This window comes from Paraburkholderia sp. SIMBA_027, from assembly GCF_046535315.1.
Taxonomy (GTDB): Bacteria; Pseudomonadota; Gammaproteobacteria; order Burkholderiales; family Burkholderiaceae; genus Paraburkholderia; species Paraburkholderia tropica.
Window position 1 is genome coordinate 113,456 of sequence record NZ_JAWRWY010000012.1, and the last position, 115,343, is coordinate 228,798.

General features: G+C 63.3%; 101 protein-coding genes and 3 pseudogenes (2 of these 104 running past the window's edge). 53 read left to right on the forward strand and 51 right to left on the reverse strand.

The genetic code is table 11. From position 1 onward, the window contains the following. From SB764_RS22940 to SB764_RS22970, 7 genes are all read left to right on the forward strand, one after another. Positions 1–437, forward strand: the 3' portion of a protein-coding gene (locus SB764_RS22940; RefSeq protein WP_074983528.1) for a substrate-binding protein. It extends 727 nt beyond the left edge of the window; the window shows 437 of its 1,164 coding nt (coding positions 728–1,164); the start codon falls outside the window, past its left edge; its stop codon occupies positions 435–437. Positions 438–503: 66 nt separating this feature from the next. After that, positions 504–1,337, forward strand: coding sequence for a branched-chain amino acid ABC transporter permease (locus SB764_RS22945; protein WP_065062444.1), 834 nt, complete (start codon positions 504–506; stop codon positions 1,335–1,337). After that, positions 1,330–3,165, forward strand: coding sequence for an ABC transporter permease subunit (locus SB764_RS22950; RefSeq protein WP_410865021.1), 1,836 nt, complete (start codon positions 1,330–1,332; stop codon positions 3,163–3,165). Before SB764_RS22945 ends, SB764_RS22950 begins: the two co-directional genes overlap by 8 nt. Before the next feature lie 5 nt (positions 3,166–3,170). After that, positions 3,171–3,878, forward strand: a complete 708-nt coding sequence (locus tag SB764_RS22955) for an ABC transporter ATP-binding protein (RefSeq protein WP_183715203.1) — start codon at positions 3,171–3,173, stop codon at positions 3,876–3,878. An 82-nt stretch (positions 3,879–3,960) separates the two neighbouring features. Further along, complete coding sequence (locus SB764_RS22960; protein WP_183715085.1) at positions 3,961–5,136, forward strand: transporter substrate-binding domain-containing protein; 1,176 nt, start codon at positions 3,961–3,963, stop codon at positions 5,134–5,136. Beyond that, positions 5,133–5,750, forward strand: coding sequence for an ANTAR domain-containing response regulator (locus tag SB764_RS22965; protein WP_074983534.1), 618 nt, complete (start codon positions 5,133–5,135; stop codon positions 5,748–5,750). The genes SB764_RS22960 and SB764_RS22965 overlap by 4 nt, the downstream gene beginning before the upstream one ends. Positions 5,751–5,851: 101 nt before the next feature. Continuing rightward, the gene (locus tag SB764_RS22970; protein ID WP_410865024.1) at positions 5,852–7,870 is read left to right on the forward strand and encodes an FUSC family protein; all 2,019 of its coding nucleotides are present in this window, start codon (positions 5,852–5,854) and stop codon (positions 7,868–7,870) included. Between the two features lie 252 nt (positions 7,871–8,122). On the opposite strand, the gene SB764_RS22975 is transcribed toward SB764_RS22970, so the two are convergent. Then, complete coding sequence (locus tag SB764_RS22975) at positions 8,123–9,385, reverse strand: cation:proton antiporter (protein ID WP_074983537.1); 1,263 nt, start codon at positions 9,383–9,385, stop codon at positions 8,123–8,125. A 257-nt stretch (positions 9,386–9,642) separates the two neighbouring features. Between SB764_RS22975 and SB764_RS22980 the strand changes: the two genes are divergently transcribed. The 11 genes from SB764_RS22980 (at position 9,643) to SB764_RS23030 (ending at position 20,792) form a co-directional block, all read left to right on the forward strand. After that, positions 9,643–9,885 (forward strand): hypothetical protein, encoded by a 243-nt coding sequence (locus SB764_RS22980; protein WP_410865026.1) that lies wholly within the window; start codon positions 9,643–9,645, stop codon positions 9,883–9,885. Between the two features lie 209 nt (positions 9,886–10,094). Further along, a complete protein-coding gene (locus tag SB764_RS22985) occupies positions 10,095–11,069 on the forward strand; it encodes a sensor histidine kinase (protein WP_410865028.1) in 975 nt (324 codons plus the stop codon). A 21-nt stretch (positions 11,070–11,090) separates the two neighbouring features. Then, on the forward strand, positions 11,091–12,512 hold the full coding sequence (locus tag SB764_RS22990) for a DUF2252 domain-containing protein (protein WP_183715079.1): 1,422 nt from the start codon (positions 11,091–11,093) through the stop codon (positions 12,510–12,512). A gap of 206 nt (positions 12,513–12,718) precedes the next feature. Further along, positions 12,719–13,183: a glycine zipper domain-containing protein gene (locus SB764_RS22995; RefSeq protein ID WP_183715077.1), complete on the forward strand. Its 465-nt coding sequence runs from the start codon at positions 12,719–12,721 to the stop codon at positions 13,181–13,183. A 213-nt stretch (positions 13,184–13,396) separates the two neighbouring features. Beyond that, positions 13,397–13,984 carry a YSC84-related protein gene (locus SB764_RS23000; RefSeq protein WP_065062425.1) on the forward strand — a complete coding sequence of 196 codons (588 nt, stop codon included), beginning with the start codon at positions 13,397–13,399 and terminating at the stop codon, positions 13,982–13,984. Positions 13,985–14,103: 119 nt separating this feature from the next. Further along, a complete protein-coding gene (locus SB764_RS23005) occupies positions 14,104–14,694 on the forward strand; it encodes a hypothetical protein (protein WP_065062538.1) in 591 nt (196 codons plus the stop codon). Between the two features lie 130 nt (positions 14,695–14,824). Then, positions 14,825–15,211: a response regulator transcription factor gene (locus tag SB764_RS23010; protein ID WP_065062423.1), complete on the forward strand. Its 387-nt coding sequence runs from the start codon at positions 14,825–14,827 to the stop codon at positions 15,209–15,211. Between the two features lie 96 nt (positions 15,212–15,307). Then, positions 15,308–16,588 (forward strand): paraquat-inducible protein A, encoded by a 1,281-nt coding sequence (locus tag SB764_RS23015; protein WP_176079995.1) that lies wholly within the window; start codon positions 15,308–15,310, stop codon positions 16,586–16,588. Further along, the gene (locus tag SB764_RS23020; protein ID WP_065062419.1) at positions 16,581–18,209 is read left to right on the forward strand and encodes an intermembrane transport protein PqiB; all 1,629 of its coding nucleotides are present in this window, start codon (positions 16,581–16,583) and stop codon (positions 18,207–18,209) included. The genes SB764_RS23015 and SB764_RS23020 overlap by 8 nt, the downstream gene beginning before the upstream one ends. After that, the gene (locus tag SB764_RS23025) at positions 18,209–18,802 is read left to right on the forward strand and encodes a membrane integrity-associated transporter subunit PqiC (RefSeq protein WP_183715071.1); all 594 of its coding nucleotides are present in this window, start codon (positions 18,209–18,211) and stop codon (positions 18,800–18,802) included. Before SB764_RS23020 ends, SB764_RS23025 begins: the two co-directional genes overlap by 1 nt. Before the next feature lie 220 nt (positions 18,803–19,022). Further along, complete coding sequence (locus tag SB764_RS23030; protein ID WP_110327440.1) at positions 19,023–20,792, forward strand: SulP family inorganic anion transporter; 1,770 nt, start codon at positions 19,023–19,025, stop codon at positions 20,790–20,792. Positions 20,793–20,831: 39 nt separating this feature from the next. Here the strand turns inward: SB764_RS23030 and SB764_RS23035 are convergent, their stop codons facing one another. Further along, positions 20,832–21,797 carry a DUF2950 domain-containing protein gene (locus SB764_RS23035; RefSeq protein WP_110327439.1) on the reverse strand — a complete coding sequence of 322 codons (966 nt, stop codon included), beginning with the start codon at positions 21,795–21,797 and terminating at the stop codon, positions 20,832–20,834. 30 nt (positions 21,798–21,827) lie between these two features. Continuing rightward, entirely contained in the window at positions 21,828–23,180 is a 1,353-nt protein-coding gene (locus SB764_RS23040) for a DUF3300 domain-containing protein (protein ID WP_410865032.1), read from the reverse strand. A 333-nt stretch (positions 23,181–23,513) separates the two neighbouring features. Between SB764_RS23040 and SB764_RS23045 the strand changes: the two genes are divergently transcribed. The 3 genes from SB764_RS23045 to SB764_RS23055 all read left to right on the forward strand — a co-directional run bounded on the left by SB764_RS23045 (position 23,514) and on the right by SB764_RS23055 (position 26,242). Further along, positions 23,514–23,888, forward strand: a complete 375-nt coding sequence (locus SB764_RS23045; RefSeq protein ID WP_410865033.1) for a hypothetical protein — start codon at positions 23,514–23,516, stop codon at positions 23,886–23,888. Between the two features lie 537 nt (positions 23,889–24,425). Further along, a complete protein-coding gene (locus SB764_RS23050; protein ID WP_183039694.1) occupies positions 24,426–25,577 on the forward strand; it encodes an ATP-binding protein in 1,152 nt (383 codons plus the stop codon). Next, on the forward strand, positions 25,574–26,242 hold the full coding sequence (locus tag SB764_RS23055; protein WP_410865035.1) for a response regulator transcription factor: 669 nt from the start codon (positions 25,574–25,576) through the stop codon (positions 26,240–26,242). Before SB764_RS23050 ends, SB764_RS23055 begins: the two co-directional genes overlap by 4 nt. A 116-nt stretch (positions 26,243–26,358) precedes the next feature. On the opposite strand, the gene SB764_RS23060 is transcribed toward SB764_RS23055, so the two are convergent. Then, positions 26,359–26,616 carry an RNA-binding protein gene (locus SB764_RS23060; RefSeq protein WP_065062408.1) on the reverse strand — a complete coding sequence of 86 codons (258 nt, stop codon included), beginning with the start codon at positions 26,614–26,616 and terminating at the stop codon, positions 26,359–26,361. 33 nt (positions 26,617–26,649) lie between these two features. Continuing rightward, positions 26,650–27,417 carry a polyphosphate kinase 2 gene (ppk2, locus tag SB764_RS23065; protein WP_234774639.1) on the reverse strand — a complete coding sequence of 256 codons (768 nt, stop codon included), beginning with the start codon at positions 27,415–27,417 and terminating at the stop codon, positions 26,650–26,652. A 588-nt stretch (positions 27,418–28,005) separates the two neighbouring features. Here ppk2 and SB764_RS23070 point away from each other — a divergent pair. Genes SB764_RS23070 through SB764_RS23080 form a run of 3 tightly spaced genes read left to right on the forward strand, consistent with a single transcriptional unit; the run spans position 28,006 to position 34,013 of the window. After that, positions 28,006–29,172 (forward strand): efflux RND transporter periplasmic adaptor subunit, encoded by a 1,167-nt coding sequence (locus SB764_RS23070; RefSeq protein ID WP_065062534.1) that lies wholly within the window; start codon positions 28,006–28,008, stop codon positions 29,170–29,172. 19 nt (positions 29,173–29,191) lie between these two features. Then, on the forward strand, positions 29,192–32,458 hold the full coding sequence (locus SB764_RS23075) for an efflux RND transporter permease subunit (RefSeq protein WP_410865037.1): 3,267 nt from the start codon (positions 29,192–29,194) through the stop codon (positions 32,456–32,458). Between the two features lies 1 nt (position 32,459). Continuing rightward, positions 32,460–34,013 carry an efflux transporter outer membrane subunit gene (locus SB764_RS23080; protein ID WP_343665551.1) on the forward strand — a complete coding sequence of 518 codons (1,554 nt, stop codon included), beginning with the start codon at positions 32,460–32,462 and terminating at the stop codon, positions 34,011–34,013. A gap of 24 nt (positions 34,014–34,037) precedes the next feature. Here the strand turns inward: SB764_RS23080 and SB764_RS23085 are convergent, their stop codons facing one another. The 3 genes from SB764_RS23085 to SB764_RS23095 form a co-directional block, all read right to left on the reverse strand. Next, positions 34,038–34,241 (reverse strand): hypothetical protein, encoded by a 204-nt coding sequence (locus SB764_RS23085; protein ID WP_124263138.1) that lies wholly within the window; start codon positions 34,239–34,241, stop codon positions 34,038–34,040. A 109-nt stretch (positions 34,242–34,350) separates the two neighbouring features. After that, complete coding sequence (locus SB764_RS23090) at positions 34,351–35,553, reverse strand: AI-2E family transporter (RefSeq protein ID WP_080180514.1); 1,203 nt, start codon at positions 35,551–35,553, stop codon at positions 34,351–34,353. 538 nt (positions 35,554–36,091) lie between these two features. Then, positions 36,092–36,370 (reverse strand): hypothetical protein, encoded by a 279-nt coding sequence (locus tag SB764_RS23095; protein ID WP_124263137.1) that lies wholly within the window; start codon positions 36,368–36,370, stop codon positions 36,092–36,094. A gap of 533 nt (positions 36,371–36,903) precedes the next feature. Here SB764_RS23095 and SB764_RS23100 point away from each other — a divergent pair. Beyond that, positions 36,904–37,569 carry a hypothetical protein gene (locus SB764_RS23100; RefSeq protein ID WP_322007287.1) on the forward strand — a complete coding sequence of 222 codons (666 nt, stop codon included), beginning with the start codon at positions 36,904–36,906 and terminating at the stop codon, positions 37,567–37,569. Here SB764_RS23100 and SB764_RS23105 read toward each other — a convergent pair. Next, positions 37,554–37,733, reverse strand: a complete 180-nt coding sequence (locus SB764_RS23105) for a hypothetical protein (protein ID WP_410865040.1) — start codon at positions 37,731–37,733, stop codon at positions 37,554–37,556. The two genes, SB764_RS23100 and SB764_RS23105, sit on opposite strands and share 16 nt — an antisense overlap. A 48-nt stretch (positions 37,734–37,781) precedes the next feature. Between SB764_RS23105 and SB764_RS23110 the strand changes: the two genes are divergently transcribed. Continuing rightward, positions 37,782–38,093 carry a DUF4148 domain-containing protein gene (locus SB764_RS23110; protein WP_065058390.1) on the forward strand — a complete coding sequence of 104 codons (312 nt, stop codon included), beginning with the start codon at positions 37,782–37,784 and terminating at the stop codon, positions 38,091–38,093. Positions 38,094–38,170: 77 nt separating this feature from the next. Then, on the forward strand, positions 38,171–38,371 hold the full coding sequence (locus SB764_RS23115; protein ID WP_065058391.1) for a DUF3562 domain-containing protein: 201 nt from the start codon (positions 38,171–38,173) through the stop codon (positions 38,369–38,371). A 44-nt stretch (positions 38,372–38,415) separates the two neighbouring features. Here the strand turns inward: SB764_RS23115 and arcC are convergent, their stop codons facing one another. The 6 genes from arcC to SB764_RS23145 form a co-directional block, all read right to left on the reverse strand. Then, positions 38,416–39,345 (reverse strand): carbamate kinase, encoded by a 930-nt coding sequence (arcC, locus tag SB764_RS23120; RefSeq protein ID WP_110327432.1) that lies wholly within the window; start codon positions 39,343–39,345, stop codon positions 38,416–38,418. 65 nt (positions 39,346–39,410) lie between these two features. Beyond that, positions 39,411–40,421, reverse strand: coding sequence for an ornithine carbamoyltransferase (locus tag SB764_RS23125; RefSeq protein ID WP_065058393.1), 1,011 nt, complete (start codon positions 40,419–40,421; stop codon positions 39,411–39,413). Between the two features lie 83 nt (positions 40,422–40,504). Next, positions 40,505–41,761 carry an arginine deiminase gene (gene arcA / locus SB764_RS23130; RefSeq protein ID WP_074983563.1) on the reverse strand — a complete coding sequence of 419 codons (1,257 nt, stop codon included), beginning with the start codon at positions 41,759–41,761 and terminating at the stop codon, positions 40,505–40,507. A gap of 21 nt (positions 41,762–41,782) precedes the next feature. Continuing rightward, a complete protein-coding gene (gene arcD / locus SB764_RS23135; protein ID WP_410865043.1) occupies positions 41,783–43,273 on the reverse strand; it encodes an arginine-ornithine antiporter in 1,491 nt (496 codons plus the stop codon). Between the two features lie 312 nt (positions 43,274–43,585). Then, complete coding sequence (locus SB764_RS23140; RefSeq protein ID WP_321868912.1) at positions 43,586–44,266, reverse strand: VIT1/CCC1 transporter family protein; 681 nt, start codon at positions 44,264–44,266, stop codon at positions 43,586–43,588. 265 nt (positions 44,267–44,531) lie between these two features. Then, positions 44,532–45,452 carry a transporter gene (locus tag SB764_RS23145; protein WP_410865045.1) on the reverse strand — a complete coding sequence of 307 codons (921 nt, stop codon included), beginning with the start codon at positions 45,450–45,452 and terminating at the stop codon, positions 44,532–44,534. A 342-nt stretch (positions 45,453–45,794) separates the two neighbouring features. Here SB764_RS23145 and SB764_RS23150 point away from each other — a divergent pair, with 342 nt between their 5' ends. The 3 genes from SB764_RS23150 to SB764_RS23160 all read left to right on the forward strand — a co-directional run bounded on the left by SB764_RS23150 (position 45,795) and on the right by SB764_RS23160 (position 49,160). Further along, positions 45,795–46,457: a response regulator transcription factor gene (locus tag SB764_RS23150; protein ID WP_309147637.1), complete on the forward strand. Its 663-nt coding sequence runs from the start codon at positions 45,795–45,797 to the stop codon at positions 46,455–46,457. A gap of 410 nt (positions 46,458–46,867) precedes the next feature. Then, complete coding sequence (locus SB764_RS23155; protein WP_321868910.1) at positions 46,868–48,661, forward strand: SulP family inorganic anion transporter; 1,794 nt, start codon at positions 46,868–46,870, stop codon at positions 48,659–48,661. Positions 48,662–48,755: 94 nt separating this feature from the next. Beyond that, positions 48,756–49,160: a hypothetical protein gene (locus SB764_RS23160; protein ID WP_065058400.1), complete on the forward strand. Its 405-nt coding sequence runs from the start codon at positions 48,756–48,758 to the stop codon at positions 49,158–49,160. Between the two features lie 82 nt (positions 49,161–49,242). On the opposite strand, the gene SB764_RS23165 is transcribed toward SB764_RS23160, so the two are convergent. Continuing rightward, positions 49,243–50,253, reverse strand: a complete 1,011-nt coding sequence (locus tag SB764_RS23165) for a hypothetical protein (RefSeq protein WP_410865048.1) — start codon at positions 50,251–50,253, stop codon at positions 49,243–49,245. A 40-nt stretch (positions 50,254–50,293) separates the two neighbouring features. After that, positions 50,294–52,540 carry a putrescine-ornithine antiporter gene (gene potE, locus SB764_RS23170; RefSeq protein ID WP_336752493.1) on the reverse strand — a complete coding sequence of 749 codons (2,247 nt, stop codon included), beginning with the start codon at positions 52,538–52,540 and terminating at the stop codon, positions 50,294–50,296. Between the two features lie 434 nt (positions 52,541–52,974). Between potE and SB764_RS23175 the strand changes: the two genes are divergently transcribed. Next, entirely contained in the window at positions 52,975–53,721 is a 747-nt protein-coding gene (locus tag SB764_RS23175) for a hypothetical protein (protein WP_321868908.1), read from the forward strand. 187 nt (positions 53,722–53,908) lie between these two features. Here SB764_RS23175 and SB764_RS23180 read toward each other — a convergent pair whose 3' ends face one another. From SB764_RS23180 to SB764_RS23190, 3 genes and pseudogenes are all read right to left on the reverse strand, one after another. Continuing rightward, entirely contained in the window at positions 53,909–54,433 is a 525-nt protein-coding gene (locus tag SB764_RS23180) for a hypothetical protein (protein ID WP_074983577.1), read from the reverse strand. A 9-nt stretch (positions 54,434–54,442) separates the two neighbouring features. Then, positions 54,443–56,497, reverse strand: a complete 2,055-nt coding sequence (locus SB764_RS23185; protein ID WP_321904783.1) for an alkyl/aryl-sulfatase — start codon at positions 56,495–56,497, stop codon at positions 54,443–54,445. Positions 56,498–56,711: 214 nt separating this feature from the next. After that, positions 56,712–56,834, reverse strand: a pseudogene (locus tag SB764_RS23190) (integrase); the annotation flags it as partial. A 337-nt stretch (positions 56,835–57,171) separates the two neighbouring features. Between SB764_RS23190 and SB764_RS23195 the strand changes: the two are divergent. Further along, positions 57,172–58,584 carry a DUF2252 domain-containing protein gene (locus SB764_RS23195; RefSeq protein WP_074983579.1) on the forward strand — a complete coding sequence of 471 codons (1,413 nt, stop codon included), beginning with the start codon at positions 57,172–57,174 and terminating at the stop codon, positions 58,582–58,584. Between the two features lie 46 nt (positions 58,585–58,630). Here SB764_RS23195 and SB764_RS23200 read toward each other — a convergent pair whose 3' ends face one another. The 4 genes from SB764_RS23200 to SB764_RS23215 form a co-directional block, all read right to left on the reverse strand. Continuing rightward, entirely contained in the window at positions 58,631–59,143 is a 513-nt protein-coding gene (locus SB764_RS23200) for a hypothetical protein (RefSeq protein WP_065058406.1), read from the reverse strand. Between the two features lie 417 nt (positions 59,144–59,560). After that, positions 59,561–60,391: a DeoR/GlpR family DNA-binding transcription regulator gene (locus SB764_RS23205; RefSeq protein ID WP_065058407.1), complete on the reverse strand. Its 831-nt coding sequence runs from the start codon at positions 60,389–60,391 to the stop codon at positions 59,561–59,563. 48 nt (positions 60,392–60,439) lie between these two features. Continuing rightward, a complete protein-coding gene (locus tag SB764_RS23210) occupies positions 60,440–61,792 on the reverse strand; it encodes a gluconate:H+ symporter (protein WP_110327423.1) in 1,353 nt (450 codons plus the stop codon). Positions 61,793–61,896: 104 nt separating this feature from the next. After that, positions 61,897–63,282 carry a homoserine dehydrogenase gene (locus SB764_RS23215; protein WP_183039704.1) on the reverse strand — a complete coding sequence of 462 codons (1,386 nt, stop codon included), beginning with the start codon at positions 63,280–63,282 and terminating at the stop codon, positions 61,897–61,899. Positions 63,283–63,474: 192 nt separating this feature from the next. Between SB764_RS23215 and otnK the strand changes: the two genes are divergently transcribed. The 6 genes from otnK to SB764_RS23245 all read left to right on the forward strand — a co-directional run bounded on the left by otnK (position 63,475) and on the right by SB764_RS23245 (position 70,133). Beyond that, complete coding sequence (otnK, locus tag SB764_RS23220) at positions 63,475–64,767, forward strand: 3-oxo-tetronate kinase (protein ID WP_321868905.1); 1,293 nt, start codon at positions 63,475–63,477, stop codon at positions 64,765–64,767. 11 nt (positions 64,768–64,778) lie between these two features. Continuing rightward, positions 64,779–65,426: an aldolase gene (locus SB764_RS23225; protein WP_176080103.1), complete on the forward strand. Its 648-nt coding sequence runs from the start codon at positions 64,779–64,781 to the stop codon at positions 65,424–65,426. A 57-nt stretch (positions 65,427–65,483) separates the two neighbouring features. After that, on the forward strand, positions 65,484–66,881 hold the full coding sequence (locus SB764_RS23230; protein WP_110327420.1) for an MFS transporter: 1,398 nt from the start codon (positions 65,484–65,486) through the stop codon (positions 66,879–66,881). Continuing rightward, positions 66,878–67,807, forward strand: a complete 930-nt coding sequence (locus SB764_RS23235) for an amidohydrolase family protein (protein WP_410865053.1) — start codon at positions 66,878–66,880, stop codon at positions 67,805–67,807. The genes SB764_RS23230 and SB764_RS23235 overlap by 4 nt, the downstream gene beginning before the upstream one ends. Beyond that, complete coding sequence (locus tag SB764_RS23240) at positions 67,804–68,748, forward strand: amidohydrolase family protein (protein WP_065058413.1); 945 nt, start codon at positions 67,804–67,806, stop codon at positions 68,746–68,748. The genes SB764_RS23235 and SB764_RS23240 overlap by 4 nt, the downstream gene beginning before the upstream one ends. Positions 68,749–68,834: 86 nt before the next feature. Continuing rightward, complete coding sequence (locus tag SB764_RS23245) at positions 68,835–70,133, forward strand: MFS transporter (RefSeq protein WP_074983588.1); 1,299 nt, start codon at positions 68,835–68,837, stop codon at positions 70,131–70,133. 150 nt (positions 70,134–70,283) lie between these two features. Here SB764_RS23245 and SB764_RS23250 read toward each other — a convergent pair whose 3' ends face one another. Both SB764_RS23250 and SB764_RS23255 read right to left on the reverse strand, forming a co-directional pair. Further along, entirely contained in the window at positions 70,284–70,622 is a 339-nt protein-coding gene (locus tag SB764_RS23250; RefSeq protein WP_321866193.1) for an EAL domain-containing protein, read from the reverse strand. Between the two features lie 186 nt (positions 70,623–70,808). Further along, entirely contained in the window at positions 70,809–71,018 is a 210-nt protein-coding gene (locus SB764_RS23255) for a hypothetical protein (protein WP_074983591.1), read from the reverse strand. Between the two features lie 198 nt (positions 71,019–71,216). On the opposite strand from SB764_RS23255, the gene glgA reads away from it, so the two are divergent. Both glgA and SB764_RS23265 read left to right on the forward strand, forming a co-directional pair. Then, positions 71,217–72,785 carry a glycogen synthase GlgA gene (gene glgA / locus SB764_RS23260; RefSeq protein WP_410865137.1) on the forward strand — a complete coding sequence of 523 codons (1,569 nt, stop codon included), beginning with the start codon at positions 71,217–71,219 and terminating at the stop codon, positions 72,783–72,785. A gap of 244 nt (positions 72,786–73,029) precedes the next feature. Next, on the forward strand, positions 73,030–73,443 hold the full coding sequence (locus tag SB764_RS23265) for a response regulator (protein ID WP_321904778.1): 414 nt from the start codon (positions 73,030–73,032) through the stop codon (positions 73,441–73,443). A 505-nt stretch (positions 73,444–73,948) separates the two neighbouring features. Here SB764_RS23265 and SB764_RS23270 read toward each other — a convergent pair. The 11 genes and pseudogenes from SB764_RS23270 to soxC all read right to left on the reverse strand — a co-directional run bounded on the left by SB764_RS23270 (position 73,949) and on the right by soxC (position 81,234). Next, entirely contained in the window at positions 73,949–74,245 is a 297-nt protein-coding gene (locus tag SB764_RS23270) for a hypothetical protein (protein WP_110327414.1), read from the reverse strand. A gap of 161 nt (positions 74,246–74,406) precedes the next feature. Further along, positions 74,407–74,709: a hypothetical protein gene (locus SB764_RS23275; protein ID WP_074983596.1), complete on the reverse strand. Its 303-nt coding sequence runs from the start codon at positions 74,707–74,709 to the stop codon at positions 74,407–74,409. Beyond that, positions 74,706–75,080, reverse strand: a complete 375-nt coding sequence (locus SB764_RS23280) for a phage holin family protein (RefSeq protein WP_065058418.1) — start codon at positions 75,078–75,080, stop codon at positions 74,706–74,708. Before SB764_RS23280 ends, SB764_RS23275 begins: the two co-directional genes overlap by 4 nt. 31 nt (positions 75,081–75,111) lie before the next feature. Continuing rightward, the gene (locus tag SB764_RS23285) at positions 75,112–75,366 is read right to left on the reverse strand and encodes a CsbD family protein (RefSeq protein ID WP_065058419.1); all 255 of its coding nucleotides are present in this window, start codon (positions 75,364–75,366) and stop codon (positions 75,112–75,114) included. Positions 75,367–75,692: 326 nt separating this feature from the next. Continuing rightward, positions 75,693–76,925, reverse strand: coding sequence for an MFS transporter (locus SB764_RS23290; RefSeq protein WP_110327413.1), 1,233 nt, complete (start codon positions 76,923–76,925; stop codon positions 75,693–75,695). 15 nt (positions 76,926–76,940) lie between these two features. Continuing rightward, on the reverse strand, positions 76,941–77,492 hold the full coding sequence (locus tag SB764_RS23295) for a hypothetical protein (protein WP_065058421.1): 552 nt from the start codon (positions 77,490–77,492) through the stop codon (positions 76,941–76,943). 283 nt (positions 77,493–77,775) lie between these two features. Then, positions 77,776–78,075, reverse strand: a complete 300-nt coding sequence (locus SB764_RS23300; RefSeq protein WP_410865057.1) for a hypothetical protein — start codon at positions 78,073–78,075, stop codon at positions 77,776–77,778. A gap of 218 nt (positions 78,076–78,293) precedes the next feature. Next, positions 78,294–78,451: pseudogene (locus SB764_RS23305) on the reverse strand (glucose 1-dehydrogenase); the annotation flags it as partial. Between the two features lie 129 nt (positions 78,452–78,580). Then, positions 78,581–79,144 carry an alkyl hydroperoxide reductase subunit C gene (gene ahpC, locus SB764_RS23310; protein ID WP_074983601.1) on the reverse strand — a complete coding sequence of 188 codons (564 nt, stop codon included), beginning with the start codon at positions 79,142–79,144 and terminating at the stop codon, positions 78,581–78,583. Positions 79,145–79,367: 223 nt separating this feature from the next. Beyond that, positions 79,368–79,928, reverse strand: coding sequence for a c-type cytochrome (locus tag SB764_RS23315; RefSeq protein ID WP_110327410.1), 561 nt, complete (start codon positions 79,926–79,928; stop codon positions 79,368–79,370). Next, positions 79,921–81,234 (reverse strand): sulfite dehydrogenase, encoded by a 1,314-nt coding sequence (soxC, locus tag SB764_RS23320; protein ID WP_065058426.1) that lies wholly within the window; start codon positions 81,232–81,234, stop codon positions 79,921–79,923. Before soxC ends, SB764_RS23315 begins: the two co-directional genes overlap by 8 nt. A gap of 443 nt (positions 81,235–81,677) precedes the next feature. Here soxC and SB764_RS23325 point away from each other — a divergent pair, with 443 nt between their 5' ends. Next, positions 81,678–81,896: a hypothetical protein gene (locus tag SB764_RS23325; RefSeq protein ID WP_080180506.1), complete on the forward strand. Its 219-nt coding sequence runs from the start codon at positions 81,678–81,680 to the stop codon at positions 81,894–81,896. Between the two features lie 106 nt (positions 81,897–82,002). On the opposite strand, the gene SB764_RS23330 is transcribed toward SB764_RS23325, so the two are convergent. Further along, complete coding sequence (locus SB764_RS23330) at positions 82,003–82,596, reverse strand: DUF4865 family protein (protein WP_074983606.1); 594 nt, start codon at positions 82,594–82,596, stop codon at positions 82,003–82,005. A 124-nt stretch (positions 82,597–82,720) separates the two neighbouring features. Between SB764_RS23330 and SB764_RS23335 the strand changes: the two genes are divergently transcribed. After that, positions 82,721–83,575 (forward strand): LysR family transcriptional regulator, encoded by an 855-nt coding sequence (locus SB764_RS23335; protein WP_410865059.1) that lies wholly within the window; start codon positions 82,721–82,723, stop codon positions 83,573–83,575. A 110-nt stretch (positions 83,576–83,685) separates the two neighbouring features. On the opposite strand, the gene SB764_RS23340 is transcribed toward SB764_RS23335, so the two are convergent. From SB764_RS23340 to SB764_RS23355, 4 genes are read right to left on the reverse strand one after another with little or no spacing between them, the layout of a single operon-like run. After that, positions 83,686–85,341: a gamma-glutamyltransferase family protein gene (locus SB764_RS23340; RefSeq protein WP_410865061.1), complete on the reverse strand. Its 1,656-nt coding sequence runs from the start codon at positions 85,339–85,341 to the stop codon at positions 83,686–83,688. Beyond that, positions 85,338–87,974: an ATP-binding cassette domain-containing protein gene (locus SB764_RS23345; protein ID WP_410865063.1), complete on the reverse strand. Its 2,637-nt coding sequence runs from the start codon at positions 87,972–87,974 to the stop codon at positions 85,338–85,340. Before SB764_RS23345 ends, SB764_RS23340 begins: the two co-directional genes overlap by 4 nt. Next, a complete protein-coding gene (locus SB764_RS23350; protein ID WP_065058435.1) occupies positions 87,971–88,849 on the reverse strand; it encodes a branched-chain amino acid ABC transporter permease in 879 nt (292 codons plus the stop codon). The genes SB764_RS23345 and SB764_RS23350 overlap by 4 nt, the downstream gene beginning before the upstream one ends. Before the next feature lie 40 nt (positions 88,850–88,889). Further along, on the reverse strand, positions 88,890–90,140 hold the full coding sequence (locus tag SB764_RS23355; RefSeq protein WP_080180504.1) for an ABC transporter substrate-binding protein: 1,251 nt from the start codon (positions 90,138–90,140) through the stop codon (positions 88,890–88,892). A 320-nt stretch (positions 90,141–90,460) separates the two neighbouring features. On the opposite strand from SB764_RS23355, the gene SB764_RS23360 reads away from it, so the two are divergent. The 3 genes from SB764_RS23360 (at position 90,461) to SB764_RS23370 (ending at position 93,052) form a co-directional block, all read left to right on the forward strand. Continuing rightward, positions 90,461–91,480, forward strand: coding sequence for a polysaccharide deacetylase family protein (locus SB764_RS23360; protein ID WP_082991731.1), 1,020 nt, complete (start codon positions 90,461–90,463; stop codon positions 91,478–91,480). A gap of 174 nt (positions 91,481–91,654) precedes the next feature. After that, the gene (locus SB764_RS23365) at positions 91,655–92,359 is read left to right on the forward strand and encodes a GntR family transcriptional regulator (protein WP_065058596.1); all 705 of its coding nucleotides are present in this window, start codon (positions 91,655–91,657) and stop codon (positions 92,357–92,359) included. Positions 92,360–92,416: 57 nt separating this feature from the next. Next, entirely contained in the window at positions 92,417–93,052 is a 636-nt protein-coding gene (locus tag SB764_RS23370) for a flavin reductase family protein (protein ID WP_065058438.1), read from the forward strand. Between the two features lie 58 nt (positions 93,053–93,110). Here the strand turns inward: SB764_RS23370 and SB764_RS23375 are convergent, their stop codons facing one another. Both SB764_RS23375 and SB764_RS23380 read right to left on the reverse strand, forming a co-directional pair. After that, positions 93,111–94,484, reverse strand: a complete 1,374-nt coding sequence (locus tag SB764_RS23375; protein ID WP_110327405.1) for a sensor histidine kinase — start codon at positions 94,482–94,484, stop codon at positions 93,111–93,113. Next, the gene (locus SB764_RS23380) at positions 94,462–95,145 is read right to left on the reverse strand and encodes a response regulator transcription factor (RefSeq protein ID WP_410865066.1); all 684 of its coding nucleotides are present in this window, start codon (positions 95,143–95,145) and stop codon (positions 94,462–94,464) included. Before SB764_RS23380 ends, SB764_RS23375 begins: the two co-directional genes overlap by 23 nt. A gap of 599 nt (positions 95,146–95,744) precedes the next feature. Between SB764_RS23380 and SB764_RS23385 the strand changes: the two genes are divergently transcribed. Together SB764_RS23385 and SB764_RS23390 are read left to right on the forward strand one after the other, a co-directional pair. Further along, positions 95,745–97,904, forward strand: a complete 2,160-nt coding sequence (locus tag SB764_RS23385) for a TonB-dependent siderophore receptor (RefSeq protein WP_234774646.1) — start codon at positions 95,745–95,747, stop codon at positions 97,902–97,904. A 94-nt stretch (positions 97,905–97,998) separates the two neighbouring features. Then, complete coding sequence (locus SB764_RS23390; RefSeq protein ID WP_410865068.1) at positions 97,999–98,727, forward strand: hypothetical protein; 729 nt, start codon at positions 97,999–98,001, stop codon at positions 98,725–98,727. Between the two features lie 81 nt (positions 98,728–98,808). On the opposite strand, the gene SB764_RS23395 is transcribed toward SB764_RS23390, so the two are convergent. Beyond that, positions 98,809–99,714: a LysR family transcriptional regulator gene (locus SB764_RS23395; RefSeq protein ID WP_065058443.1), complete on the reverse strand. Its 906-nt coding sequence runs from the start codon at positions 99,712–99,714 to the stop codon at positions 98,809–98,811. Between the two features lie 438 nt (positions 99,715–100,152). Between SB764_RS23395 and SB764_RS23400 the strand changes: the two genes are divergently transcribed. Beyond that, on the forward strand, positions 100,153–100,725 hold the full coding sequence (locus tag SB764_RS23400; RefSeq protein ID WP_074983620.1) for a UbiX family flavin prenyltransferase: 573 nt from the start codon (positions 100,153–100,155) through the stop codon (positions 100,723–100,725). A 48-nt stretch (positions 100,726–100,773) separates the two neighbouring features. Then, positions 100,774–101,490 carry a DUF554 domain-containing protein gene (locus SB764_RS23405; protein ID WP_074983622.1) on the forward strand — a complete coding sequence of 239 codons (717 nt, stop codon included), beginning with the start codon at positions 100,774–100,776 and terminating at the stop codon, positions 101,488–101,490. A 91-nt stretch (positions 101,491–101,581) separates the two neighbouring features. Here SB764_RS23405 and SB764_RS23410 read toward each other — a convergent pair whose 3' ends face one another. The 5 genes and pseudogenes from SB764_RS23410 to SB764_RS23430 form a co-directional block, all read right to left on the reverse strand. Further along, positions 101,582–102,307 (reverse strand): anaerobic ribonucleoside-triphosphate reductase activating protein, encoded by a 726-nt coding sequence (locus SB764_RS23410; RefSeq protein WP_321904763.1) that lies wholly within the window; start codon positions 102,305–102,307, stop codon positions 101,582–101,584. After that, entirely contained in the window at positions 102,304–102,486 is a 183-nt protein-coding gene (gene nrdD / locus SB764_RS23415) for an anaerobic ribonucleoside-triphosphate reductase (RefSeq protein ID WP_065058448.1), read from the reverse strand. The genes SB764_RS23410 and nrdD overlap by 4 nt, the downstream gene beginning before the upstream one ends. A gap of 71 nt (positions 102,487–102,557) precedes the next feature. Beyond that, a pseudogene (locus SB764_RS23420) lies at positions 102,558–104,282 on the reverse strand (ribonucleoside triphosphate reductase); the annotation flags it as partial. A gap of 417 nt (positions 104,283–104,699) precedes the next feature. After that, entirely contained in the window at positions 104,700–105,137 is a 438-nt protein-coding gene (locus tag SB764_RS23425) for a hypothetical protein (RefSeq protein WP_110327402.1), read from the reverse strand. A 145-nt stretch (positions 105,138–105,282) separates the two neighbouring features. Further along, entirely contained in the window at positions 105,283–106,797 is a 1,515-nt protein-coding gene (locus SB764_RS23430; protein ID WP_110327401.1) for a UbiD family decarboxylase, read from the reverse strand. A 569-nt stretch (positions 106,798–107,366) separates the two neighbouring features. On the opposite strand from SB764_RS23430, the gene SB764_RS23435 reads away from it, so the two are divergent. The 3 genes from SB764_RS23435 to adhE all read left to right on the forward strand — a co-directional run bounded on the left by SB764_RS23435 (position 107,367) and on the right by adhE (position 111,847). Continuing rightward, entirely contained in the window at positions 107,367–108,467 is a 1,101-nt protein-coding gene (locus SB764_RS23435; protein ID WP_074983628.1) for a porin, read from the forward strand. 161 nt (positions 108,468–108,628) lie between these two features. Beyond that, the gene (locus SB764_RS23440; protein WP_065058454.1) at positions 108,629–109,096 is read left to right on the forward strand and encodes an SCP2 domain-containing protein; all 468 of its coding nucleotides are present in this window, start codon (positions 108,629–108,631) and stop codon (positions 109,094–109,096) included. 102 nt (positions 109,097–109,198) lie between these two features. Next, entirely contained in the window at positions 109,199–111,847 is a 2,649-nt protein-coding gene (gene adhE / locus SB764_RS23445; protein ID WP_065058455.1) for a bifunctional acetaldehyde-CoA/alcohol dehydrogenase, read from the forward strand. 151 nt (positions 111,848–111,998) lie between these two features. Here adhE and SB764_RS23450 read toward each other — a convergent pair whose 3' ends face one another. Continuing rightward, complete coding sequence (locus tag SB764_RS23450) at positions 111,999–113,135, reverse strand: porin (protein ID WP_065058457.1); 1,137 nt, start codon at positions 113,133–113,135, stop codon at positions 111,999–112,001. Positions 113,136–113,864: 729 nt separating this feature from the next. Here SB764_RS23450 and SB764_RS23455 point away from each other — a divergent pair. After that, a protein-coding gene (locus SB764_RS23455) for a TonB-dependent receptor (protein ID WP_410865072.1) crosses the window boundary here: on the forward strand, positions 113,865–115,343 show its 5' portion. 726 nt of this gene lie beyond the right edge of the window; only the first 1,479 of its 2,205 coding nucleotides appear in the window; the start codon lies at positions 113,865–113,867; its stop codon lies beyond the right edge, outside the window.

The following is a 115,343-nucleotide window of genomic DNA, read 5'->3' on the forward strand; positions in this document are numbered from 1 at the left end:
TCACGCTGCCGTACGGCAACCTCGCGATCGACGAGGGCACGGCCAAAGGCATGGGCGATGTCGCGAGCGGCGTCTATCTGGCGGCGTCCTATCTCACCAGCATCGATACGCCGCAGAACAGGAAGTTCAAGGCCGCGCTCGACAGCAAGTTCGGCGCGGATGCGAAGACGCCGAACGAGTTGTCGGAGCCGCAATACGAGGCGTTTTTTCTCTACAAGGCGGCGGTTGAAAAGGCCGGCTCGACGGATCCCGCGAAAGTCGTCAAGGCGCTCGGCGAGGTGTCGTTCGACGGGCCGCGCGGCACGGTGCAGATGAACCGCAGCCGCCACGTGCCGCTCGCGATGCGGCTCGGGCAGATTCAGCCCGACGGCTCGGTGAAGGTGTTGCAGACGTTCAAGGATGTGGACCCGGGCATGCAGTGCCCGAATCTCAAGTAACCGCAGGCGCGGTATCGGGCGCGCGCATTCCGTGTGGATGCGCGCGCCGCACGAGCAGGAGGCGACATGGCTTTGGCATTGGACATCGGCACGACGGCAGCGATGCTGTTCATCGTGACGGCGGGTTTGATGGTGATTTTCGGCGTCATGAAAATCGTGAATTTCGCCCACGGCGCGCTGCTGACGCTCGGCGGCTACGCGAGTTTCGTGGTCACGCAACTGAAGCTCGATCCGTGGTTCGGCTTGCCGCTCGCGATTGTCGTGGGCACGGCGGTCGGCATGGTCGTCGAGTGGATCATCGTACGGCCGCTTTACAAACGTCCGCTTGACGCGATTCTGGCGACATGGGGGCTCGGCATCGTCATTGGCCAGATTATCGTGATGGCGTTCGGCCGCGAAGTGAAGTTCGTGCCGACCTCGCTCAATGGCGCAATCTCGATCGCGGGCACGGAGTATTCGGCGTACCGGCTGCTGCTGATACCGGTTGCGCTCGCGCTTTGCGCGGCGCTGACGCTGCTGCTCTCGGGCACGCGTTTCGGCGTGAAGACGCGCGCGGTGATCATGAATGAAGATCTCGCGCGTGGGCTCGGCATTCACTCGGGGCGCATCCGTTTCATTACGTTCAGCCTGGGCGCGGCGCTCGGCGCGCTCGCCGGTGCGCTGATCACGCCGCTGTCGAGCGTGGATCCGGACATGGGCGTGGCGTGGATCGTCAGCGCCTTCATGCTGGTGATGGTGTCGGGCCACTCGATGGTCAGCCTGCTCGTGACCTGCATCGTGTTCGGGGCCTGCCAGGTGCTCGTCAGCACGTTCGTGAGCCCGGTGCTCGGCGGGCTGACCATTGCGGTGCTGGCGGCGCTGACGCTGCGTATCCGTCCGCGAGGATTCGCCCATGGCTAAGTTCGACGCCTCGTTGTCCAGTGATCACCGCGAAGCCGATGCGCACGCAAGCGAGGAGGCGCAGACGCATCGCCGCCGGTCATGGCGCGATCTCACGATCGTGTTCGGCGGCGCGCTGGTACTGCTGGCCGTCGGACCATTCCTGTTCGGCTCGTATTTGCTCAACATCCTGATTCAGGCCTTTTTCTTCGCAGCCGTCGCCGTCACCGTCGATCTGTTGTGGGGCTACACCGGCTATCTGACGTTCGGGCAGTCGGCATTCTTCGGGCTCGGCGCCTATGCGGCCGGGCTGGTATTCACGCATGCGGGATTTTCGCCGCTGCACGCGCTGCTCGCCGCAGTTTTGGCGATTGCCGTGCCGGTCGCCGTCGCGGCCGTGGTCGGATGGCTGTCCTTTTATCGGGGTGCGTCGCCGTTCTTCGCCACGGTGATGTCGCTCGTGCTGCCGATCGTGCTGAGCCAGTTGCTGCTCTCGGGCGGCACGTGGACCGGTTCGAGTTCCGGTCTTACCGGCTTCGAGACCTTCGACCTCTCGCTGGGCGCGTGGTATGGCATCGCGGGCGGGGCGCTGCTGGCGGTGGTCGCCGCCGCGTGGTGCTTCGTGCGCAGCGACGGCGGCCGTCTGCTTGCCGCGATCCGCGATAACGAATCGCGTTGCGCCTACCTCGGCATCAACACGTCGCGCATCAAGATCGCGCTGCTGGCGGTGACGGCGGCGATCGCGGGGCTCGCCGGGTTGGGATACGGCGCGTTCAGCGGGGTGGTTGCGCCCGAACTGTCGGGCTTCGTGCTGGGCACGCAATTCATCATCTGGGTCGCGCTGGGCGGCCGCGGCACGCTGTGGGGGCCGGTGATCGGCGCGCTGCTCATCAACGTCGCCAGCGCTTATTTGAGCAGCAGCATGCCGTTCGCCTGGCAGTTGATTCTGGGCGCGGCGTTCGTCCTCGTGATCGTGCTCTTGCCGCAAGGTCTCGTGCCGCTGCTCGTCAAGCCGTTGCGCCGATTCACGGCGGTCGGCGCCCGCGCACCCGCGCTGACCGAACGCGCACCGCGCGACGCTCACGCGCCGCAAGCGGGCGAACCCGCGCTGCAGATGCGCGGCGTGGCACGTCACTTCGGCTCGCTGAAAGTGCTGCAGGGCATCGACCTGGTCGCCGACGGCGGCGAACTGGTCGGTCTGATCGGCCCGAACGGCGCGGGCAAGACTACGCTGATGCGTTGCATGAGCGACGGGGCGGAACGCTCCGCGGGCAGCGTGGCGCTGTGCGGCAGCGACATCGGCACGCTGGCGCCCGAAGGCTGCGTGAAGCTTGGGCTCGGGCGCAAGTTCCAGAATGCCAATGTGTTCGAAACGTTGACCGTTGCCGAGTGTCTGCGCGTGGCGCGCACGCTCGTCGAGCGTCCGTCGTTCGTGCGTCGTTCGCCGACGCTCGCGCTGCCGCCGTATGCGCTCGACGTCATGCGCGCGACGCAACTGGAACGCAAGCTCGACGCCGTCGCGAAGGACCTTTCACACGGCGAACAGCAGGCGCTCGAACTGGCGATGGTGCTCGCGCTGGAGCCGCGCATCGTGCTGCTCGACGAACCCACGGCAGGTCTGACGAAAGTGGAGCGCACCCAGATAGGCGGCGTGCTGGCGGCGCTGGCCCATCGATACGGGCTCTGCTGCCTGCTCGTCGAGCATGACCTCGATTTCGTGGCCGAGGTGGCCACGCGTATTGTCGTGCTGCATCAGGGCAAGATGGTGATGCAGGGAAGTTTCGACGAAGTGGTGAACTCGGATCTCGTCAAGACTATCTACGCGGGCAGCGCGCAGGAGGCGGCATGAGCGGCATGAGTGATATGGCGCTGGACGTTCGGGAGATTACCAGCGGCTACCGGAATTCCATCGTGCTGCGCAAGCTGTCGCTGCGCATCGCGGCGGGCGAAGCGCTCGCGCTGCTCGGCAAGAACGGGATGGGCAAGACCACGCTGCTCAAGACGATCATGGGCTATCTGCCCACGCGCAGCGGCACGATTCACGTGCGCGGCGCGGACGTGACGCGGCTCGCGCCGCATCGGATCGCGCGTGCGGGCGTCGCTTACGCGCCGCAGGAGCACGCGCTGTTTCATGACCTGAGCATTCGCGACAATCTGCGGCTCGGGCTCGAACAGGCGTCGACGTTCGACGAGCGCTTCGCGCAGATCGAGCCCGTGTTTCCGGTGTTCAAGGACCGCTTGCGGCAGGTTGCGGGCACGCTGTCCGGCGGCGAGCAGAAAATGCTGCTGGTCGCGCGTGCGCTGATGATGGCGCCGTCGATGATCCTGCTCGATGAAATCACCGAAGGGCTTCAGCCTTCCGTCATCGACCGGCTCGCGCAGGCGCTGCACTGGGAGCGCGAGCGGCGCGGCACGACGCTGTTGCTGATCGAGCAGAACGTGCCGTTCGCGCTGGCCGTGGCCGACCGCTACGCCGTGCTCAAGCAAGGGGCGATCATCGAGGAAGGGGACGCAAAGGCGCAGCGCGCCGCCCCCGCGATCTTCGCGCATTTGCGCGTCTAGGCATGTTCAGGCAGGTTTTGGTGTGTTCTGATGTGGCGGGGCGGTGTTGCGCCCGGCCGCCTCTAATCGGGAGAGAAGCGTCATGCAGTCCAGTTCACAGCAGTCGCCGGGGCAGCCGGTCACGGAGGCCGGCTGGCGCGTCGGCGTGCTGTACTCGCGCACGGGCGTGACGTCGGCGACCGAATCGGAGCACTTTTTCGGCACCGTGCTCGCGATCGAGGAAATCAATGCGGCAGGCGGCGTGGACGGGCGCTTGCTCGATCCGGTCGTCTACGACCCGCGCAGCGATCCCGACGAGTATCATCGTCTCGCTTCGCGGCTGCTCCAGGACGACGACGTGACGGTCATCTTCGGCGGGTCGACTTCGTCGAGCCGCAAGGCGGTGCTGCCGCTCATCGAACGCTACAACGCGCTGCTCTGGTACTGCTCGATCTACGAAGGTTTCGAGTATTCGCCGAACGTCATCTACACCGGCGCGGTGCCTAACCAGAACAGTATGCAGCTCGCCGCGTATCTGCTTCGCAATCATGGCCGGCGCTTCTTTCTGGTTGGCGCCGATTACATCTATCCGCGCGAGTCGAACCGCATCATGCGCGACATGGTCGAGCAGCACGGCGGCGAAATCGTCGATGAAATCTATTTGCCGAGCGACGCCGAACCGGCCGCGCTCGACGAAGTCGTACGGCAGATTCGCACGGCGCAGCCCGATGTGGTGTTTTCGACGCTGATCGGGCGCGGCGCGCGCAAGTTCTATCAGCTTTACCGCGAGCATGGCATCGACCCCGCGCGCATTCCGATCGCGAGCCTGACGATGACCGAGGGCGAAACGCAGATGATCGGGCCCGAGCTGTGCGGCCACCATATTGTCGCGGCCAGTTATCTGAACACGCTCGAACTCGACGGCAACCGGCGCTTTCTGGCGTCGTGGCGCGCACGTTTCGGCGACCAGCCTGCCAGCATGTGGTCGGAGATGGCGTACAACCAGGTGCATCTGTTCGCGCTCGCGCTGGCGCGTACGAAGTCGCTCGACACCGCGAAGCTCGTGGAGGCCGTGCACGAAGTCGAATTCGATTCGCCCGAAGGCGCGCTGCGGATCGACCGCGAAAACAATCATGCGATCCTGACGCCGCGCATCGCGGTGTGCCGGCCTGACGGTGCGTTCGACATCGTCTGGGAAGGGCGCGCGCCGATCAAACCCGACCCGTACCTGATCTCCTACGGCTTCGGCGAGTTCTGGCTGGACGGAGAGCGACCATGACGACGTGGGCGCGCCGCCTGTTCGACGATTTGCGCACGCTGCGCGTGCTCGTCATTCATCCGCCTGGCGACGACCGCAACGTGCTCGACGAGCAGTTGCGCCGCATCGGTTGTCTCGTCACCGTGGTCTGGCCGTTTCCGTCGCCACTGCCGGCCGACGCCGATGTAGTGTTCTTCCTGGTCGGCGCCGACGCGCGCCGGACGGGCAACTGGTGCGCCGCCGACACGCAGGCAACGCTGATCGCGCTTTCCGATTACGAAAACCCGACCGCGCTGAAGATGCTGCTCGATACGCAGGCGCACGGCGTCATCACCAAGCCTTATCGCTCGACCGGCATTCTGAGCACGCTTGTGCTCGCGCGCGCGGCTTCGGGCTACCAGCAGCGGCTGCAAAGCAAGATCGGCAAACTCGAGGACGCCATCAAGGCACGTCGCCATATCGAACGCGCCATGCGGATTCTGATCGATGTGCACCGGCTGAGCGAAAACGAAGCGTATGAGCATATTCGTTCGCGGGCAACGCGCCTGCGTGCGACTATTGGCGAAGTGGCGACGATGGTGATCGACGCCCATGAAGCGATGGAGAAGCTCGGTCTCGACAAACGACCCGGTTGAGCGCGCCGAGGCGCTCCATCCCTTCCGGCCGTGCCTTGCAATGCTCCGGACATCAGGGACCGGCGAGGCATCCATCTGAAGAATGTGTCAGAAAACGGACTATGGACAACCTTGCCAGACTTGTGTCGACGGTCAGTCGACGGACCTTCAGAGCGGAAGGTCATGTTTTTGCGGTCACGCCCGAGCGAGTCGGCCTGGCCGAAGGCGTGCGTGCCGCCGTGGCGATGGCGCCGATGCTGATCGCCGCGTTGCTGCTGGCGCGTCCCGAGGTTGCGCTCGGCGCGGTGGCGGCGTTCTGGAACTGCCTGTGCGATCCGCAGGGCGAGAAGTCCGATCGCCTCAAAACCATGGGCACGTTCACGGTTCTCGGCGTGGTTGTCCTGCCGCTCGCTGCGTACCTGGCGAGTTGGGGTTATCCGGCGAGCCTCGCCACGTTGTTCGCGCTGGTCTTTCTGTGCGGGCTGACGCGCTCCTATAACGCCTCGCTTGGGCCGATGCCCACGCAGGCCGGTCTGATTGCGTCACTTGCCGTCGTGATCGGCATCGCGCTTGCCCGGCCTTGGCCCGGCGCGCTCGAACTGGGCGGATACTTCCTGATCGGCTCCCTCTGGACCATGCTGTTCTGCGTCTTCCTCTGGCCCATCCCATTCCGGCAATCCGGCAATCTCACGCTCGCGACGATCTTCGGAAGACTGGAAGTCATGGCCGGTTTCCTGCAGGAGCGCAACTCGCTTCCCGGAACGGAAATCGCCGGTTGGGAGGGATTCGACACGGTGCATCGCCGCGGCGTACGTATGTCGATCGAGCGAGGCAGGGCGTTGGCCGCGCTCGACACGTGCAACGGATCGCGGCTCGGGGCGTTTATCGATGCGGCCGGCAGAATCTTTTCCGCGTTGATTGCGTTCGGCCACGCTCGACGGATGTCCGAAGTGCCGATGGGCGCGCGATCCCGGTCGTTGTTGCAAGGATTGCAGCAGCTATTGGCGACGCTGGGCGCGCATGCCCTGCTGGATCGCCCCTTGCCGGAGGCGGTGGTCGCGCAGTCGAAAGCGCTTTTGCACCAGTGTGCCGGTCAGGAAGACGGCGAGGCACGCGCGCTGACTTTCGCCATGAGCGCCATTGTGCGCCTCGCCGATGGCGCGACTGCGCCCGTGGAGGCCGCAGCCGCAGCCGCTGCCGCTGCGGGGCAAGGCAGCCGCGGCATCGCTCCGCTGGTCTGGCGCCATGCGTTGAGGGTGGCGGTGGCTACCGTGCTCGCCTTCGTAATCGGGACGCGGTTGAACGTCGCGCTCGCCTATTGGGGAGCGCTCGCGGCAATCATCGTGACACAGCCGATTTCCGCGAATACATGGTTACGCGTGCTTGAGAGAGCGAGTGGCAGTCTCATCGGAGGCGTGATCGCCGCCGGACTGCTCGCAACGCTGGCGGGGCCGGGCGCCATGGTCTTCGCCATCTTGCCGCTGGCCGCCGCGGCCATTGCGTCGAGACTCGTGAGCTATGGATTATTTGTGGTTTTTCTCTGCCCGATGTTCATGCTGATTTCGGATTTCATTCACCCGGCGGGTGGTTTGATTGCGGCTCGCTTTGTCAATGAAGTCATTGGCGCAGTGGTCGGCGTGGCGGCCAGCTTTCTCTTGTGGCCCGAGCGCGGGAGCGACGCGCTGGCGGCGGCGACTTCGGCGGCGATTTCGGCCAATATGAAGTTTGCGTCGGAAGCGCTGCGCCAACGCAGCGGTTCGGCAGCCACGCTCGATCGATTGCAGCGCGAGGCGGGGCTTGCGAGCACCCGGCTGGAAGCGGCGCGAGAACGTATGCTGCTGGAGGGCCGTTGGCGATCCGCATCGCTCGAACGTCTGCGGGAGGTGATCGTGGCGCTGCGTTCGGTCTGTGGCGCAGCCGCCGTGCTCGAGGTGCTGCGGGAAGGCGAGCCGAGCGCATCGGATCGGCAAAGAGCAGACGGATACGAGGCGATGACGGCTCAGTTGCTCCAGGCGCTGGCGTCCCGCACCACCTGGCCGTTATCGGCGGCGCAACCGGCCGTTGCCGCCAACGACGACCTCGGGCAAGCGATCCGCAGCTTCGCAACGGCAGTCAATGCTTACGCGTCCGGCCAGGCGTGAAGCGGCGGCTCACTGCCGGACCGGCGCGTAGCTCGACAGACGGCCGCGAGTTGATGGCTGGACGTGAAGCGCGAGATGCTCGCCTACGGCGTGGACGCGGGCGCAATAGTCCTGTGTGTCAATGACTTTCGCCGATAACCGGGTCTGCCCGTTTCTGCCATTCTCGTTCAGCGCGCTCGCACGCTTTCGTCTACTCATTGCCAGACAGATACGACTATTAAAACAACTCATGCTCGGCAACCCGCAGACGCCTTACGCCGAATTTGTGCCGGCGCTTGCCCGGTCCATCTCGACGGTCTCATGTTCGGGCGCATCGTCGCCGAGGGCCGCAATGGCTCGCGTATAGCGGTTGATGGCCGGCAGCGCGGAAATACCGTGAGCCAGGATACTCAAGAGCACCGTCGCCATGACGATCAGCTTGATCGTCGTCTCTCCGGGCAGGTTCGTTTCGCCTTCGAGATAGACAAGGCCGAGCACGATCGACGCCAGCCCCTTCGGCCCGAACCAGGCCATGAAAAGCACGGTGGGCTTGCTCAGGTGCGTGCCCCGCAGTGCGAGCGCGACGGGGATCATGCGGATCAGCGTGAGACTCAGCAGCGCATACGCGACGATCGCGAAATCGAACTGTTTCCAGACAAGCGTGATGAGTAATCCGAACAGGAAGAAGACAAAGTAATTCAACAGTTGCCCCCAATCTTCCGTGAATTCGACGCTGTGCTTGCCGACTTCGCTGAAACCCGCCTGAGTCGCGAGGCCGGCAACGAAGGCCGCGATGAACATGCTCGCGCCGCTCGCCTCGGAAGCGAGCACGCAGGCTATGGGAAGGGCGACGACGCCGAGCTGCGTGAGCGGTACGGCCATCCACGCCTTGCGTTGCGCGAGCCCGAGCAGCCAGCCGCCGATCAGCCCGATGCCAACACCGATTAGCGTGCCGTAGCCGAGCTGTTCCATCAGGAACCGGGCCAGTACCGAGCCGCCCGCGCCAGTCTCGCGAGCCTGCGCCAACGCGATGAAAAACATCAGAAACGGAACCGACAGTCCGTCGTTCAGCCCCGCCTCGACATTCAGCGCCTGGCGAATGCGCCGCGGCACGCGCGGGCTGCTGACGATCGCCTGCCCAAGACCGGCGTCGGTCGGGGCCAGGATCGCGGCGAGAATGCCCGCTTCCCACCACGTGAGCGATCGCACGACGACCACCGCGCCGAGCATGCCGAGCACGATGGTGAGCAGCATGCCCACGGTCAGCAGGCGTACGGGCAAATTGGTGTCGCCCTTGAGCATGCGCGGGCGCACGCGGGCCGCATCCGTGAACAGTGTCATGACGAGGCCCAGTTCGGCGATCACCAGCAGGTCCTTACGGTCCATCGCGAGTTCGGTCAGCGCTTCGTGCGAAAACGACATCAGCACGCCGAGCAGCGTGAACAGGATGGGCGCGGTGATAACGGTCCGCTCAAGCCTTCGGGACACGAGGCTGTAGACAAAGACGAGCGCGAAGAATGCGGCGATGAGCATCATTTGATCGCCCCCTTGGCGAAGTCTGCAACGTGTTCGATGGCGGCCACGACCCGCGCAACCTTGCGTGCTCTGTGATTGATGGTTCCGCTGACGCAGAGAGGCAGGAGAGCCGGTGTATCGACGATTGATGCCATTCGACTGCCATAGTGCGCCGGAACGATTGACGTGCATCAATCACTTCGCCGCCGCTTCGCCAAATGATTGTTTCGAGATCGCTGAGATGTAGTAGGCGGGATGATGGATCGATGGAGGCAGAGATGATCAAGAACGTACGTAGTGCTGAAAAGATTCGGGCAGAAATTCTGCGCCGGGTTCAGGAGAACGCGGATCTTGGCGACAGCTATCGCGAATGCACTATTTCGATTCCGCGCGCGGTCGATCCGGCGAAGAACGGCGGTTGTAATTGGGTCGTCGACGACGTCCAGGGCGTCGCGCGGGACTGCGTGGCGCCTTTGAAGGCCGTGATCGCCGAAATGATGCGCGAATACGAGCTGGCCTGAGGTGGGATGACCTCGGTGTCGGGCGGTGCCGCGTAACCAATGCTTCGGCACAGACGGTCTGACTATTCAGCGCCGATTCATGAAACGCAGATAGAAATCACGCGACAGGGAGGGTGTGATCCAGGTCAATCGCTATGAATGCTTCTTCGCTACTTTCAATGCAGCGATAACGTGGCAAGGGCAGGCCAACTGAAGCCCAGGAGGGAACGGTGATCAAGGAAAACGAGGGTGACGGCAAGCTCCATCTCGACCGCTTCATGGCAACGCAGGCCTTGACCCGCGCTTTCTCGTGGATCAGGGGCGTGACGGCGCATCGCATGCGTTTTACCGGGGCATTTACACCGCTGCTGGCCGGCGCAGCCCAGGGACGCGGCGGCGAGGGCGAAACGCGGCTCATCGACGTTGCGGACGTAGCGGACGTAGCGGACGTTGCGCCGGCAGACGCGGAGAGCGAATTGCGGCGCGTGCGGCGGCAGAGGGCATCCGAGGTCGGCGACATGGCTGCTGCGCTTGCCCATGAGGTCTGTCAGCCGCTCACGGCGATTCTCAGCAACGCGCAGGCCGCACAACGCTTTCTCGCGCAGACCCCGCCCGCGGTCGGCGATCTGCAGGACCTGCTCGCCGAAGTCGTCGCCGACAGCACACGCGCGCACGCGATCATCCGCAAGATGCGGCAATCGGCACGATGCGAGCCGCCCGAAGCCAGTGTGATCGATGTCGGCAGCCTCGTGCACGACGTGATGCGCGTGCTGCGCCGCGAGACTCAGGTGTTTCGCGCGGCGATTGTCACGCGTATCGAGGATCACTTGCCGCCGGTGCGTGGGGACGCTGTGCAGTTGCAGCAGGTTCTCGTGAATCTGCTGCTGAATGCGCTGGACGCCGTGCACGACAGCGCTACCGAAGATCGCCGCATCAGCATCGTCGTGACGGCCACGGCCCGGCGCGACAGGGTGTGCATTGCCATTCGCGATGGAGGGTGTGGTGTCGACGCCGGCCAGTTCGTCACGCTGTTCAAGCCGTTTGTGACATCGAAGCCGGAGGGGCTGGGAATCGGTCTCTCGATCAGCCGCATCATCGTCATGTCGCACGGCGGCCAGCTCTGGGCCGAGCGCAACGCCGATCGCGGCATGACTTTTCATGTCGAGCTTCCGGCGCACGGCGAAAGCATGAGCGCATCAGTCTGAAACCGGAAAGGAGCAGACGTCATGGACAAAGCTGTTTCACGCAAGCACGCGCACAATGCAAAGGCCGCTTCGGTACCCTACAGCACGCCGGACGAGCGCGCGGCGCAAGGTCGGCTCATTCGCGATCAGGTATCGCGGTCGTCCCACTCGGGATGGAAGCTTCCAGAGCAGCGCCGCGATGTGATCGAGTTGCTCGAGGAGTCCAACACGGGCCGCTTGCCACGACTGATCCCCATCCGCTTTGGCCGGATGTCGGTCTCGCCGTTTGCCTTCTATCGAGGCGGGGCCGCCATCATGGCGGCGGATCTTGCCACGACGCCCACCAGCGGGCTGCGCGTGCAGGCATGCGGCGACGCGCATCTGATGAACTTCGGCGGCTTTGCGACGCCTGAGCGTCATGTGATCTTCGACGTCAACGATCTCGACGAAACGCTGCCTGCGCCCTTCGAATGGGACCTGAAGCGGCTCGCCGCGAGCGTCGTGATTGCAGCCCAGCATCTCGAACTGCCGTATAGCGATACCGTGCGTCTCACGACCGATCTCGTGCGCCAATACCGCGAGCGTATGCACGACTACGCCTATATGCGCGTGCTGGACGTCTGGTACGACCGCATCGATCTGCAGAAGTATCAGGACAGGCAAGGTGACCCCGATGTCATCGAGACCGCGCGCAAGCGCATTGCGCAGCGTATCGAAGCGGAGCGCCAGAAGACCGCGCCCGATTTTCTCTATCCGAAGCTCGTGACCGAGGAGGGCGGACGGCCGCGTATCAAGGACGAGCCTCCGCTTATTTTTCATCCCGATTCCGAGCTGGCGCCGGGCCTCGAGTCCGGCTATGCGGAGGCGATCGCCTCCTACCGCGAGTCTCTGGCCGAGCATGTGCGCACGCTATTCGACCGGTTTCATCTGGTCGATCTCGCGGCCAAGGTCGTGGGCCTCGGCAGTGTCGGCACGATGTGTAGCGTGGGCCTGCTGCTCGCTTCCGACAACGACCCGCTGTTCCTGCAGGTCAAGGAGGCAAGGGCGTCGGTTCTGGAGCCGTATGCGGGAAAGAGCGTGCATCCGAACCACGGCCAGCGCGTGATTGCGGGCCAGCGCATCATGCAGTCCGCAAGCGATGTGTTTCTCGGCTGGAGCCGCGGCAAGAACGGGCGCGACTTCTATATCCGGCAACTGCGCGACATGAAAATGTCGGTCGTGATGGAGGCGCTCGACGCGGGCATGCTGCGTCAATACGGCCGCATGTGCGCGCATGCGCTTGCGCGGGCCCATGCGCGTTCGGGCGACGCCGCGATGATTGCCGGGTACATGGGTTCGAGCGGGGTTTTCGACGACGCCGTCACCGAATTCGCAACCGAATACAGCGCGCAGAACCGGCGAGATTATCGCGCGTTCATTCACGCGATCCGCGAGGGCCGTATCGAGGCGATGACCGAGGACTGAAGTAGGACTTTGGTCCGATTGCTCCGGACCGTCCGCAGACACATTCTGAACATCAGGCGTGCGGTGGATGAAAGGATCGCACGGCGTGCACGACGGCCGGGCCGGCGCCCACGGCGCATCCCTGCGCCCGTCACCGCCAGCGCGTGCGTCTTCCGTGCGCGAACGATTCGTTCTACCTGGCGTAGCGCCAAGGAGGAACCGTGAGCATGTCAATCAAGCGTCGCCTTCAGGTGCTGATCGCTGCGGGTGTGTTGCCGGCGAGCCTGGCGAGTGCGGGCCCGATCGCCTATCCCGCGAAGGGGCAGAGCGCGCAACAGCAGCAAAAGGACGAAGGCGCGTGCTACAGCTGGGCGAAAAGCAATACGGGCGTCGATCCCACCAGGGTGACGTCGGCGCCGCCGCCATCCGGTCCGGCTGTCGGCGGCGGCGAGCGCGTTGGCGGTGCTGCGCGCGGCGCGGCGGGCGGCGCGGTGATCGGCGCGATTGCGGGCGATGCGGGCAAGGGCGCAGCGATCGGCGCGGTCGGCGGCACGATGGTGGGCGGCGCGCGGGCGCGCCAGAACCGGCGTGATGCGCAGGCCAATGCGCAGGCGCAATCGCAGGGCGCGATGGATGCGTTCAATCGCGCCTACGCCGCCTGCATGGAGGGTCGCGGCTACACGATCAAGTGAAGCGCGCCGGCGCATGCGAGAGCAGGACAAAGGAGAGTCGTAGCCGCCGCGCGATCCGCGCGCGCGGGCAGGAGTGTGCCGCGTTCTGCTGTATCGATTTCTCTCGCGGCGTTCTGGGCGTTATAGGACCAAAGCCCGATAGGTGCTTGCGATCGCAGTCGACATAATGTCATCACGTGACGCATGGCTTTTGACGGCTGCCGGAGGACGATAATGAAGCGAAGGAGTTTTGTGCTTAAGGTCGCTGTGATGGCCGCCGCCGTGGGCGCGGCCGTATCGGGTTGCAGTGTGACGACCGGCAGCGGCAAGAGCGAGGAAACCGACGCCTCGAAGCGCCAGAAGATCGACGCCGAAGTGGACGGCACCCTGTCGCGGCTCTATGCGATGGTCGGCGGCTCTCAGGAACTGGTGTCCAAGGCGCGCGGCGTGCTCGTGTTCCCGTCCATCGTCAAGGCCGCGTTCATCGCGGGCGCGGCATACGGAGAGGGCTCGTTGCGCGTGGGCGGCGCGACCGTCGGCTATTACAGCTCGGCGGCAGGGTCGTTCGGCTTCCAGGCGGGCGCGCAATCGACGGCGATCATTTTCCTGTTCATGACGCAGGATGCGCTCGACAACTTCCGCCGTTCGTCGGGCTGGTCGGTCGGCGGCGACGTGCAGGTCTCGCTCATCAAGGTGGGCGCGAACGGCAAGCTCGATACGCGCACTGCGTCTGCGCCCGTGTCCGCGATCGTGATGACCAACACGGGGCTGATGGCGGACGCCTCGCTGTCGGGCACCAAGGTCACGAAGCTCAATCTGTAGCGGCAGCAGGCTGCACGTTCGACGTCGCGGCGCGTCTCGAACGAGACGGCCGGGCCCGCCATCGCGTGGCGCGGGCGGCGGCACGGCTCGCGACGTTCTCACTCCAGACGGAGGCATTCATGCCGAAGCTCAAACTGCTGGCAGCCGTGATGGTGATCGGGCTCGCCCAGCTTGGCAGTGCGCAGGCACAAACCGACGCCGGCGTGGTGAAAACGCCCGGCAGGGCGGCCGTCGCGGCCAGTCGCACGGTGACGGCCGAGGTGCTGAGCGTCGATCCCGCGACGCGGACCGTGCGGCTCAAGCGCGAAGACGGCAAGACCTTCGAAGTACAGGTCGGCGAGGAAGCGCGCAACTTCGATCAGCTCCGGATCGGCGACAAGGTCACCATGACCTATCGCGAAGGCCTGACGGTGAGTCTGAAGAAGGGCGGAGGCGGCGCGACCTCGGTCGAGGAAACGCCGTCGCTCGAACGGGCGCCCAAGGGCGCGAAACCTGGCGGCACCATCGGCAGGCAGGTGCGCGTGGTCGCCGACGTCGTCGCGGTGAACCACAAAACCAGAATGGTGACGCTCAAGGGACCCGAGGGCGACACGGTCGACCTGAAAGTTGAGGATCCCAAAGAATTGGCGAACGTCAAGGTGGGCGATCAGGTCGAGGCGGTCTACACGGAGGCGCTGGCCATCTCCGTTCAGCCCGCGAACGCGAAATAGTGAGTGCGCCGTGCCCGCGTGCGCGGCCCGCACATGGGCGGCACCGACCTGGCTGCGGCCGCCGTTCGTCAGGCGGTGATGGCTCGGGAGCGACCCATGCCAGAACCGGTTTTGCGGTCGGGTGGACCAAATGAGCGCTTCCAGTCAATCCGTGGCGATCGTCGACGACGAAGAGTCCGTTGGGCGGGCGATCCGGCGGCTGCTGAAGTCCGCGAACATCGACGCGGTGGCGTTCGCGAGCGGTGAAGCGTTTCTCGACGCGTTGCACGCCGCGGATCCCTATCGGCCCGCCTGCGTGATTCTCGACTTCCAGATGCCGGGAATGAGCGGCATCGACGTGCAGCAGCGTCTGGCGGGCACGGGTTTGCCGGTCATCGTCATCACCGCGCACGACGAGCCGAACGTGCGCGCTCAGGCGCACGCGGGCGGCGCGCTCGCGTATCTGTGCAAGCCGTTCGACGAACTCGATCTGATCGACGCGGTGCGCTCCGTGCTCGACCGGGATCGCGACGCGTGAGCGAGTAGCCGCCATGAAACGCCAGGCTGATTTTTTCCACCGTCATGCGCCGTGCGGCCCGCTTGCGCCGCGCGCGAGCGCAGGGGAGCCGACGCCATGAAGCACGCCGGTCTGCTCCTGTGCCACGAATGCGATCTGCTGCAGCGGCGCGCGTCGTGTCCGCATCGCGGGGTGTTGCGTTGCCGCCGTTGCGGCGCGGAACTCGAACGCGATCACACCGACAGCAGCCGGCGTTCGCTGGCGCTCGCCTCGGGTGCGCTCGTGCTGTTCGTGATCTCGAATCTGTTTCCGATCGTGGGCCTGGCCGTCAACGGCAACCTCATACGGGCGACGTTGTGGGGCGCGGTCGAGGTGCTGTATCTCGATGGCATGTGGCCCATCGCGGGCCTCGTCTTCATCACGACGATCCTGATGCCGGCCACGCAGATCGTCACCTTGTTGTGGCTGCTCGTGCCGCTCGAATTCGGCCGCAAGCCGCGCGAGGCCAATCTGGTGTTTCGCGTGATGGGTGTCGCGCGCACCTGGGGCATGACCGAGGTGCTGATCCTCGGGTTGCTGATCGCACTCGTCAAGCTCTCGCATATCGCGACGGTGGTGACGGGCGTCGCGCTCTGGTCGTTCGGCGCGCTGATGGTGGTGCTGGCGGGCACGGGCGCGGCGCTCGACGTGCCCGCGCTCTGGCATCGCATTGCGCCCACGCCGGGGTTCGGGACGTGGTCCGGCGCTGCGCGCGCGGCGCGGCCGAGGCCGGATCGCGGCCTTACCGGCGCGGCCTGCGGCCTCGCGCTGTGTCCGTGCTGCGAGCTGATCGTGCGGCTGCCCGCGAGCGGCGGCGCGCTCGCGTGCCCGCGCTGCGCGACGCCGCTGCATCTGCGCAAGGCCGGCAGCCTGTCGCGCACGTGGGCGTTCCTGATCGCATCGATCGTGCTTTACATACCGGCGAACGTGTTGCCGGTGATGGACACGAGTTCGCTGTTCGGCACGCAAAAGGACACCATCATGAGCGGCGTCGTCTATCTGTGGGTGTCGGGATCGTGGCCGCTGGCGGTGGTGGTGTTCATCGCGAGCATCGCCGTGCCGATGATCAAGATTCTCGGCCTCGGCTATCTGGCGGCCTCGGCGCAGCGCGCGTCGCGATGGCTGCCGCAGGAGCGCACGCGCATCTACCGGATGATCGAGCTGGTGGGACGCTGGTCGATGCTCGATATTTACGTCGTCACGATGCTGGTCGCGCTGGTGCAGTTCAAGGCGCTCGCGACCATCAAGGCCGGTCCGGCCGCGATTGCCTTCGGCGCGGTCGTCGTCATGACGATGTTCGCCGCGAGCGCGTTCGATCCGCGCCTCATCTGGGACCCATTGGAGCGCGATCATGCCTGACTCCGGCCCTGACGGCACGCTGCCCGATCTGCCCGAGGCGAAGCCGGTGGCGGGCTCGCGCTGGCGCATGCAGATCGTCTGGCTGGTGCCGGTCGTCGCGCTGCTGATCGGCGGCTGGCTGGCCGCGAAGGCGATTCTCGAAGAAGGCCCGACGGTCACGATCAGCTTTCGCAACGGCGACGGCCTGGAGGCCGGCAAAACCAAGATCAAATACAAGGACGTCGATATCGGCATCGTGAAGTCGGTGACGCTCTCGCCCGACCACAAGCGCGTGATCGCCACGGGCGAACTCGTGAAGGACGCAACCAGCATGCTCGTCGCGAACACGCGCTTCTGGGTCGTGCGGCCGCGCATTTCCGGCGGCACGGTCTCGGGGCTCGGCACGCTGCTCTCGGGTTCGTACGTAGGCATGGACGAGGGCAATTCGAAATCGGTACGGCGCGACTTCGTGGGTCTCGAAGTCCCGCCGGTGTTTCCGAGCGATATGCCGGGCCGCGAATTCGTGCTCAAGAGCGCCGACATGGGCTCGCTCGACGTCGGCTCTCCGGTGTTCTTCCGCCGCCTCGAAGTGGGCCAGATCGCCTCGTACGAACTCGATCCGAACGGCAAGGGCGTGACCCTGCACGTGTTCGTGAACGCGCCCTACGACCGCTACGTGCGCGGCGATACGCGCTTCTGGCATGCGAGCGGGCTCGACGTGTCGCTCAGTCCCGACGGCGTGCAGATCAACACGCAGTCGTTCGTCTCCTTGCTGATCGGCGGCATTGCGTTCGAGACGCCGGACACCGACCGCAATCTGCCCGAGGTCGCCGACAACACGCCGTTCGATCTCTACGCGACGCGCGCGGAGGCGATGAAGCAGCACGACCGTATCGTCGATACCTATATCGTGACGTTCTTCGATTCGGTGCGCGGCCTGACCGTGGGCGCGCCGGTCGATTTCCGCGGCGTCGAGGTCGGCGAGGTCACGCATATCTACACGCGTTTCGATCCCGTGAAGCGGCAGTTCAGCATTCCGGTCGAGATCAGCCTGTATCCCGAGCGCTTCACGTTGCGTTACCGGAGCAACGCGCGCCAGGAACCTGGCGGGCGCCTCACGTCGTCGCCGCATGAGCTCGCGGATTTCCTGATCGCCAGCGGCTTCCGCTTCCAGTTGCGCTCGGGCAATCCGCTCACGGGGCAACTGTATGTCGCGTTCGACATGTTCCCGGACTCGCCGAAGGCGAAGATCGACTGGAGCCGCACGCCGCCCGAACTGCCCACGGTGCCGCGCACGCTGCAGTCGTTGCAGGATTCGCTGACGCGGCTGCTCGCCAAGCTCAACGGCATTCCGTTCGAGCAGATCGGCACGCAGGCGCAGCAGACGCTGCAAAACACCAACGAGGTGATCGCGCGGCTCGGCAGCGACGTGGTGCCGGAAGCGCAGGGCACGCTGTCGTCGGCGCGCACGGCGCTCGACTCGGCCAACTCCGCCTTGCAGCCCGACACGCAGCTTCAGCAGAACACCAGCGACGCCATGCGCGAACTCGCCCGCACGGCCGCATCGATGCGCAATCTCACGGACTATCTGGAGCGGCATCCGGAAGCGGTGGTGCGCGGCAAACCCGGAGACAAGCCGTGATGCGCGCCACCGCACGGACCGGCTGCGCGAGCGCACTGATTGCGCTCCTTGCTTGTGCGGGCTGCGGCTCGCCGACGCCGGACTTTTACGCGATGCACGGCGACGCGCGCATGGACGCGGCGCCGGTGGCTGCGACGATGTGCATCGTCGTGAGTCCGGTGACGGTGCCCGATCTGGTCGACCGGCCGCAGATCGTCACGCGCACCGCCGACAACCGCATCGAGCTGAACGAGTTCGCGCGCTGGGCCGAGCCGCTGAAAGCCGATATCGCGCGCGTGATCGCCGACGATCTCGCGCAGCGCCTCGCGACGGCGCGCGTGTCCGTGTTCGATGCGTGCGCGGGCGCGTTGCCGCAGTGGTCCGTGCGAGTCGACATCGTCGGCATCGACAGCGTGCCGGGCGACGCGGTGACGATTGCCGCGCAATGGGCGGTGCGGCCGCCGGCGAAAGGCGCGATGGTGTTCGGGCGCAGCCTGGCCCGCGAGCCGCTCGACAGCCACGATTATGGCGCGCTCGTGGCGGCGCACGAGCGCGCACTCGGCACGATCAGCTCGGAGATCGCGGTGGCGATCCGCGCGGGCATGCGGCAGTGAGCCGCGCCGCTCCGCGTAGTGCCGCGTAGTGCCGTGTGGTGCCGCGCAGCGCGGTGTACAGCGGTCTCGCATCCTGTGCTGATTCTCGAACCTGAACTATTCTTGGCATGACCGTGATGCCGTTCAAGCGTGGCCGCACGCCGCATCGCGCCAACCTGCGCGCCGATCCGGCTTCCGCGCAACGTCACGCCGACGCCGCGCGGCACGATCCATCCAGCCTATGCCCACTCAACCCTCAGGTCTCGACAACGAGCTTTCCGCAAGCGCGGCGCACGGCTGGGCAAAGTGGTTGCCGGGCCTCGTCGCGCTCAGGCGTTACCGCTTGAGCTGGCTGCCGAGCGACGTCGCCGCGGGGCTGGTGCTGACGACCATGCTGGTGCCGGTGGGCATCGCCTACGCCGAGGCGTCCGGCGTGCCAGGCGTCTACGGGCTCTACGCGACGATCGTCCCGCTGCTCGCCTATGCGGTGTTCGGCCCGAGCCGCATCCTCGTGCTCGGTCCCGACTCCGCGCTCGCCGCGCCGATCCTGGCTGTCGTGGCAGCGGCCGCGGGCAGCGATCCCGAGCGCGCGATCGCGGTCGCCAGCATGATGGCGATCGTGTCCGGCGCGTTCTGCATACTCATGGGCCTGTTGCGCCTGGGCTTCGTGACCGAACTGCTCTCGAAGCCGATTCGCTACGGCTACATGAACGGCATCGCCATCGCGGTGCTGATCAGCCAGTTGCCCAAACTGTTCGCGATCTCCATCGACGAAGGGGGGCCGCTGCGCGACCTGTTGAGCCTCGCCACGGCCATCGCCGGCGGGCAGGCCAACTGGGTCAGTTTCGCGGTCGGCGCGGGCAGCCTCGTGGTCATCCTCGTGCTCAAGCGCTTCGAGAAGGTGCCCGGCATCCTGATCGCCGTGGTGCTCGCGACGCTCTGTGTGAGCGTGCTGCATCTCGACGAGCGTGGCGTCAAGGTGCTCGGCAAGATTCCACAGGGCTTGCCGACCTTTGCGGTTCCGTGGGCGAGCGGCGTCGATCTGATCAAGATCGTGCTCGGCGGCTGCGCGGTCGCGCTGATTTCCTTCGCCGACACCAGCGTGCTCTCGCGCACCTTTGCCGCGCGCTATCGCAGCCGCGTCGATCCGAGCCAGGAAATGGTGGGGCTCGGCATCGCGAATCTGGCAGCAGGCTTTTTTCACGGCTTTCCGATCAGCAGTAGTTCGTCGCGCACGCCCGTCGCGGACGCGGCCGGCGCGAAGACGCAGTTGACGGGCGTGGTGGGCGCGCTGGCCGTCGCGCTGTTGCTGCTCGTTGCGCCGAACCTGATGCGCTATCTGCCGACGAGCGCGCTCGCGGCGGTGGTCGTGGCGGCCGCGATCGGCTTGTTCGAAATCGCCGATCTCAAGCGCATTTACCGGATCCAGCAATGGGAGTTCTGGTTGTCCATGGTGTGTTTCGCGGGCGTCGCGGTGTTCGGCGCGATTCCGGGCATCGGCATCGCGGTGGTCATCGCGATCATCGAATTTCTGTGGGATGGCTGGCGGCCGCATTTCGCCGTGCTCGGTCGTGTGGAAGATGTGCGCGGTTATCACGACATCGCGCGCTATCCGCAGGCGGTGCGCATTCCGGGGCTGCTGCTGTTTCGCTGGGACGCGCCGCTGTTCTTCGCCAACGCGGAGTTGTTTCAGGAGCGGCTGATGCAGGCCGTCGACGAATCGCCGACGCCGGTGCGCCGGATCGTCGTGGCCGCCGAGCCCGTGACGAGCGTCGACGTGACGTCCGCCGACATGCTGCGCGAATTGATCGAAGCGCTGAATCGACGCGGCATCGCGCTGCATTTCGCCGAGATGAAGGACCCGGTGCGCGACAAACTCAGGCGCTTCGAACTGCTCGATCTGCTCGGCGATACGCACTTTCATCCGACCGTGGGCAGCGCGGTCGACGCCTGGCTCGGCGACGCGGGCCGCGATCCGGCCGCCGGACAGGTGAAGCAGCCCGCGCCGTGACTGGCGCGCAGGATGTGATCGGTGCGATCGCCGACGACACTACGGCGCGGCCTTCTGTTTCTGCGTGACGTCGCCCGCATCCTGCTCCGTGTTTTTCTCTTTGGCCCAGCCGGGGCCCGGATCGAACGACGTCATCGCTTCCGCTTGGGTCGCGGTATCGGGGCCCAGGTCGCGTCCGTAGACCTGGCCGTCATGGCTGACGAGGAGGGTCTTGATGCCGGTGTCGCCGTATCTGACCGGCCACGCCACCACGGCGAAGCCGCCGAACAACTGGCCGCGCACGAGGTAGCCGTAGGCGCCGCCTGGGGCGTGCGGTCCCTGCGAGGTGAGCAGCCTGTAGCGATAGCCGTAATAGCCCGTGCCGCGCACATTGCGCGCGCTGGCGGCGGCGAATTCCTCGCCGAGCGGGCTGGGTTCGGCGCCCGCGGCGGTCGGCCAGTAGAGGCCGTCCTGCTTGCCTGGCGAACTCGCGAGACGGCGCGCGTACACGTAGGTGTCGTTGCCGTCGTGATACGACGAGGCGTACTCGCGCTGCGCGTCGTAGATCGCGAGCAGGGTCTGGATCGCCGCGAGTTCGTTACGGCCAATGCGCCGGATGCGCATTTCCTCCGCGCAGGCGGCCATATCGAAATGCCAGCCGTGGCCGCCTTTGACGAGGGGGCAGGGGAAGGTCCAGCCGTCGTCGCCGACTGCGATATGCGCGCGGTGGCTGTCGTCGGTCCGGACCGAGTGGGCGACCTGCCATTCCTCGAGGAAGCGCGCGCGGATCTGCGCGCCTTCGGGTGGCACCAGACGACGGAAATCGGCGCCGAACAACGTCTGCAATTCGGTTTCGTTGTTGCGGGAGACGGCCTCGCCGAATGCGTTCATGGCGGCTTCGGGCGAGGCGAACGAGGCTTGCGCCGCGGCAGCGAGCGGCTGCGTCGGCACGAGAGCGAGCGCCGCCGTCACCGACGCCGCCGCGAGGAGGCCGGGCAGGACGCGAAGGCTGGACAGGTCGTTCATGGCTGGTTTCATGGGAGGGCTCCCTGGCGTCTAGCGTCTGCCGCCACCACGACCGCCGCCGCGCATGCCGCCGCCGCCGCTGCGCGTGCTGGCGCCGCCACCGCGATTGAAGCTGGACGACTGCATGCTCGACGTGCCGCGGCTGATGTCGCGTTGCGTGGCGCCGCCGCCACCGACGCCCTGAAATGCACCGTCGCGTCCGCCCGCGCCGCCGATGCCACCTGCATCGCCCGCGCCTCCCGGCCGCCCGGCGCCGCCGATGCCTGCTGCGCCGCCAGGACCACCCGGCCGGCCCGCGCCACCCGCACCGCCTGCGCCGTCGACGCCACCCGGTCGTCCTGCGCTGCCAGCGCCGCCGACGCCGCCCGGCCGCCCTGCGCCACCGGCACCGCCGACGCCACCCGGCCGTCCAGCGCCACCCGCGCCACCGGCGCCACCGGCGCCGCCGACGTCGCCACGGCCGCGATAGTCGCGCCGTCCGGCGCCGCCCGGCACGTCACGCGAAAACTTCTCGCGCGTGGCGTTGTCGCGGTACGACACGCCCTGACGATGGCCGGGATCGTGTTTCCACTTGCCGCCTTCGACATTGGTGCGATTGAAACTGCGATCCACGTTTCTGGCCTTGTCGACGTTGATGTTGACATCGCCGCCGCCCCAGTTGCAGTTGCCGAAGAGCGCGCCCGCCGCCGCGAGACCGACGCCCCATGCGAAGCCCGTCATCAGCGCGCCGCCGGGGTAGTACATGGGCGAGGGCGGCCAGTAATACGGCGGATACGCCGGATAGCTCCACGCGCCGTACACCACGGTCGGGTTATAGGCCGGCACGTAGATGACCTGGGGATTGGTGGGCTCGATACGCACGATCGTCGGGCCGCCTTGCTGAGGCGGCTGCTCGACGATCACCTGCTGCTGCTCGCTCGACTTGAGGTTGCCCGCATCCCTGGCGCGCGCGCGCAATCGCTGCACGGCGGCCAGCACGTCTTTTTCCTGGGCGAGAAAAGCGTCGCCGAGTTTTTGCGTCCAGTCGATTTTTTCGTTCATCGGCTCGAGGATCTGCGGAAACGCCACGAGCGATTTCACGCTCGTGTCCCACGGCTGATCCTGAACCGCCTTGACGGCTTCGTCGCCCTTGAGCTTCGGGTGCTCTTTCGACCAGCGCGCGGCATGCACGATTTCCAGCGGATAAGTCGACGCCATCAGCACCTGCGAGAGCACCGAGTCGGGATAAAGCGCGATTGGCGCCACCAGCGCCTCGATCTCTTCGGGTTTGTATGGCGCGGGCGGCGCGGGGTTTTGCGCGAGCGCCGCGTATGGCGCCGCGCTCACGAACGCGAGCATCAGCAAGCGGATCACGCCGTAGATTCGTTCAGTCCACGAAGTCATCGCCGCTCCTCCCGATGCCCAGCCGAACCTGCCAATGCGAAGAACGCCACGCGACGCGGCCAGGAAGGGCTATTCGCCTAGTTTTGTCGTCGCGCGTGGCGGGGGCAATCGGACCAGAGTCCTATTGACTATTTGTGCGAGCACGCAAATGAATGTTGGTGTGCCGGCAGAGAAAAAGCGGAATGACGTTTCAGAATTCGGGTATTCGCCGGCCAATGGAGAGGTGTTTCTGAATGAGCGGTATTGAAGTTGTTTGCGTATAAACCCGGATTGCGCGGCGACAACGGTGCGGCGACTTAATGAAGCTAATAAAACGCAATGTGGTGTATCGCAATGTTCAACAATCGAGGTGAGAATCATGATCATGACCTGTACAAGTCGAAGACTGCTGGCGACCGTCGTCATTGCGTCGATCGGCATCGCACCAGTCTATGGGCAGACCGGATCGCCGGGAATGAAACAAATGCAGGACGCACAACGAAAAGCGGGGGAAAAAGCCAGAACCAGCAAGCATTCGCAGGACGCGAATTCAGGTCAGCAGAAAGATACGGGCGGCAGCGTTCCAGCGTCGTCGCCGGGACAATCTCATTAGCGCGCATTGAAATAGATGGCGGAACATGGTTTGCAAATATTTTATCGATTGCTCCATTTCCGTCATTTGTTCGTCATGTAAGCGCATCAGGTATTAATCGCCCGTCCGTAAAGTGATGCAATTAACACACAGAACTAAAAAAATTACCGAAATTTAAAATAAATCGGTGGGTGGCATGATTTCTTTCGTATAATTTACCCGTACTGTCTCGATATAGTCAGTGCAACTCCCATTCAGGTGGTGTCGTGACGAGCGACATTCGCATGTCAAGCCGTGCCGGTTTCAGTACGTCATTTGCCACGTGCGGGCGACCGATTCACCGCACATCAAGAAGAAGCCGTTGGTCACCGTTGTGAACTCGTGAATATCGCGGCCAGCATGCAGGTTCTGGAGAGATCTCGCGCATCGTTGCATCGGGTATTTGCGTCAGGCTGAATTGCTGTCAGGACAGCTGATGAATTATGGGCGGCGTCGCAAATCCCATCCAGATCGCGCGTTCGGAGGGCACCATGTACGGAGAGAACGTGGGGAACGGAAAGCGCACATTCAGGCTCACGGGCCGGGGGCAGGGTCGCGATGACTGGCTTTCGTGGCTTTCCGCTGTTACCGGGCGGCTGACACAGCGGGCATTGCCGGACCAGTCGGCGCCACCCATGTTGCGCGGCATGATCGACGTGATGCCGTCCGCCGCGCTGGCGGTCGACGAGCAGGGAACGATCGTCGCCGCCAACGCGCGAGCCGCGCTGCTGTTCGGTTATTCGGCGGCGGAACTGAGCGTGTTGCCGCTGGACATGCTGGTGCTGCCGTCGCAAGACACGGATATCGCCGAGCCTGTCGGCACGTCGTGGGTGATGCGCGGCGCGCCCGGCAGTACGACGCGCCCGGCGGTCGTGCGCAAAAGAGATGGCAGTCAGCGCGCCGCGCAGGTCACCAGTTCCGTTTCGTTTGCAATCGAGCGCAGGCCGTACGCAGTGCTGGTGATCGACGCGCTGTGCGGCGAGGGCGATGAAGGCGACGCGGGCGACGTCGCAAGCGCTCAGGAGCCCGGCGTGCGTCGCGCCGGTCAGGCGCTCATGCATCACGATCAGGCGTCCGACGTCGGCGACATGGCGGCGGCGCTCGCGCACGAAGTCGATCAACCGCTCACCGCCATTCTGAGCAACGCGCAGGCGGCCAGGCGCTTTCTGGCGAGCACGCCGCCCAACATCGGAGAGATGCTCGAGTTGCTCGACGAGATTGTTTCCGATAGCACACGAGCGCACGCGATCATCCGCAAGATGCGGCAGTTCGGCAAGCGCGAGCAGAGCGAATTGAGCGCGATCGACATGGGTTGTCTCGTGCGCGATGTCATGCAACTGCTGCACCGCCGCGCGCGCGAACGCCACGTTGCGCTGAGTTCGCATATCGAGAATGGCTTGCCGATGCTGCGTGGCGACGCCGTGCAGCTTCAGCAGGTGCTCGTCAATCTGATTCTCAACGCGTTCGACGCCATGCAGGGCATGGCGCCCGCCGAGCGCGCGGTGTTCGTCAGTGTCGGCGCGGCGCCGGGCGGGCGTGGGGTTCGTATTGCGATACGCGACTGCGGCGACGGTGTCAGCGACGAGCAGATGGCCACGCTGTTCAAGCCCTTTTCGACCTCGAAACCGAACGGTCTGGGGCTGGGCCTGTCGATCAGCCGCATTATCGTCATGGGGCACGGCGGCCACATGTGGGCCGAGCGCAATCGTGAACGCGGCATGACCTTTCAATTCGAGCTACCTGCGGAGGGCGCGACCACGAATAGCGGCGCGCACGAGCCTCTATGAACACACCCCAATCTCTCGTGTTCGTCGTCGACGACGACGAGCCGATCCGCAAGGCCTTCAGTCGTCTGCTCGGTTCGGCGGGCTACGTCGTGCAGACCTTCGGCTGCGCCGGCGATTTCCTTGCATGCGCCGATCTGACGAGCCAGCCCGCGTGCCTGTTGCTCGACCTCGGCTTGCCCGATCTGAGCGGCATCGCGCTGCAGCGCCGGCTGCCGTGCAGGGTGCCGACCATCTTCGTCTCGGGCCATGTCGGCGCGCGCGCCGCCATCGCCGCGATGAAGGCCGGCGCCACGGATTTTCTGCTGAAGCCCGTGGACGAGGCGCCGTTGCTCGAGGCGGTCGAGCGCGCGCTCGCGCTTGCGCGGCAATTGTTCGAACAGCGCGCGCAGAACGCGGAAATCCAGCGCCGTGTCGCGCAGTTGACGCCGCGCGAGCGCGAAGTCATGGCGCTGGTGGTCGCGGGGCGGCCGAACAAACTCGTCGCCGATGAACTGGGTGCGGCGGAGAAGACCATCAAGATCCATCGCGCGCGCGTCATGGAAAAGATGCGGGCCGGCTCGCTCGCGGATCTGGTCCGGCTTGCCGAGCGCGCCGACCTCGACAGTCCGGCGGCGCAGCGTGGCGACGCACTCGCGGGCTCTGCGGAAGGGCGTCGGTTCGCCTGAACGCACGATCGCGTACAGGTGGCGCACAAGCAGCGCACGGGCGCGCGATGCGGCCAGTCAACCACCGCGTTGCCCGCGAGCGGTGTCACGTCACGCGGCATTCGTGCATCGCGCATTCAATCTTCGCGCTTCGGCGGCATGACCTGCACGACGATGGTCCGGTTGTTCCAGAGGATGTTGTGAATGCGCGGCTGAAGCTTGCGCAGGGCTTCGGCGCTGAGTTTGTTGAAAGTCAGGATCACGGCGGGACGCTCGCCGGTGCCGGGCACGCGCTGGATCTCGTCGAACGGCGGACAGCCGTATCGGCCGAGAAACGCGTTGATCTCGTCCGACGAAATGTCCGCGTCGACATTTCCAATCCATAGTTCGCTCATCTTCGGTCTCCGGATTCGCCGCGCGCGGCGCGTCTAGAACGCGTCCGGCACGCGCTTGCAGGGGTGTTCGGGATCGACGTAGCCCGACGCCTTCTGCCTGCGCGGCAACACCACCTTCTCTCGCGGCACCTTGCGATAGGGAATCGTGGCGAGCAGATGCGTGATGATGTTGAGCCGCGCCCGCCGCTTGTCGTCGGAGCGAGCCACATACCAGGGCGAAAAGTCGAGATCGGTCTTCGCGAACATCTCGTCGCGCGCCCGCGAATAGTCGTACCAGCGGCTATACGAATCGAGGTCCATCTGCGACAGCTTCCAGGTCTTGCGCGCGTCGTGAATGCGGCCTTCGAGGCGGCGCGTCTGTTCGTCGGAACTGACTTCGAGCCAGTACTTGATGAGTATGATGCCCGACGCAATGATGGCTTTCTCGACCAGCGGCACCGCTGCGAGGAATTCTTCGGCCTGCTTTTGCGAGCAGAAGCCCATGACGCGCTCGACACCCGCGCGGTTGTACCAGCTTCGATCGAAGATCACGACCTCGCCCGCCGCGGGCAGGTGAGGGAGATAGCGTTGCACATACATCTGGCTCTTTTCGCGCTCGGTGGGCGCGGGCAGCGCCACGATGCGGAACACGCGCGGACTCACGCGCTCGGTGATCGCCTTGATGGTGCCGCCTTTGCCCGCGCCATCGCGACCTTCGAAAACGATGCAGACTTTCGCGCCGCTCGCCACGACCCATTGCTGCAAGTGCGCCAATTCGACATGGAGCGGGAACAGCTCCTTCAAATAGGCCTTGTTGCTCATCTTTTCCGTTGCGCTCGCGTCCGGCTTTGCCGCGGATGTTGCCTCGCGCTTCGCATCGGCCTGCCGTTGCGCTTTCGCTTCCGCCTTGGCAGTGCGCCGTTTTGCATGTCTCGACGATCCAGACATCGTGCGCTCCCAGAAAACCCTTCCTGTTCGACGGCGAGGCGTCGCGGCGACGGCTCGCGACGGTCATGGCTGAGAGCATGAACCGTGGTTCCGGGGCGGCACCATAGGACCTTGGTCCTATGGCCTGCCGCCGCGCGCTCGCGCGATGCCGTGCTGCCCGTTGCACGCTTGCGCGGGCTAGGACCAAAGTCCGATTGTTCGCGCCAGGGCGCGTCGCCATACTGAATCTGGTCGAATCGGCGACGCGTTCACGGCTTCGTTGGGCAGTGCCATTTTCCGGCGGCCGCCCATTGCCTGATCCGTCGTGCAGGCCATCACGGCGCGTCCTTTCCGATTCCAGCTCGAAAGCGGAACTTACGAGATCAACCTGAGGCAATCATGGCGCACGCTTGCAGGCATCAGAAGCCGCCGCTGCCATGGCGAACGGCGCCAGGCGGGGATGTGGCGAAAGGCGTCGGGTCGATGGTTGTCGTCGGTGCCGCGCTCGCGTTCGTCGTAGCCGGCGCCGGTTGCAGCAAGAAGCCGGCGGTGGCGGCCGCCGCGCCCGTTGAAGTCACGGTGACAACGGTGGCGCCCCACGATACGCCGGTCGATTTCGAATTTACCGCGCAGACCCAGAGTTCGCGCGAAGTGCAGATACGCTCGCGCGTCGACGGCTTTCTCGACCGCCGCATGTACGTGGAAGGATCGCTGGTCAAGGTGGGGCAGACCCTGTTCCAGATGGATCCCAAGCCGTTCGAAGCCGCGTTGCGCACGGCGCAGGGGCAACTGGCACAGCAGCAGGCGCGACTGGAAGTGGCGAAGGCGAATCTGGCGCGCGTGAGACCGCTGGCGCAGGAAAATGCGTTGAGCAAGAAGGATCTCGACGACGCGATCGGCAACGAAAAGCAGTCGCGCGCCGCGGTGATTGCCGCGCAGGGCGAGGTCGATACCGCCGAACTGAATCTCAGCTACACGACGATCAAATCGCCGCTGAACGGGCTCTCGAGCTTCGCGCGGCAGCAAGACGGCAGCTATGTGACGTCCACGCAAAACGGCTTGCTGACTTACGTCTATCAACTGGACCCCATGTGGGTCAACTTCAGCATTTCGGAGAACCAGCAACTGCGCTACCGCGATCAGATCGCAGCGGGAACATTGCGCTTTCCGGCGAACCGTGCGTTTGCGGTGTCGCTGCAACTCGCGGACGGCTCGGTGTACAAGGGGCGCGGCGCGATCGATTTCGCCAATCCCGCGTTCAACACCGAAACGGGCTCCTTCCTCGTGCGTGCGGTCTTTGCCAATCCCGACGGCACGCTGCGCCCCGGCCAGTTCGTGCGCGCGCGGGTCTCGGGCGCGATTCGGCCCAACGCCATTCTCGTGCCGCAACGCGCGGTGCTTCAGGGCGCGAAGAGTCACTTCGTCTGGGTCGTGAATAAAGACGACAAGGCAAGCCAGCGCGTGGTCGAGGTCGGCGAATGGCACGGCAACGACTGGTTCGTGCTCGATGGCCTGAAAGACGGCGAGCGCGTCGTGGTCGACGGTGCAATCCGCGTGGTCGCGGACACGCCGCTGAAGATCGTGGCGAATCCCGCCGCGGCCACGGGGTCGGCGCCGGCTTCGGCTTCGGCGACCGCCTCGGCCAACTGAAAACTGAAGGGCGTTGAAGATGAGCATCTCGCACTTCTGCATCGACCGGCCGATTTTCGCGTCGGTCATTTCGATCGTCATCACGCTCGGCGGCACGCTGACCATGCTGGCGCTGCCGGTCGCGCAATACCCGGACATCACGCCGCCGCAGATCACGATCACCGCGTCGTATCCCGGCGCGAGCGCGGACGTGGTCGCCAACAACGTCGCCGCACCGATCGAGCAGCAGGTGAACGGCGCGGACAACATGATCTACATGAACTCGTCGAGTTCGTCGACGGGGAATCTGACTGTCAACGCGTTCTTCGAGATCGGCACCAATCCGCAGCTCGCGCAGGTCGACGTGCAGAACCGCGTCAATCTCGCCTTGCCGCAGTTGCCGCAATCGGTGCAGGCGCAGGGCGTGCAGGTGCAGAAGAAGTCGTCGGCGTTCATGATGGTGATTGCGATCTATTCGCCCGACGAGCGCTACGACAGCACCTATATCGCGAACTACGCGAACATCTATGTGCTGGACGCGCTCAAGCGCATTCCCGGCGCGAACCAGTCGAGTATCTTCGGCACACCGGATTACGCGATGCGGGTCTGGCTCAAGCCTGACCGCATGGCGCAGCTCGGCATCACGGTGGCGGACGTGCAGCGGGCGGTGCAGAACCAGAACCAGCAGTTTGCGGTGGGACGTATCGGGCAGTCGCCGACGGGCTCGAAAGTCGAGCAGTCGTTCGCGGTGACCACGCCGGGCAGGCTCGCCCAGCCAGGCGATTTCGACAACATCATCCTGCGCGCGAGCAGCGAAGGCGCGGCAATTGTGCGGCTGCAGGACGTGGGCCGCGCGGAACTCGGGCAGAAGGATTATTCGATCCGCAGCCGCTACCAGGGCAAGCCGGCCACCATTATCGCGGTCTACCAGCAGCCGGGCGCGAACGCGCTCGACGTGTCGAAGCAGGTGCGTGCCGCGCTCGCCGAACTCAAGCAGTCGTTCCCCGAAGGGCTCGACTACAAGATCGCGATGGACACGACCGAGTTCACGCGCGCTTCGATCTCGGACGTCGTGCACACGTTCTTCGAGGCGCTCGTGCTGGTCGTGATCGTCGTGTACGTGTTCCTGCAAAGTCTGCGCGCGACGCTGATTCCGATTCTGGCCGTGCCGGTGTCGATCGTCGGCACGGCGATGGGCATGGCGCTGCTCGGCTTCTCGATCAACATGCTGACGCTGTTCGGCATGGTGCTGGCGATCGGTATCGTGGTCGACGACGCGATTGTCGTGATCGAGAACGTCGAGCGCAACATGACGGTGCACAAGCTCGGGCCGAAGGAAGCCGCCAAGCGCGCGATGGACGAAGTGGCCGGGCCGGTGATCGCGATCGTGCTCGTGCTCTGCGCGGTGTTCGTGCCGGTGGCGTTCGTGAGCGGCATTACCGGGCAGTTGTACAAGCAGTTCGCCATCACGATTGCGATCTCGGTGGTGATTTCGGGCATCGTGGCGCTGACCTTGTCCCCGGCGCTCGCGGCGATTCTGCTGAGTAGCTCGCACCATGAAAAGAAGGGTTTTTTCCGCTGGTTCGAGAACGCGTTCGGGCGCATGACGCGGGGCTATGTCGGGTTCGTGCATATCGCGATCCGGCGCTGGGTGCTCGCGCTGCTGCTGTTCGCGGGGATGATCGCGCTCGCGGTCGTGATGATGAAGACCATTCCCTCCGCTTTCTTGCCGCCCGAGGATCAGGGCTATCTGCTCGGCGCGGTGACCATGCCCGACGCCGCGAGCCTCGACCGCACGGGCGCGGTTTCGGATCAGGTGGCCGGGTATTTCATGAAGCAGGACGCGGTGAGCGGCATTGCCACCGTCGATGGCTACAGCCTGCTCGACGTGCAGAACAAGAACAACGCGAGCACGTTCTTCGTCGGGCTCAAGGGTTTCGACGAGCGCTATTCGTCGGATCACGCGAGCACGCAGAATGCGCGCGCGGTGCTGGTCGACGCGTACAAGGCGCTGTCGTCGATCAAGGAGGGGATTGTCATTCCGGTCAATCCGCCTTCGATTCCGGGCCTGGGCACCACGGGCGGCACCGAGGTGTGGATCCAGAGCAAGGGCGACGCGACCATCACGCAACTCGCGGAAGTGGTGCGCGAGTTCGTCGCGAAGGCGCGGCAGCGGCCCGAGCTTGCGCGCGTGACGACCACCTTCAATCCGAATTCGCAGCAACTGCTCGTCGACGTGGACCGCGAGCGCGCCGAAACGCTCGGCGTGCCGGTGGAAGACGTCTATAGCGCGATGCAGACCATGTTCGGTTCGCTCTACGTTTCGCAGTTCAACCGATCGAGCCGTCTGTGGCAGGTGATCTTGCAGGCCGATCCGACGACGCGCCTGCGCCCCGACGATCTCGACCGCATTTACGTGCGCAGCAAGACCGACACGATGGTGCCGCTGCGCGCCGTGGCGAATTACCGCTACGTGACCGGGCCGGACCTGCTCACGCGCTTCAACAATTTTCCGGCGGTGCTCGTCACGGCCAACGCGGCGCCGGGCTACAGCTCCGGGCAGGTGATCGGCGCTCTGGAAGAAATCGCGGCGGCGATGCCCAACGGCTTCGGCGTGGCGTGGAGCGGCGAAGCCTACGAGGCGCGCAAGTCGGGCGGCACCTCGGGCTCGGTGTTCGTGTTCGGGCTCATCATGGTGTTCCTGATTCTCGCCGCGCAATACGAGAAGTGGTCGCTGCCGATCGGCGTGCTGATGGCCGTGCCGTTCGCGCTGTTCGGCGCCTTGCTCGCGATCCTGCTGCGCGGCCTTGAGAACGACATCTACTTTCAGATCGGGCTCACGATGCTGGTCGCGCTCGCGGCGAAGAACGCGATCCTGATCTTCGAGTTCGCGGTAATGAACCGCGAGGGCGGCGCCTCGGTGCTCGACGCGACGATCGTCGCCTCCGAGGAGCGCTTGAGGCCGATCGTCATGACCTCGCTCGCGTTCATTCTCGGCTGCGTGCCGCTCGCGATCGCCACGGGGGCGTCGGCCAACAGCCGCCATTCGATCGGGACCGGCGTGATCGGCGGCATGCTGGGCGCGACTGTGATCGCCGTGTTCTTTATCCCGATGTTCTATTACCTGCTCGAAACGATGTCGTCGCGCCAAAGCAAGGGCACGGCGGCGCCGGGCTCGGGCGATGCCTCGGGCGGCGCGGCGGGCAATGCCTCGGGTAATTCCTCGGGCAACCCGGCGGGCAATGCCTCGGGCGGCGCGGCGGGCGCGCCGGAAGGCACGCCGTCCGCGCCGCGTGGAGACGATTGACATGCGCGCGTCCGCTCATGGGCCCGTTCATGCGCCCAAACATGCGCCCAAACATGCGCCCATCGTCGCGCGCCGGCTCGTGCCGCTGCTGGCGCTCGCGCTGAACGCCTGCCTGCTCGGCCCGGACTACGTGCGGCCCAACGTCGAGGTACCCGCGACATACCGGTTTGCGAGCGGCGAAATGCTCGAAGTCGCCGATACGGTCTGGTGGGAGCAGTTTCAGGAACCCGTGCTCGATCAACTGATCGCCACGGCGCTCGAACGCAATCGCGACGTGAAGATCGCGGCGGCGCGCATCGACGAATTCGCCGCGCAGGTGCAGATCACGCGCTCGGCGTTCTTCCCGCAGGTGGGCGCGGGCTTCACGGCTTCGCGTCAGCGCGTCTCGCAGATTGGCGGCTTGCCGTTGCAGCCGGGCATCGATCCGGTCTACAACGCGTTTTCGCCGACGCTCAGCGCGACGCTGAATCTCGATGTCTTTGGGCGCACGCGCCGGCTGACCGAGGCTGCGCGCGCCGATCTCGCCGCGACCGAGGAAGGGCGGCGCGAGACCATTCTCACGCTGGTGGCGGCGGTGGCGGGGTCCTATATCAATCTGCGCAGCCTCGACCGGCAACTGGAGATCGCGCAGGCGACGGCCGCGAGCCGCGCCGATTCCGTGCGGGTATTCACGCTGCGTTTCTCGCACGGCGTCGTCTCGCAGATGGAACTGGCACAGAGCCAGTCGGAATACGAGGCCGCGCAGGCGACCATTCCGGTGATCGAGATGCAGATCGGCCAGCAGGAGGACGCGCTGTCGGTGCTGCTCGCGCAGAACCCCGGTCCGATTCCGCGCGGACGCGAACTGCGCGCCATCGCGCTGCCCGCCGTGCCCGCGGGCGTGCCGTCCGATCTGCTGTCGCGGCGGCCCGATCTGCTCGCGGCGGAGCAGAACCTCATCGCCGAAAATGCGCGCATCGGCGCGGCGCGTGCGCTGTATTTTCCGGACCTTTCGGTGTCGGGGATGATCGGCTCGGCGAGCGCCGTGTTTTCGAGCCTGCTGACCGGGCCGGCCTATATCTGGTCGGTGGGCGGCGCGATCGCGCAGCCGCTGTTCACCGGCGGCAATATCACCGGGCAGGTGCATCTGGCCGAAGCGCGCGAGCAGGAGGCGCTGTACACGTATCTCGATACAGTGCAGAAGGCGTTGCAGCAGGTCGAGGACGCACTGATCGCCTTGCAGAAAAGTCAGGGCGAACTGGTCGCACAGGGACGTCAGGTCGATGCGCTGGCGGTCTACGCGCGGCTCGCGCGCAAGCGTTATGACGCGGGTTACACCAGTTATATCGAGGTGCTCGATGCGGAGCGCAGTCTCTTCAACGCGCAACTGACGCACACGCAAACCGAGTCGGCGGTGCTGACGTATTACGTCAGTCTCTACAAGGCGATGGGCGGCGGCTGGGTGACGCACGCCGAGCGCATGACGATGCCCGCGCCCGCAAGTGGCGCGTCGGCGACCGAAGCCGCGCAGACGCAGGCGGGCGCCCCGGCGCTTGCCGGTGCCGCGAGCCGCTAATTGCGGATTGCCGATTGCTGATCGCTATTCACACACGCGTGCGTGCCGGTTGCGCTCATATCGGCGCTTATCCGCTCGATGCTGCCCATGCCGCTCGCTCGCGCGATGGGCGGCTTCCTGCACGGCACGCACGGAGGCCGTCAGGAACAGGCCCGTCAGCACCGGATCGGGGCAGGCCGGGCACGACGTCGCCGATGCAGCGAGGCAGCCGGAGGTCGAGGTGGGCACGACGCCGTCATCGCGGTGAACGCATGGAAGTTGAGGGTTTCCACGCCGGGCAACATCGCCAGCGTGAATGGGTGCGCATGACGCGTCACCCGCCGTGGTCAGCGCAGCGTCACGGCTGCTGATCCGGCGCCTGTGGCGGGCGCGTTTGCGAGGCGCAGGGCGTCGGAGTCTGCGCGGGAGTCTGCACGGTTATCGGCGAGAGGTCCGGCGCTTGGTCCTCCCCGGCGTCCTGCGTCCGGAACTGCGGCTGATCCCTCACCCAGCGCCAGAAAAGCTGGTAGCCGACCGCGAGCATCACCGGCCCGATGAACAGCCCGATGACGCCGCCCGACACCATGCCGCCGAGCGCGCCGATCAGCACGACGGGCATCGGCACCGCAACGCCGCGCCCGAGCAACAGGGGCTTGAGCACGTTGTCGACGAGACCGGCGACGAACACGTAGCCGGAAAACACGATGGCCGCCGTGCTGACGCCTTCGGTGACGAAGACGAAGATGATCACGGGCACGGTAATCAGCGTGGCCGGCAACTGCATGATGCCGATCATCAGCACGGCGAGCGCGAGCAGCCCCGCGCCGGGAATGCCCTTGACGATGAAGCCGACGCCGATCAGCAGCATCTGGATGAACGCGATCCCGACGACGCCCTGCGCCACCGCGCGAATCGTGGCGGTGCAGAGATCGGTGATCTGCACGCCGTTGTCCGGGCCGGAGATGCGCGAGGCGATTTGCACGGCGCTCTCGTGGCCTTTTTCGCCATAGGCCATGAGGATGCCGGACACGATCAGCGCCGCGAAGAACACCAGCATGCCCATGCCCAGACCGGTCACGGTGCCGAGCAGCGCGCGGCCGGCGTCCCGGAACTGCGGTGCGTACTTCTGCGCGAGGCCCGCGATGTCCGTGGACGCCTGGAGCCAGATGTCGTAGACCCGCTTGCCGACGAACGGCCAGTTCAGCACCGACTCGTCCGGCGGCGGCACGTGGACGCGGCCGCTCTTGAACACGGCCATCGCGTTGTCGATCGATTCGGCGACGGCCACGCCCAGCAGATAGGTCGGCACGATCACGATGACAAACGCGCCGAAGACGATCAGCGTGGCGATCAGGCCGTCGCGGCCCGGCATCGAACGGCGCAGCCGGATCTGCAGCGGATAGAGCGTGATCGCAAGAATCAGCGCCCACACCATCAGATTGAGAAACGGGACGAAGATGCGGAAGCAAACGATGGCCAGCACAGCGATGAGCGAGGCGCGAATCAGCACGTCGAGCAGCGCTCTGGACAGAACCCGCTGGGTGGACGGTGTTAGAAGCATCGGTTCTTCTCCTGCCGGGTCGCCACGGAATCGGTGCCGACGCAAGACGGCCGCGCCCGTTTCCCCGGTGGCGCGTCCTCACTTTCGGATCGTGCCGCGCGCGGGACAGCGGGGCAATTGGACTTTGGTCCCATAGCATTCCCGGCAATTCTGTCGGAGCGAGGCGGCCGATCAGAAGCTCGTCGTAAAACCGAACGAGGCTGCCGGAAGCCTGGCGAAAGCCTGGCGGCCGGTGCGAGGCAATCGGACCAAGGTCCTATTTCGCCGGCGCCTGGTTGCGCGTAATCTGGATCGACGAACTCTGACTCAAGCTTCGGACAAAACCGCGATGCATGCCGTACTGAGTGGATTCGCCGCGCTGGTCGCCGACATCGCCGCGTTGACGGCGGCGCCGTTCGCGCCCAGGCGGTCGCCGCGCGAGGCGCTGCGCTTCAGAATGCACGGTCATATCGCCAGGATGCCCGGCCGGGCGCGCCGGCGACGCGTTCGAGGAGACCATTGATAACGATCGATACGATCGATCAGACGCGCCTCGCGCTTACAGACGGGTCAATTTCACGGCTGGCGCGGAGTCGTCTTTGGACTGCGTCATCCTCGGCTGCCCATCGATCGACGACTGCGAAGCCGTGGCCGCACTCGCGGCAGGTCGCATATCGGCGGCTGGCGCGGTTTCCTGCTGGGCAGGTCGGTTTATCGCGCCGCCGACGAGTACGCCCGTCGAGGCGAGAAAGACCGCAAGCAAAAGGGCGAATGCCATAAGACGTACCTCATCGAGTGGATGGCGGTGCTGGCGGCTCGCATCGACGGATGCCGTCACGCGTCAATCGATGCCCTGCTGGTGTATCCGAAACGATTTCATCGGCATGCTCGGCGTGCAGAGGGGAGCTTGACGCAACACGACGCTCGACATGCACGCCGCAAACGCGCAGGAGGGCAACGGGAGCGATCGTGATGCTCGCCGTCGTGCTCGCCGTCGTACTTTGACTCCCTTCAGCCTATACGCGCAGGCCGACCGCGTGTATCGGACTTTGGTCCGATAACCGGCGCGAGATCGCGCGTAAGTCGGCTTGACGCAGGCGACGCGGTCCCCGGCTTGGGTGCTGTGTATCGTGCGAAAAACCTGCAAAACGCCAGTCGTGTCGCGCGACGGCGACGACGCGAGATCGAAAAAAGCCAACCTCGAAAGCGCCTGCGCCGCTCGCGAAGGCGCGTAACGAAATGCCCGCCTTATCGGACGAAAGTCCCATAGCGCACGCCCTGTTTCGCGCATAGCCTGATGGTTCAACCCTCGTTCCCGCGCGGCAACGCCATGCCGGAGGTTGCTCGCTCCCCCCATGCAAGCGAGGCGATATGAAAAAGTACGAGAGTGCGGATAAGCTTCAGCGTCGCGAGACGATCCGCAAGATGGCATTTCTGCTGTCGGACAGCGGCGCGCTCGACGACTGGGAGGCGGTCAGACGCGCACTTGCCGCGCGCTTCGACGCGCTGGATGTCGATCGTGTGCTCGCCAGTCCCTTTCTCCGCCTGATTCTGGATCAGCGTTGTCGTGCGTGCAGCAATCGGGGCACAGATCACGAAAGTGCGTTCCCGGCGGATCAGGGCGACGAAGCCGCCCCTGGCGCCGCTCCAATGGATGACTTCGCGTCCGCCGGCATGAGCACGCCGGTGCGCCATCAGCCGCCGGATGATGCGTGTGCCGCGGCGCGCTGGACGGCTCAGCCGTGCCTCGCGGGCGACATAGCCGCGCTGCTGGCGGACGGCCGCAAGCTAACGGCCGCGCAACTGGCGCGGGAAATCGGCGCCGCCTTGCGCGACATTCAGAAAGCCCTTCAGTCGATGCTGGCCTGCGAAGAGGTACACGTTGCGCAACGCACGCCACGCGGCGCCGGCGGCCGCAGCGCGCGGATCTTTGCGATCGGCGGCGATACGGTCGCCGGCTCGACATCGAGCTGGGCCAAGGCTGACCCGGTCGTGCTTCGCGCCATGGATGCCCTGGTTCGTCACGGAGAGCCGTGAAGCCGGATGCGCACGATCATCTGCGTTTGAGCGCGAATCAATACCTGATATCGTGCGTTGTCGGGCGTCGTCGTGAAGAGGTGCCGCGCCCGTGTGCCGATTGTCGTGCCGCTGATCTGAAAGAAGAAAAATGAAAGCGTCATTCGCGCACGACCGGCCGGCATGCACCGATCGAGCCACTTGAGCCGCGCTGATCTGCGTGGAGATACGCTATGAAAAGTTTGCCGAGATGCTGTTCGACGCTTGCTGCGTCGGCCATATTGCTCGCGGGCTGCGCAGCCGGCGGCGTGCAGCAGGGCGGCCCGCATCTGACGCCCACGGAGTGTCGCGACCTGGCCGCGCTCGGAAGCAGTGCGCCGCCGACGAAGGCACAACGCCAAAGCGAGCTTTCGGCGTTGAGGAAGGCGGGCTACGACCCCTCACCCTGGAATGACGACCCTTATTATCCGGACGACTTGCAGGAGGCACAACGTCTCGTCGCCCATTGGCGCGAAACGGACTGCCAGAATTTGCCGGCACAGTGAGAACCGCACCAACGGCACGCGTTGCCGCCCGGGCGCAAGGATGCCACGCGAGGTGGCTCGGCGTGACGGGGGAGACCATGAAAACTCAGGATTTCGAGGACGTGATTCGCGAAATCGCCGCGTTGACGGCAACGTCGGAGGAAGTCGTTGCGCAGATGTACACCGAAGCGTTAGAGCGTTTTCGCAAGGATGCACGGGTTTTCGACTATATACCGCTGCTCGCTGAGAAGCGCGTGCGCGAAGCTTTGAGGATCGCATCGAAGATCGCGGATCAATAGAGACCTTCGGGGCGATCAGGCAAAAACCGGCGCGGCGATTTCGCTCAATAGAAAACGAGTCCGGATTTCCCGGTGCTCACGCGTGTGCCAGCCTTGCCCTCGGTAATCGCCACGATATCGGCCAGCGCGCCGATCACGGCGTCTTTGCCGGTGTTGCGCGCGAACTCCGCGGCCGCCATGATCTTCGGGCCCATCGAACCGGCCGCGAAGCCCAGTTTCTCCAGTTCGTCGGGATGCGCGCTCGCGATCGCCTTTTGTGACGGCGTGTTCCAGTCGACGTACGCGGCGTTCACATCGGTGGCGATGATCAGCATGTCCGCCTGCAACTCCTGCGCGAGCAGTGCGGAGCACAAATCCTTGTCGATCACGGCCTCCACGCCGCCCAGCTTGTGGCCTTCGCCGTAGAGCGTTGGAATGCCGCCGCCGCCCGCGCAAATCACGATCGTGCCGCGCTCCAGCAGCCATTTCACCGGACGGATTTCGAAGATGTGCTTCGGTCGCGGACTCGCCACGACGCGGCGGAACTTGTCGCCGTCGGGGGCGATGGCCCAGCCGCGCTCGACGGCGAGTTTCTCCGCTTCCTCCTTCGTGTAGACCGGGCCGATCGGCTTGCTCGGATGCTGAAACGCCGGGTCGTTCGCGTCCACTTCGACCTGGGTGAGCAGGGTCGCAAACGGCACCTCGTACGGCAGCAGGTTGCCGAGTTCCTGCTCGATCATGTAGCCGATCATGCCCTCGGTCTGCGCGCCGAGCACGTCGAGCGGGTAGCCGGGCACGTCCTTGCAGGCCTCGCCTTGCAGCGCGAGCAGGCCGACCTGCGGCCCGTTGCCGTGGGCAATCACCAGTTCGTTGCCCGGCGCGATCTGCGCGATCTGGGTGGCCGCGAGGCGCACGTTCTCGCGCTGGTTCTCCGCTGTCATCGGCTCGCCGCGACGCAGCAGCGCGTTGCCGCCAAGTGCAATCACGATTCGCATGTCTGACTCCCAAAGTTACCTGTCTCGGTGAAACCGGGCGCGCGTGCGCCGTCGAGCGGTGAGGCTCAAATGTCGGCGAGCGTCGACACGAGAATCGCCTTGATCGTATGCATGCGGTTTTCCGCTTGCTCGAACGCCAGATTCAGCGGCGATTCGAACACTTCCTCGGTGACCTCCACGCCCCCGCTGAGCGCGGGATACTTGTCGGCGATCTGTTTGCCGATCACCGTTTCGCTGTTGTGGAAGGCAGGCAGGCAGTGCATGAAGCGCGTGTGCGGCGTGCCGCTCGCCTTCATGAGCGCCATGTTCACCTGATACGGCAGCAGCGCCTTGATGCGTTCTCCCCACGCTTCCATGGGCTCGCCCATCGAGACCCACACGTCGGTGTGCACGAAATCCACCGCTTTGACGGCGGTTTTCGGGTCCTCGGTCAGCAGGATGCGCGCGCCGCTTTCCTCGGCGAACTTCTTGCAGTCAGCCACGAGATCGTCATGCGGCCAGAGCGACTTCGGCGCCGCGATGCGAACGTCCATGCCGAGCTTCGCGCCGATGAGCAGCAGGGAGTTGCCCATGTTATTGCGGGCGTCGCCGAGATACGCGTAGCTGATCTGCGTGAGCGGCTTGTCCGAATGCTCGCGCATCGTGAGCACGTCGGCGAGCATTTGCGTGGGGTGGTATTCGTCGGTGAGGCCGTTGAACACCGGCACGCCCGCGAACTTCGCCAGTTCCTCGACGATCTCCTGGCTGAAACCGCGATACTCGATGGCGTCGTACATGCGGCCCAGCACGCGCGCGGTGTCTTTCATGCTTTCCTTGTGGCCGATCTGCGACGAAGTCGGATCGATATAAGTGACGTTTGCGCCCTGGTCGTAGGCCGCCACTTCGAACGCGCAGCGCGTACGCGTCGAAGTCTTTTCGAAGATCAGCGCGATGTTGACGCCCTTGAGGTGCTGTTGCTCGGTGCCCGTGTATTTGGCGCGTTTGAGGTCGCGCGAGAGGTCGAGCAGATAACGCAGCTCACGGGTGCTGTGGTGCATCAGACTAAGCAGACTGCGGTTGCGCAGGTTGAAAGCCATGTCATTTCTCCGTTTCGAATGCAGCGCAAATGCGGGTCATCAGGTCAAAGACAGTGGGTCGATATCGACCTGTGGGCCATCGGTTAATACTCCACGGCGTCGCGCATGATCGGGCAAGTCATGCAGTGGCCGCCGCCGCGCCCGCGGCCCAGTTCGCTCGCCGTGATCGTGATGACCTCCACGCCGGCTTTGCGCAGCAGCGTATTGGTATAGGTGTTGCGGTCGTAGCCGATTACCACGCCGGGTTCGACGCACACGACGTTGTTGCCGTCGTCCCATTGCTCGCGCTCGGCCGCGAACGCGTTGCCGCCGGTTTCGACGACGCGCAGCTTCTTCAAGCCCAGCGCTTCGGCCACGACGTCCACAAAGGGCTTTTCTTCGCGGCGCAGATCGAGTTTCGTGGGGCTCTTGTCGTCGGGGCGGATCGAGAACGGCACGATCTCGTTGACCACTTCCGGAAAGATCGTCACGAGATCGCGGTCGCAGAAACTGAACACGGTGTCGAGATGCATGGCCGCGCGCAACTTGGGCAGCCCTGCTACGACGAGGCGCTTCGCGCCGCCCTTGACAAACAGGTTCTGCGCGAGCGCGCCGATCGCCTGGCGACTCGAACGCTCGCCCATCCCGACCAGCACGACGCCATTGCCGACAGGCATCACATCGCCGCCTTCGAGCGTGGCCGCGCCGTGGTCTTCGTCGGGATCGCCGTACCAGACCTGAAAGTCCTTGTTGGCGAATTCCGGGTGATAGCGGTAGATGGCCGTGGTCAGCAGCGTTTCCTGACGGCGCGCCGCCCAGTACATCGGGTTGAGCGAGACGCCGTTATAGATCCAGCAGGTCGTGTCGCGTGTGAAGATCGTATTGGGCAGCGGCGCAAACACGAAACTCGAATAGCCGAGGTAGTTGCGGAACTCCTTGAGGATCTTGCTTTGATCGGTGTCCGGCAGATCTTCGGCCACCACGCCGCCAATCAGGAATTCCGCGATCCGGCGCGGCTCCAGACTTTCGATCCAGCTACGCACCTCGCCGGCGAGCGAGACGCCCACCATCTCGGGACGAATCTTGCGATCGAGAATGTACTTGAGCGCTTCCGGGTGCTGCACCGTTTCGGTTAGCAGGTTATGCATCTCGAGGACATCCACGCCGCGTTCGCGCATCTTCGTCACGAAGTCGAAGTGGTCGCGCTTTGCCTGACTGACCCAGATGACGTCGTCGAATAGCAGCTCATCGCAATTGCTGGGTGTGAGACGTTGATGCGCGAGGCCAGGGGAGCACACCATGACCTTGCGCAGCTTGCCCGCCTCGGAGTTGACGCCAAAGGCGACGTTATCCGTACTCATTTGAGACTCCTCGAATCAGGATCACAGGGAGAGAAAGCCCTTGTACAGGCCGAAAGCCGCGATCAGCGCGCCGAGCAGTACCGCGGCGAAGACGAATTTTTCGACGGTCGTGAAGACGGGCAAGCCGACTTCACGCTTCGCCCGCGCGAAGAGAATCACGCCGGGCGCGTAGAGCAGCGCGGAGAGCAGCACGTATTTGAGGCCGCCCGCGTAGATGAGCCAGACCGCGTAGACCACGGCAATGAGCGCGACGACGAGGTCCTTGCTGCGCTCGTTGTTGCGCTCGCCGCCGGCGGAGTCATAAGTCTCGCCGCGCGCTGCGATGAGGAATGCGTAGGCCGCCGACCAGAAGTAGGGCAACAGGATCATCGAGGTCGCGAGATAGATGAGCGAGAGATAGGTGCCCTTCGAGAACAGCGTGATGACGAGGAAGATCTGGACCATGCCGTTCGTGAGCCACAGCGCGTTGGCCGGCACGTGCTTCGCGTTTTCCTTGCGCAGGAAGTTCGGCATGGTGTGATCGCGCGCCGCCGAGAAAATAATCTCGGCGCACAGCAGCACCCACGAAAGCAGCGCGCCGGCGAGCGAGACGACGAGGCCAACGCTGATGAGAATCGCACCCCAGTGGCCCACCACGCGCTCCAGCACGCCGGCCATCGAGGGATTCTGGAGAGCCGCGAGTTGCGGCTGGGTCATCACGCCGAGCGAAAGAATATTCACGAGCACGAGCAGCAGGAGTACGCCGACGAAGCCGATGACGGTCGCCTTGCCGACGTCGCTGCGATGCTCGGCGCGCGCCGAAAAGATGCTCGCGCCCTCGATGCCGATGAAAACCCACACGGTCACGAGCATCATGTTGCGCACCTGATTTGTCACGCTGCCGAGCTTGGGATTCAGTTGACCCCAGAAGTCGGCTGAGAAGGTGCCGGAGCGGAACGCAAATGCACAGAGGATGATGAAGAGGCACAGCGGCACGATCTTGGCCACCGTGGTGATCAGATTGACGTAAGCCGCTTCCTTGATGCCGCGAAGCACCAGAAAATGCAGCGACCAGAGCAGTACCGAAGAACAGACGATGGAGATCGGCGTGTTGCCCTCGCCGAACACCGGGAAGAAGTAACCAAGCGTACTGAACAGCAGAACGAAGTAGCCGACGTTACCGAGCCAGGCACTGATCCAGTAGCCCCAAGCCGAGCCGAAACCCATATAGTCGCCGAAGCCGGCCTTCGCGTACGCGTACACGCCGCCATCGAGTTCGGGCTTGCGCAGCGCCAGTGACTGGAACACGAAGGCAAGCGTGAGCATGCCGACCGCGGTAATCGCCCAACCGATCAGCACCGCACCGGCATCCGCACTGACTGCCATATTCTGTGGCAGAGAGAAGATACCGCCGCCAATCATCGATCCCACGACGAGGGCGGTGAGTGCGCCTAAACGAAGTTTCGTGGCGGCGGGCGCTGCAACGCGCTCAGGCGTCGCGGCGGGGCGAGGTGTAGACGTTGAGTCGGACATGGATGCCTCCTGCTCGCTTGGCTGTTGCCGATTTCAATTGAGCGTGCCCGGCGTGGCGAATCGAAATTTCATGAGAGCACGAATCGTTTATTCAGCATGATGATTTGAGGTTGCCGCGGGTAATTGATCTTCATCAATCGATCTCGTTGATGGAGCAATCCGGCTATTTCAAGCGCGCGCGGGAATATAGGCGGTAAAAGGCAAAGCAATTTCGTTGCGGTGAATTATTGATTTATATAATTGAATCGGATTTGAATAACATGAAGGTTGCTTCGTGCGCGTAGATAGCCCGCTTGCGGATGTTCACGTCGATCATCCACCCAACGCGATAATCGCAATCGTGAGCAGCACGCCAACCGCAACCATCAACAGGCCGGCTTTCATTCCGCCCCCAGCGGAGTAGCGTCCGAGTGCATATCCGGCGGCGAATAGCATCGCGAGTGTGAGCACGCGTGAAGTGATCAGCGCCGCAGTGATATCTTTGATAACGAGAAATGGCAGCGCAACCGGAAACGTACCCAGCACCACAAGCAGAAAGATACCGACCGCGCCGACGAGATCGTCACGCCCGAGTGACGCTCGCGACGGCACAGTCGGCATGCTCGCAAGGCGCGCACGAACGCGCTCGAGTTCGGCATCGTCGACCAGTGGCTGGATAGCCTTCGGCAACGCGTCGCGCAGCGTGTGCACGGCAATGGCGTTATCCCGCGTTTGCCGGATGGTCAATATCAGTTTCAGGCGCTGCCCTCGATCAGCGAGGGTGCGGATGAGGTACATGACGGCATCGGCAAGTCCCCACGCCAGATTGCAGCCGAGCGCCGAAAAGAACATCTTGTGCCCGGCGGCTTCGCCGGCACTGACCGCCTTGACGGCGCCGACGAAGGTCAGGGCCATGAACAGACCAAAACACAGTTCGCAGACACGGTCGACGGTATGGAGAACGGGTTCGCGCTGTGCGGGCCTGGTTTCACTGGCCGGTGTGAGGGTGCTCATATCAGCCTCGGCTGACGTTGGATAACGTGATTTGCGCCGATGGTCGGCGTGAATCGCCGCTACAAAAGGTATCGGAAGGAGACGTTTCTCCATTGACTTATATCAATCGCGAGACCTCGCACGGAAGATCGCGATACGCGAGTGACAATTTATTTTCAGAAACCGGATTCGCGTGACTGAATTGCTAACGTCAAATGCGAATTGGAGCATTCGAATCGCGCACAGATACCGTCTTTCGGCGGGATCAATGATCAACTATTAACGATCAATGATCGAACCAGCGATACTGGACCGTGATCGAAACGATCTGATAAGACCCCGCCGCACGGGTTACGAAGCCGCGCGAATAGCCGAGCTTGGCAGACCAGCCGTGACCGATCGGCACTGCGAGCGTGACACCGCCACGCGCGTTCGCTTGGCTCGTGCCGCTCGATGCATCGTTGACGCTGGTGGCGCCTCCGAGGGCATAGCCGACATCGATGGCGAGCCAGAGCCCCGGCCGAAAACTGTAGCCGCCGTGCAGTTGCGTGACCGTGAGGGGAGACTGGCGCCTGATCTGGCCATTGAAGAAGTTCGTGTTGCTCATGAAGAACCAGACGCCGACCGAGGCTTCAAAAAACCAGTCACCCCACGGTTGCGATAAGCCAATTTCGGGTTTGAACGCCCAGCGATTGTTGCCTACGTTTACGAGGTGCGAAGGCATGTATTGGCCGGTTGGCATCTGCACGGTCAGGCTCACGCCAAGCGACGTGGCAGGCGGTGTGCGTGCGAACACGTCTGGCTCAAGCGGGGGATTGCCAAACAGGTTCAACGCAAAGCGCACTTGCATATCGCCCATGCCGGCGCGATGGATTTGCGTCGGCGCGCCAATGACGAGTCCGCTCAGATTCCCGCTGACAAAAGGCTGGACAAGGCCGATCGACGCCGTGTGATTTGCCAGCGCAAACGTGCGGACATAGCCGAGCAGCCAATTGTTGATGCGTGCGCTGACACCGGTTATGGGCAGCGATGGGTCGGTCAGCACGTCGCCGCTCACATGCGAATAACCCGCGAGAATAAAGTTCGTACCCACCGGCGAAGGGGAATAGGTGCGTGGCTCCAGCTCTTGCGCATGCACCAGGGTCGCCTGCCAGAGTACGGCGGCGCAGGACCAACCACAACTCCAGCGAGCTGAACGTCTGCTCATCGCGGTTCAATCGAAGATGCCGGCAGATGCACCGTAAGCACGGCCGCCTCTACCGCTAGCCCGCACTGTGCGGAGCCAGCATAGCAGTGCCAGGCTCGAGGCTGAATAGGACCTTGGTCGGACAGTCCGGAACCGCGATCGGATTCAAGCGAGCCGTGTGCGGGTTCTCGGCGTATGCGCTCGATTGATCAAGGTCAATTGCATGGCCGGGACCCACGCTAGAGTTGTTTGAGGAATCACAACATCGTTCCGATCTACCCACGCCGCGCGCCAGTCGGCGTTGCAGCGCGGGCAAGCCGACAAACGACACAAATGAACTCAACTACTCCGGTAGTGTTCGTCGTGGACGACGACGAACACGTACGCAATGCGCTGAGTCGCTTGCTGCGATCGGGGGGCTACGCCGTGCAAGCTTATGGCACTGCCGGCGACTTCCTGAACGACGCGGATTTGACCAGCGCCCCCGCATGCGTGCTGCTCGACCTCCAGTTGCCCGACCTGAGCGGTATCGAACTGCAGCGGCGTTTGCACGGCATCGTGCCGATCGTGTTTGTTTCGGCGCACGGTGACATGCAGACCGCAGTAGACGCGATGAAGGCGGGCGCGGCGGACTTCCTGACGAAACCGATTGATGCGGGTGTGCTGTTTGAAGCCACGACACGCGCAATCGAGCACGCGCACCGCCTGTTCGAGCAGCGCGAGCAACGCACGGAGCTTCAGCACCGTCTGGAAACGCTGACGCCGCGTGAGCGCGAGGTCATGGCGCTCGTGGTTGCCGGGCGGCCGAACAAACTGGTCGCCGACGAACTCGGTGCGGCGGAGAAAACGATCAAGATCCACCGGGCGCGCGTCATGGAGAAGATGAAAGTCAGATCTCTGGCCGAACTGGTTCGGCTCACCACGTCGACCGGCATCGACGCGCCCGTCCTGTTGTCGACGCAGTCCAGCCGACCGCGTCCCTCGGTGCAGCCTGCCGGGCGTGAAGCGGCGCCCCACACAGGTTGATTGGGCGGCTGCAAGTGATCAGCGTGGCAATGCGTGGCAATGCGAGGAAGAAATCGGGAAGTTGCGCCAGCGGGAAGCCTAAACCGCATTGCGTCTTCGGCGCTCCCGGCAGCGCCGGAAAATGTCGGCACAGTCAATCAGATGAATAGCGGACTGATTAATTAGTTTCTCCCTTCCGTAAATGTGGCGTGGTTTAAGTCGCGTCGCGTGTGCCGCTACGCGGCCACTCATCCGCCAATGTGGCCGCCTTGGGCCGCGGAACGGCGATTGATCTGCATCAATCGCGCGGGCGGCCGCCTGCTTATCGTGAAGGGACGCAATCGTCGGCGAGTCGAGGTGAGCGTTCATCCGACCATCCAGATGATTGATACGGCGCCATTCCGGTTGAGCGGCGAGGGAAGGAGAACGCCATGGAAAATGAGCACGCGCCCGTCACGGGTATTGACTCAACCGCCCCTGCAAGCGGCTGGCGCGCGATATTCGTGCCGGCGCAATGGCTGCCGGCTTACAAAGTGCGATGGCTATCATCCGATCTGGTGGCGGGCGTGACGCTTGCGGCGTATGGCATACCTGTTTCGCTGGCTTACGCAACGCTCGCCGGATTGCCCGCCCAGTACGGGATCTACTGCTACCTCGTCGGCGGTCTCTTCTACGCGCTATTCGGCAGTTCGCGGCAACTTGCCATTGGCCCGACGTCGGCCATTTCGATGCTCGTTGGGGTGACCGTCGTGGAAATGGCGGACGGCGACCCAGCGCGGTGCGCCTCCATTGCCGCCTTGACCGCGATCCTTATCGCAATCATGTGCCTGATCGGCTGGATTTTGCGGCTTAGCTCGCTCGTCAACTTCATTAGCGAAACCATATTGTTAGGCTTCAAGGCGGGCGCCGCGCTGACCATTGCGCTCACCCAGTTGCCGAAGCTTTTCGGAGTAAAAGGCGGCGGCGAGCAGTTTTTCGAACGCATCTCGATCCTGATCGGGCAGCTACCCGACACCCAGCTCGTCGTGCTCGCCTTCGGGCTTGGCGCGCTAGCGCTACTGATTCTCGGCGAAAAATATCTGCCGGGTCGCCCGGTCGCCTTGTTTGTGGTGGCGCTTTCGATTGTTCTGCTTTCGCTGACACCCTTGGGTGCGATGGGCTTCAAGGTCGTCGGTGCCTTGCCGCGTGGTCTGCCCGCGTTTCACCTGCCATCGCTGCGCGTCCGGGACGTGGACGGCATTGTCTCGCTGGCGTTTGCCTGCCTGCTGTTGTCGTATGTGGAGAGCGTCTCGGCTGCCCGGGCCATCGCCCGGAAAAACGGCTACGAAATCGATCCGCGCCAGGAACTGCTGGGACTCGGCGCGGCAAACCTCGCGGCGGGTCTGTTCCAGGGCTATCCGGTCGCGGGCGGTTTGTCCCAATCGTCGGTCAACGACAAGGCTGGTGCGAAGACCCCGCTCGCGCTGGTTTTCGCTTCGATCGCGATCGGTCTATGCCTGCTGTTCCTCACCGGCCTGCTGGCCAATCTGCCGAACGTCGTACTGGCGGCCATCGTGCTGGTGGCGGTCAAGGGCCTCGTTGACATTCGCGAGTTGCGGCACGTCTGGCGAGTCAGCCGCTATGAATTCATGGTGGCGATGGTCGCATTCGCTGCCGTCCTGCTGCTGGGCATTCTCAAAGGCGTGATCTTCGCCGTGCTGGCGTCGATGCTGCTGCTGATCAGGCGTGCAGCGCATCCGCACGTCGCGGTACTTGGGCGCATTCCCGGCATGCAGCACTATTCGGATAGCGAGCGCCATGCCGACAACGAACAGGTTCCCGGCGTGCTGATGTTCCGTATCGAAGCGTCGCTGCTGTATTTCAACGTGGATCACGTGCGCGCGGCGATTATGGAGAAAATCCGGTCGACGAATCGTCCGGTCAAACTGGTGATACTGGATCTCTCGAACTCGCCCGTCGTGGATATCGCGGGCGCCAGAATGCTGGCGACGTTGCATACGGACCTCGATCGGCTGGGAAAGCGGCTGCGCGTTGTGGCGGCTCACGGCAGCGCACGCGACATGTTGCGCGCGGAAGGGCTGACGGAACTCGTCGGCGATATCAGCCGCCGGGTTTTGGTCGACGACGCGATCGAGGCTTACCTGCACGAGATGGATGCGAGCGCCGAAGCCGCCGGGCAAGTCGCGAGAGAGCCGCCGGGCGCGGGCGCGAAGCTTCAACGCTGAAGCGTTCCAGCCTGACGGCGGTATCCGGAAACCGGCTGCGAGTCTGACGTCGAGATCATCGGACGACATCGCAACGCACCAAAAGGAGGTTCATGTGTCGATCCCCTACAGGAAGCCATTTCTCCTGGCGCATTGCGCACGTTTGGCGTTGTCGACTCTGCTTTTGGTCGGCAATGCTGAAGCAGACGCCAGCAATCTGAATTTTCTCAACGACACGCCGATCTCCTACATGAAGCCGCGTGACATGGAATCCATTAAAGGCGCACTGGTTCAGGTGCTCAATACAAGCAAGGACGCTGAAACGACCGGGTGGACAAACGCGCAGACCGGAAATAGCGTACGGATCGACGCGACGATGACACCGGAAACCACGGTCCACGACGGTGCGAAGACGTGTCGGAGCGTCACGATCAATCTGCTGGCGAAGGGGCAGTCAATGACGCTTCATCCGGTCTTTTGCGGAACCGGAGGCAGGGACTGGAGTTTGCAAAAGCGGTGAGTGTCCCCAAAGGGTGCGGCGCTATGAACCGTTTCGCGAGATGCCTGCTCTCGTCCGATACGTTGTTTGACGGGTTGCCGCGCTAGATGGCGCGCATGGCCGCATCGATGTGCAATCCGGCAGGCAGCAGTTCGGCACGAGGGAAACGCACGAGCGTGAATGCGCGCAGGCGAGGCGGAGCGCCTGGAATGCGAGCGAGACGAAACTCGATTTCGCGGCTGGCCGGTGTTTCGTTGCTTCTCACGACGTTCATCAGATCGAGGCGCAAGAGACGCCTTTCCACATAGAGATATTCGGCCGGATGGGCGAAGACGTCGCAGACCCGTTTCATTTCCAGTTCGACCACGCCGGTCGGGACGCGAAGAGCGGCAAGGCTGTGCGCGTTCTCTTCAATCTCGCTCTGCAGCCGCAGCAGTTCTTCCGAACCGGCGTCCGGACTGTCTCCCACCACCGAGCGCATACCGACTCCCCGCCGCTCGAGCAATGCCACGCGCGCCTCCAGCAGTTCGCGTCCTTTTGCCACGAGTTCGCGGCGGTCCGCGGCAAGTCTTGCCAATCCTTCCAGTGCCAGTTGATCGATCAGCCGGCGCGCAATTTCCTGGCGCAGATCGAGGTCCGTTTGACCGCAGACACTGACGCGATGATCGGTGAAACAGATCGTCGTCTGGGGAACGTCATGGCGTACCGAATCGCCGTCGAGCGCAACGCCAAGCACGTGTCGTTCGAACATCGCCATCCCGAGTGTCGCGTAGGCTTCGGTTGCCTCGGCATGCTGCGAGAAATAGGCGCGCAGTTCCTCCGAGCGGCTGAACGCCTTCGGCAGATCATCGGACGTCGCGAAGAATGCGCGAATCAAGGGATCGGTCGCCCAGGCGGCGCTATCGGCCTCGTGCGGAGGCGGCAACGAGCCGGTGAGGTCGTCGATATAGTCGAGTGAAACGGAAATGGCTTCCCCGAGGCGCTCCCGATAGCGCCGGGCCAACCGCAGACGAGGATTCAACGCGAGCGCGCGATCGATCATTTCGGCGAGGCGCACATTTTCCTCGCGATCGCTGCTGCCGTTCCGATGAAACAGCCAGGTAAGCAAGCCCATGTTCGAATCCTCACTAGCCAATCCGCGCCACGCAGCTTGTTCACTCCGGCAGCGCAGCCCGGCGAAAGAACGCGGTCGCATCCGCATCGAGTTTCCCGAATGACTGCTCGTACACAGCCACGAACGCAGGCGACCCGTAAAGCCGGCTGAGCGTGCGATCGACCAGCAGACGCAGATCGTCATCCCCGCGTGCCATGCCGATTGCGACGGACACGCTTGTGAACCGCCGGTCGAGAACGACCAGATCACTCGCTGCGGGACTGTCGTGCGCCACGGCAACGAGAAGGGCGCGGTCCGCGAAGAAGACGTTCGACTGACGATCGATGAGCCTCTGCAAACCCGCCTGCATCGAGGTGACCGGAGCAACCGTTGCCGAAATCCGAAGCTCGCCAAGCTTTGCGGCAAGCCAGCGTTGGGCGGGCGAGTCGGCGATCACCGAAACCGTCTGCCGTGACAGCAACTGCGCGGGCGACGCCCGCCAGACGGCGTGAGACGGGTGCTCTCCGGACAGGATCTCGCGCAGTCCCGCAGGCGCATCGGTGCGCAGAACGGCGCCGATACCGCCCGGATAGACCGGAATGGAGACCGACATGCTCTGCCTGTTCGTCAGCGTATCGAGCACGCCGCACACGAGATCGACACGGTTCTCGCGCAATGCGTGCGTGTCGTCGCCTGGCGCGAGCGGAACCCATTGGGTCTTGAGTGTCGTCAGACCGGTTTCGCTTCGGATCTGATCTGCAATCTTCTGGCACAGCGCCACGGTGTAGCCCGTCACGTGTCCGCCGGCGTCCTTGTAGGCGTACGGAGGCGCGTCGCTGAGATAGCCCATGCGGATCGTGCCGGACTGCTCGATGCGCGCGAGCGTCGCGCCTTGGGGCCGCTGGTCGGCGTGCACGGGATGCGGCATGAAAGCGGCAAGCGCCAGTAAGCCGATGGCGATTGCCGCGGCAGCCGAACTCGCTGCCGTGCGCGGCGCGGAGGGCGACGGGCCGGTCCGGTTGGCGGCGAAGCCATATATCGCGTACCCGATCGCCAAAACCAGCATGCCGCCCATCACGGCATCCTTGCCGGACGCGTAGATCGCAAATACGGAGTAAGCCAGCGCCACGACCGCGATCGTCGCATTGAGGCGGTATTTCGTGATCGCGGTGCCGACGTTGCGCATCATCACGAACAGCGCCGACAGCGAAATGACATACGGAATGACATTGGTGACGACGGCCAGGTTGACGAGCGCGGCGAATTGTTCGCTCAGATTGGGGGAAATTGTCGACAAGGCCATCACCGACTGTACGAGCGCCATGATCACCATGCCCGCAACAGGTGCGCCGGAGCGATTCACCTTGCCGAAGACGGCGGGGAACATCTGGCTTTCGGATGCGTCCCTGGCGGTTTGGGCCAGCGTGAACTGCCAGCCCAGCAGGGAACCGACGCATGCCATCGCGGCGAGACCCATGACGACGGAGCCCACAACGGGATTGAACATTCGCGCAAAGGCGAGGCCGAAGGGGCCCGTCGATCTGGCGAGTTCCGCGTTCGGCACGATGCCCTGGATCACGGCCGTGGAGAGAATGTAGATCACCGCCGCGCCGAGGGTGCCGAACATGCAGGCCAGCGGAACATCGCGCTTGGGATTCTCGACCGCCGACGAGTTCTGTACCGCCGACTCCATACCGAGGAACGCCCAAAGCGTGAGAGAGATGCTCGAACCCATCCCTTCCATGATACGCAGCCCCTTCGGATTCCACGCCGCCGCGAAGGTATCGCTGTGAAACCAGAACCACCCCGCAATCGAAATGAAGCCTACGGGCAGGATGACGCCCCAGACGGTAATCGCGCCAATGCGTCCGGTAATTTTTGGGCCGCCGAAATTGGCCAGCGTGGTCAGCCACAGAAGTCCGATTACGCCAAGGCAGGTCGTCAGCGGGGACGCGGTCAGCGCAGGGACGAACGCGGCGAGATAGCCGAGCGCGGAGCTCGCGACCGCTACGTTGGCAATGGCGATGGAGAGGAAGTAAAGAAAAAAGACCTGAAAATAGCCGTCCTTTCCGTAAGCTTCTTCCGCGTACGCGGCCATGCCGCCGGCGCGCTGATTCAGCAGGCCCGCTTCGGCAAAGCCCCAGGCAATGGCGAGCGATCCGATTGCCGTAACGAGCCACGACAGCAACGAAATCGCACCGACCTGCGCCATGTTGGCGGGCAGCATGATGATGCCCGATCCCATCATGTTCACGCTGACGATGAACGTGAGCTGTACTACGTTCATCTTTCTGGGCTGATCAGTCATGGCGATTCTCCTGCCCGTATCACCGTGCGAACGCCCAGCGAATCATCGAGAGCGATCCGCACGTACGGAGCCTGCGTCAAGGCTAGAGCGCGGGACGAGGATCAGATTGATTCAGGTCAAGTGGATTACCCGCCTGGCTATTCATGACCGATCGTCGATTGATTCTGAAATTCAACGATTTTCCGTAAAGATGCGGACTTCTGGTTGCAAAGCCTGGGGGATTGCCGGAGATGCCGTGTTTTCATCGCGCTTCTTCAAAGCGGGCCCGGCTGCCTCGCTCGCAGCTTCGAGGTAGTCAACAGGGCAAGAGATTAAAGGACGCCCGCATATTGCCGTTAACGGATAGCTGTGACCAAGCAATGAGAGGGCAGGGAGTGGATTGCAACAGGAAGAGAACGGGGATTAACGCAGCGGTGTTGATCATGGGGTGCTCGATGGTGGCTCAGGTCGCCTGTGCGATCACCGAGACCAGGACCCATCCCGGCGTTAAAACCCATAGCGTTGAGGCGCACCACGTCCAGCAATCCCGTCATTCGATGGACACGGCTCGTTCACACGAGCACCGGAGGCCTGCGCATTTGCGGCACTTGGGGCGCGCGAAACACGAGGAGCACGCCGAATACGAGGAACGTGCGAAACACACGCGAGTGGTGACAGCCAACCTGGGCGGCCGCAGATATTTTCATCGTGTGCGGTTTCACAAACACTCGGGGCACCACGTCGAGGGCCACCATGTTCAACGGGTGTCGACCGTGCAAGAGCAGTGGGCCACCCAGACCCAACACGCTCCGACCTGGGTCTTGCCGCAAGTCTGCGAACAGGTGCTGAACTACACGGGCGCGTGCCAACCGGCCGTGCTGGAGAGTTTGCGGGTTCTCGGTCTCCAGGTGCCGAATGTGGAGGACCGCGGGCAGATGGCCCAGCATCTCCAATCGATGCTGGATCGCGAGGGCTTGGAACAGGTGCAGGCTCAATGCCAGTCTGTGTTGCTTGAAGATCAGCGAAAGATCAATGGGCTTCAAACGTTATTGGCACGAGCCCATGTCGTTGCTTCGGATGACTGCTCTCAGCAGATCCAGAATCTGGCCGCCCAGGCTGCTGCCGGTCAAGGCGCGTCAGCGTCCGTTGCCACTGGTGCGTCTGATGTCGCTCAGGCACATGCGGGCGTTTCTGGAGAGTAGCGCCACGGTGGCGGGAACAGTTTTGTCGGGTTGACAGGGAAGCGACGGTGCAGGCAGGCGAAGCAATGAGCACTTGACGACCGCTTTCCGCCGTATTGCGGTCAATCGGGCGCGCGCGGCAGTGTCGATATGCGCAACGTTGCGTGTGCTCCCGGCAGATCGCGCACTCTGCCGGGAGCACGCTTTGTCAAACGACCGTAGCAGACGTATCGGCGACGACAAGCATCCGCTTGAGAGACGACGCCGATGCATCAGGCGCATCGACCAAAAAAAGCGACGCTTCAAGGGCATGTGAAATGTCGAAGCTTCCGCTTAGCCAGGCACGCAATGCCGTTTCCGATGTGACGATCACGCTGCTGCGCTTCGCATCATCCGTCGCTGTGACATCCGGCATATCGGGCACGATATCAGGATCGAAGCCATCGGTGGTCGCGTGGAAAAAGCCCCACGTGTCATTCTCGATCAGCAGGACGTAGAAGTCCGGCAAGGCGAGAAGATCGTCCGCCGCGTGGCCTGATTCAATTCGGGCCTGCAGCCGGTTGAGTGCGTCGACCGCGGACATTCGCTTACGCGCTGCTGCAAGCGCACCCTCGTCCGCTTCGACTTCGTCGACGAGACCTGCTTCGATCGCCTTGCGTGTGGCGACCGCGACACTCAGCGCGAGCGGATGGCCGATGCTGAAATCAATCTTGAATTCGCAGATTGCGCACATGGCAACACCTCAGGGCGTAACGATGTTGAACCAGAAATCGAACGTATCTAGCCACGACACGAACTCACCGAGTTTCTGGCTGTTGCCGTCAATCTTCGCATTTCCGGCCATCACGAGCTTTTGCATGTTGGTCTTGCCCATCATGATGTCGTTGAGATCGGCCCGCGCCATCGTGACTGTTGCATCGGCCGATTTTGAACGGGTGTCGGGTGAATAGTGCAGCGCGCTATTCTCGACGCCCAGTACATAGTTCTCTTTCGTGTCCGTCAGCACAAGGTTGAACGATGCCGTTTGGCCCGCCGCGCGGTCGCTGTTGAGGCGTATACCCAGATAATCCAGGAACATCGGGAGCGGCATGGCCTGGATGGTGTCAGGGCTTTGCGGGTTCGAAGCAGGCAGCTTTTTCACGCCTTCTCGCAGTTCCTTTGCACCGGTCAGGTAAAAGTTTCTCCACGAAGCCGATTCGGACTGGTAGCCCAACTGCTCATAGGTGTCTGCGAGAAGTTGCCTCGCCGCAGTGTTCTGAGGCTCGGCGAACACGACATGATTGACGACCTCTGCAACCCAGCGATAGTCGCCCTTGTTGAAATCGGCGTGCGCTTTGTTGAGTACCGCTGCCGAGCCGCCCATGAACTCCACATAGTGCTTGCCGGCTTCTGTGGGCTGCAGACGGTGGAGGTTTGCCGGCACGCCGTCGAAAAAGCCGAGCCGCAAGTTGTACTGCGCGACGGCGTCGTGATAGACCGTGCCGTAATAGCTACGGCAATACCAGTGCTTGGCGAGACTGTCGGGTAGACGCATTGCATCGCCGATCTCCAGGGGCGTCAGGCCTTGATTGGCCATTCGCAACGTTTGATCATGCAAATAGCGGAACATATCCCGTTGCGCACGCAGGAAGGGGACGATTCTGTCGTTTCCCCACGTCGGCCAGTAATGCGAAGCAAACAGCACCTGGGCATCGTCGCCAAACATATCGAGCGCTGACTGGAGATATTTCGACCAGAGCAGGCCATCCCGCATCTTGGCACCACGAAGCGTGTACAGATTGTGCAGCGTATGCGTAGCGTCCTCGGCTGCGCAAAATGCCTTGTATTTCGGCAGGTAAAACATGAACTCTGATGGCGCCTCCGACTCCGGCGCCATCAGTACGACCAGTTCGACCCCATCGAGTGTCATCTTCTGCCCGGTCTTTTCGGCGAACATCGTGGGCACGGCGAGTGTGATCGTTCCGACGGACGTGGTTTTGCCGAGGCCTCCATCAACGATGCCGGTGGGGCTACGCGGAAGCAGCGAGCCATACATAAAGGTCGCACGGCGGCCCATTGCGTTGCCGGCGATGACATTTTCCCCCACTGCGGCTTCGGTAAAACCCGTGGGCGCCACGATCTGTACCTTGCCGGACTTCAGGTCGTCGTCGCTTGCGAGACCGCGTACCCCACCGTAGTGGTCAACGTGGCTATGCGTATAGATCACGTGGGTGATCGGCTTGTCTCCAAGATGCGGAATAACAAGCTGCTTCCAGACCGTCGAGGCCACTTCCGTCGTGATGAACGGGTCAACGACGATATAACCGTGATCGCCGCGAATGATGCTCATGACCGACAGGTCATAGCCACGCACTTGCCAGATGCCATCGACCACCTGGTAGAGGCCGTGGTTCATGTTGAGCTTGGCGTTTCGCCACAGGCTCGGGTTGACGGTGGACGGGGCATTATTCTCCGCACCGCCGTTCACGAAAGCGAACTGCTGAAGATCCCATGCGTTGACACCGCCCGGACCGGGAATGACAACGGGTTCAGGAAGTGTAGCGATCAGTCCACGTTTTGCATCCTCGAAATCCTGCGCGTCGGCAAAATTCAGGAAGTCGGCATACTGCTTGTTGATCGAGATTGTGGCGGCCGTCGCAGGTTTTGGCGCTGCTGTGGTCGGCCTCGGGGTGGAGCTGGATTGAGCGAGCGCTTCACTGACGACGCCTGGAAAGCCGGTTGCGGCGCCGGCAACCGCTACGTTCTTGAGAAATGCCCTTCTCCCGCCCACCTTTCCCGCGTCATTCGCGTCAGACATGACCGGCCTCCGATGTTTGTCAACTACAGGGTCACGAAACTGCAGAGAATCACCGCGACACGAGCATATAGAGAATTTAGACGCGGTGATTTGGCTGTGCGCAGTGTTCGCAACGCAGTTAGGAAAGGGCAGTGGATTGGCACAATCCAAATTCCGGCGAGGGAACGCTCATGACAAGCATGCTTCGGTTTGCTCGTCCACTTCAAGAGCATCGTCTACCTTGATGCCGCTGCATGACCCTCGCGCGCGATCCGACGTGGCTGCCTTGCCAGACATCCTGGACGAGCAATCGAGTGAGGTCGCATGCGCGTAGTTTGCTATCAATTGCAGGATTGAACCCGTGGGCCGTTGTCCGGGCGCGTAGTGTTCACGTCTTCCCGATTGGCCATATCGTCCTCGCGAATGGTTTGCAGTCCAATGAAAGATTGCATACGTCGTCAATGCTCATGCAACCCCTGCGCAAGCTATCAGAAATGGCGCTCGCTCCGTTCGGGCGTGCTCGTTTTCTCACGCTCGTTTCAATCAGGCGTGACGTCACGTCAAATAGGAAAGTAGAACGAACGACTCGATGCTAGACTGATTTTTAACGTCCGACAGTGTGTGAAGACGTGGGCGTACGCGCGGGGCAATTGCTTCTCGTGCGATTGGGTGACGTATTCGAGCGAGGTGTGCAAATGGTGGCCACGCAGATCCTTGCAGAGAGACAGGCGGCGGGTCGAAAGGCGCGCGAGCGCGCGAAGCGATCCCGTCACGCGGAGATCGGAAATACGAAACGCGACCCGATCGAGCTTCTCGAGGCCAGTAGCGCGGGCCGGGTAGAGGCGCTCGTTCCTTTACGCTATGGCCGCATGTCACTTTCGCCATTCACGTTCTTTAGGGGCACTGCAATAATTCAGGCCCACGACCTTGCGGGTACGGTCAATTCGGGTATCGCTTTCCCCATTTGCGGCGACGCACACCTCATGAACTTTGGCGGCTTCGCCACGCCCGAGCGACAACTGGTGTTCGACCTGAACGACTTTGATGAGGTCGCGCCCGGACCGTGGGAATGGGACCTGAAGCGGCTCGTTGGAAGTTTTGCGGTTGCGGGCGAGCATATGGGCTTCGGGCGTGGCGCGATTGGCGAATTCGTGTGGAGTGCGGTTCACGAGTACACCGAGCGCATGCGCGAATACTCGCAATACAGCTCTCTGGATTTATGGCACGAAATCATCAGCTTTGAACGCATGATGGAGCTGGCAAAGACCGAAGAGGGCCGCAGCCTGCTCGCCAGGACGTCAAAAAAAGCGGCAACGCGTACGCACGAAAGCGTGCTGGCCAAGATGGCGACGCAGCAAAACGGCAAATGGACGATTCAGGATGCGCCGCCCGCGCTGTTCCATCCCACCGGGCCTAATTCACTGCTCGGCAAGGAAAGCAACTGGACCGACACCGGGGCATGGCAAGGCAAACTCGCCAGGGCGTTCGACGCCTACCTCGACACGCTGCCGGCCGACCGCCGCCTGCTGATCGACCAGTACGAACTTCACGATATCGCGTTCAAGGTCGTGGGCGTAGGAAGTGTCGGCACGTTCTGCCTTGTGATGTTGTTCGTCGATAGCCACGGCACGCCGTTGTTTCTGCAAGTCAAGGAAGCCCGTCCTTCCGTGATCGCCCGATATTTCGATGCGAAAGCCCACGACCATCAGGGGCAGCGCGTCGTGGTCGGGCAGCGCTTGTTGCAAGCGGCGAGCGACTCGTTTCTTGGCTGGACGTCGGGACCTGCCGGTCGGAATTTTTATTTCCGCCAACTGCGCGACATGAAGGTATCGGCGGAAGTGGAGCGAATGAACGCGACCATCATGCAAGGCTACGCCCGCATTTGCGGTTGGGCGCTTGCGCGCGCTCACGCAAAGGCGAGCGGGAAGGCGATTGAAATCGCAGCGTATCTCGGCAGCGGCGAGCGCATGGCCGAGGCGCTCACCGGTTACGCAACGGCCTGCGCCGCGCAGAACGAAGCCGACTACAAGGCGTTTATGAGCGCATGTCGGTCTGGAAGGCTTCAGGCGCGAAGCGACGAAGACATGGCTGCGGATTTCCGTATTTGACAATCACAATCGTGTGCGCGTTCGTTCAATGTTTCCAGTACGTCCGCTATTCGGCGGGTTGAGGGATTGGGCCGAAGAAGATTGACGAGAGCTTTCTGCGTCCGACAACCCGTGCGAGTTCGGCAATGACGCAATAGTTGAAAATCAGCGTCACGAGCATGATCTGCACGCCCCAGAAGCGCGGCCAGTTCATCTCGGCAAGCAGGTGCACGTTAGCCTGGAGGATGCTGTGCGTGTCTCTCCAGGATTCGAACAGCCTTTCCAGATAGTGGATGACGGTTGCGACCGCGGCGTACATCAGCGTTTTCCACGCAACATTCCAGATTAACGGCTTGTCCGGAAACCGGTTGATGAACGGCAACATGTCCGCGATCAGTACCGCTTTGCCCAGGATCAGCGAGGCGACGAGTACCGACGCTGAAGTGGGTATCGAAACGCCAGTCCCGAGGATCATTAGCGAGCGTACGACGACCACGATGTGCAGGATGACGAAAAAGAAAATCGTGGGCGGAAGCACTTTCATGAATTCGTGCTTTAGCGTGGCTGTCAGCGTCTTCATGACCTTAACCTCCGTCGTGTATGGACTGAATCGGTCAATGCGGGCATCGTGTGTTTCAAACGATTTTTCACGAAAGGATGCGCAATCGGAAACAATGGGCCTCGTCATTTAAAGACCAGATTTCAACCTGTTATAAGCGCGAGGGAGATGTGCAGATAGCGTAGCAAAGTTCGGAAATCATGAGATATTCGCGGCCGGTTCGATTCGATTCGATTCGATTCGATTCGACGCGACGTGACGCGATGCGCTGCGCTGCGCTGTAAATTGCCGCTCGCACCTCGTCGTCGCGAAGGTGATAAATGGCTGCAACTGGCCGACTACCGACTACCGGCTCACGCTTCGCGCATGAGATTACGCCACGCGGTGACGACGCCCAAGGCGTTTCGAACGTCCCTCGTGCCGACCCTTGCGCGCCCGCTACGAACCAACTGCTTTCTTGCCGATGGACGCCAGCTTCAACGACAGCCCCGCCGCATGAATGCCGGACGCCGCAGCCTCGGGCAGCGCCGAGTCGCTGACGATGTGGTCGAAGCGCTCCAGCCCGGCAATCTTGTACGTGCTGAAGGTGCCGTATTTCGCACTGGTGGCGAGCAGCACGGTTTGCTCGGCCACTTCCATCGCCGCGCGCTTCACATCGATCTTGGGCGGCGAGGGCGTGGTCACGCCACGGCGCAAGTCCCACGAACTGGCCGAGATAAACGCGACATCCACGGCAAGCTGGCGCAGCGTGGCCGCCGCGAGTTCGCCGACGCTCGACTGGTTCGCATGGTCCAGCAGGCCGCCGGTGTGAATCGCGGCAACATGCCCGGCGTTCATCAACTCCTGCATGATCGGAAAGTCGTTGGTGATGACCGTGATGTCGGGCAGCGCGAGAATGTGCGGCACCAGCGCGAGCGTGGTGGTGCCCGCGTCCAGATACGCCGTCATGCCGGGCCGCAGAAACGACGCCGCGATTTGCGCGATGGCGCGCTTTTCCGTGGGATCGATCAGCGCCTTCGAAACATGGCTGGGCTCGGTCGCCAACTGGCTCGCCACGCGCACGCCGCCCGGCACCGAATGCACGAGGCCTTCGCGCTCCAGCAGCGCGATATCGCGCCGCACCGTCATGTGCGAGCAGCCCAGCGACTCCATCAACTGATGCAGCGACAGCACCTTGTCGCGCCGCAGCAGGCGCAGCATGGCTTCGCGCCGCTGATCGGGAATCAGCGGCGCCGTTGGGGTTTCGTCGGGTTGGGTCTTGCTCGGCATGCGGAATCTCTGGGGGGGCCGTTCGGTACGCCGCTATGTTAACCGATGTTAACGGCCGATCAATGTGCTCAGCAGCATCACGCCCGCGAGCCCGACCAGCGATTGGAGCGAGAGCATGAGCGTCCACGTGCGCAGCGTCTGCGCGACGGAGAGCTGGAAGTATTCCTTGAACAGCCAGAAACCGGAATCGTTGACATGCGAGAGCATCACCGCGCCCGAGGCCGTCGCGAGCGCCATCAGTTCCGGCGAGACGCCCGGATGCGCCACGAGCAGCGGCGCGACGATACCGCTCGCCGCCACGGTCGCCACCGTCGCCGAGCCTACGCAGATGCGAAGCAGTGCCGCGAGCGCCCAGGCGAGCAGCAGCGGACTGACCGCCCAGTGCATCGAATGGTCGACGATGATCGTGTCGAGGTGAATCGACTTGAGCATCTGGCTGAAGCCACCGCCCGCGCCCAGAATCAGCAGGATCGTGCTGAGCGGCGCCACGCCCTTGTTGACCATTTTCTGCATCGCCGCCAGCGCGTAGCCGCCGCGCACGCCCAGCGCGAACCACGCGAACACCACCGCGGCGAGCAGCGAAAGAATCGGGTCGTTGAGCGCCTGGAAGAACACGAAGGCGCTACTGCCTCTCGCGGCGTGTCCCATGCCCACCGTGCCCGCCAACATCAAGCCTGGCGGAATCAGCAGCGAGATCACGGACAGCGGCAGCGAGGCCGTCGATTCACGCACGTCCTCGCCGCGCGTGCCGCCGGGGCCCGCCGCGAGATCGGGAGCCGGCCCGAAGAAACGCCGCGCCGCGAGCGTAAATAGCGGGCCGCAGAGAATCGCGCTCGGGATCGCAATCGTCAACCCATAGAGCAACGTGAGCCCGGTATTCGCGTGATAGGCAGACACCGCCTGCGTGGGCGCCGGATGCGGCGGCAGCAAGCCGTGCGACACGTACAGGCCGGCCGCGACCGGCAAGCCGATATAGAGCAGGTGGCTTTTCGTGCGCCGCGCGATCGTGTAGACGAGCGGCGCGAGCATGATGAAGCTCACATCGAACAGATGCGGCATGCCGACCAGCAGCGCCGCCGCGCAGATCGTCCACGGCGTGAGCCAGAGCGGCCGCTTGCCGACGAACGCATTGGCGATGCGATCCGCGCCGCCCGTACCGATCAGGATGCCGCCGAGCACGGCGCCCAGGCCGACGACCGGCCCGGTTCGCGCGAGCGCGCCGCCAAAGCCTTGAGTGAAACTTTCGATGCTGTGCTCCGGCGTGACGCCGGCCAGCAGGCCGAGCCCGAGCGCCGACAACGTCAGCGCCACGAACGGGCTCAGCCGTACGCGCACGATCAGCAAGATCAGCACGACGATGGCGCTCACTGCCATCGCGATGGTTGCGACCTCTCCCCGCATGGTGTCTCCCTGTATTTATCGCGCGTCGCTGTCCGGGCTCGGACGGGCGTCGGCGCAAGCGCGGAGGCGCCCGCGCTTGCCATGCCGCGCCGCGTCCACCGAACTCACTTCGCGCCGGCTTGCCACGCTGCCAGCAGCGCTTCGTCCGCGTTTTGCAGGTGATCGAGCGTCAGCAGTTCGCCGGCCGCCACGTCGCGCGCGAGCGTCGCGTGCGCCGCCAGATAGAGCGGCGCGACATTCGCGCCCGCCGCTTCGCGCGGCAGCAGCACGGCTTGCACGCCCGTCACGTCGTGATGATGACCGCCCATGTGGAGCACCGTGCCCGCCTTGATGTCGTCCGTCGCGCGGCCTGCGAGCACCGCGCATTGGGTCGGTTGCGCGGCGCCCGTCGGCCGTCCGTGCAGCACGGCTTCGAGCAGCGTGATCGGGGTCTCGACGCCCATGAAGTGATACGGCAGATAGAGGCACGCATAGCGGCCGTTGCGGCTCACCACATGGCCCTTCTGCGCGAGCAGCGCCCAGGTGGGCGCGTCGGTCGTGCGCACGACCACGAATACGCCGCCTGCGAAACTCGCCTCGTCCGGGCGGCGCAGCATGTTGAACACGTCGATGACGCCCGTGCGCGAGAGCACGCCGCCGTCTTCGCGCAGCGCGTAGATATCGGCGAGTTCGGTGGTGCGCGCGACCGGGTAGTGCAGCAGTTCGACGTCGGGCACGAGACCCGTGTTGGTCGCCACCACCGTCATCTCGCAGTAGTCGGCGGTGGCCGAGGTCTTGCGGCCGCGCAACGCCGCGCGGCGCGCGGCGAGCGTGGCGGCAACGTCGTCGCCGAGCGTCATCAGGTTCGCGAGTTCCGGCGCGGCAAAGCGCTGATCGAGCTGCGTCACTTCGCCGGTGGCGTCGTCGAACACGAGGTCGTACTCGCTCGACTTGCCCGCCGCGACGATGTCGAGTCCCAGCGTGCGCGCCCACGAGACCCAGCCGATCAGGTTCGACGGCTGGTCGCCGTCCGCCGTGGTGTAGACCACGCCTTGCTGCGCCGCGAATTGCGCGAGCGACACGCCCGCCACGGCGTCGACTTCCTTGCTGACCATCGCGACATGGCGCTTCGCTTCGAGCGCGGCGCGCGCGGCGCGGTAACCGACCGACGGATTGCCCGTGCCTTCGACAAGAATGTCGAACGCGGCCGGATCGAGCAGCGCCACGTCGCGCACCAGTGCGATCTGGCCCGGCGCGAGCGAGCGCACGCTGGCGGCATCACTGCATTCGACGAGCGACGCCGCGTCGTAGCCGAGTTCGAGGCACAGCGCGCGCAGGCCCCCGAGATCGAGATCGCAGAGCACCGTGGGCGCGAGGCGGTCGATCAGGCGCGTTTGCGCGAGCAGCGTGCGCGCGAAACCGCCGCCCGCGCCGGTCAGCGCGTAGCGGATGACCGGGCTGGCGGGCGAGCGGGACGCGGAAGCCGCGCGGAAAAGCAGTTCGAAGTTCATAAAGGGTGTCCCCAGTGGTTGGGTGGCCGCTCGGCTGCGCACTTCGCCAGCGAACGGATGCGCGAGCTACGGATCGCACGTTGTCTGAACGCGAATTTAACTTTCATTACCATCGCAGTCAACTTTTCTATCAGGCTTTAACATATTCGAACATCAAGGCTATAATCGGTTGACATTGAGGAGAAGAAGGCAATGACCCCTAATCTGCAAACAGCCCCGAACGCGCCGCTGCTCGGCTGCATCGCGGACGACTTCACCGGCGCGACCGACCTCGCCAGCATGTTGGTCCGCGGCGGCATGCGCACGGTGCAGCTCATTGACGTGCCGCGCGGCGCTGAGCCCGTCGCGGCCGACGCCCTCGTGGTCGCGCTCAAGTCGCGCACGATTCCCGCCGGCGAGGCCGTCGCGCAGTCGCTCGCCGCGCTCGCGTGGCTTCAGGCGCAGGGCTGCCGCCAGTTCTATTTCAAATACTGCTCGACCTTCGACTCGACGCCCGCCGGGAATATCGGGCCGGTTGCCGAGGCGCTGATGAAGGCACTCGGGACGGATTTCGCCATCGCCTGTCCCGCGTTCCCCGAGAACGGCCGCACGGTGTATCGCGGCTATCTGTTCGTGGCCGACGCGCTGCTCAGCGAATCGGGAATGGAAAGGCATCCGCTCACGCCGATGACCGACCCGAATCTCGTGCGCGTGCTGGCTGCGCAAAGCACGCTGCCGGTCGGCCTGCTGCGCTACGACGCGATCGCCGCGGGCGAGCAGGCCACGCGCGAGGCGACGGCGAAACTGCGCGCGCAAGGCGTGGGCCTCGCGATTGCCGACGCCGTGTCGAACGACGATCTGCGCTCGCTGGGCCAGGCGTTCGCCGACGCGCCGCTGCTCACGGGCGGCTCGGGCCTCGCCATCGGTCTGCCGGACAACTTCCGCCGCGCCGGTTTGCTCGGTGCGGGCGAAGCGGCCGCGCAACTGCCCGCCGTGGGCGGCCGCGCGGTGGTGCTCGCCGGCAGCAGCTCGCGCGCGAGCCAGGCGCAGGTCGCGCACTGGCGCGCGAGCCGTCCCGCGCTGCGCATCGATCCGCTCGCGCTCGCCGCCGGCGAGCCGGTGGTGGACGCCGCGCTCGCGTTCTTCGATCAACACCCCGACGAAACCGTGCTGATCTACGCGACGGCCGCGTCCGAGGAACTGGGCGCGATCCAGTCGCAACTGGGCGTCGAACGGGCAGGGCAGCTCGTGGAAGGCGCGCTGGCCGCCATCGCGCGCGAACTCGCGCAGCGCGGCGTGCATCGCTTCGTGGTGGCGGGCGGCGAAACCTCGGGAGCGGTAGTGCAGGCGCTGGGCGTCTCGCGGCTGCGTATCGGCGCGCCGATCGATCCGGGCGTGCCCTGGACGATCGGTGACGGCCCGCACGGCCCCATCGCGCTCGCGCTCAAATCCGGCAATTTCGGCGGCACGGACTTCTTCACGCGCGCCCTCGCGCTTCAGTCATGACCAGGATCTCCATGAATCAGGAAAGCACGCTGCGCGAAGAGATCGCGCGCATCGGCAAAAGTCTCTTCGATCGCGGTTACGCGGCGGGCACGGCGGGCAACATCAGCGCGCGGCTCGACGACGGCTGGCTCATCACGCCCACCGACGCGTGTCTCGGCGATCTCGATCCCGCGCGCATCGCCAAGGTGAGCGCGGCGGGCGAATGGGTGGCCGGCGACAAGCCGTCCAAGACGCTCGCGCTGCACCGCGCCGTCTACGACCATCAGCCCGACATGCACGCGGTCGTGCACACGCATTCGACGCACCTCGTCGCGCTCACGCTCGCGGGCGTCTGGCGCGCGGACGATGTGCTGCCGCCGATCACGCCGTACTACGTGATGAAGGTCGGCCACGTTCCGCTGATTCCCTATTGCCGCCCGGGCGACCCGCAGGTGGCCGAGCGCGTGCGCGAGCTCGCGGGCAGCGTGCGCGGCGTGCTGCTCGAACGGCTCGGGCCGGTGGTATGGCATCGCAGCCTGCGCGAAGCGTCCGCGATGCTCGAAGAACTCGAGGAAACGGCACGCCTCGTTCTGATGATGCAGGCGCAGGGCAGGAGCGTCGAGCCGCTCGGCGAGGACCAGATCGACGAGTTGCGCACGACGTTCGGCGCACGCTGGTAAGCGGATTCGGCGGCGACGCCCGCCATGCGATAGACGAGACGATACCCGGAGGAGACCATGCAAACCGATACCGACGCTCATTCGCCCCACGCGCCCCACGCGCTCCCTGCGCTCCCGCCGGCGCAGGACAAGCCGCGCTCGCTGCGCGCGCTGCTCGCCACGACGCGCTGGCGCATGATCCTGATGCTGTTCGCGCTCTATACGGTGAACTGCATCGACCGGATGTCGCTCTCGGTCGGCATGCCGTCGATCGTGCATGAGTTCGCGTTGAGCCCCGCGATGCAAGGTCTCGTGCTCTCCGCGTTCTTCTGGACCTACAGCACGTTCCAGATTCCCGCGGGCTGGGCCGCCGACCGCTTCGGCGCGCGCCGCATGATCGGCATCGCCGCGGTGCTGTGGGGCGGTTTTCAGTGCGTCGCCGGATTCGCGATCAACGGCGTGATGCTGCTGCTCACGCGTATCGGCCTCGGCGTGTTCGAAGCGCCCTACATGCCTTCCGCGACCAAGCTCGCCGCCGCGTGGCTGCCGCCCGGCGAACGCGCGCGCGGTCTCACATTGATCGACAGCGGCGCGCCGCTCGGATCGGCGGTGGGCGGGCTCGTCATCAGCGCGCTGATCGGCGCGTCGGGCTCGTGGCGTACCGCATTCATCGTGGTCGGCATTTCGACCGTGGTGCTCGGCGTCGCCGTCTATCTGATGCTGCGCGAAACGCCGGAACAGCACGCGCGCCTCGACGCCGCGGAAGCGCACGAGATTCGCGAGGCCAAACGCGTGGCCGGCGAAATGCCTGGCGGCGCCGCACGCGCGCCGCTCACGCGCGGCACGCTCGCCGCCATGGTGATCGGGCGGATCGGCTGGGCCACGGTGTTCTTCGGTCTGGTCACCTGGGGGCCTAACTATCTTTCGGCGGGACGCGGACTCGATATCCGCAGTATGGGCATCGCCACGTTCGCGATCTTTCTCGCGGGCGCGCTGGGCGAAATTCTCTCGGGCGCGATCGCCGACTGGCTGCAACGCGTGATGCCGCGCGCGCGGGCGATGAAACTGCTGTTCGGCGTGTCGGGCGGCATGTCGTTGCTGTGCCTCGTGGCGCTGCCGTTCGTCGAAGACGTGCGCCTCGCCGTGGCCGTGCTCGCCATCGGCGTGTTCTTCCACCTGTGGGGCGGTCTCTACTGGCTGATTCCCGCGATGCTCGCGCCGCGCGAGCAAGTCGGGCTGGTGGGCGGCGTGATGAACTTCGCGGGTACGGGCGGAGCGATCGCGGTGCCGATCGTGGTCGGCGTAATCGTGCAGATGACGGGCGGCTATCACATGGCGCTGCTGTTTCTCGCGGCGAGCGCGCTGACCTATCTGATCGGCTCGCTGCTGATCGACTTCGGCGCGAAGCCGCTTGTGAGCCATGCAGGCAGTGCGAGCACGGCAAGCGCCGCCACGCATACGGCGGAACGCACATGAACACGAAGTACGTCGGTCCCATCGTCGACGCGCACCAGCACTTCTGGGCGCTCGCGGGGCGACATCATCCGTGGCTCGCGCCGGGCGTGCGCGTGCCGCATCGCTACGGCGACTACGAGGCCATCAAGCGCGACTATCTGCCTGCCGACTATCGCCGCGACGCGGCCGCTCACGACGTGGTCGCTACCGTCTACGTGGAAGCGGAATGGGACCCGGCCACGCCGCTCGACGAAACGCGCTTCGTCACGGCGCTCGCGCGCGAGCACGGTTTGCCGAACGCGATGGCGGCGCAGGCCTGGCTCGACGCCGCCGATGTCGCCGAGGTGCTGGCCGCGCAAAGCCGCTTCGAACTCGTGCGCAGCGTGCGCCACAAACCCGCGCACGCGCACGCCTCGTCGGGCAACACGCTGATGTCGAACGGCCGCTGGCGCGACGGCTACGCGCAACTCGCGCAATACGGCCTGCATTTCGAGCTGCAAACGCCTTGGCGTCATCTGCGCGAAGCGGCGGCGCTCGCGCGCGATTTTCCCGACACGATGCTGATCGTCAATCACGCGGGTGTGCCCGGCAACCGCACGGCCAGCACGCTCCATGGATGGCGCGAAGCGCTCGCGCCGCTCGCGGCGCGGCCGAATACCGTCGTGAAGGTGTCCGGTCTGTGCGAAGCGGGCCAGCCGTGGAGCGTGGAAGCGAACCGCGACGTGCTCGGCACGCTGCACGAACTGTTCGGGGCGCAACGGCTCATGTTCGGCAGCAATTTTCCCGTCGACGGCCTGTTTCTTTCGCTCGACGCGCTCATCGACGGCTTTAAAACGCTGGTGTCGGCGTGGAGCGCCGCGGAGCAGCGCGCCTTTTTTCACGACACGGCGACGCGGGTGTATCGGCCCGTCGACCTGTCGAATCCTTCTGCAAGGACTCCACGATGACTTCCACGGCAAGCAGCAACGCATCGGCCAATGCGCTCGGTTTCGATCTGCCGATCTTCGATGCGCACCATCACTTCTGGGATCTCGGCGACGGCCATTTCCCGTGGCTCACCGACGACTACGACGAGCACTTCTTCCTCGGCGACTACCGCCGCATGTGCCAGAACTTCCTGCCGCCGCAATATCGCGCGGCGACGGCGGGTTTCGACGTGATCGGCACCGTGCATGTGGAAGCGGAACGCTCGCGCCGCGAGCAGGTGCAGGAAACCGAATTTCTCACGCGGCTGAACGCGGCAACGGGATTGCCGAGCGCCATCGTCGGCCATGTGTTTTTCGTGCAGCCCGACTGCGAAGCGGTCCTCGCGGGTCACGCGAAAAGCCCACTCGCGCGCGGCGTGCGCTCGAAGCCGGAAATCTCGTCGGGTCCCGGCGAATCGGTGCGCGGCCAGCCCGGCACGATGCAGGACGAGGCATGGCTGCGCGGTCTCGCCATGCTCGAACGCTTCGGCTTTTCGTGGGATTTGCGCGTGCCGTACTGGCATCTGGAAGAAGCGGCCGACGTCGCGCGCGCGTTCCCGAATACGCCCATCGTGACGAACCATCTGGGTCTGCCGCTCGACCGCTCGGAAGCGGGGGTGGCGATCTGGCGGCGCGGCATGCAGGCACTGGCGGATTGCCCCAATGTATTTCTTAAGGTATCCGAACTGGGTCTGCCGAACGGGACGTGGGACAGCGCGAGCAACCGCCGCGTGATTCGCGAAGCCGTGGATCTGTTCGGTTTCGAGCGGTCGATGTTCGCGAGCAATCTGCCGGTGGGCAATCTCTCGGCGACTTTCACCGAAATCGTCGCCGATGTGATTGGCGCTTTGCCCCACGCCACCGAAAGCGAGTTGCGCGCGCTGTTCGCGGGCACGGCACAGCGCTTTTATCGCGTCGGCTGAGAAGGCAACAACCGGGCGACGCGCGAGCGACGCCCGACAAAGTCGCGCACGTGCTGCGCGCACAAAAAACATATCAGGAGACAAGTATGTCCATCGACGAAAACGCCCTGTTTCGCAAAGTGTCGTTACGCATCTTGCCGGTGCTGATGCTCGGCTTTTTCTTTTCCTATTTGAACCGCGTGAATGTCGGCTTCGCGAAATTGCAGATGGCAAACGAGCTGCAATTCAGCGACGCCGTTTATGGTTTCGGGGCGGGCATTTTCTTCGTCGGCTACTTCCTGCTGGAAATACCGAGCAATGTCATTCTGCATCGCGTAGGTGCGCGACGCTGGATCTCTCGCATCATGATTACGTGGGGCTTGCTGTCGTGCGCGACCATTTTCGTGCGCACGCCGATGCAGTTTTACGTCATGCGTTTCCTGCTCGGTCTCGCCGAAGCGGGTTTCATTCCGGGCGCGATTTACTACATGTCGCAGTGGTTTCCCGCCGCACGGCGCGGACGCGCCTGGGGCACATTCTATATCGCGCTGGCTTCCTCAGGTGTGATCGGCGGACTGATTTCCGGCTCGATTCTCGAATTCTTCTCCGGGCTCGGCGGCCTGAGCGGCTGGCAATGGCTGATTCTCTGTGAAGGCGTGCCCACGATTGTGCTCGGTGTGTACATCTTCATGCGCATGAGCGAGCAGATTCGCACCGTCAACTGGCTGAGCGACGACGAGAAGAACTGGCTCAGCGACGCGATGGCCGCCGAAGACCGCGCGAAGGTGGCGCACGGTTTCGGCGGCCTGCTCGCCAACGGCTATGTGTGGGCGCTCGTCGCGATCTACTTTCTCTACAACGTCGGGCTGTATGCGATCAGCTTCTGGATGCCCACGCTCATTCAGCGCATGGGCGCGAAGGACGCGCTCGCGATCGGCCTGCTGAACGCCGTGCCGGGTCTTTGCGCGATCGTCTGCATGCTGGCGTTCGGGTATAGCGCCGACCGTTTCCGCGAGCGCAAATGGCACTTGATCGCGGCGTTTTCGATGGCGGCGGTTGGCTTTGTGCTGAGCGTCGTGTGGCAGAGCGAGCCGGTGCTCGGCATTGTCGCGCTGTGCGTGGCGAACATGGGCGTGCTCTCGATTCCCTCGCTGTTCTGGGCCGTGCCGACTTCGTTCCTCAGCGGCGTGACGGCCGCCGCCGGCATCGCGATGATCAATTCGATCGGCAATCTCGCGGGATTTGTCTCGCCATACATGATCGGCTCGCTCAAGCAGATGACGGGGCGCACCGATGTCGCGCTGTACGTGGTGGCCGGCGGCCTCGTGCTGGGCGCGCTGCTCGTGGCAGCGGTGATGCAGACGCGCAAGGGGCAGCGGGGGCTCGCGGCCAACGCATCCCGTTGAATTCTTGCCCTGTTTCGGGACGGTGACGGACCGACAGCGGGGAATGCGATGAGATGCTGGCGAGTTTTTTTAGAGCGCGCGCATGGTTTTGAGGTTGCCTGGAGAGGAACCCGGTATCTCGGGAGAGGCGGCCCTCAGGTCGCGCGCAAGCTACGCTTGCCGCTGGATATCGCCACGTTTTCCGCGTCGCGCTTCCGGGACGTCGACGCAATTCGGGAACAGGATCGTGACGTCGCGGGCCGGCATCGGCTTGCCAAACAGAGACCCCTGAGCAAAATCGCAGGGGAGCGTACAGAGCCACCGAAACACGTCTTCGTCCTCGACACCTTCAGCCGTTGTCTTGATGTGCAGGCCATTGGCAAGTCCCAGGACTGCGGGGACAATTTTTTCGTGTCCCGCTATCTTCCGGTCAAGGAACGAGCGGTCGATCTTGATCTTGTCGATCGGAAGATGCGTCCGGTGATAGATGTAGGCGCCGTTGAGACGCAAGCGCCGGAAGGTTCGCCCCGCTGGTTCACGACCGCGTGATCTCCGGGGGCAGCCTGCAAATCGTCAAATCAATATATGACGAATGCACTATGACGGATTATGCCTCGCCATACGGATCTTTCTCCAAAGGCCATTGCTGGACATCCTTGCTGGCTCACCGGGCAGGGCGGCTTCGCAAGTGGAGGGTCATCCGGCGACCAGCGTCCCCATTGCGTTGCCGCCGTCATGACGGGCGTCCACTTCGTGGCGAAACGCTCGATCGCTGAATGCGATAACCCGGAATCCGCCGGCTGGACTGCGCGGGACCGTAATGCCCCAATGCCACCCACCGTCCTGCTCGAACACGTGCAGTACATGTGGTTTTGACGTGAAGTCGTTGTCAAATGCAGTGATCATTGCCTGCTCCCGGAAAGATCGCCCACAACGGTTCGAGCTGCGAAACCTGTGCCGTAGCAATCGCCGAACCCGATTTTCCCGCGCGAAACCCGGAACCGGGTCGCCCGCAGCCGGCGTGGCGCGCAATTTGCTCATGTGCTCCGGCGCTGGGAGCAGCCCGCTCCCACTACCCGGTTGAGGTGTGCTTTGCTGAACGTAATGATGGTCGCCGCCGAAGCGGCCCCGTTGGCCAAGAGCGGCGGGCTCGGAGATATGGTGAGCGCTTTCTCTTCGGCGCTCAGTCTTTTCGACATCGACGTGTCCATCCTGATCCCCGGCTACGATTGCGCGTTCGACCGGGTCGTGGCGCCATCTCCCATCGGCTATCTGCGCGGACTGCCCGGCGGCGACGCGCGGCTCTGGCGCGCTGCGATGCCGGATGCGGATGTGACCGTGCTCCTGCTCGAAATGGATCACCTCTATGCGGGCCGTGGCCACCGGCTGTATCAGGATGAGCACGGGCGCGACTATCTGGACAACTTCGCGCGTTTCGCCTCACTCTCGGCGGCCGCCGCGCGCATCGCGACCGGCGTGCGCGGCGTCAAGCGGCCGCGCATCGTGCACGCACACGATTGGCACGCCGGCCTTACGCCGCTTCTTATGAAGCTCGCGGGCGCGTCGGCGCGCAGTCTGTTCACGATCCACAATCTGGCGTTTCAGGGCAACTATCCGCTGGGCCTCGCGCCCTATGCGGGCATTCCGTCCGACCTGCTGTTGCCCGCACCGCGCGACCCGCGCAGCATCGAGTTCTACGACACGCTGAGCTTCATGAAAGCGGCCATCGTCCACGCCGACGGTCTGAGCACCGTGAGCGAGCGCTATGCGCGCGAAATCCTCACGCCGCGCTTCGGCAACCGCATGGAAGGCGTGCTGGGCGCGCACGCCCACAAGCTGACCGGCATCGTGAACGGCATCGACGACGCGCTCTGGAATCCGCAAACCGACTCGATGATCGCGCAGCCCTACGGTGCGGACGATCTCACGGGCAAGCATGCCTGCAAGAAAGCGCTCCAGCAGAGCTACGGCCTGCCTGTCGACCCGTTCGCTCCACTCGTGGCGATCGGCAGCCGTCTGAGCACGCAAAAACTCGCCGACGTGGTCTGCGAAGCGTTGCCTGCCGCGCTGGCGCGCTGGCCGCGCGTGCAGTTCGCCGTGCTGGGGCAGGGCGACGCCGCGATCGAACAGCAGTTGAGCGCGCTGGCCGCCGCATGGCCGGGACGCCTGGGCGTGCATATCGGCTATGACGAAACACGCGCGCATCGCCTGCATGCGGGCGCTGACATCCTGTTGCACGCGAGCCGTTTCGAACCGTGTGGTCTCACACAGCTCTACGCGATGCGCTACGGCACGATTCCTGTCGCCTCTCGCGTGGGCGGTCTCGCCGATACGATTGTCGACTGCCCGACGCTCCCGAGCGATGTGGAGCGCCAGAACAGGGGGGATCTCGACGCGGCCGGATTCCTGTTCGACGGCGAAAGTCCCGCCGACATCTTCCACGCGCTCGGCCGCGCTCTGGACGCATACGGGATTCCGCCGCTGTGGCGCGTCATTCAGCGCAACGCCATGCGCCGCGACTCCAGCTGGTCGGTGCCCGCGCAACGTTATCTGAGCCTGTATCAGACGCTGGCCGGCCACGTGCGACGGCGTGAGTCCACGCCCGTCTGCCGCTCGGTTTCGCAGATCGGCCGGACGCACGCGCCTGTGCAGCGGGGTCGCCGGTCAGCCTGACCGGCCATCTTCGTCAGATTCTTGCGGGCAGCCTGCTGCGTGTTTTGCCCGAATGTTATGCCGGATGTTATGCCGGACGTTATGCCGGATGTTATGCCCGAAGAACACCGTGGCACCTTCGCGGACGCAGCGATTCGACGGTGCTCGACTCCATGTGCCGGCCGGGCGTGACCTCGTACGCAACCGCCGGGTACGCGACATGCGCTAGCGCGCCCTCCATACTCTGGCCTACCTTTACCGCTTCATGAAACGGATTCTCCTCGTCGACGACGACCTTGCCGCCCTGGAGTCGCTCGCCGCGGCACTCTCGGGAGAATTCCTTGTCGCCACCGCGTCGGATGGCGGATCTGCGTGGCGCTATCTGAAACACACTGACGTGAATATCGTCATCACGGACCTTCGCATGCCGGGCATGTCAGGCGGGGTGCTATGCGAGAAAATTCGGGATGACGTGACGCTCGCTTCGATGCCGGTCATCCTGGTTTCGGGTGAATACAGCCCACCGGCCTTTGTTCGATACGACTGTTATCTGCGCAAGCCATTGAACATCGGTCAGCTGGTGGCCGTGACCCGTCGACTGCTCGTTCCTGATCCTCATCGTGCAACGGGCGCGATGCAAAGCCGCGCCCCGAAATCGAATGACGGCGCGGACGAATGAAAAGCGCAATGGGCAGCGGGACGACGGCGTTCAGTCTTCGCGACGATGGCGCGCTTCAGGGACGGCTGCGTTCAAGCGCGGGTGCGCCGTGATTCCGAGTCCGCAAAGGGACGAACCGGTGGCGCGCCGCGTCGTCCCGGTGGATGTGGGGCAGGGTGCGAGGACACCGCGTGCCTCGACGACGGTCTTTCGCCCGACCGTCCCGAACGACCGGTAGGTATCCCGTTCATTTTTCTATCGACCATGACGCCTTGTCGTGCAGACGCACGACGAGCACGACGAGCACGACGAGCACGACGAGCACGACGAGCACGACGAGCACGACGAGCACGACGAGCACGACGAGCGCGATCGACGCTGTCGTCGCCTGGAGGCGACTGCCAGCGCACTTCGAGTTCGATCGAGCAAGCCACGCTGAAAACAGTCGATTCGCGCATCGGTTCGCGGCGCTCGTGTAGCCAGCGTGCCCATGGAAAGGCTGTCGCGTGTCCTGTGCCCGGCATGCCTATTTTGCCCCGGTATCGTCCGAAGGATGCGCTCGCGGCGCCGATGCTTCAACTGCCGACGCGCTCCGGCGACTGGCATGCCCGTTTGATTTCGCCGTGTTTTTCTGCAGTTTCGCGCGGCGCTCCTGATCGCCCTTCGATCCGGGTGCGGTCGTGTGTTGCCCGAGTTCCGAACCGTACGGCGAGGTGCCCGTACCTTGGGCCAGCACGCCGGCGCTATGGCATAAGCCGGCGAGCAGGACGGCAGAAGTCGCGTATTGAAAAGAATTCATCGCATTCCCCTCGAAATTCGTCATGCGTTGTTAAGCGCCGAGCAAGCGCAATGTCGCACCGAACGCGCAACGCCTTCCCACCGCGTAGAGCGACGTCTGTCCGGGGGCGGCGTGCGAGCTGCTGGCGCTCGGCAACGCGCGGGTCCGTGAGGCATCTCCATCGCCCCGCTCAGGATCCGGGCAAATCAATGTCCGATGACAGCGCGCACGGTGCGTGTGAGCCACGCTGAAACGCCGACTCGCATGACGACAGGCACGACGCGCTTTGGACCGACGATTAACGAGCCGAGCACGATCGACGCTAACAGCGACACCATGGGCGCATCCAGCAAGGCCCGGCCGACATTGGACACGGTCAGTGCCCGCTCCGACCGCTGCGCTTTTCGGCTCTGCATGTCGCGTAGTTCCAGATTCGCAGCCAGCAGTTGCGCGCGCGCGAGCGCCAGTCGATCGAGGACAAGGGCTTCCCGCTCGCTGATATCGTTCATTTCAGTGCCTCCTTGAGCGTTTCCAGATCGGCGCGAAGCTCACGCTTCAGCACATTGAACGATTGCACCGGTCGCTGTGCCCGGTGCGCGAACCAGGCGATGAGCGATACGGCAAACCAGCCGATCGCGACTCCCCAGACCACCGCGAGAAAATACGGCGTGTTCCACGCGGAGGCAATCAGCGCGATGCAAAAGAACGAGAGGGTGAAAAGGCCGCTCACAGCGAGGGCCATCAACGCGATAAGTTCGCGGGTCAAACGCGCGCGGGTTTCGGCGAGCTCGACCGAAATCAGCTCGCCATAGTCACCGACACAGAGCAGCGCGAAGCGCGAGACATTACGCCAGCTTTCCAGTCTTGATTGAATCGACATGTTCGCCTCCTGCGTCTGCTCCGGTCGAGCATCAGTCGCGCGCCGACGCCCAGAGCGCACCGGCGACAAAGCCGATGGCGGCCGTCGCGGCGAGGGCCAGTAGCGGGTTTTCGGAAACGGCGTCGCGCGCGACCTCCGCGGCGTCGGCCATCAATTGCTTCGATTCGCCGCACAGTGCCCTGGCGCTGCCCGAAATGCGCATCGCGGGATCGCCCAGCACGGCCCCCGCGGCGTCCTTCAATTTTCCTGCTGCCTCGTCAACAACCCCTTCTGCTTTCGTCGTCATGGTGTTCTCCTTTTCGCGCGGATTTGCGCCGTGTAGTGAGTCTCTGATCCGCTAGCAGCAATAGGTGTGCCGCCCTCGGCTGAACCGCTCTCAGGCAGGGAAAACATGTAGAAAATGCTGATGCGATTGCTGGGATGTCGGGGCTTGATGGCGCTCGATCCCTGCTTTGCCTGCTGACAGCCAAGCGAGGCCCGGCAGGAACCACGGCGTACGTGGCGAGCGCCAACGACCCGGCGACGCCCCGTATCGCTTCGCGGCGATGGATTAGCGTCGGATGACTCCGACGGTCGCGGCGAACGCAACACTCAAGGGGAATCGCACCGGATTCACGTTGTCAGCGGCGTATCGTTCGTGTTGTCACCGTGACTGCCGCACGCGTTTTTCAGCGTCGAGCCGCAGAGAAGCCACAGCGCGAGCGAGCCGGTCGACACGGCGCCGAGTGCCAGAAAGGCGCTCGCGTAACCAAAATGCTGGGCAAGCATGCCGCCGAGTGCAGGGCTCAGCGCGGCCCCCATTCCTTGCAGGGTCATGACGACACCCTGCCCGACATTGACGCGCCCCGTTCCCCGCAGCAATCGCACGACCAATGCCGGAACCGCGACGCTCTGCAGGCCGGCGCCGATCCCGTCAAGCGCCTGGACCGGCCAGACGCCCCATGCAGCGATAAACATCGCCGCGACGACGCCGCGCAAGGGCAGGGCGAAGAATGTGATCAGGATGACGCGCCAGTAGCCTATGCGCCGGATAAGGCGGTTCGCGAAGCCGGCCGCGACCAGCATGACAAGTTGCGCGATGACGATCGTCGCGGCGGTAAAGGCGTTGGGATCGCCCTGATGGGCGGAGACGACGGCAAGCCCGTAGAGCGGGAGCATTGCCGCATTGCCCAGATGGAACATCGCAAGCGCCAGGGCAAGCAGGAGCAACGGGCGACAGGTCAGCAGCACGCGAAACCCGCTCACAGGTTCATGCGTCGTCCGCGAGGACGGCCCCAGACCTCGCGCGCTGTCATGATCGATCGCATTGCGCCGGATCAGCAGCGCCGAGATGACGGTCATCACGCCAAATACGCCTGTCAGCACGAACACCGCACTGAAGCCGTACTTCCATCCCAGGCCGCCCGAAAGCGCCGCGCCGACGACGTTGCCCGCATGGTTGGCCACCTGATTGCGTCCGAACTGCCGGTCGAAGCCTGTTTCACGAACGATACCGAGCGTCAGGCCGGCGACCGCCGGGCCCAGCGCAGCGCCTGTCACGGCGCTAACGATTTGTGAAGCGCCGACCATCCAGTCGTTCTGCGATATTGAGAGCGCGAGCGCTGCGAGCGTCGTCATCGCTCCGGCGACGACGATGACGCCGCGTTTGTGATGCGTTGCATCGATCAGCGCGCCGGCCGGCGAGGTCGCGAGCATGCCGGCAATGCCGCCCACCGTCATGACCGTGCCGATCGCCTGCGGATGCCAGCCCTGCGCCTGCAGAAACACGCCGAGAAATGGGCCGATGCCCGCCTGGACATCGGCCATGAAGAAGCTCAGCGCCTCCAGCGCATAGTGGGGGTTCATGGGGCACGCACGACGTCAGGCGGGCGACGGCGCATCGATCAGTTCAGCGATCTCGTCGACTTCGATCGTTCGCCCATGTCGATTCCTGACGCCGTGCCCCCATGCCTGGATATGCGCGCCAGGAGCGAGGTAGGCTGCCAACTCGGCGGCGGCGTGCGGCGGCATACGCAACGACGTGCCGTCGTCGAGCAACGCGCCCCGCAGTTCGCCTTTCGGGCCGAACAGCGAAAGCACCACCTCACCGGCAGCCTCCATGGGTTTGCGTTCGAGATGCGCCTTCGCAGGTTTCTCGCCGCCACGGTGCGGCCCTTCGTCGAGTATCACTACGCCGTTTCTGGTGGTGAGACAGACTGCGGCAAGCATGTTCGCGCCGCGAGGTTTCACGCCGCGAATCCTCACCACCTCGCCCGGTGTCACGTGTCGGGCCAACTTCTTCGCGAGATGGGGCGGAAAGTGAACCTGCTGCGAATCGAGCACGAAACCGTCGATTTCGCCGTGCGGGTTCAACAGAAAACGCACGATTTTTCCGCGGGTTTCAGGAAGGCTCTCGGGGTCGATCCAATGCATGATTTTTCTCCTTTATGAACGAACGCCAGCGCGACGGAAGACAAGGACGGCCGACAGCATCGTCGCGGCCCGCTCGCCACACGGCCCGAGCGGCGGCCGCGCGCGTCAATGTCCAGGCGAACAGGCCCGTATGGTGCGGCACGGGGCAGGCGATCGCGGCCACGGCATCGGCGCTGCTTGACACGTCGTCAGCCTTTGAATCGCAACCAGAATCCACAGCGCGAAAAGCTGCGTGGAGAACGAAGGTCTTGGCATGACGGTCCACTTACCGTGTCGGGATCCGTCATGAAGCAAATTTCTCGCCACGGCAACCCGGTGGGGGATTGTGTGCAGATCTTCCGTGACCTGGCGCGCCAGTGCTGCGTTCGGGGCCATACAAGGAGGCGTCGCAGGCGCGCTTGTTAGCAAACACCTGAATGACAATATTTCCTGTAAAAACGGCAACACACCACTGAGAAGGCTTTTCTGGCAACACTATTAGCGTTTTTTCGCCCGGCATTACGGCGCGGGTGATGCCGTCGTCATCGCCGTCGCAACCGGAGTCCAACCTGGCGACAAGCGGCGTGCGCGCCAGCTTCGCCATTGCTGTCTGCTGGCGGCCCGAAGGTGGAATTCACCGGATGCGCGCTGCCCGGCGCGAGATGGTTGCATTGAGCCTCGACAACTTGAGCGCCGGCCTTGGCGCAGCGCGGCGTATCGCTCAATGCGGGTGATGGCAGCTCAAAACGGCTCACGCCATGGCCGCAGATCCAGTTCCTGAGTCCACGCGCTGCGACTCTGGCTGTGCAAATGCCAGTCACTGTCGGCGATGACGTCGACGCGCTCAGCCGTGCGTCCGGTCAGGACCACGTGAATGCTTCGCGCGCGAAGCGCCGGGCCAGCGCAGCACCGTGTCCGGCACTCGCGCCAACACCGGCGATCCACGCTAGCGGTGAGGAAGAGGAGGATAGTTCGCTCATGATGATTCACGCCAGTTGTCGCGCGCGATTGTTCAAAAGAGCGGACGTCATAGGGCGATTCGCGCGTACAACCCACGCCATCGCATTCTGGCGATGGTATCGACGCTCACCGGGGAAGGTCGCGCGCCCTTAGATCTTGCCGACCAGATCGAGCGACGGCGTCAGGGTTTGCGCGCCGGGCGTCCACTTTGCCGGGCACACTTCGCCCGGATGCGACGCCACGTATTGCGCGGCCTGCACCTTGCGCAGCAGTTCTTTCGCATCGCGGCCGATGCCGTTGTCGTGCACTTCGTAGAGCTTGATCTTGCCTTCCGGATCGATCAGGAAGGTGCCGCGCAGCGCCAGACCTTCTTCCTCGATCAGCACGTCGAAATGGCGGGCGAGGGTGGCAGTCGGATCGCCGACCAGCGGGTATTGCACCTTCGCAATGGTGTCCGAGGTATCGTGCCAGGCTTTGTGCGTGAAATGCGTATCGGTGGAGACGCCGTAGATTTCGACGCCGAGTTTCTGGAACTCCGCGTAGTGATCGGCGAGATCGCCCAGTTCGGTGGGGCAGACGAAGGTGAAGTCGGCCGGATAAAACACCACTACCGACCATTTGCCCTTGAAGTTTTCTTCGCTGACGGGCACGAACTTGCCGCCGTGATAGGCCGTGGATTTGAAAGGCTTGACCTGCGTGTTGATGAGCGACATAGGCGTTCCTTGAAGTGATCCTGCAGCGGGTATCGGCCGCATGAATTTGCGCCCGATGCGTAATCGGGCGCTAGCCGATATAGAGACTAGACGAGCGTGGCGCGCGCAGGAAGCGATCTTTTTTTGTATGGAATCCGCGAATGCAGAAAAGCGATTCGTTGCGGAATCGCTCGATTCAGGCGGGCTTTCGAGTCGGGTCGACGTGGGGCGTGCCGGTCAGCTTCTACAGCGTGCCGGGCCGCGGATCGGGCACAAAGCCGTCGCGATTGGGCATGCGCACGGCGGCGAGCGAGTGCGCATCCAGACGGGCGTCATCGGGCACAATGCCGTTGCGGTTGAGGATCCAGGCGCTCACGGCATACACCTCGTCCGCACTCAGCGATTGCGGCGCGTTATAGGGCATCGCGCGGCGAATATAGTCGAACAGCGTAGTCGCATAAGGCCAGTAGCTGCCGACCGTACGCTTGGGGGCGGTGCTCCTGAGCGTGCCGCTGCCGCCCACCAGCGGATCGCCGATCAAGCCCTCGCCCTGCGCGCCGTGACAGGCCGCGCATTTTTGTGCGAAGACCCGTGCGCCGGTCTGGACATCGCCGCTGCCTGGCGGCAGCCCCCGCCCGTCTGGCGCTATGTCGATGTCCCAGGCCGCGATGGCCGATGCGTCCAGCGGTGTGCCGATTCCGGCGATGGTGGACGGCATAGCGACGGTTTGCGTCGTCACGGCCGGCGTGCAGGCGCCCGTGAACAGCGCGCTCGCGACGACGAGTGGCGTGAGCAGCTTACGCATTGGCGACGCTCCCGTCAGCGCCGACTCGCCAGGATTGAATGCCGTTGTAGTGGTAGTACGAATTCAGGCCGCGTGCAGCGACGAGCGCTTCGCGCGTGGGCTGGACGTAGCCGGTGGAGTCGGTGGCCCGCGAGAGCAGCGTGGCCGGGCCGCCTTGCCATGTCCAGTCGAAGGTGAAGCGCGTGAGCGCGCGATCCCGCACGGGTGCCTCCAGGCGCGCGCTCTGCCAGTTGATGCCGCCATCGGTCGAGACTTCGACGCCACGGATCGTGCCGCGTCCCGACCATGCGAGGCCGACGACGGGATAGTAGCCGTGCCGCGTCAGACGTTGTCCCGGCGACGGCCGCGTGATGACTGACTTCGCATCCATTTCGAACGCGAACTGGCGCGCACGGCCATCGGGTAACAGCCCGGTGTATTTCGAGGTTTCCTCGCGGGTTTCGAGCGGGCCGTCCACCACCTTCAGGCGGCGCAGCCATTTCACGTGCGTGTTGCCTTCATAGCCGGGAACGATGAGCCGCAACGGATAACCGTTTTCCGGACGCAGCCGCTCACCGTTTTGTGCATAGACCACCAGCGCCCGATCGAGGATGGCATCGAGTGGCAGCGAGCGAGTCATCGCGGCGGCATCGGCGCCTTCCGCGAGAATCCAGCGCGGGGATGCACCCGGCGCGGCCGGTGTGCTGCCGCCGACCGCTTCGAGCAACGTCGAAAGCCGCACGCCGGTCCATTCGCAGCACGACAGCAAGCCGTGAGTCAGTTGCAGCGGCAGTCCACTCGGGCCTTTCCATTCGCTCGCCGTGTTGCCCGAGCACTCCATGAAATGGATGCGCGATTCCGAGGGCAGGCGCAGCAGATCGTCCATCGTGAACAGCTTCGGTTCCGTCACCAGGCCATGAACGGCGAGGCGGTGCGCGTCCGGATCGATATCGGGCACGCCGCCGTGATGGCGCTCGTACACGAGGCCGTTCGGTGTCAGCGTTCCGTGCAGATCGGCTAGCGGCGTGAGCGAAGAAGCTGCGCCTGGCATCGGCCACTGGCGCGCCGCGCGCCGCACCACATGCGACTCGAACGAAGACGGCAGCCCGTAAGGGTGAGTCAGGATCGGCGCGCCCGGCGTGCGTGTCCAGGGTGGCACGTCGAGCGGTTCGAGCAACTGTGCCGAAGGAGCGCCGGCCATCGCGACCCGGGCCTGCGAGACGGCCAGAGCCGAAATTGCAGCACTGCCCAGCAGGCGGCGTCTGCGAGCCGATGTGGGCGAGCCGTCAGTCGAGGACGCAGGTTTGCGATCGGAAATAAAGCGCATGAGTCGTGTCCCGGCGAGGCCGCGCCGCCCGTTGAGGACGCTATCGGCAAAGGGGGCAGTATATGAGCTGCGTGCGCGCCGACTAATAGTGTTTAAAGCTACGTTTATATCTGAACGCGATTACGCGGATGCGCCGTAGCAGCTAAAGTGACGCGTTCTCAGATAAGGTTTGTTCGGGTGTGGGGGAAAGCGGCTCGCGCGGCGCGGCAACTCCCGATGTTCGCGTGAAGTCGCGCCCGCACGGGGCGGAACGCGAACGCCGACGCTTATGGACCGGGGATCGACGCCTGTCGCGACGCGGGGACATGAGGCGCATCGTCATGACGAAGTGATGTCAGCGCTGATTTGCTAACGCAAAAGCCTTTGTTGGCGTTGCGTGCTGCGCGCACTAGCATGCAATGAGGCGGACGATTACGTCCGCGATTGTCTTTGCGGGGACATCCATGCGATACAAGGGCTATGAAGTCGAACCGTCTGCTTATGCGTTGCCAAGCGGACTCTATGCGGCGAATCTGATCATCGAAACGGCATTGCCGGCTGTTGAATCTTCATTCTCGTTCGAAGCGCTCGATTATTTCTTCGAGCCGGATCACGCCATCGCCTATGCCTCACGCTGGGCTCGCGTGTGGATCGATCAGCGGGCGAAGCGGGCCGCTCAATGATCCGCAGGCGAGTGCCGCCGGTGCCGTCCTCGGCACTTTCCACGTAACGACCCTGCCAGGCAGCAAGCACAAGACTCTCCGTTGTTTCAAGAGAGTCTTCGTGTTCTCAGATACGTGGCCCCGCTACCGTGGCGAGCGTATCTAGCAGGGGTTGCGCCAGATGCAGTATTTGCCAGGGCGTGCCGGCGTGCGTGTTCCGGGATTCGGGCTCTCGCTTCGATAACAACGTGCGCGTAATCACCCAGTTTGACACGTCAAGGCTAACGACGGAGGCGCAGATATCCGCGTGGGCCGCAGTCTCGCCGTTGCGAGTAATTTCATTTGCGATTGCCTCATCGAGATCTGCGTCGATATCGACGCGAATCGTCTCGATGTAGGCGAACCGCGCATGCCTGGCAGGACCTTTCGAAGCGTCCAGGACGCTATGTGCATCAATCGGTGCACGGCCGAAGCTATTGGTCACATTGCGGTAGCGTCCGGTGGCGAGGAAGTCGCGGAATGCCGCATCATGGCGCCAGAGGTATTGCGAAGCGTAACGGGTTTCTTTCGCACCATGACGTCCTGCTTCGCGCAGGAGAAACGCTTTGTAGAAGAGGTCGGGCGCGTTGTCCCACAACGAGCCGCGCTCTTTTGCACGAAGATGGATCTTGCTTGTATCGTAGTCGGACGGGAGGCGGTGGCCATAGAAAACGGTCAGCATGGTAAACGCTCCTTTGAATGATTTCGCAATCGGGTAAACGGCCGACACAAGCGTAGCAGCGGTCTTCCCGGTGATATAGCGATCACGCCCAGTTTCAGTGATTCGAATTCTTTATGGATAGGGAATGAAGGGTCTTGATGTAGAAGCCGTTCAGGCTTTTGTGCTGGTCGCCGATCTGAAAAGCTTTACCCGTGCGGCGCATGTGCTGGACACGACGCAGGCCGCGGTCAGCTTGCGCATCAAGCGTCTCGAGGCGCAGCTTGGGCGGCGGCTCGTGGAGCGGACCTCGCGTCACGTGCGATTGTCCGTAGACGGCGACACGTTTCTTTCTTCTGCACACGCGCTCGTAGCTGCGCACAGAGACGCGATGGGTGCGTTCGGCGAGCGGCGCCGAAAACTGGTGATCGGCATGAGTCACCATGTGGTCGGGGCAGAGCTTCCGCTGCTGCTGCGGCAACTGGGCTACGAAAATCCGATGGTGGTGATAGAGCTTCGCATCGCTGCCTCGCGCGATCTTCTCGACGACTACGACAAAGGCGTTTTGGATGCGGCTATCGTCTTGCAACACGATAGTCGGCGACTGGATGGTCAACAGATTCTGAAGGAGGCGTTCGGATGGATGGCGGCTGAAGATTTTCAGCATGACACGTCGTCGCCACTGAAGCTTGCAACGCAGGCCGCGCCTTGCAGCGTGCGCCAGATGGCAATTGATGCGCTCGACGAGGCGGGGGTTTCGTGGGAAGAGGTATTTGTCGGCGGGGGCGTGACCACAATCGGTGCGGCTGTCGCTGCCGGGATCGCGGTCGCAGCGCTCGGTCGTCGAGTCGCTCCTGCCGGCACCATCGACATCGGCGAGCGATATGGTTTGCCGCCGCTGCCTGGGCGTAATGTTGTCTGTTATAGCGCCCAACGAGACGAGCAAACCAAATGCATTTTGCACTGCCTGGGTGAAGCGTTGTGCGCTGTCCCTGTGCGATGAGCATGTGAAGGCCGCTCTTGCGTGATGTGCTGCGCGTGAGGCGATAAACGCTCACGCAGATCGCGTATCGCTCGTCGCGAACCCGTCACGCAAATCACCGCGTGGTGACCTCAGACCGCCAAAGCAACGCCGTCACTACGCGGATCGTGCGCGCCGCACGCAACGAATCCAGCGTCGTCGACATCGAGACAGATAACCCCCGCCTGTCCGCCAAGCGGACTGAGCGGCGGCAACTCGGCGATTTCGTGTCCGCGCGCGGCCAGCGCGTCGAACACCTCGCGCCCCGCGTGTGTTTCGAGCTTGAGGTTGTCGCGACTGTCCGAGAAAGTTCGCCCGAGCAGAAAACGCGGCTGCGCCAGCGCCGCCAGCGGATCCATCCTATAGTCGATCAGCCGCGTGAGCAGCGCGGCGAGCGTCTGCGGCTGACCGTCCGCGCCCTGTGTGCCGTAGAGCAGGCGCGCGCGTCCGTCCACGAGATACATGCCGGGATTGAGCGTATGGAATGGCCGCTTGCCCGGCGCGATCACGTTCGGATGCGCGTCCCGATGCGGGCCGCCGCCGGGCGCGCGGAAGGCCGCGCCGCGGTTGTGCCAGAGGATGCCGGTGTCGCCCGCCATCACGCCGCTGCCCCAGTCGTGGAAGATCGTCTGCAATACGCTTACCGCGCGACCTTGCGCGTCGGTGGCGGCGAGATAGACGGTGTCGCCTTCACGGAATCGATGCGGCCACGCCAGTGCGCGAGCAGGTTCGATGCGCGCCGCGCAGGCGGCGAGGTGAGCGTCGCCGAGCAGCCTGTCGACGGGCACGTCTTGCGTATCGGGATCGGCAAGATGCCGGTCGCGGTCGATGAAAGCCTGCTTCACCGCTTCGACGAGCCGGTGATAGTAGTCGGCGCTGCCGTGCGCGCAATCGCGCAGGCCCAGTTTCGCCAGAATGCCCATGATCTGCAGCGTCGTCATGCCCTGGGTGGGCGGCGGCAGCGTCGCGAGCACGCCTTCGCCATAACGCAGCGTGAGCGGCGGCTCGCAGCGTACGCGCGTGGCTGCGAGGTCGTCGGCGTCGAGCGGCGAGCCCGCTTCGCGCAGGCCGCGCGCAATGCGTTGCGCGAGCGCGCCTTCGTAGAAGTCGCGCGGACCGTTTGTCGCGAGCGTGCGCAGCGTGGCCGCGAGCGCAGGCTGGCGGAACGTCGTGCCGATGGCGGGAATCGCGCCGTCCGGCAGGAAGGTCTGCGCGAAGCCGCGCCAGCGTTCGGCGTCGCCGTATTCGTCGGCGCGATACGTTGTCCAGAAGTGCTGCGAGCGCGTTAGCGCGAAGCCGTCCTGCGCTAGCGCGATGGCGGGCGCGAGCAGTGCGTCCCACGCGAGCGTGCCGCCCCAGTGTTCGCGGCTCGTGCGGTACGCCGCCTCCCACGCGGCGACGGTGGCGGCGCTCGTGAGCGCGGACGCGGGGCCGCGCACGGGAATCGCGCCGTCGAAGTTCGGGAGATTGCGCGCCGCCCGGCCGATGCCCGAAATTGACTCGACGGGCTGGCCGGGCGCGGCAATCAGCCAGAAGCCGTCGCCGCCGAGACCGGTGAAATGCGGCATGGTCACGCACAGCGCCGCCGCCATCGCAATGGCCGCCTCGATCGCGTTGCCGCCGCGCGCGAGCACATCGCGTCCCGCTTCGCTGGCGAGCGTGTGAGGACTGGTGACGAGGCCCGCGCGGCCACGCGCGTTGGCGGTCGAGGTTTGCGTGCGTGTGTGGATTCGGGTGTTGATCGTCATGCGGTGACTTCGGCGTCGGCGTGGCCGCCCAGGTAGGCGGCGGACAGTTTCGGATCGGCGGCCAGTTCGGCGGCCGTGCCGCTCGCGCTCACGCGGCCTTCTTCGAGCACATAGCCGCGGTCGGCGATCGCGAGCGCCATCGCCGCCATCTGGTCGACGAGCAGCATCGAGAGCGACTCGCTGCGCAGATCGTCGAGCGACGCGAACAGTTCGGCGATGACCTTGGGCGCGAGGCCGAGCGAAGGCTCGTCGAGCAGCAGCACGCGCGGCTTCGACATCAACGCGCGCGCGATGGCCAGCATCTGCTGCTCGCCGCCGGAGAGCAGCCCGGCGCGCCGATGCTGGCGCTCGCGCAGACGCGGAAAGCGCGCGAACATCGACTCGATGCGCGCATCCAGTTCGCCGCGCGGCAGTCGGCCCGACGGGAACGCGCCAAGCTTGAGGTTATCGAGTACCGAGAGTTCGGGGAAGACCTGGCGGCCCTCGGGCACGAGCACGACGCCGAGCGCGGCGATCTGCGCGGCGTCGAGGCGCGCGAGGTCGCGGCCGTCGAAGGTCACGCCACCGGCCACCGGGCGATGCAGGCCCGCGAGGGCGCGCATGAGCGTCGATTTGCCCGCGCCGTTCGCGCCGAGCAGCGAGACCAGTTCGCCTTCGCGCACCTGCACGCTCACCTCGTGCAGAACGGGCGCGGCGCCATAGCCGGCCGTCACGTTGCCGACGCCGAGCACTTCGCGCGCCGGGGCATCGTCTTGCCGCGCAATGTGTGCAACGTGCGCGGGGCGCAGCGCATGCAGCGCGGCGTCGTTCGATGCGCCCAGATAGGCTTCTCGCACGGCGGCGTCGGCGCGGATCGCGGCGGGCTCGCCTTGCGCGAGAAAGCGTCCCGCGTCGATCACGACAATGCGATCCGATACGCCCATCACGAGCGACATGTCATGCTCGACGAGCCCGACGGTCACGCCCGAATCGGCGATGCGGCGCAGCAGGGTGCCGAGACGCGCCTTGTCTTCGCTGGACAGGCCCGCAGCGGGTTCGTCGAGCAGCAGCACGGCGGGGCGCGTGGCGAGGGCGCGCGCGATTTCGACGAGGCGGCGGTCGACGTGCGCGAGGCTGGCGGCTTCGATCTGCGCGTCGCCGTGATAGCCGCAGGCGCGCAGCAGCGCGAGCGCCTGCTTGCGCGGCGCGTCGCCCTGCATGCGCGCGGTGCCGAAAAGCGCGCCGAGACGGCCGCGCGTGAGCGCGAGCGCGACGTTGTCGAGCACCGAGAGGCTGCCGAACAGCTGCGAAGTCTGATAGGTGCGCGCCACGCCGGCGCGTGCGCTCCGGAACGCGCTGCCCGCCGCGAGTTGGCGCGCGCCCAGCTTGCGTGTGCCGGTTTGCGGGCGATAGAAGCCCGAGAGCATGTTGAGGACCGTCGATTTACCCGCGCCGTTCGGACCGATCAGGCTCGTCACGCGCGCGGCGGGCAGTTCGAACGAGAGATCGCTGACGGCCTTCACGCCGTCGAACGTCATCGAGAGGCCTTGCGCGGCGAGCGAGCGGCGCGCATCGGCGCTGAGCGGTTCGAGGGCGACAGGCGCGGCGGCGTCCCGATCGTGCGGCGACTCGCCCGACTGCGCGCGCGACGGCGAGACCAGCCGACGCACCAGCGCCGCCGCCACGCCGGCCACGCCGTTGGGCGCGCTCCACAGCACGACGAGCAGCAGCACGCCAAAGCACAGCAGACGCAGGTTTTCGAGCCCGGCGAGCAATTCGGGCAGCAGACCGACCACCGCCGCGCCCACCAGCGGCCCGGCCAGCGATCCCGCGCCGCCGATCATCACGACGAGCACGAAGAGGATCGATTGGGAAAACGAGAACATGCCGGGCGTCACCATGCCTTGCAGCGGCGCGAATAGTCCGCCCGCGAAACCGGCCAGTGCCGCCGAGAACGCGAACGCCACGGTTTTCACCGTGAGCGCGTTCACGCCGATCGAGGCCGCCGCCGTTTCGCTGTCGCGCACCGCGCGCATGGCCGCGCCCCACGCGCCGCGCGAAACGCGCGCATAGAGCGCGAGCGCCACGGCGAGCAACACGAGCGCGATCAGGGCGACGGCGCGCTCGCCATCGGCGAAACCGCCGAGCGCCGGGCCGAACACGTTCATGATGCCGTTTTGCCCGCCGGTGAGATCGCCGCCTTCCACGGCGCTTTGCTCGATCACGAAGGCGAACGCGATCGTCACCATCGCGAGGCCCGGGCCGCGCACCCGCAGGGCGGTGAGCGCAAGCAGCGCACCGGCGACGGCGGCGACGCCCGCGCCGAGCGCCCACGCGCTCCAGAAGCTCCAGCCGAACTGCGTGGTGAGAATGGCGACGGCATACGCACCGATCGCGAAGAACGCCGCGTGGCCGAACGACACCTGGCCGGTCAGCCCGAGCAGCAGGTTGAGGCCGACGCCGCAGATAGCCAGCAACACCACGCCCGCCAGCACCACGACGAAATAGCCGTTGACGTTGCATGCGGCGAACGCGGCGGCGAGCAGCACGACGGCGAGCGCCGCGCCCTGCCAGAGTCCGCGCGAACGCGCCTCGCCTGTACGTGGCGCGGGCATTGCCTCGCGCGCGACGAGAGAAAGTCGGGAATCGCTCATACCTTGCGCACCTCCGCGCGCCCGAAGAGGCCGTTGGGACGGATCGCCAGCACGACGATCAGCAGCCCGAATGTGATGATCTGCGTGTAACTGGATCCGAGCGTGGCCGTGATCATCGCTTCGGCAGCGCCGAACAGCAGGCCCGCGATCATCACGCCCCACGCGCTGGACAGCCCGCCCAGAATCGCGACCGCGAAGGCCTTGAGCCCGAACACGGTGCCCATGTCCGATTGCACGTTGAAAAGCGGCGCGATCAGCACGCCCGCGATGCCCGCAAGCAGCGCCGAAACCGCAAACGCAGCCGCGATGGTGCGCTGGATCGGAATGCCCATCAGGCGCGCGGCGTCGCGGTTCTGCACCACGGCGAGCATCGCCACGCCCCAGCGCGAGCGGCGCAGCGCGTAATGCAGCACGGCAGCCAGCAGCAGGCCGACCGCGGGAATCACGAGCTGCAACGGATACACGCCGAGCCCCGCGCCGCCGATATGCAGCGACGACTGCGCGAGCGGCGAGGGCAGGCTGCGCGGTTCGGTGCCGAAGGTCAGCATGACGACATTGTCGAGCACGATGCCGAGCGCCACGGTCGCCATGAGCCACGCGTTCGAGCCGCGCCGCGCGAACGGCCGCACCGCGAGGCGCTCGACGACGAGGCCGTAGAGCGCGCACGCGGCCAGCGCCAGCGCGATGGCGAGCGGCATGGGCCAGCCGAGCGTCTGCGCGAAGGTGTAGGCGAGCACGGCGCCGAGCATCATCGAGCTGCCCTGCGCGAAGTTGACGGTCGCGCTGACCGCGAACGTCAGATGAAAGCCGAGCGCCATCAGCCCGTACATGCTGCCGAGGCCAAGGCCCGCGACCAGCGCCGATATCCATTGCATGAGTGAATCTCTCCGGGGTTTTCCGCGTGTTGTGCCGGCTTTACTTCGCGGCCATCTGGCCGCCCGCGGCGCTGACCGGCACGATCCGGTTGTCGATGAACTGCGCCCACACATAGTCGCTCGCGCCCAGCGCGTCGGGCTGCTGCTCGCTGAACGGATGTACGTAGGTCTTGATCAGCCCGTCGTAGCGGTCGATTGCGTAGAAGCCCTTGCGGATCGCATCGCCGTCGGTGGAGCCGGCCTTGTCGATGGCGAGCGCGCTCAGATGCATCGCATCGTAGGCATTGGCGACGCCCACGGCGGGCGTGATGTCGTCGGCGCTCTTGATGTCGGGGTACTTCGCCTTGAGTTCGGCCACCACGCGCGCGCTGATCGGCGAGGTCGCGCCGAAGAAGCTATACGTCTGCACGAAATGCACGTTCTTTGCGTTCGGTCCCGCGAGTTCCGTGAAGCGGCCGCCCGCCGGGCCCCAGTGCGAGACGATCGGCACCTTCCAGCCCATGCGGTCGAGCGACTTCACCACCTGCGCCGAAGGCCCGACGTTGCCGACCATCAGCAAGGTATCGGCGCCCGCGGCCTTCAGGCGGCCGAGCTGCGGCGTGACGTCGACATCCGTCGCCTCGATCTTTTCGATGCCGGCCGGCTTCATGCCCTTGGCGGCCAGCGCCGCGACGATGCCCTTTTCGTTCGACTGGCCCCACGGATTGTTGACGAGCACGAGGCCGAGCTTCTTCGCGCCGAAAGCCTGCTGTGCGTGCGCGACCATCGCCACGTCCACCAGTTCGTCGACGGCGGACACGCGGAACGCGAAGTTCGGCTTCGCGCCGTTGTGCGTGATCTGCGTGCCCGCGGCCCACGGGTCCATGAACGGCACTTTCTCGTGATTGGCGAGCGGCACGATCGCCATCGAAACCGGCGTATCGAGGCCGCCGAACAGCACCGCCACCTTGTCCTTGTAGATCAGTTCGCGCGCGGCCAGCACGCCCTTGGCGGGATTGCCTTCGTCGTCGCGGCGCACGAGTTCGAGCTTGCGGCCGCCGAGCACGCCGCCGCTTGCGTTGATCTCGTCGATGGCGATGGTCATGCCGCGCGTGAGCGCTTCGCCCGCGCGCGCCGACTGGCCGGAGAGCGCGGTGACGAGGCCGATCTTGATGGTGTCGGCGGCATACGCGACGCCGCACGACAGCGCGGCAGCGGTGAGCGCAAGCGCGACGGCACTCGTCTTGAACCACTGGCGGCGCGGCGAGGAAGCGGGGCGGACGGCCTGGTGGGCGGCGTGACGTAGCGGCATGAGACGGTTCTCCAGTGAGTGTGACGGACGCGGGCGAGGCCGCGGATGCGTCGCTTCACGCAAGAGCTATGCCATTTCGTTCGCGATTGGAGCAGATAGTTGCCGACGCCAGTAAGCACAACGTGCGAACGATATGGAACGCCAATTGCATACGATCTGGCTATCAGATGGTTAACCATTTGTGGTGCGCCAAATCGGTTCGCGTTCGCACAACAGCGGTGCGCCGCGCGCGACGACAGGCACCACGACAGGCACCGCGTTATGGCTGCAAAGCGGTGCGCCCCATCGCCGACTGCAATCGCACACTACGCAAGGACACAATGAGCACAACCTTCATGGAAGCCGCGCCGATCGACGCGAACGCAACCCGGCGCGACGACCCGCGCTTCGGCGCGCTGCGCACGCACGGGCGCTTCGACTATCAGCCGATCGTCGCGCGCGATACGTATTGCTGGCCCAACGGCGCGCGCCTCGCGGTCTATCTCGGCTTCAATCTGGAGCACTTCGCGTTCGGCGAAGGGCTGGGCGCGAATCTCGGTCCGCTTTCGCCGCAACCGGACGTGCTCAATTACAGTTGGCGCGAATACGGCAATCGCGTGGGCGCGTGGCGTTGCCTCGATCTGTTCGACGATCTCGCGTTGCCCGCGGGCATCGTCATGAACACGGCGCTCCTCGATCATTGCCCGGAGTTGATCGCAGCCTGCGTGAAGCGCGGCGACGAACTGATCGCGCACGGCCATTCCAACGCGCACCGGCAGAGCGACTTCGAACGCGCGCACGAGCGCGATCTGATCGTGCATTGCCGCGCGCGTCTCGCGGCGCTCACGGGGCAGGCGCCGGCGGGCTGGCTGTCACCGTGGATTTCGGAGACGCTCGACACGCCCGATCTGCTCGCGCAGGCGGGGTATCGCTATACGCTCAACTGGTGTCACGACGACCGTCCCGTCCGCATGCGCACCGGACATGGGCCGCTGTGGTCGATTCCGTATCCGCAGGAAGTGAACGACATTCCGATGATCGTTGGACGTCATCTGGACGGCGCGGCGTTCGCGGACATGATCGTCGATCAGTTCGACGAGATGCTTACGCAGGCCACGCATCCCACGCGCGGGCAGCCGCTGGTGATGGGGATCGCGCTGCATCCTTATCTGGTCGGGCAACCGTATCGCCTGCGCCACCTCCGACGCGCGCTTGCGCACATCGCGCAGGCGGCGCGCGCGGGCACGATCTGGATGACGACGCCGGGCGCGATCAGCGCGCATATGGATGCGATCGAGGCAGCGACCGAAGCCTCGAGTGAAGGCGCAATCGGCAGCGATCTGGCGGCCACGATCCGCTAAACTGGCTCACGATTCCCTGACCCGTTATCCCTGCTTGCGCCGAACGCGTTGCACATCATGTCCACCAGCCGACCGACCCGACCTGACCGATCCCCTGCCGCGAAGAAAGCCGCCGCGAAGAAACCTGCCGTGCACGAAACGGGCGACGAAGCGCTCGCGAGCGCGCATGACGCCATGCAGACCGAAGCGGGTATCGAAACGCAGATGTACCGCACCATCGTGGATGGCGTGCTCGCGCATCGGCTCACGCCAGGCACGAAACTGCCTGAGCCGGAGCTGTGCCAGTTGTTCGATGTGGGCCGCGCGAGCGTGCGCCGCGTGCTCGAGAAGCTCGCGCATGATGGCATCGTCACGCTGCGGCCGAACAAGGGCGCGGTGATCGCCGAGCCTACGCCCGAGGAAACGCGCACGATTTTCGAAGCGCGCCGCGCACTCGAACGCGCGCTGGTCGAACTGGCGGTCGCGCGCGTGACCGATGCCGACCTCGCGCAATTGCGCAAGCAACTCGACGACGAACACGCGGCGATGCACCGCTTCGATCAGCCTTCATGGGCGCGTCTGGCGAGCGATTTTCATCTGCGCGTGGCGGCGCTTGCGGGCAATGCGGTGCTGCAACGCTATCTGGTCGAGCTGGTGTCGCGCTGCTCGTTGATTGTCGGGCTGTACGAGCCGCCGGGCTATGCGCCTTGCGAGCACGACGAACACGCGGCCATCGTCGAGTGCATTGCGCAGCGCGACGCCGAAGGCGCGATTGCGCGCATGCAGGCCCACCTCGTCGATCTGGAGCAGCGCATCGAGACCACCCGCATGCGTGGCGAAAAGAGCCTCGCCTCGCTGCTCGGGCTGGCTGAAACGAAAGTGGCCGGCGCGCGCAAATGATGCACGCGGCGCGCCGCCGCGAACCCAACAAACGCCCATGAAGGGGCGCAAAACGCCATGGAAATCGACTTCAACGAACTCACGGCTTACGAGCGTTACAAGCTGATGGCGGGGCTCATCGTGCCGCGGCCAATCGCACTCGTGACGACCCTGAGCCCGGGCGGCGTGATCAACGCTGCGCCGTTCTCGATGTTCAACATGGTCGGCGAAGAGCCGCCGATCGTGATGCTGTCCGTGAATCGCCGCGACGACGACTCGCTCAAGGACACCGCCGCGAATATTCTGCGCGAGCGCGAATTCGTGGTGCATCTGACCGACGAAGCGATCGCTGCAAAAATGCACGCTTGCGGCGAAAGCCTGCCTGCGTCGGAAAGCGAACTTGCGCACGCGGGGCTGACGTCAGTACCGTCGACGCGTGGCGGCCCGCCGCGTATCGCCGAAGCGCCGGTGGCGTTTGAATGCACGCTCTGGGAGACGCTCGAAACACCGAGCCGCCATATTTTCATCGGACGCGTGGAGCGGCTGCATGCGCGCGACGATCTGATCGACCGCGAGCGCTGCCGCGTGCGTTTGCAGCATTACTATCCGGTCGGGCGTTTCGGCGCGAGCTTTTATGTCGATACGCGCAACCGCTTTTCGATGGAAGTCAACGAGGGCACGACGACTACGGCGACTTCCGTGGACGAAATGTAATTCAGCGACGATGCCTGCCGGGAAACTTGAGAGCAGGGCGACTGCATCTAACCTGATGTCATTCGATGATATCGGCCGTTTCACTCAACACAACCCGGCAGCCTGATTCGACGCGATCGAACGCCAAAGTCATGCCATGCATGACGGCGACCGCATTCGCAAGACTGAGCCCAAGACCGTTTCCGGGCGTATGGCGGCTGGCTTCGCCACGATAAAAGCGGCGCAAGACGGCTTGATGCTCGGATTCGGGAATGCCCGGCCCGGTGTCGTGAACGGACAAATAAACGTGCCCCTCAAGACGGGCGAGGCCGATAACAACCGTCCCGCCGACTGGCGAAAATTTGATCGCATTCTCGATCAGATTGGCGAGCGCTTCGAACAATAAATTCGGATCGCCTTCAAGCACGAATTCACCGCTGTCTTCGATTTCGCATCGGTAATTCAGTTGCTTTTCTTCAGCCGATGCCTCGTAGTATTCGTACACGTCTTTCACAATGGCGGCGAGATCGACCGCGACGAACGACTGCCGACGCACGCCGCTTTCAATTTCCGAAATGCGTAGCAGAGCGTTGAAAGTGTGATGCATGCTTGTTGCGTCGACGAGCGTATTGTCCAGCGCCTGACGATAATCGTCGATCGTCCGGCCACGCCGTTGCGCGCGCTCGAGTCCGGCGATCATCGACGTCAGCGGTGTGCGCAAGTCGTGCGCAATCGCGTCGCACACGCCTTTTACTTCATTCATCAGGCGCTCGATTTCGTCGAGCATGCCGTTGACCACGCGTACCAGACTCTCAAGATCGTCGTGACGCCGATGCGTCGGCAGACGTTGCGAGAGGTCGCCGCCAACGATCTGTTTGATCGTTGCTGTGACCGCATCGAGTCGCCTAAGCGAGCCGAGTCCGATCAACGCCGCGCCGATCAAGCCAATCGCCAGCGCGATCATCGCGCCGATGAGCAGCACGTTGACAAGCCCGCTGTTGAAGCTGTCCAGTTCCAGCGCATTCTGGCATCGCAGGGCCATGCGATCGCCCGGCAGTTTCGCGGCAATACACCGGGCGGTCTGATTGATCGGTCCATCATGCAAGCGAATCGCGAATGGTTTTCCCACATATGGAATATCGCGAGGCAATGTCGTCAACGAACCGGCGATATAGCGCCCGTCATTGCCGAACAGGCCGTTCGGCCGTTGCTGGTCCGGATCGCTTTGACGCAGCACGTTGAACAGTGCGGACAAGCGTTCCGGCGAACTGCGTTGCATGGCGACATATTCCCGACCTAACCAGTCATCGACGCGTTGCGTTTCAAAACCGGTAATCGAAAAATACAGATAGGCAAATAGCGGCACCGAAATGCCGCCGAAGATGCCGAGGAACAGCACCGAAAGCCGAAAGCTCGTGGTGCGTCGAAGATCAATCAGGCGCACGAAGGACATAGCCGGAACCGCGAACGGTATGAATGATGGGCACCGATCCCGTTGGGTCGAGTTTTCTTCTCAGGCGGCTGATATGCACGTCGATCACATTGGTGCGCTCGCCGACACGGTAATTCCAGACCGCTTCGAACAGCATCGTGCGGCTGATCACCTGGCCTTCGCGACGAATCATATATTCGAGAATCCGGTATTCGCGCGGCAGCAATTCAACTTCCTTGCCTGCATACACGACGCTACGGCTCACCAGATCGACGTTCAGCGCTCCGACGCGATACGCCTGCTCCTGGCTGGCGGTTTGCGAGCGTCGCACCAGAGAATCGAGCCGTGCAGTCAGTTCGATATATTCAAAAGGCTTCACGAGATAATCGTCGCCGCCTGCGCGCAATCCCTTCACGCGTTCGTCGACCGTCGACAGGGCGCTGAGGATCAACACGGGCGTGGTCGATCCCGCCTCTCGCAGCGTGCCGAGCACGTCGAGCCCCTCCATGCCGCCGGGCAGCATCCGGTCGAGAATGATCGCATCCAGCTGGCGCGAAGTCGCCTGTGCGAGTCCATCCGCGCCGGTTGTCGCGGTTTCGACCGTATATCCGGCATCCTCCAGCGCGACCTGGATTTCGTGGCGTGTTTTCGCGTCGTCCTCGACGACGAGTACTGTTGGCATAGCGATAACTCTTCAAAAATTCAGCAGACAGGCCCCGGAAAGCCCCCTCAAACATTAAATAAAGTTCATTAAACGCGGTTCATCTCATTGATTTTGCGAAGGAATTGCCAAATCTGAATTTTTAAAGTATAAATACGAACCATTCTCATTTTAGCAGCGAGCAGGCCTCCATGACAGCCCGAGCCACGGCTCGCGACCAACGCGCCGGACGCACTGCCGGGCGCTGTCGTTGCGCATGTGTCGCTATGTCGACAGACAGGATGATTAGTATTCCTACTATAAATGGCGGTGCCTACACGGCGAGGATCGAGCAATATCCTCAAGCGTTGGCCGATCTGCATGCCGCGCCTCGCGCTGTGCTCTACGTCATGTGTGCGTCCGGATAAACATCTACCGCTGGGCCGATAGCCACTTTTCGTGCATACATGAGTGGACATCGCTTCAGTCTTTGCCGGATCAAATTAACTTCGATGTGTCGCCCCGTTCGAATGCCGCCGCATTCGATGGCGCAGCTTTGCGCATTACTTTCTCCTCTCTCCGCCATGAATCGATCTTCCCGCCAAATTCGTCGCGCCGCCTCGGTCCGGCAACGCTCCGCCTTGAAACGACGCCGCTCCATTGCGGTCGCGCTGACCGTGGTCGCTTATGGCGGTCTCGCCGATTCCCGCGCATGTGCGGCTGAGCCGGTCGCGGCTTCCAGTGCGCCTGCATCGGCGTCCGCTGCTGCGAGCGAGCCGGAAAAGGGCGCGACGCTTGCGCCCATCATGGTCAAGACGGCGAAAGAGCCGGCGGCGAGCCCTTACGCGCCGAAGACCGTGCAGACGGGCCAATATCGCGGACTCGATGCGCTCGACGTGCCGGCTACCGTGAGCGTCGTGACGAGCGATGTGTTGAAAGCACAAGCTGCAACGGGGCTCTACGACGCGCTGCGCAATGTGGCGGGCGTCACGCGCCAACAGTTGAGCGGCATTTCGTATGACCAGCTTTCGATTCGCGGTATTGCGCTCGACAATCGTCAGAGCTATTACCTCGACGGCGTGCTGCCGATCGACAACAACATCTGGATGCCGATGGAGGACAAGGAGCGCGTCGAAGTGCTGAAGGGCGCTTCGGCGTTGTATTACGGCTTCGCGGTGCCGGCCGGCATCGTCAATATGGTGATGAAACGCGCGGGCGATACGCCGGTGACGTCGGCGTCGATGCTGGTCGATTCGCACGGCTCGGTGGGCGCGCATGTCGATATTGCGCGACGCTTTGGTGCGGATAAACAGTTTGGCATTCGCGTCAACGCCATGGCAGAGCACGTCGAGACGCCGATCAGCGGCGACCGCGGCTATCGCATGTTCGAAAGCGTTGCGCTCGACTGGAAGCCGACGAACCGCTTGACGTTCAAGTACGACCTCGAGCACATCGATCAGCGTGTGGTCGAGCAGGCCGGGATTACACCGCTTACCGCCGTCAATGGCGTTATCACGCTGCCCTCGCTACCCGACGCGTCGAAATTGCTGGTGCCGAATGACAAGCCCACGACATCGACTGCGATCGCACAGATCCTGCGCGCCGACTATCTCATCAACGACAACTGGAGCGCGAACGTTTCGATTGGTCAGTCGATCACGCAACGCAATCGCTGGCTGTGGATTTTCCAGAAGTACAACGTCGATACGGGCACAGGCCAATTGCAGGGCAGCAAGCAGAATGGTCAGTTCTATGAAAACAAGAACGTGCGCGCGGAAATCAACGGCCTCTTCAACACCGGGCCTTTCACGCACGACGTCACGTTCGGCGTCAACGAAAACTGGTTATTCCAGCCGAATTTCACGACGTACTATTACACCGCGACGCAGAACCTGTATGAGCCGATCAGTATCACCAGTTTGACGGCGGGCTCGTCGAAGGCCTTTTACGCACAGCACATCAGCAATCAGGGTGTGTATCTTTTCGATCGCATTGGCCTGACGAAGAACCTCGATTTTACGGCGGGCGTGCGTTATTCGTCGTATCACGCTACGCAGGCGTATACCGTCACGCAGGATGTGAATCACACGTCGCCTTCAGCGAGCATCGTGTACAAGATCACGCCGAAAACGAGCGTTTACGCGAGCTATATCGAAGGGTTGGAGTCGGCCGGTAGCGCCCCGGCGACGGCGACAAACGCGTATCAGGTCCTGCCGGCGGCGGTGAGCAAACAGGTGGAAGTGGGCGTGAGGCATCGATTCAACAATGGCGCGCTCGCGTCGATCGCCGCGTTCCAGATTCGTCAGCCGTCCGCGAGCGCGGATGCTGACGGCGTCTACGCGCTGAATGGCGTGGGTCGCTATCGCGGCATCGAGTTCTCGTATCAGGGCGATATCACGCGCGATCTTTCGATCGTCACGACGGGCATGTGGCTCGATGCGACGCTCGTCGACAGCACCGATTCCACGACGCTCGGCAAGCGACCGGAAAATACGCCGCGTTATACCGGCAGCGTATTTCTGAATTATCGCGTACCGCATCTCTATGGATTCTCGATCAACGGCGGCGCCTATTTCGTCGGTCAGCGTCCGATCAACGACGCGAATCAGGCATATATCCCGGGCTACACGCTGTTCTCTGCGGGCGCTCGCTACGAGACGAGTCTGTTTGGGCGGCACGCCACATTCCAGTTGAACGTCGAGAATGCGTTCAACAAACACTACTGGGCGTCGGCGGGATCGAGCCAATTGGGCATCGGGCTCGAGCGGACGATTTCTCTGACCTCGACATTCGACTTCTGATAGGACGGCGACCATGAATGTGAATTTTCCATTGAGTTCGGACCGCGCTGTTGCGCGCACATCGCGTCGTGTGCTGCGGCGCGCCGCCTCGCTATTGACCGCGTTGATCGCATTCAGCGCCGCGGGAATGGCTAGCGCCGCTGCGCCCCATGCAACGGGCGCGAGCGGCGACGCGGTCACGGCCAACAAACATGTGCTTTACGTTACTCGACTGGATCATCGCGATCGTGAAGAGGACGATAAGGTGATCGCGCATCTGGAGCAACGCGGGATGATCGTCAAACTGGTCAACGAAGACGCGCCGGTTTCGGCTGCGAAGGGCGAAGACCTCGTCATCATTTCGTCAGTGGTGAGTGCGCGCGATATGGTCGGAACGCCGTTTCGCGATGTCGCGGTGCCCATTTTGACGTGGGAATCGGATCTGTTCGATTCGCTGCGCTTCACCGGTCAGAAGAAAGGCGAGGACTTCGGCGAGGTCGCGAAGGAGCATTACGTGAATGTGGTGAATGCGCCGAGTCCGCTCGCAGGCGGCGTGCCGGCGGGTAAGCGTTGGGTTTATCCGCGCGACGATGAAATGGGTTGGGGCAAACCGGGGCCGGGCGCCACAATCATTGCGACGATCGCCGGCGAGCCGACGCATGCCGTGGTGTTCGCGTACGAGAAGGGCGCAACGATGGATTACGATTTCATTGCACCCGCACGCCGCGTTGCACTGTTTCTTGGCAACCGGTCATTCGAGAAACTCAGCGCGGACGGCAACGCTATTTTCGATGCGGCTGTGAACTGGGCCGTCAGTTCATCGGCCGAGGCGGAGTGTCCGTAAGCAGGTCATCGTGCCGCGATCGCGCGGGGAACGTCCGAGGCGGGTCGTGCGTGAAATCGAGCACGCGTGTTTCCCGCCTCATTAGCCGCGCTCTGCGAGCGCGCTATTCCATTGTCCGTCTTTCACGATATCCATCACCGCCGCCATATGCGAAGACGCCGACATCTTCACGATGCTCGGATAAAACGCAGCGAATGTGGACGAGATGGGAAACACGCGGCAATGCTTCCATTTTTCCTGATCGACCTCCGAGGCCGGCAGGATACTCGCGCAATCGAGCCCGGTCTCGATCCAGTCGAGAATAACCGACGGCTGCGATACCGACATGACCGCCTTCAGTTCGCCACTCGCGCGTTCGAGCCGGTCTTTCACCAGTTCATAAATCCCCGGACCTTCACCGCGACGCAACAGCATCAGCGGAAATTTCGCGATTTCGCACAGCGATAGTGCACGATCGGGAAGATCTTTTGCCAGCGTGGGTGTCATGACCGCGACGGCGCTTATCGGCTGGAAATTGAGGCAGTCGTAGCCACTCGGGTTCGACGGTTTCTGGATCAGCGCGACGTCGATCAGCCCGTTGCGCAACAGCATTTCGATGTAGCTGGAGTCGGAGACCGTGAGGCGAATGTGAATGTCGGGGTGACGGTGGTGGATTTCCAGAATCAGTGATTGAAAGAAGCGCTGGTAGAGATGGGATACGCCGATACGGAGTGTCTGCGTTTCCGTCTTCGAGATGATGATGGTTTCGCGCGTGGCGTTGTCCACGCTCTGAAGAATCTCGCAGGCCCGGCGGTAGAGATGTAGCCCGGCGGGCGTGGCCTCGATGTGCCGGATGCCCCGCAAAAACAGCAGCGCCCCAATTTCCTCTTCCAGCTCGCTGAGCCGCTTGCTGAGCGCGGGCTGAGCGATATTCAAGAATCGTGCTGCCTTTGAAACATTTCCCTGCTCAATAACGGCACAGAAATAACGCAATCGCTTTAGGTCCATATTCCCTCCGCGGCCGATTCTAACAAATTGGGATCAGCAATTTCTGATTCGAATCAAATTCATCGGGCATATATTTTTTTGCTTAATGTGCCATATCGAAACGGTAATTTTGGCATCGGCCGTTGTTGCCTATATTGGCTCCGGGATAAAAATTTGGCTTACGAAACGTTCCACGAAGCAATCGAATCGATCGCCACGCCGGACGAAACGCCTGTGCAGACAGGCCTTTCTCCTGGCAGCGGGCGCCATGGGAACCGTGTGAATAAAGCGTCGAGCCAAAAGGAAATAAATATTGCGTAATGAAAATCAGGTGTGGTTAATCGTCGCATTTCTGAATGGGGAAGTGCAGAAGCGAAGAGCGTAAAGGTAGCGACGAATGAGTGTGACGAAACAATCAGGCGCCGCAATTCGATTTCAAGATTTAAATGGAGGACTGGCATGATGCGCCAGCGAATCATTGTCGGTATCAGTGGGGCTACGGGGTTTCAGTACGGCGTCAAGGCGCTGCAGTTACTGCGCGGCATGAATGTGGAAGTGCACATGGTCATGTCGCGTGGCGCCGAATTGACGCGCGAGCTGGAAACCGACTATTCCCGCGAGGAAGTTCTGGAACTTGCCGACGTCGTCCACCCGATCACCAATCTCGGCGCTTCGATCTCCAGCGGCTCGTTTCGGACCGTGGGCATGCTGGTCGCGCCCTGTTCAATGCGCTCGCTCGCGTCGATCGCGTCAGCGCAATCCGACAACCTGCTGACCCGCGCCGCCGACGTGGTGCTGAAAGAGCGCCGCCGTCTTGTGCTGCTGGCGCGCGAAACGCCGCTGAACCTCGCGCACATCGACAACATGCGTCGCGTCACGGAAATGGGCGGCATTATTTTTCCGCCTACGCCGGCGCTCTATCAGCGACCCACGACGGTGGATCAGATTCTGACCCACACCGTGGGGCGCGCGCTCGATCTATTTGGACTTGAAGTACCCGATTTGCCTCGCTGGGGTGAATCACACGCTTGAGTGGTCAACAACAAAGCTGATAACTGAAATTTACTTGGGGTAAAGAACATGCTGATTGGTCCATATTTCAACGGGTCGGCCGTGGTTGTCGGTGGTTGCGCGGGTGCGTTTTTGGGCACGCGGCTGTCCGAGCGTCTGCGTCTCGCATTGCCGCAGACGTTCGGTCTCGCGTCGATGGGGCTGGGCATCACGCTGATCATCAAGGTCAAGTTCATGCCGGCCGTCGTGCTCGCATTGATTCTGGGCGCAGCCATCGGTGAAATCATCTATCTGGAGAAGTTCATCGGCAAACTGGCCGGTTCGACGCGAGGCGTGATCGACCGCTATTTACCGTCGAATTCAGGACTGGGACAAGCCGAATTTACCGAGCGATTCGTGGCCATTCTCGTCTTGTTCTGCGCGAGCGGAACCGGGATTTTCGGCGCGATGCACGAAGGGATGACCGGCGACCCGTCGATTCTCTACATCAAGACGATTCTTGACCTGTTCACGTCTGCGATTTTTGCAACGGCACTCGGCTATGCCGTGGCATCGATCGCGATTCCGCAACTTGTGATTCAGCTCTTGCTGGCCGCACTCGCTGCGATGATTCTGCCGATGACGACGCCGGACATGATGGCGGACTTCTCGGCGGTCGGCGGCTTGATCATGCTGGCCACGGGCTTCCGTATCTGCGGCGTCAAGGCATTCCCGGTCGCGAACATGATTCCCGCGCTTGTGATTGTCATGCCGATTTCGCATCTGTGGGCGCACTTCGTGCACTAGGCACCGAATGCGCTTCGCGCGCGTCAAATGAAAAACACCGCACTTCAAGTGCGGTGTTTTTCATTTCTCTATTGAAAAAACGATGTTTGAATCAATGCGCGCGCACTTCCACGATCGAGAGCGATTGCTGCAATCGAGCGATCGTGGAAGCGGGCGGATAGTCGGCAGGCAGCGACGCATCGAGCGGACCGCCGGTTTGAACGCCGTCACGCCGGAAAGGCTGCAATACCAGTTTCGTGATGCCGCGCGCGACGAGTTCGGTCGAAATGGCGACCAGATCGTCCTCGGTGAGCAGCGCGGGGTGGATCGTCGTGCGGCATTCGAATTCAATACCGCTTTCGACGATAAGATCCAGTGAACGCCGTGCCGCGTCTCCGCTGCGTGCAATCTGCGTGACGTCCGCGTAGCGCTCGAACGGCGCTTTCACGTCAAAGCCGATCCAGTCGATCAAGGGTAAGCACGCCGCCAGTCGATCCGGATAGCCACCGCCCGTATGCAACGCAACGCGAAAGCCGAGCGCTTTCACTTCCGCCATCATCGACGGAAGAAAGCGTTCGACCAGCGGTTCGCCGCCGCAAAAGACCACTGCGTCGAGCATCCCTTTGCGGCGTTCGAGCCACGCCGCGATCGACGGCCATGAGGGCCGATCGGGCGCGCTATTGCGGGTTTGCAGGTGCGGATTGTGGCAATAGTGGCAGCGCCACGGGCAACCCGAGACAAACACGACGCACGCGAGTTTGCCCGGGTAATCGCAGCTGGAGAAGCGCACGACGCCGCCGAGCTTCGGCGAAGGTGTCGGCTCGTCGTGATGGCTCATGGGCGTTCGCGGAAGAAGCAGCGTTCGGCGAATTCACCTTGTTTGCCGATGTTGAAGGCGGAAACCGGTCGGTGATAACCCATGACGCGCGTCCAGATCTCGCAGCGCGTGCGTTCTTCTTCTTTCAGGACCGGCTGCGTCGATGTTGCGTGAAGCGTTGGGAGTTGTTGCTGGAACATAATGCCTCCTTGAGGCGTTGAGAAAGCGGAAAATGGAAGGGCGATATTGAATCGCCGAAGGGTGCAATTGTTCAGGCGATTTCGGCTTCGGCCTTTTCGCGCAGCAAGGCTTCATCGCATTTCGGACAGAATTCGTGGCGGCCGCTGAGATAGCCATGCTTCGGGCACACCGAGAACGTGGGCGTCACGGTGATATACGGCACGCGGAAACCGGCAAGCGCGCGTTTCACCAATTCTCGGCAAGCCTTCGCCGACGACACCGCCTCGTTCATATACAGGTGCAATACCGTGCCGCCCGTGTATTTCGCCTGCAACGGTTCCTGTTGTTCGAGCGCTTCAAACGGATCGTCGGTCCAGGAGGCGGGCAGTTGCGTCGAGTTGGTGTAATAGGGCTGATCCGGCGTCCCGGCCTGGAGAATGTCGGCGAAACGGCGGCGGTCTTCCTTGGCGAACCGGTACGTTGCGCCTTCGGCGGGCGTGGCTTCGAGATTGAAGAGATGGCCGGTTTCCTGCTGGAACTCCGCGAGTCGCGTACGCACATGATCCATCAGGCGGATCGCGAAATCGTGTCCGCGCGAGGTTGTAATATCCTCCGTATCGCCGTAGAAATTGCGGATCATTTCGTTCACGCCATTCACGCCAATGGTGCTGAAGTGATTGCGTAAAGTCCCCAGATACCGTTTGGTATACGGATACAAACCTTTGTCCATCAGATCCTGAATCAAGGCGCGTTTCACTTCGAGGCTCTCCTTGGAGAGATCGAGCAAAGCGTTCACGCGCGCGTAGACGCGGTCTTCGTCGCCACGGCACTCATAGCCGATTCGTGCGCAATTGAGCGTCACCACGCCCACGCTGCCGGTTTGTTCCGCCGAGCCGAACAGGCCGTTGCCGCGCTTGAGCAATTCGCGCAAGTCGAGCTGGAGACGGCAGCACATCGAACGCACCATATGCGGCTCGAGTTCACTGTTCAGAAAGTTCTGGAAATACGGCTGGCCGTAGCGCGCGGTCATTTCAAACAGACGCTCCGTGTTCGGATGCGTCCAGTCGAAATCGTGCGTGATGTTGTAGGTCGGAATCGGGAAAGTAAAGCTGCGGCCGCGCGCGTCGCCGGCCGACATCACCTCGATATAGGCGCGGTTGATCATATCCATTTCCGCGCCCAGATCGCCATAGGTGAAGGGCATTTCCTCGCCGCCGACATAAGGCACCTGATGCTTCAGGTCGTCGGGGCAGGTCCAGTCGAAGGTCAGGTTCGTAAAGGGTGTTTGCGTGCCCCATCGACTCGGCACATTCAGGTTGTAAACCAGTTCCTGGATGCACTGTTTCACCTCGGCATAGCCGAGTTTGTCGACACGCACGTAAGGCGCCATATACGTATCGAACGAAGAAAACGCCTGTGCGCCGGCCCATTCGTTTTGCAGCGTGCCGAGGAAATTCACGATCTGTCCAACAGCCGCGGACAAGTGACGCGGCGGATTCGCCTCCACTTTTCCCGGGACGCCATTAAAGCCCTCTTGCAGCAAGCTGCGTAGCGACCAACCGGCGCAATAGCCCGACAACATATCAAGGTCGTGAATATGGAGTGAGCCGTCGCGATGCGCCGCGCCGATATCGGCGGAATACACATTGTTGAGCCAGTAATTCGCAATGACCTTGCCGCTCGTATTCAGGATCAGCCCACCCAGGCTCCAGCCTTGATTGGCGTTTGCATTGACGCGCCAATCCGAGCGATTGAGATACTCGACGATGGTCGAGGCGACATCGACGGTGAGCCCCGACTTGTCGTCTTGCGGAGCTTGCGCGGGGTTGTGAGTCAACGCGTTTTGCATTTGATTGGCACCATATGTAGTGGTCGTTGTTGATTGGTGAACTTTATATGGTGTTTTATGGCGATGCTGGACGATGCCTTGGCACATTGATAAGTGTCAAAAACCGATGCAGCACGATGCCGCGGTACACATGCGATTCGTGACCGCGCGAATGCGTGAAAGGAGACGAGTCCGGCGTGTTTCGAACGTGCGAGCGATTCGAAGCAAGTGAATCACGCACAGTTCGAGAAAAAGACAGAGCGGTTTCTACCGCAATAAGCTGCGGTAAATCGACTCAATGGAGACAGAAAGAGAATAGCGATTCAGGCGCGATCGCCGTAATGGCAGCAGGCAAATATGAAGCGCGGAAATCCACTCCAGAAACCGCGCAGCAAAGCGGAGCGATCAATGTGATTCGTCGCGTTGCCAGACAGTTTTGCGCGCGAAAACCAGGCTGTTATCGGTGAGTTTGATGTGTTCGATCGACAGACGCCACAAATCGGTGGGACGCAGGCGCGCAACCGGGTGCCGGATCAGATAGCGATCCATTGCGGCTTCGAGCTCCGCACCGGAAAGCCGCGTCGCGAACGCCGAGAACTGCACGCCGCGTATATCGCGAAGGCGCTCGGGTTGTTCGGAAACCGTTGCCGAAACCATCGGGCGGCTTTGCATCGCGTGACCGTGGCGCGTTTTCAGGCTGGTCATCACGAGCACGCTCGCGTTGTTCGGTTCAAATGCGTAGAAGCAACTGGCCGACCACGGCGTGTCGCCGTCAACCACGGCAAGGCTCAAGACGTGATGCGTCGACATGAAGTCGGAGATGCGTGCGGGAAAGGCGTGCATGGGGAAAAACCTGTTGAATCTGCGGAATATCGCATCTGACGATTCTGCCGCCGGTGACGCGCTCCATGCTGGAACTCATCATCGGCGGCAGGCCGTTCAGCACGATTTCAGGCGGTTTTCAGCCGAATCGCCTGATCTTGCGTGTCTAGATTTCGTCCGGCACGAAGTCGGGCAGGAAACGACGCACATCGACTTCCTTGAATTTCGAACGCTCGAAATGATGCTTGAGTTTGAACGGCACCGTGCAGTCGAAAATCGTTTTGCACGATGCGCCCTGTTCGAGAATGCTCGGGCTGTATTCCGGAATCTGTGACGGATCGAGCGGATGGCAGCGCACGCCCGGAATGGCCACGTGGCTCACGTCGCCCTGATAACGCGTTTGCATGGCCCACAACACGTCGTCGGTGTCGAAGATATCCACGTCTTCGTCAACGAGAATCACGTGCTTGAGTTCCGGGAACGACGAGAACGCGAGCAGGGCAGCTTGACGTTGACGACCTTCGTCCACGGGCGCCGACTTCTTGAATTGCATCACGGCGAGCAGTTTGCCGCCGCCCGAGTTGTGCGCGTAGACGTTGAGCAGTTTGCCCGGCATGGCGCGTTCGACCATCTGCAGAATGCTGGCCTCGGTCGGAATGCCGGCCATGTTCACGTGCTCTTCGCCGGGGCCGACGGTCGTTTGCAGGATCGGATTACGACGATGCGTAATGGCCTTCACCTTGATAACGGGAATCGCGTCCTTCGCTTCGCCGGTATAACCGGGGAATTCCGGCATGGCCTTGCCGGTGTCGGTGTTCTGGTCTTCGCGTACGCGCACGATCGGCAGCAATTCGCCTTCGATCACGATTTCGGCGTGGGCGATGGCGCGCGCGTTGACGGTCAGACAGTTCGACAGTTCGACGGCTTTATCACGCAACGCGCCGGCCACGTTCAGTTCGTCGAAACCGAGCGGCGTCGTCGGCGGTTCGAAACACGCTGCCACGTAAATAGCAGGATCGACACCGATGCTGACCGAAATCGGCAGCGGCTTGCCGGCGGCTTCGGCTTTCTGGCGGAACGCGTCGATATGGCGGCCCGGCGTGAGCCACATCGAGAGCTCGTCCTTGCTCTGCACGCAGAGGCGGTGAATCGTCACGTCGTGCTCGCCCGTTTCCGGATCGGCCGCGTAGCAGAGACCCATCGTGACGTACGGTCCTGCGTCTTCCTCGGTATTGGTTGGCGCGGGCAGCAGCGTGCGCAGATCGAAACCCGGCTCCGTGGCGAGGTGCACGACCTCCTGGCACTGCGCCTTTTCCTTGCCGACGGTGACCGGCGGGATCGGATTGAGCACGGCGTCCTTGAGCAGGAAGCCGAGTTTTTTCGGCTCGCAGTTCAGCAGTTTGCCGACGCGCTTGCGCGAGCCCAGCAGGCCGATAGCGACACGGAAGTCGGGGAAGCCTTTGACCTTATTGAAGATCATGGCGGGACCGCCGCGTCGAGTGGGGCGTGAACAGGTACCGCCGGCGCCGACATACCGATAGACGCCCGAGAGTTCTGCGTGCGGATCGACTTCGACGCTGGTCTGGACCAGTTCGCCCGGGAGGTCGCCGAGGACCTGGAGGGCCGAGCGCAGGTCATGCACGCGCGGTTCTGTGTCACCGCTGTGATCGTTGTGTGCCAATTCAATTCTCCTTGGATTCGACGCTGAACGCGTCTGGGAAAAAATATAAACACCGGAGAATGAAGCGTGAATTACCGTTTTGTTATGCCTTCTAAAGCGAAACAATATGGCTTATCGAAATGATTAAGGTCAATGAAAAAAATGGATTTAGGAACCAGAATCCACTCGAATTTCATGTGGAGACCAATTTTTGTCTCGATGAATTTCACGTGAGTTGTTGAGTATTCCCGCAACCACGTGTGTAGCCGGCGTGTGCACGTAACGCGGGTGGCATGCTGGATTGTTCGCTACTTGAGCCGGGTCGGCAGGCGTAGCGAAATATCCGGAAAATTTTTTGATGGCAATAAGCTATTTATTCTGAATGGCGTGATTATTTGTCGCAGTGAAAGTGGGGTGGTCGATCGATTGACGCATCGAGTTTTCGATTGACCGGATTCAATCGCAGTGGATTGGCGGTAGAAAAATCTAGAACGAAGTCGTCGGTGGGTAGTGCGGTTACGCCTCGTTGCGCGGTTGGGGAAACCCGGGCGTAGTCCGCACGGTTGTGAAGAACTAACACAGGATTACTAATGACCAGGATCGTATTATCGGCGGCGCTCGTCGCGGCAGGGGTGCTGACGGCATCGGTCGCGCATGCGCAGAGCAGCGTGACGCTGTGGGGCCAAATGGATGTCGGCATCAACTATGTCAGCAACCAGGGCGGCACACGCAACTTCATGATGGACGATGGCGTCAACGGGCCGGATCTGCTGGGCCTGCGCGGCGTCGAGGATCTCGGCGGCGGCACCAAGGCCATCTTCGAACTGGTGGATCAGTTCTCGGTCGATACCGGCGAATTCACGGCAGACCAGAGTCTCTTTTCTCGCACGTCGCTGGTGGGCCTGCAGAACGACCGTTTCGGCAAGTTGACGGTGGGGAATCAGTACGAATTCATGACGGACACGCTGTTCTTTAACGGCGACGATCCCTCGGAACTGTCCGGCCACTTCTACGACTTCCGCGCCGGTCCGTTCCAGAAGCTCGACCTGCCCGGCAACCCGACGGGTTCGTTCGACTGGGACATGATGAGCGGCGGCACGCCGGTCACCAACTCGGTGAAGTATGTCTCGCCGCGATTCGGCGGATTCAACTTCGGCGCGATGTACGCATTCGGCAACGTTGCAGGTTCGGTGGGTGCGGGCAACGCGCAGAGCTTTTCGCTGAGCTACAAGGCGGCCTCGTTCGGTGCGGACGCGGCTTATACGAACATCAAGACGTACACGGCAGGCTCGCCGCAGATCAGCGTGCGTCGCTGGGGCGCGGGCGCGCATTACGACTTCGGTAACTGGCGCACCAATGCGCTGTTCACGACCGTGCATAACTCGGAGAACGGCGGCTCTGTCTGGGAAGTCACCGCGGGTGCTGAATACCACTTCACGAGCGCGTTCAAGATGGGCGCTTCGTACATGTATATGAAGGGCAATCAGACCGTCGATAACAACCACGCGAACCAGCTTTCGGGCATCGCCGAATACTCGCTCTCGAAGAACACGAGCGTGTACGCCATGGCGCTTTATCAGATTGCGAACAAGGGCGCGCAAGCGCAATTGAGCGGACAGAACACCACCGAAGACGCCTCGAGCAGCAACGTTCAGACGGTCGCACGTATCGGTATTCGTCATCGTTTTTAAACGTGCCAGCCACGTGAATTTCCGGCGTGATTCATGTTCCGGAAATGCGCCCGTCGCCGCGTGGATAAAAAAACACCATGCGGCAACGGGCGACGAAACGGCGAATCAAGCACTCGCAGCACGAGGTCCAGACATGATCGATATCCAGAAAGGCTCGCCGTATGAATGACTATCTTTATCGCATTTCGGTCGCGCTCGGCGGCATGTTGTCGTGCATGCCGACGCTTCCCGGCTCCGAGGCGCTCGTCAACGTGCTGAACAAAACCTTGCGACACGATATTCCTGCGAAAACGCTCAAGTTACTCGAAGGTCGTGCGCTGCAGGCGCAGGTTGCCGACATTGGCGTGCGTTTCGATTTCGCGGTATGCGATGGCGTATTCGAAGCGCTCCCGGAGCCGCGCGAAGTGGACTTGAAAATGAGCGCGACGTTCGAAGATTTCCGCGCGGTAATCGGCGGCGAGACGCCGTTCGACACGCTGTTTTATAGCCGGCGGATCGTACTCGAAGGCGATCTCGACATTGGATTCGCCGTCAAGGAAATGTTTTCGGACATGGATTTCGGTACCACCTCGCTGGAGACCGTCATGCAATTGTGGCGCACCAATATGCCTCGCAATCTCGGCGCCTAGCGCCAACGTGTTCCCCGCGATCGTTTTCGCCGAGATCGCCAGTTGAAGATTTGCAGAAGCACGGCCAGCCGGGCCGTGTTGCATCATTTGTGAGGATTGTCTATGTTCGTCGCCAGCAGGACGGAGCTCGACTCCCTGATTGCGCGCGTGAAAAAAGCGCAGGAAATATTCGCCACGTTCCCGCAGAAGAAAGTCGATGAAATCTTTCGCAGCGCTGCGCTCGCCGCGTCCGAAGCTCGCATTTCCCTTGCACGCATGGCGGTGGAAGAGACGGGAATGGGCGTGCTCGAAGACAAGGTCATCAAGAATCACTTCGCGTCGGAGTACATTTACAACGCGTGGCGAGACGAAAAGACCTGCGACGTGATTGCCGTCGATGAAAGCGCGGGCACGATGACGATTGCGGAGCCGGTCGGGCTCGTTTGCGCGATCGTGCCGACCACCAATCCCACCTCCACCGCGATCTTCAAGGCGCTGATCGCACTGAAGACGCGCAACGGCATTATTTTCAGCCCGCATCCGCGTGCGCGCCGCTCGACCTGCGAAGCCGCGCGCATCGTGCTCGCAGGCGCGGTGGCGGCAGGCGCACCCGCCGATATCATCGGCTGGATCGATGCGCCGAGCGCCGAATTGTCCGATCACCTGATGACGCACGACGACATCAATCTGATTCTCGCGACGGGCGGCCCAGGCATGGTGAAGGCCGCGTATTCGTCGGGCAAACCGGCCATTGGCGTGGGCGCGGGCAATACGCCGGCCGTCATCGACGAAACCAGTGACATCAAGCGCGCCGTCGCCTCGATCCTGATGTCGAAGACATTCGACAACGGCGTGGTATGCGCGTCGGAGCAATCGGTGATCGTCGTGGATGAAATCTATGACGCGGTACGCGAGCGCTTCGCAAAGTCGGGCGCGTATGTGCTGTCGCCGGAAGAAGCGGGCGCAGTGGGCACCTTCCTGATCGTCGGCGGCCGCCTCAACGGCGATATTGTCGGGCAATCGGCGGTGACCATCGCGGATATCGCGGGTGTGAACGTGCCCGAGAATACGAAGATCCTGATTGCGGAAGTCACCTCATACGGCGAAGACGAACCGTTTGCGCACGAGAAGTTGTCGCCTACGCTCGCCATGTATCGCGCGCGCGACTTCGCTCACGCAGTGGAAATCGCCGAAGCGCTCGTCGAGCTGGGCGGCATCGGTCACACGTCGGTGCTGTATACGGATCAGGACAATCAGCGGGATCGTGTCGCGCTGTTCGGCAAGCGTTTGAAGACCTCGCGCGTGCTGGTGAATACGCCTTCGTCGCACGGCGGCATCGGCGACCTCTATAACTTCAGGCTCGCGCCGTCGCTCACGCTCGGCTGCGGTTCGTGGGGCGGCAATTCCGTTTCGGAAAACGTCGGTCCGCAACATCTGATCAACCGGAAGATCGTCGCGAAACGGGCGGAGAATATGCTGTGGCATAAGTTGCCGAAAAGTATTTATTTCCGCCGTGGCTGTTTGCCGTTCGCGCTAGAAGATCTGCGTGACAAAACGCGCGCGACGATCGTGACCGATCGCTTTCTTTTCACGCAAGGCTATGCGGGCGAATTGATTCGAACGCTCAAATCGCAGGGGCTGGAGGTCTCGGTGTTCAGCGACGTCGAGGCGGACCCGACGCTCGACATGGTGCGTCGCGGCGCGGTTGCACTGCGCGCGTTCAAGCCCGATGTGATCGTTGCGTTCGGCGGCGGCAGCGCCATGGACGCGGCCAAGATCATGTGGGTCATGTATGAGCACCCTGAAATTCGCTTCGAGGAACTGGCGCAACGTTTCATGGATATTCGCAAGCGTATTCATCGTTTCCCGCGTCTGGGCGTGAAAGCGGAGCTCGTCGCCATTCCCACCACCTCGGGCACGGGTTCCGAAGTCACGCCGTTCGCCGTCGTGACCGACGAGAAGACCGGACTCAAATATCCGATTGCCGATTACGAACTCACGCCGAATATCGCTATCGTCGATGCGGATCTCGTCATGCACATGCCGCGCGATCTCACGGCTTACGGCGGCATCGATGCGGTCACGCATGCGCTCGAAGCGTATGTCTCCGTGATGGCAAACGAGTATTCGAACGCGCAGGCGTTGCAGGCGCTCAAATTGTTGAAGGTGTATTTGCCGTCCGCATACGCGCGCGGCGCGGGCGATCCGGTTGCTCGCGAGCAGGTTCACAACGGCGCGACGCTTGCGGGTATCGCCTTTGCGAATGCTTTCCTCGGCGTGTGTCACTCGATGGCGCACAAACTCGGCGCGGAATTCGGTCTTGCGCACGGCCTCGCGAATGCGTTGCTGATCGCGAACGTGATTCGCTACAACGCGAACGATGTCCCGTCGAAACAGGCGGCCTTCAGCCAGTACGACCGGCCCGTTGCGCGCTGCCGTTACGCGGAGATTGCCGACGCGCTTTCGCTCGGCGGTGTTTCAGTGGACGAGAAGGTCGAGGCGCTGGTGGCGTGGATCGAGGAACTCAAGCAATGGCTCAACATCCCGGCGTCGATTCAGGCGGCGGGTGTGCCCGAAGCGCGATTCCACGCGTGTCTCGACGCGCTCGCGGAAAATGCGTTTGACGATCAATGCACGGGCGCGAATCCGCGCTATCCGTTGATTGCCGAAATCCGCCAGCTACTGCTCGACAGCTACTATGGGCGGCCTTATGTCGAACGCGTCGGCGACGTGGCTGAACCCGAAGTCACCGTTGCCATAGACGGACTGTAAACGTAAAAAACCCGGTCGCCCATCGGGCAACCGGGTCGTCGATTCGCGCGGGTCACTCGGCGTCACGCGCTGTGCAACACGCTCGACAAGCCCCGCGCCGAACGATGCGATCGTTCGCGCAGGGCGACTCTCATGGTGCGATCAAGACCGATCAGAAGCGGTGGCGGATGCCGACCGTGCCGACGACCTGCGAGCTCGACGACGACGCCGAGAAACCGACGATATCCGCGCCGATGCCCGAATCGCCCGTGCTGCCCACGTGCTGGTACGCAGCTTCGGCGTACACGTCGGTGCGCTTCGAGAGCGCGTAATCCGACTGCAGCGTGATCTGGTGGTACTTCGGATCGACGCCCTTCAGGCTTGCATCCGTGTACGTGTACGCGCCCGAGAACGACAGGGCCGGCGTCAGGTTGTAACGCGCGTTGATTTCATAGTTCGTGAAGCGCGCGCTGCCATCGAGGCCGATGCCCGACGACGTGCCCGAGTTCGACGAGCCGATCAGCGTGGCGTTGCTCAGTTGCGTCTGCGTGAAGACGAAACCGACGTTCGCTGCGCCGAACGCGTAGTTCACGCCTGCGCCGTAGGTGCGTTGACGGCCTGCCGTGAAGGTGGCGTCGGTGCTGACCGCGCCGCTCGTGTTGCTCGAACCCGAGCCGTTGACCTGCAGGTAGCCGGCGCCGAACTTCAGGCCGCCGAATGCGTACGATGCGCCGACGCTGTATGCGCGGTTGTCGGCGAAGCCGTCAGCTTCGTTCGAGAAGCCATAGAGGGCGCCGAACTTGAAGCCGTTGTAATCGACGCTCTGGAACTTGACCGAATTGCTGATACGGAACGAGTTGTTCAGGTTGTCGTTGTCGTACGGGTGCGAGGCGATCGTGCCGCCGTATTGCGTGCCGTTGAGCGCGAGCGGGGCGAGATAGTCGACCACGCTGTCATACTGGCGGCCGAGCGTGAGCGAACCGTACTGGTTGCTCGACAGACCGACGAATGCCTGGCGGCCGAACATGCGGCTGTTTTGCTTGAGCGCGCCGCTCATGACGCTGAAACCGTTTTCGAGGACGAAGATCGCCTTCAGGCCGCCGCCGAGGTCTTCCTGACCCTTCAGGCCGAAACGGCTGCCGTTCAGCGCGCCGCTGGTGGCTGCGAATTCATGCGCGCCGCCCGAGTTGCTGCTATAGGCGATGCCTGCGTCGATCAAACCGTACAGCGTGACGGTGCTCTGTGCGTGGGCGACGCTGGCGAAACCGGCGGCAGCGACTGCGAGAGCGGAAAGGGTAGTCTTTTTCATCGTTACTCCATGGAATTGTTATTTGCTCGATGAGAGCGAGCGCGGAGCATAACGCGATATCCAAAATTGTTTTTTACGCTTGTGGTCTGCACGCCACGATTCGAATCACCGATTGTTCTTTGTTATTCCCGTTTATTACGTGACCGGTATGTTTTATCGAAATATGTCGTAAAAAACGATGTATTTGCTCGTTGTCGACGCGCTTCGAGCACGCTGTGGAACGCGATTTTCACGAATTTTCTGAAATATTCGTTAATCGAGATTACGAATTATTGCGAAAGTCGAATAGCGCAATGAAATGCACGCTATTCCGAAACGTAATGTGCCAATCGACATTTACGGGGCGACTTCCGCAGAAATTTTCAGCCTCGATTCGCGTCGTTGGGTGCGATTCGACGAGTGACATGAAAGCCACACGCAAGCGCGCAGTGTGACTACGGCGCAACAGTCTGCGACACAGCGCTTCACCACCAATTTTTACGGTTGTTTACCGGCATTGCGGCATGCCGATCTGCGCGGAGGCTTGTCGCGCAAGGCTGACACAAGCGCACGCATTCGGGCGCGCGATGGCCGCGCGAGTTCAATTCTTACTCGTCGTTACCGCAACCTTCCAATCTGACAGTTAGTAAGGAGAATCATTCTCATTTGCAGCTATGATCGCGGCCTTTGATGCACCTTGGGTCAAACGACCCGCTATTGGTTGATTACGCTGCGGAAACTCAAACATTCATGAACCGAACCACACACTCACCCGTGCAGGCGTTTCGCCTGGCTCCGCTCGCCGCTGCGGCTTTCGCGCTCGCCAGCCTGTCCGTCCACGCGTATGCCGCCGATGCCACGAGCGATAGCGCCACCACGGACAGTGCGAAGTCGTCGGTGTTGCCCGCCGTGAGTGTGAAAGCGGCTCGCGCCGCGCTGCCCGGCGACCTTGCGCCGGCGTATGCGGGCGGGCAGGTCGCGAGCGGCGCGTCGATCGGCGTGCTCGGCAAGCAGAAGATGCTCGACGTGCCGTTTTCGGTCACGAGCTACACGTCGAAGCTGATTCAGGATCAGCAGGCGCAAACGGTCGCCGACGTCGTCGCCAACGATCCGGCCGTGCGCACCGCGCTCGGCTACGGCAACTTCTCCGAGACCTATATCATCCGCGGCTTCCAGGTCTATTCGGACGACGTGGGCCTCGACGGCTTCTACGGCCTCACGCCGCGCCAGATGGTCGACACCGGCGCGATCGAGCGCGTCGATATCTTCAAGGGCGCGAGCGCGTTCGTGAACGGCGCGGCGCCGGGCGGCTCGGGCGTGGGCGGCACGATCAACGTGCAGACCAAAGTCGCGGACGATAAGCCCGTCACGCGCGTGACGGTGGAGGGCAGCGCGTCGGGCGAACTCGGCACGCACGTGGACGTGGGCCGCCGCTTCGGCGACAACGACCAGTTCGGCATTCGCGTGAACCAGACCGTGGTGGGCGGCAGCACGGCCGTGCAGAACCAGGACAGCCACTCGCAGCAAACCGCGATTTCGCTCGATTATCGCGGCGACAAGCTGCGTCTCTACGCCGACTTCCTCTATCAGAAGAACAACATCACGGGCGGCCGTCCGGGCGTGTTCGTGACGGGCGACGACATGCCGTCCACGCCGTCGGCGAGCTACAACTACGCGCAGCCGTGGACGTATTCGAAGCAGGAAGACACGGTCGGCATGCTGCGCGGCGAATACGACATCGCGCCGAACTGGACCGCTTACGCGGGCATCGGCTCGCGTCATACGACCGAACTGGGGCAGTACGAGACGCCCACCTACGATGCGGGCTCGACGACGGCGTATCGGATGAACACGCTGTTCAAGGAAAACGCGATCTCGGCGCAGACGGGTGTGCGCGGCAAGTTCAATCTCGGCCCGGTTTCGAACCAGGTCAATGCGGGCTGGCAGATCGAACGCATCGCGGAGTACGGCGCTTATAACTGGAGCTACGGCCTCCCGTGGTCGACGAGCCTCTACAACACGGCGACGGTTGCGATCCCGGGCACCACGTATGGCGCGGGCGACTTCTCCGATCCGGGCCTGACGAGCGCGACGCTGATGCGCAGCTTCGTCGTGTCGGACACGCTCGGCTTCTTCCACGACCGCCTGCTGTTCACGGTTGGCGCGCGTCGTCAGAACATCGTCGAAAACGGCTATGAATACGGTTCGGAAACGCAGGACTCGGCGTAC

Coding starts and splice junctions, on each gene's coding strand:
- SB764_RS22945 (WP_065062444.1), top strand. CDS start 504: ATGGCTTTGGCATTGGACATCGGCACGACGGCAGCGATGCTGTTCATC.
- SB764_RS22950 (WP_410865021.1), top strand. CDS start 1,330: ATGGCTAAGTTCGACGCCTCGTTGTCCAGTGATCACCGCGAAGCCGAT.
- SB764_RS22955 (WP_183715203.1), top strand. CDS start 3,171: ATGAGTGATATGGCGCTGGACGTTCGGGAGATTACCAGCGGCTACCGG.
- SB764_RS22960 (WP_183715085.1), top strand. CDS start 3,961: ATGCAGTCCAGTTCACAGCAGTCGCCGGGGCAGCCGGTCACGGAGGCC.
- SB764_RS22965 (WP_074983534.1), top strand. CDS start 5,133: ATGACGACGTGGGCGCGCCGCCTGTTCGACGATTTGCGCACGCTGCGC.
- SB764_RS22970 (WP_410865024.1), top strand. CDS start 5,852: ATGGACAACCTTGCCAGACTTGTGTCGACGGTCAGTCGACGGACCTTC.
- SB764_RS22975 (WP_074983537.1), bottom strand. CDS start 9,385: ATGATGCTCATCGCCGCATTCTTCGCGCTCGTCTTTGTCTACAGCCTC.
- SB764_RS22980 (WP_410865026.1), top strand. CDS start 9,643: ATGATCAAGAACGTACGTAGTGCTGAAAAGATTCGGGCAGAAATTCTG.
- SB764_RS22990 (WP_183715079.1), top strand. CDS start 11,091: ATGGACAAAGCTGTTTCACGCAAGCACGCGCACAATGCAAAGGCCGCT.
- SB764_RS22995 (WP_183715077.1), top strand. CDS start 12,719: ATGTCAATCAAGCGTCGCCTTCAGGTGCTGATCGCTGCGGGTGTGTTG.
- SB764_RS23000 (WP_065062425.1), top strand. CDS start 13,397: ATGAAGCGAAGGAGTTTTGTGCTTAAGGTCGCTGTGATGGCCGCCGCC.
- SB764_RS23005 (WP_065062538.1), top strand. CDS start 14,104: ATGCCGAAGCTCAAACTGCTGGCAGCCGTGATGGTGATCGGGCTCGCC.
- SB764_RS23010 (WP_065062423.1), top strand. CDS start 14,825: ATGAGCGCTTCCAGTCAATCCGTGGCGATCGTCGACGACGAAGAGTCC.
- SB764_RS23015 (WP_176079995.1), top strand. CDS start 15,308: ATGAAGCACGCCGGTCTGCTCCTGTGCCACGAATGCGATCTGCTGCAG.
- SB764_RS23020 (WP_065062419.1), top strand. CDS start 16,581: ATGCCTGACTCCGGCCCTGACGGCACGCTGCCCGATCTGCCCGAGGCG.
- SB764_RS23025 (WP_183715071.1), top strand. CDS start 18,209: ATGCGCGCCACCGCACGGACCGGCTGCGCGAGCGCACTGATTGCGCTC.
- SB764_RS23030 (WP_110327440.1), top strand. CDS start 19,023: ATGCCCACTCAACCCTCAGGTCTCGACAACGAGCTTTCCGCAAGCGCG.
- SB764_RS23035 (WP_110327439.1), bottom strand. CDS start 21,797: ATGAACGACCTGTCCAGCCTTCGCGTCCTGCCCGGCCTCCTCGCGGCG.
- SB764_RS23040 (WP_410865032.1), bottom strand. CDS start 23,180: ATGACTTCGTGGACTGAACGAATCTACGGCGTGATCCGCTTGCTGATG.
- SB764_RS23045 (WP_410865033.1), top strand. CDS start 23,514: ATGTTCAACAATCGAGGTGAGAATCATGATCATGACCTGTACAAGTCG.
- SB764_RS23050 (WP_183039694.1), top strand. CDS start 24,426: ATGTTGCGCGGCATGATCGACGTGATGCCGTCCGCCGCGCTGGCGGTC.
- SB764_RS23055 (WP_410865035.1), top strand. CDS start 25,574: ATGAACACACCCCAATCTCTCGTGTTCGTCGTCGACGACGACGAGCCG.
- SB764_RS23060 (WP_065062408.1), bottom strand. CDS start 26,616: ATGAGCGAACTATGGATTGGAAATGTCGACGCGGACATTTCGTCGGAC.
- ppk2 (WP_234774639.1), bottom strand. CDS start 27,417: ATGAGCAACAAGGCCTATTTGAAGGAGCTGTTCCCGCTCCATGTCGAA.
- SB764_RS23070 (WP_065062534.1), top strand. CDS start 28,006: ATGGTTGTCGTCGGTGCCGCGCTCGCGTTCGTCGTAGCCGGCGCCGGT.
- SB764_RS23075 (WP_410865037.1), top strand. CDS start 29,192: ATGAGCATCTCGCACTTCTGCATCGACCGGCCGATTTTCGCGTCGGTC.
- SB764_RS23080 (WP_343665551.1), top strand. CDS start 32,460: ATGCGCGCGTCCGCTCATGGGCCCGTTCATGCGCCCAAACATGCGCCC.
- SB764_RS23090 (WP_080180514.1), bottom strand. CDS start 35,553: ATGCTTCTAACACCGTCCACCCAGCGGGTTCTGTCCAGAGCGCTGCTC.
- SB764_RS23100 (WP_322007287.1), top strand. CDS start 36,904: ATGAAAAAGTACGAGAGTGCGGATAAGCTTCAGCGTCGCGAGACGATC.
- SB764_RS23105 (WP_410865040.1), bottom strand. CDS start 37,733: ATGCCGGCCGGTCGTGCGCGAATGACGCTTTCATTTTTCTTCTTTCAG.
- SB764_RS23110 (WP_065058390.1), top strand. CDS start 37,782: ATGAAAAGTTTGCCGAGATGCTGTTCGACGCTTGCTGCGTCGGCCATA.
- SB764_RS23115 (WP_065058391.1), top strand. CDS start 38,171: ATGAAAACTCAGGATTTCGAGGACGTGATTCGCGAAATCGCCGCGTTG.
- arcC (WP_110327432.1), bottom strand. CDS start 39,345: ATGCGAATCGTGATTGCACTTGGCGGCAACGCGCTGCTGCGTCGCGGC.
- SB764_RS23125 (WP_065058393.1), bottom strand. CDS start 40,421: ATGGCTTTCAACCTGCGCAACCGCAGTCTGCTTAGTCTGATGCACCAC.
- arcA (WP_074983563.1), bottom strand. CDS start 41,761: ATGAGTACGGATAACGTCGCCTTTGGCGTCAACTCCGAGGCGGGCAAG.
- arcD (WP_410865043.1), bottom strand. CDS start 43,273: ATGTCCGACTCAACGTCTACACCTCGCCCCGCCGCGACGCCTGAGCGC.
- SB764_RS23140 (WP_321868912.1), bottom strand. CDS start 44,266: ATGAGCACCCTCACACCGGCCAGTGAAACCAGGCCCGCACAGCGCGAA.
- SB764_RS23145 (WP_410865045.1), bottom strand. CDS start 45,452: ATGAGCAGACGTTCAGCTCGCTGGAGTTGTGGTTGGTCCTGCGCCGCC.
- SB764_RS23155 (WP_321868910.1), top strand. CDS start 46,868: ATGGAAAATGAGCACGCGCCCGTCACGGGTATTGACTCAACCGCCCCT.
- SB764_RS23165 (WP_410865048.1), bottom strand. CDS start 50,253: ATGGGCTTGCTTACCTGGCTGTTTCATCGGAACGGCAGCAGCGATCGC.
- potE (WP_336752493.1), bottom strand. CDS start 52,540: ATGACTGATCAGCCCAGAAAGATGAACGTAGTACAGCTCACGTTCATC.
- SB764_RS23175 (WP_321868908.1), top strand. CDS start 52,975: ATGGTGGCTCAGGTCGCCTGTGCGATCACCGAGACCAGGACCCATCCC.
- SB764_RS23180 (WP_074983577.1), bottom strand. CDS start 54,433: ATGTGCGCAATCTGCGAATTCAAGATTGATTTCAGCATCGGCCATCCG.
- SB764_RS23185 (WP_321904783.1), bottom strand. CDS start 56,497: ATGTCTGACGCGAATGACGCGGGAAAGGTGGGCGGGAGAAGGGCATTT.
- SB764_RS23195 (WP_074983579.1), top strand. CDS start 57,172: ATGGTGGCCACGCAGATCCTTGCAGAGAGACAGGCGGCGGGTCGAAAG.
- SB764_RS23200 (WP_065058406.1), bottom strand. CDS start 59,143: ATGAAGACGCTGACAGCCACGCTAAAGCACGAATTCATGAAAGTGCTT.
- SB764_RS23205 (WP_065058407.1), bottom strand. CDS start 60,391: ATGCCGAGCAAGACCCAACCCGACGAAACCCCAACGGCGCCGCTGATT.
- SB764_RS23210 (WP_110327423.1), bottom strand. CDS start 61,792: ATGCGGGGAGAGGTCGCAACCATCGCGATGGCAGTGAGCGCCATCGTC.
- SB764_RS23215 (WP_183039704.1), bottom strand. CDS start 63,282: ATGAACTTCGAACTGCTTTTCCGCGCGGCTTCCGCGTCCCGCTCGCCC.
- otnK (WP_321868905.1), top strand. CDS start 63,475: ATGACCCCTAATCTGCAAACAGCCCCGAACGCGCCGCTGCTCGGCTGC.
- SB764_RS23225 (WP_176080103.1), top strand. CDS start 64,779: ATGAATCAGGAAAGCACGCTGCGCGAAGAGATCGCGCGCATCGGCAAA.
- SB764_RS23230 (WP_110327420.1), top strand. CDS start 65,484: ATGCAAACCGATACCGACGCTCATTCGCCCCACGCGCCCCACGCGCTC.
- SB764_RS23235 (WP_410865053.1), top strand. CDS start 66,878: ATGAACACGAAGTACGTCGGTCCCATCGTCGACGCGCACCAGCACTTC.
- SB764_RS23240 (WP_065058413.1), top strand. CDS start 67,804: ATGACTTCCACGGCAAGCAGCAACGCATCGGCCAATGCGCTCGGTTTC.
- SB764_RS23245 (WP_074983588.1), top strand. CDS start 68,835: ATGTCCATCGACGAAAACGCCCTGTTTCGCAAAGTGTCGTTACGCATC.
- SB764_RS23255 (WP_074983591.1), bottom strand. CDS start 71,018: ATGATCACTGCATTTGACAACGACTTCACGTCAAAACCACATGTACTG.
- glgA (WP_410865137.1), top strand. CDS start 71,217: ATGATGGTCGCCGCCGAAGCGGCCCCGTTGGCCAAGAGCGGCGGGCTC.
- SB764_RS23265 (WP_321904778.1), top strand. CDS start 73,030: ATGAAACGGATTCTCCTCGTCGACGACGACCTTGCCGCCCTGGAGTCG.
- SB764_RS23270 (WP_110327414.1), bottom strand. CDS start 74,245: ATGACGAATTTCGAGGGGAATGCGATGAATTCTTTTCAATACGCGACT.
- SB764_RS23275 (WP_074983596.1), bottom strand. CDS start 74,709: ATGAACGATATCAGCGAGCGGGAAGCCCTTGTCCTCGATCGACTGGCG.
- SB764_RS23280 (WP_065058418.1), bottom strand. CDS start 75,080: ATGTCGATTCAATCAAGACTGGAAAGCTGGCGTAATGTCTCGCGCTTC.
- SB764_RS23285 (WP_065058419.1), bottom strand. CDS start 75,366: ATGACGACGAAAGCAGAAGGGGTTGTTGACGAGGCAGCAGGAAAATTG.
- SB764_RS23290 (WP_110327413.1), bottom strand. CDS start 76,925: ATGAACCCCCACTATGCGCTGGAGGCGCTGAGCTTCTTCATGGCCGAT.
- SB764_RS23295 (WP_065058421.1), bottom strand. CDS start 77,492: ATGCATTGGATCGACCCCGAGAGCCTTCCTGAAACCCGCGGAAAAATC.
- SB764_RS23300 (WP_410865057.1), bottom strand. CDS start 78,075: ATGGCGAAGCTGGCGCGCACGCCGCTTGTCGCCAGGTTGGACTCCGGT.
- ahpC (WP_074983601.1), bottom strand. CDS start 79,144: ATGTCGCTCATCAACACGCAGGTCAAGCCTTTCAAATCCACGGCCTAT.
- SB764_RS23315 (WP_110327410.1), bottom strand. CDS start 79,928: ATGCGTAAGCTGCTCACGCCACTCGTCGTCGCGAGCGCGCTGTTCACG.
- soxC (WP_065058426.1), bottom strand. CDS start 81,234: ATGCGCTTTATTTCCGATCGCAAACCTGCGTCCTCGACTGACGGCTCG.
- SB764_RS23325 (WP_080180506.1), top strand. CDS start 81,678: ATGCGATACAAGGGCTATGAAGTCGAACCGTCTGCTTATGCGTTGCCA.
- SB764_RS23330 (WP_074983606.1), bottom strand. CDS start 82,596: ATGCTGACCGTTTTCTATGGCCACCGCCTCCCGTCCGACTACGATACA.
- SB764_RS23335 (WP_410865059.1), top strand. CDS start 82,721: ATGAAGGGTCTTGATGTAGAAGCCGTTCAGGCTTTTGTGCTGGTCGCC.
- SB764_RS23340 (WP_410865061.1), bottom strand. CDS start 85,341: ATGACGATCAACACCCGAATCCACACACGCACGCAAACCTCGACCGCC.
- SB764_RS23345 (WP_410865063.1), bottom strand. CDS start 87,974: ATGAGCGATTCCCGACTTTCTCTCGTCGCGCGCGAGGCAATGCCCGCG.
- SB764_RS23350 (WP_065058435.1), bottom strand. CDS start 88,849: ATGCAATGGATATCGGCGCTGGTCGCGGGCCTTGGCCTCGGCAGCATG.
- SB764_RS23355 (WP_080180504.1), bottom strand. CDS start 90,140: ATGCCGCTACGTCACGCCGCCCACCAGGCCGTCCGCCCCGCTTCCTCG.
- SB764_RS23360 (WP_082991731.1), top strand. CDS start 90,461: ATGAGCACAACCTTCATGGAAGCCGCGCCGATCGACGCGAACGCAACC.
- SB764_RS23365 (WP_065058596.1), top strand. CDS start 91,655: ATGCAGACCGAAGCGGGTATCGAAACGCAGATGTACCGCACCATCGTG.
- SB764_RS23370 (WP_065058438.1), top strand. CDS start 92,417: ATGGAAATCGACTTCAACGAACTCACGGCTTACGAGCGTTACAAGCTG.
- SB764_RS23375 (WP_110327405.1), bottom strand. CDS start 94,484: ATGTCCTTCGTGCGCCTGATTGATCTTCGACGCACCACGAGCTTTCGG.
- SB764_RS23380 (WP_410865066.1), bottom strand. CDS start 95,145: ATGCCAACAGTACTCGTCGTCGAGGACGACGCGAAAACACGCCACGAA.
- SB764_RS23395 (WP_065058443.1), bottom strand. CDS start 99,714: ATGGACCTAAAGCGATTGCGTTATTTCTGTGCCGTTATTGAGCAGGGA.
- SB764_RS23400 (WP_074983620.1), top strand. CDS start 100,153: ATGATGCGCCAGCGAATCATTGTCGGTATCAGTGGGGCTACGGGGTTT.
- SB764_RS23405 (WP_074983622.1), top strand. CDS start 100,774: ATGCTGATTGGTCCATATTTCAACGGGTCGGCCGTGGTTGTCGGTGGT.
- SB764_RS23410 (WP_321904763.1), bottom strand. CDS start 102,307: ATGAGCCATCACGACGAGCCGACACCTTCGCCGAAGCTCGGCGGCGTC.
- nrdD (WP_065058448.1), bottom strand. CDS start 102,486: ATGTTCCAGCAACAACTCCCAACGCTTCACGCAACATCGACGCAGCCG.
- SB764_RS23425 (WP_110327402.1), bottom strand. CDS start 105,137: ATGCACGCCTTTCCCGCACGCATCTCCGACTTCATGTCGACGCATCAC.
- SB764_RS23435 (WP_074983628.1), top strand. CDS start 107,367: ATGACCAGGATCGTATTATCGGCGGCGCTCGTCGCGGCAGGGGTGCTG.
- SB764_RS23440 (WP_065058454.1), top strand. CDS start 108,629: ATGAATGACTATCTTTATCGCATTTCGGTCGCGCTCGGCGGCATGTTG.
- adhE (WP_065058455.1), top strand. CDS start 109,199: ATGTTCGTCGCCAGCAGGACGGAGCTCGACTCCCTGATTGCGCGCGTG.
- SB764_RS23450 (WP_065058457.1), bottom strand. CDS start 113,135: ATGAAAAAGACTACCCTTTCCGCTCTCGCAGTCGCTGCCGCCGGTTTC.